The organism is Roseospira marina (assembly GCF_014197855.1).
GTDB lineage: Bacteria > Pseudomonadota > Alphaproteobacteria > Rhodospirillales > Rhodospirillaceae > Rhodospira > Rhodospira marina.
Window position 1 is genome coordinate 170,532 of record NZ_JACIGJ010000004.1, and the last position, 112,831, is coordinate 283,362.

The window sequence follows — 112,831 nt, forward strand, 5'->3', positions numbered from 1 at the left end:
GGGGGGCAGGTGTCCACCAACAGCACGTTGAGCGACTACGCCGCGCTTCTGCTATCGCAAAACGCCAGCGCGGCGCGCGCGAATGAGACCAAGCTGGACTATCAGGTGAGCCTCGTGGATTCGCTGAGTCTGAAGAACGCGGAGATCAGCGCCGTGAACCTGGATGAAGAACTCGCGGAACTGATTGTGTACCAACAGAGCTATGCCGCGTCGGCCAAGGTCATATCGACCGTGTCCGACTTGTTCGATATTCTGAACAGCATCGTCTAAATCGTCCGGCACCGGCCGGGCGACGACCGGGATCCGGCGCAGAAGGCGCCAGCCGCCGTACGAGGCGGCGCGGAGAATGGCAGGAGTGACCGCTATGACCACACCCATCAGCACTCGGGTCGGAACCTTCGCGCAGAGGAGTTCGATGATCCAGCAGATGATGAGGCTGCAATCCCGGCTCTACGATAGTCAGTTGCAGGTCGCGACCGGGCAACGCTCCCAGACGTACACCGGGATTTCGACGGACAGCTTCCGTCTGGTCAGCGTTGAGACGGAAAAGACCAAGGTCGAGTACTACCAGAAAAGCAATGCGATTGCGCAGGTTCGCCTGGATACCATGGCGACCTCGGTCAATTCGATTCAGGACGTGCTGCACAACGTGTACAACGACCTGATCGATCTCGGGGCAGGCGATCAGAACCAGATCATCGACGAGGCTGAGGCCGACACCCTGAGCAATATTCAGAAGTTTGCCTTCTCCGCCATGAAGGATCTGGCATCCTATCTGAACGCCAAGGCGGACGGGCGGTATGTGTTTTCCGGTGGCCGCACGGACCAGCGCGCCGTGGACTTTCCCTATACGACCCTGGAGGAGTTCCAGGCCGCCTACGATGGGTCCGACATTACCTACCCGACCTCTCGTGAGGCCAATGTGCCGGATGCGAAGATCGGGCAGGATCAGCATGGGGGCCTGACCTACGGCCCCGGCGCCAACACTATCACGCCCGCGACGGCCGCCAGCACCGAGGCGCTGGTGCCCGGGACGGTGATCGAGTTGACTGATGGCGACATCACGACCCAGCGCTTCACCGTGACGGCGCGCGATACGGGGACCGGGGCGCTGACGGTCACGCCGGCCCCCTCCGGTCTGCCGGGCGCCGCCAGCGACGCGACCATCTCCGCCGTGTCGTATTATGGCGGCGACAGTCTGACGTTCGAGCATCGGGTGAGCGACGAGCGGACGCTGGATTTGGGGCTTAACGCGAAGGACGGCGCATTTGAAAAGGCCTTCCGCGCGTTGGGCATGCTGGCGCAGGGCGGCTTGAATGCGGCCGCCACGACGACGCCGGCCGCATCCACCGGGACGTTGACCTTTAACAACGCCAACGGAACCGTGACCGCCGCGACACCGGGATCGTTCTCGGGCTTGCCGATCGGCAGTTCGATCACGTTCACGGGCACCGCGAACAACGACGGTCAGCGGTACACCATCGTGTCGAACGATGGGGACACCCTCACACTGGACCCGCCCCCCGTGAACGAAGGCGCCGTGGCGGCGGACGCGGTCACGGACAATCTGGGCCGCATTGAAGAGGCCATGGCGCTGTTGAGCGACGCCACAAACCACACGTCCGCCATGCCGTCCGAGGATCCGAGCGACATAGAGCAGGTCGGGAGCCTCATCGGCTTCAATCAGGTGACGCTGGACCGCGCGATCGATGAGGCGAAAACCTTCGCGAGCTATCTCAGCATCCGTCAGACGGAGATCGAAAGCGTCGACAAGCTGGAAGCCGCGGCGAACCTCAACAACGATGCCCTGGCGTTGGAGACGGCCATGGCCAGTTTCGCGCGGATCAGCGAAGTCTCCTTGCTGTCGTACATTTAGGGCAAATCCCGGGCGACTCGGTCGGGTCGGCGCGGCCCGATGGTCCGGTGGCTCTATGGTCCGGTGGCCCCGTGGTCCGCTAGCTTCGGGCCGGGCGGTCTCTTGACCGACGGGCCGGGCCGGCCAACATCTCCGTCACTGGCGCGGGATCGGACCGCGCCCCCACGGTACGGAGGCATAAACGATGAGCGGAGGCATTCTGTCGCGCGCCCTGGGCGGTCATAAGGCGGCCGGGCGGGAGGCTGCGCCCTTTCCCGTGGACAAGCCGGAGGCGGCCTGGAAGGACGATCTGACACCCGAGCAATTCCGCGTGCTGCGCGAACAGGGCACCGAGCGGCCGTTCTCCCACCCCCTCAACGACGAGAAGCGGCCCGGCCTGTTCCACTGCGCCGGCTGTGGCACGCCATTGTTCGATGCCAGCGCCAAGTACGACAGCGGCTCGGGCTGGCCCAGCTTCTTCCAGCCGCTTGAGGGCGCCGTCGGGACGTCCACCGACCATGTGCTGCTGTCCCCGCGCACCGAGGTGCATTGCGCCCAGTGCGGTGGCCATCTTGGCCATGTGTTCGATGATGGTCCGGCCCCGACCGGGCAGCGGTATTGCATGAACGGCACGGCCTTGGCCTTCGAGCCGTCTCGTTAAAGGCGCGCGCGCCAGCCGCCCTTTCCGATCGCCCGTCTTTCCGGTAGGCAGAGCCCGAGGGATTTGGTTCACCACCGGAACAGGGATCAGACCACGATGCGAATCAAGGATCACGCCGCCGTTGTTACCGGCGGCGCGTCGGGGCTTGGCGCGGCCACCGCTCGGGTTTTGGCAGAGGCAGGGGCGCGGGTCACCGTGCTCGACGTCAACGAGGACGGCGCACGGGCCACAGCGGAGGCGATCGGCGGGCTGGGTCTCGCCTGCGACGTCACCAGCGCCGAGTCCGTGGCCGCCGCCCTGGCCGCGGCAACGGAGGCGCATGGTCCCGCCCGGTTGTGCGTCAACTGCGCCGGGGTCGTGGCCGGCGGTCGCGTGGTGGGGAAGGAGGGGGCGCATGACCTCGCCGTCTTCTCGCGGGTCATTGCCATCAACCTGATCGGCACGTTCAACGTCATGAGCCAGGCCGCCGCCGCCATGGTGGACCTGGCGCCGGAGGACGAACACGAGCGCGGTGTGATCGTCAACACGGCCTCCATCGCCGCGACGGAAGGGCAGGTGGGGCAAGCCGCCTATGCCGCTTCGAAGGGCGGGGTGGCGTCGCTGACGCTGCCGGCCGCGCGCGACCTTGCCCGCCACGGAGTGCGCGTGATGTGCATTGCGCCGGGTCTGTTCGAGACGCCGATGTTCGAGTCCCTGCCGCCCGATGTGTACGACGCGCTCATCAAGAAGACCCTGCATCCCCACCGTCTCGGCCGCCCGGAGGAGTTCGGCCGCATGGTCCGGGCGTTGGTCGAGAACCCCATGATGAACGGCAGCGTGGTGCGCCTGGACGGCGCCCTGCGGCTGGAGCCCCGATAGGGGAGGGCGCGGCTATCCCAGCGCGCGCGCGTCGCGGCCCGGAGGCGGTTCCGGGGTCGCCGGCCGCTTCGCCAGTTCCTGGGCGAGCGTGGGCAACACCGCGTCCGCGCGGTCGACGACGGTGAAGAGGCGTCGGCAGTCGGCGCCGGCGAATCCATCGCCGATGATGCGCTCCACCAGGGTCAGCAAGGGATCCCAATAGCCTCCAACGTTCAGCAGGGCGAGCGGCTTGTCATGCAGGCCAAGCTGGCGCCACGTCAGGATCTCGAACGTCTCATCCAGGGTCCCCAGGCCGCCCGGCAGGACGCAGAAGGCGTCTGCCCGCTCGAACATGCCCAGCTTGCGCGTGTGCATGTCGGTGACGATGTGCAGTTCCGGGAGCGTTTCATCGGCGACCTCGATGCGCGCCAAATGCTCCGGGATGAAGCCGGCGACATGCCCGCCGGCGGCCATCGTGGCCCGCGCCAGTTCCCCCATCAGGCCAACCCGGCCGCCGCCGAACACCAGCGTGCGGCCGGTCGCGCCGATGGCGGTGCCAAGGTGCTTTGCGGTCTCCATCAACTGGGGATCGGTTCCGGTCCGGGAGCCGCAGAACACGCACAAAGAGGTCAGCTCGGTCATGACGACGGGGTCCAGTGGAGAGGGGATGAGTCCGGCGGCGCGGGCGAGGTGTCCGTGCGCACCGTTGCGATGAGAGCCTGTTTTGTAGAGCATCCGGGAGCGAGAAAAAAGGCCGCCGGCGCCGGGCTGGGGTCCGGTCCCGTGTCCCGTCGAGGCCCGGGGGGCTGGTCATGGCCGACCGGCTGGCGCATGGTGAGCCGGTCTTACTTATGAGCGTTTGGTTTTATGGAGGTCCCCCTATGAACCCGGCTCGCCTCTGGATTGGTCTCGGCGCCGTGTTGGGTGCCCTGGCCGTGGCGCTTGGAGCGTTTGCAGCTCACGCGCTGCAAGCCACCGGCGACGCGCGGGCCGTGACCCTGGTGGAGACGGCGGCCCACTACCAGAGTACCCATGCCCTCGCCCTGGTCGGGTGCGGTCTGCTGGCGCTGGTGGCGGGGCGTGGCTCGCCGGCGGCACGGTGGGCCAGCCGTGCGGCCGCCCTTTTCCTGCTGGGCGTCGTGCTGTTCTGCGGCGCCTTGTATGGGATCGCGCTGGCGGGGTGGCCCCTGGGCGTGGTCGCGCCCTTCGGCGGCACCAGTTTCATCGTCGGCTGGTGTCTGCTGGCGGTCGCGGGCGCCAAGAGCGCGTCCGGGGACACGGTTCCGGAAAAAAGATAGGGCGACGTCCCGTGCGCGCTGTTGGATTTCCCCGGGAATCCGCGTACAAGCGACGAGTTGAGGACAATGAACTGAACATGAAGCTGTTCAACGATCTGCTACAAGCCCACGGGTATGCAACGCTTCAGACCACCGATGGCCGTGAAGTCATGGGCATGGCCCGCGATCACAAGCCCGATTTGATCTTGATGGATATTCAGCTTCCCGAGATCTCTGGGCTCGAAATTACGCGCATGCTGAAGGAAGACGATGACCTGAAGGCGATTCCGGTCGTCGCCGTGACGGCCTTCGCCATGAAGGGCGACGAGGAAAAAATCCGGGAGGGCGGCTGCGAGGGCTACATTGCCAAGCCGATCTCGGTCGCGAACTTCCTTCAGACGGTTGCTAAGTTCCTGGACTGAGTCCGAGCGTACACGGATCCTGCGACGGATCCGGGTCGATTAGGGATGACCGTAGGGGGGCGAACCCTGTGCGTGCCGCCTGTCTCTGCGGATGAGCCGCCGCGAATGATACGACAAAGCCGCCGGCCCCGGACCACGGGAGCGGCGGCTTTGTCGAGACACACGATCGCTGCATCACGGTCTCTCCGGACACACCAACCCGCCAGCCGAGATCACAAGCCCGGCTGGACGGGGATCGGCGGACGATCCGGTGGCGGAGTGCTACTTCAGCTTCGTTTCCTTGAAGACGACGTGCTTGCGCGCCTTCGGATCGTACTTGCGGAACTCAAGCTTTTCGGTCGTCTTGCGCGGGTTCTTCTTGGCCACGTAGAAGTAGCCCGTGCCTTCGGTGCTTTCCAGCTTGACCTGGATGGTTGCCGGCTTCGCCATGGGTCACAGTCCCAATGCCTGGAGGATCAAAATGAGCCGCGCACCTTAGCGACCCAGCGCGGGAAGTCAAGGACTCGTTTGGGAGCGATCTGGGCCGGTATCCTTGGCGGCCGGGAGGCAAACCGTCGCGATCACGTCGGTCGAGACGCCGCCCGCCACCTCGTCGCGCCGTCATGGGGGGATTCTTTGACCGATCGGGCCGAGACGCGATCTACGACGCGATTCACCATGGGGGCCGTCCCGGGCGGCGCTGGCGGCGGAGTCCTGGCGGCCCTGTGTCTTCTTCTGCTGGTGTGGGCGCCGCTGCCGCTGGCCAGCAACCGCCCCTGGTCTGCGGCGCTGCTGGCGCTTGGGCTGTTCGGGCTCGCGGCCTTGGTTGGAGCGGTGGGAGAGGCGCGGCGGATGATCCCGGCGGATCGGCCGGCACGGCTGGCGGCGGTCCTGGCCAGGGCCGTGCTGCTCTGGGCCGTGGTGCAGGCGTTGCCCGGCCTGGGTGCGTCTCGACCGGTCTGGGAGGGGTTCGAAACCCTGACCGGGCGCGCGCCCTGGGGCTCGCTGTCGGAAACGCCCGTGGCAACGGCGGAGGGCGCGCTGCGGCTGGCGGCGTATCTGACGGCGGCGGGGCTTGGCGCCGCCCTGCTGAGCGATGACGCCGTCGGGCGACGGGCTGTGCGGGCGTTGGCGCTGTGGATCACGGTTTTGTCCGTCTACGCCCTGGCCGATCTGGCGACCGGGTCCTATCGCATCGGCTGGATCGACAAGTGGATCTATCAGGACGTCGCCACCGGCCCGTTCGTGAATCGCAATGCGTGGTGCGTCTATGCGGGCATTGGCGCGGCGGCGGCCCTGCTGGCCTCCGGCATGGCATCCGGGCCGCGCGGCCGGTGGCTGTGGCGGGGCGCGGGCGTGGTCTGTCTGGCGGGGGCCCTGTTCAGCGAGTCGCGCTGGGGGCTGGTATCGGTCGCGGCGGGCCTTTCGGCGCTGGGGCTGGTGCGTCCGGGCCGTCCGCCCTGGCGCCACCTGACGGTGGGGGCGCTGGTTCTGGCTGTCGCGCCGCTGGGGCTGGTGGCCACGGGACGCGCCCGGTTCCTGGACCGCCTCGATCCGGCCTATGTGGTGGGGGATCTGCGCTGGGACCTGTACCGGGTGACGCTGGAGGCGGTGCAGGCCGCGCCCTGGACCGGCTATGGCCTGGGCAGCTTTCCAGTGCTGTTCCACCACATCCGGGACGCAACGCTGGCCGAGGCGCTGGTGTTCCAGGCCCATTCGGTGCCGTTGGAGCTGATGGCGGAGCTGGGCGTTCCGGCCGCGCTGGGGCTGATGGCGGCCTATGGCTTGCTGGTGGTGCGGGCGGCGTGGGTGGCGCGCTGCACCGGGGCGCCGATGGCGCGGCTGGGAGCCGCGGCCGGGATCATGGCGGGGGGGCACGCGCTGCTGGATTTCTCCCTGCAAACGCCGGCGCTCGCGGTCACCGTTCTGGCATGCCTGGGGGCTGCTGGTCCCCTCCCGTCCGCCCCTGGGTGCGCCAGCGCGCCCGCGCCGTCGCCAGGGCCGGCACCTCGGGCGCCAACGCCTGTCCCCGCGCCATGAGGCGATCGACATAGGCGGGCGGGGCGCCGCGCAGGGCCTCGGTCCACGCAAGACCGGTCCAGGCGAACGGATCGCCGGGGGAGTGTGCCAGAACCTCGCGCCATGCCGTTGCGGCGCCATGCAGGCGGTTGGGGTCGGCCTCCGCCACGGCTGCGGCAAAGGCGGCCTCCGCCTGTCCCGCCGGGTCGGGCACCCAGAGCGCGCGCGCCAGAGTCAACGCGGCCAGGGTGGCGAGCGCGGTGAACAGGGCGGTCGGAAGCCACCGGGTCATCGCGGGGCCTCCAGGAGCGCGCGCAGAGCCGCAGCATAGGCGCTTACCATCGCGGCATACCGGGCGGCGGTGTCATCCGGCGGTCCAGCGGGAGGCGTCGCATCAAGGGCGCGGCTGATCGCCCGGGCCAGGGTCGGGGGATCGCCCGGCGGCACAAGCCAGGTGTGCGGCCAATGGGCGGCCTGCTCCGGGATGCCGCCAACGATGGTCGCGACCAGCGGCACACCGGCGCGGCGTGCCTCCAGCACCGCGCGGGGCGCAGCCTCGGCATGGCTGGGACAGACCGCGAGATTGGCGGTGGCCCACAGCGCGGCCATATCGTCCCTCTCGCCCAACAGGGAAACACGATCGCGCAGGGGATCGGGCAGGGCGGCGATGGCCCGCCGGACGCGGTGGCCGTAGCCGTCCCCATCGCGGCCGGCCCACAGCACACGGACGCGGGCCTGCAGGCCGTCCGGCAACAGAGGCAGCGCGGCGACGAGGTCGAGCGGCCCCTTGCGCGGGCACAGGGCGCCCGCCGCCATCAGAATCCGTTCGTTCGTGGGGGGACGCGGTTCCCAGGCGGTGGACGGAACGGCGTTCGGGATCACGGCCGACCGGTCGGGGGGAACGTGCGCCGCCCAGGCGGCGTGCGTGGCGTGGGACACGAACACCAGGCGATCCGCACGCCCGAACGCGGCCCACGCTCGGGCCTGCAACGCCAATGCGTGGTCGGCCAGGGCCTCCGGTCCCGGTTCGCGGAGGATCCAGAGGCTTGCAAGGCCGGCACGCGCGGCGGCCTCGACCCCCGCAAAGGCGCGCAGGCCGTTGACGATCACCACGTCCGGGGCGGCCTCCATCAGCGCGCGGGCGAGCCGGTCCACGTGCCGCTCCAGATGGGCGGCCGTCAGCGGGCGGCCGGGATCCACGATCCGGAGCGGTGTCCCCGCGTTCGCCCACACTTTCCGCACCGGACCATCACGGAACGCCAGACCAAGGACTGGTGTCGCGTGACCGGCGTCGGTCAGACCCCGCGTCAGCTCCCACAGGCTGAGGGGGGCGCCGTCCCGCGCCAGGGTCTCGCCGATCCAGGCCAGTCGCGGCGGGCGGTTCGCTGCGGCCCGTGGCCGCGCCGTCGGTCGCGAGGGTGCGGGCGGTGCAGGGACGGCCGGAGGGTCCATGCGTCGGCCCAAGCGGTGTGCGATCTCCCGGGCCTCACCGAGGGTGATCAGCCGCGCCACGGTCACGAGACTCCGAGCGAGGCCCGCCGGGTGCCGCCGTATGGTGCGGGCGTGCGCTCGTGCTTCGTCCGGCGCGCGAGGCGGGGTGTCGTACAGGCGTTCGTGCCGGGCCACCAGCGCGGGCACGCTAAACCGTGCGGCGTGGGCACGGCCCGCGTTCGCCGCCTGTGTCCACGCCGAAGGATTGGTCAGCAGCCCGAGGACCCGATCCGCCAGCGCGTCGGGATCTGGGGTGGACAGGGACCCTGCCGGAAGCGCCTCCGCCGTGCCGCCCGCATCGCAGGCCACCACCGGAACGCCCGTCGCCTGGGCCTCCAGCACCGCATTGGGCAAGCCTTCCGCGCGGGAGACATGGAGCAGTATGGCGGCTTCCGTCCGATGGGACGCGACGTCCGGCGCCCAGCCGGGGAGTTCAACATCCACCCCCAGCGCGCGAGCCTGAGCCGCAACCGCGTCCCTCAGCGGGCCGTCCCCGAGAATCCGAAACCGCGCCGTCGGGCTACGGGCACGGATGCGCGCCGCGACCGCCAGCCACAGCAGCGGGCGCTTGTGCGGCACAAGGCGGAACACTCCCAGCACCAACGGCCGGGCGCAATCCAATGCTGGGCGCGGTGGCGGGAGGCGGACGCCGTTGGGAATCACCGTGGGCGGGGCGATCCCGGCCCAGCGCTGGTGATCCGTCGCCACGGCGCGGGCGTTCGCGGTCACGGTCACCGCCGGATGCCGGGCCAGCGCGGCGAGGCCGGGCCGCAGCGCGTCCGCCAGCGGATGGCCGAGCGCATCCGGGGCTTGGTTGCGCAGGCCGACCACGACCCGGGGCACGCCGAGCACCGCCGCCGCTGCGCCCCCGACAACGGCGGTTGTGTCCAGCCACGCATGCACCACCCGCGGCTTCAACACCGCGAGCCACCCGGCGACGCTTAGCAGGTCGCCGGCAACGGCGTCGGGCAGGCCGTCGGTCGCCCGCTCCAATGCGGCGAGGGCGGGAACGGTCTCGGCGGGCGGGGTGGTCCACACGTCGACTGGTACCCCCAAGCGTGCCAGATCGGGAACCAACGCGGCGGCGTCCGGGCGGTCGTCGCGATGCTTGACCAGAACTCGCACCGGCCACCCACGCGCGACCAGCCCGGCCGTCAGCATGAGCATCTGCCGTTCCGCGCCGTTCCCGGCCAGAGTCGGCAGCACCATAACCACCGGGCCATCGGCGCGGCCCTGGACGGGCAGGACCGTCGCCAGCACGCGTCGCCATGCGCGGGTCGCGGCTCCGGGCAAATGGGTCCGTAGGCGCCGGACCCCTCGTGCGCGGATCAACGCGAGCGGGGATGCCTCGTGCCACGTTCCGCCCGCGTCCCGCACCGCGATGGCGGAAACCCCCTGGCGCCACGCGGCCCAGAGCACCGACAGCGTGATCGACCGCGCCCCACCCGGAGCCGCCAGTCGGTCGCCGGCGGGCAGAGTCAGGCGCCAATCGCGCGCGTCCCCCGGCGCGTGGCGGATGTCCGTTCCGATGACCGCCGTCTTTGTCACGCGGGCCGCACCCGGTCGCGCCGGGGAGCGCGTATCCTGTCCGGTCGCGGGGCGCGACGGGCGAATCGGCGCGGATCCCACGTCAGGGCGCGGGCCACGCGCCACCACGGTGCCGTGCGGGCACGCTGGATCACCCGCCGCTGGCGCCACGCACCCGGCAGTCCCCGCAGGCCATCGCGCAAGCCCTTCAAGTCGATGGCCAGCCGCCCGCACCGGGCCGCGCGCAGCAGCAACAGACCGATCACCGCCAGCAACCCCGGCGCCAGCAGCCACACAAGCGGCCCGGGCGTGTTCTTGACGAAGAACCACAGCCGGTTCCGGCTGGTGTGGTAGCGGATGAAGTCGCTGTCCTGGCCGTTGGTGGCGGAGCCGACATGCAGCACCTGGGCGGAGGGCACGAACACCACCGGGCCTCCGCGCAGCCGCAGCCGATAGGACAGGTCCGTGTCGTCCAGGTAACAGAAGAACCCGCCGTCGAAGCCCCCCACGGCATCCCAGGCAGCGCGACGGTACAGGGCGGCGGCGGCGCAGGCGGCGAAGCACTCGCCCTCCACCAGGGCATCGGCGGGCGGTACGGGTTGCCAAATGCCGCCGCGCCAGACCAGCCCGACCGGCGCTGCCTCGTCGCCCAGGCCGTCGCACAGGGTGGGATCAGCGGCGTCGCGTTGCAGGCTGGCGAAGGCGGCCGCGTCCGGGTGCCGTCCGGCCGCCGCGCGCAGCGCGGCCAGCCAGTCCGGGGCGGGAAAGGCATCCGGGTTCAGCGTCGCCACGAACGGCGGCGGCGGGTGCGTTTCGACCGTGTGATCGGCGCCCACGTTGTTCGCGGCCGAATAGCCGATGTTTGCCGGCAGCCGCACCACACGCACGCGGGGATCGTCGGGCAGGGCCGCGTCGAGCACCGCCGGATCGCTGCCGTTGCCGACCACCACGGCCTCCCACGCCGGGTCGGTCTGGGCGCGCAGGGACTCCAGGCATTGGGCCAGCAGCGGCCCCTCGTTCATCGTCACGATCACCACACGGACCCAAGGCTGCGCGATCATGAATCCGTCTCCAGCGGGGTGAAGCGGGCGAAGGTCCGGTCGCAGGCCTCGGTGCAGGCGGTTTCGCAGCGCCGAGGACCATCCAGCCAGTCGAACGAGCCGTCGAACAGGTTGCCCAGCCACAGCGGGTCGCGGGAGCATCGGTGCGCGTTGCCCCTGGGGTCGATGTGGCAATAGGCCATGCCCGCGTCGCACATTTTGGCGCCGTTGTCGGCGTGGGCCTCCTGCCCGGCGGCGTCGCTGCTCATGGGCACGCCGAGCGCTCTCAGCCGCGCCAGATCCGCCGCCGTGTAGGTGGACCCGGCGTCCCCGACCGGCCGGTTGAGGTACTGGGCCCGAGCGTCGAGTCCCAGCGCGGTGAGGCGCTCTATCCAGTCCGGCAGGGCGTCGATCCAACGCGGGTCGGCGACGATGGTGCAGGCAAGGCGCGGCCGTTGGTCCTCTCGGCGGTGGAACAAGGCCAACAGGCGGGCTGCCCGCGCAGCGAACGCATCGAAGTCCGTGTGATCGGGGTGAAACGAGAGGGTCACGTACTCGAACCGCGCCCACACCCCCGGCGGCCATCGGTCCGGGGCGCGCCACAGGTTGGTGGTCATGCGCAGGGGCGCCGGGTAGCCCAGGACGAACTCCGCGAACCCCTTCAGAACCGTGGGTTCGCCGCCCGCGATGTGCACCAGGGGTGCGCCGATGCCGATCAGGGCGTCGCGCCACGCGGCCAGCGTGTGCTCCCCGCGCTGGCGGGTCTTGGCCTTGATGCGGCAGTAGGGGCAGTCATAGTTGCACAGCAGCGACGGCAGGATGATCGCCAGCCGCGTCTGGCCGAGCCCCGGGCCGATGTCCGCCACCGGCCGGCTCATGCGCCCGTCTCCCGCCGCAGGACGGCGGTGTGCCAGTCGGTGCCGAGCAGGCGGAAGCCCGGTGTGGCGGCCGCCTCCTCCCACACGAATGGGGCCACATCGGGCCACGCCGGCGCGCCGGCGTCGTCGATCAGCGCCAGCCCGCCCGGCCGCAGCAGCGGGGCATAGGCGTGCCAGTCCTCCGTCAGCCCGGCGCGGTCGTGGCGTCCGTCCAGCACCAGCAGCCCCAAGCCCTCCCGTCCGGCCCACCGGCGCGCGCGGGCTAGCGCCAGAGGATGCTCGCTGGGCCGCCGTACCAGAGTGACGGCGCGGCGGGGCACGCCGCAGCGGGCCAGCGTCGCCCGCACCCTCGCCGGCGTCACCGCCGCGCCGGTGATGGGGTCGTCCGGGGCGCCGTAGCTGCCGCCGTCGAGGGGATCCAGGCCGAGCAGCCGCGCCCGCCGGCCCTGGTCCGCCACACCCTCCGCCAGCACCGCCAGCCCGAGCCCGAACAGGACGCCCACTTCCAGCGCACGCAGGTCGGGTCCACCGGGGGCTGCCCGTGCCGCCAGTGCTCGCAGGATCGCCGCCGGCAGCGTGCAGGCGAGGCGCCCGCCGGCCCGGTCCTCCAACGCGAGCAGCCGATCCGCCAGATACCCCAGCGCGCGGGGGGGCCGATCCGGAAGCCCCAGAGCCGGCAGCCAGGTGTCCCGCAGGTGGTCCAGGTCGGTGTCGGTCACGGTGCGGGAGAACGGCCGGAACCGCGCGGCGTCGATCACGCCGGAGCGGTCCAGCGCCGTCCGCGTCGCGTCCACCTGGGCCCGCAGGGTGGACAGCGCGGCCGTGTACCGCTGGCGTTCCTCCAGCCGGGTCGTGCGCTCGCGGGTCTCGGCCTCGCGCGTCAGGTCCGCGCGCAGCGTGGCCAGAGTCTTTGTTATCCGGTCGGTGAGATCGGCGAGCGTGTCGGTGAGGGTGTCGCTCTCTCGCTCCAAGGCGCCGACGCGTCCGTCCGTCTCGCCCATTCGGTCGTTGGTGGCGCCCAGGGCCGAGACCATCGCCGCGCGCAGGCGCTCTTGTCGGCGGGTCAACGCCGCCTCCATATGGCGGTCGGCCTCCTCGCGGGCGCGGGTCTCGGCGGCCCGTGCGCGGTCCTGGGCGGCGGCGGTGGCGGTGACCTCCGCGCGGGCCTCCACGCGGGTCGCCGCGATGGCCTCCGACAGCCGGCCGTCGAGCCCGGCCATGTCGTCACGCAGCCAACCCACGTGGCGCTTGAACTTCACCTCCTGCGCGCGCTGGGCCGCGTGCCGGTCGAGCGTGTCCAGCCGCCGGGCGCGCACATGCCCGTAGGCGACGAACCCCAGCAACCCCGCCACGGTCAAGGCGGAGAGGGCGGACGCAACGGGCGGCGTGGTCTGCGGCACCAGCGCGCCCGCACCGACGAGTCCGAGCGCGACCGGCGCCCGCCAGCCGCCTAGCACCGCCCCCATCGCGCCGGCCAGCCGCAGGCCGCGCCGCCACGGGGGATCGGGCGGTGGTGTCGAGACCGCCATGGGACGTGGCGCGGGCGGCGGGGACGGAGTCGGATCGGGGTCGGCCGGCGCGCTCTCGGTCTCATCGGCCCGCAGACGCCACGAGAGGGCCGCGCGCACCATGCCGGCCAGCGCGTCGTCGTCGGGCAGGCCTTCCTCCGGCAGAACACCGATCAGATTGCCCCAACCCTCGGCGTCCGGCAGCGGGTCGGCGTCGCCGGGCGGCCAGGGAATCAGCCGACGCCAGTCGTGCCGGATGCCATAGCGGACCACCGGGTGCCACTCGCTGATGAACACGCGGTAGCCGCGCCCCTCCAGCAGCGCCGCCAGATCGCCCATGGACCAGCCGAGCGGCAGTGTCTTCCGGTTCTCGTACTCGGCCATCACGACGCGGGGGCGCCAACGGCTCCAGTCCAGTCCCAGCAGGACGCGGGAATCCCAGCCCTCCGCGTCTACCTTGAGCACGTCCACGGTCGCGATGTCGTGCCGGTCCAGGATGTCGGTCAGGGTGGTGACCGGCACCCGGGCGCTCTCCCGGTGGCTGTCCAGGAACGGGGCGAGGGTGGCAACGCCCGTGCTCTCCGGCGCGGTGTACAGCGCGGCGGCGTCGGCGGGGGTATCGGACAGCGCGGCGGCCTCGATGGTTATCGTCGGGTCGTCCGCCACCGCCGCCATCAGGGCGGCGCGGTTGTCCGGTTCCGGTTCCACCGCCAGAACGGACCAGCCGGTGGCGCGGAAGGGCGCCAGGAACCCGCCCCGGTGGGCGCCCACGTCCACCAATCGTCCCGGCGTGGTGGTCTGATGCCGGGCGAGGGCCAGCACCAGGGCGGCCTCGTCCAGGTGGGCGCCGTCCGACCGGGGATGATCGGCCGACAGCACCCGTCGGCCCGATCCGGCCGCCGCTTCCCGCACCCAGGCCAGACACCGCGCCTGCCGTGGCGCCAACGGATAGGCGGCGAGAGCGTGCGCGCCTCCGGCTGCGCCCCGGCGGGCGAGGGCGGCGGGATCCCCCACCAGCCGGCGCAGGGCGGCGCGCAGGGCCTCGGGATCGCGCGCCGTGACCGTCTCCGCCGCGCCGGACTCCGCCAAGGCCTGAACCGTGGCCTGATCCGCCGGCCCGTAGGCCAGGATCGCCGCCCCTGCCGCCAGGGCTTCGGGCAGCGTGTTGGCGAGGGAATAGCGGGTGTAGGCGCGGCTGTCGTCGTCGAAGGCATAGGCGATGAGGATCGCGTCGGCCGCCCGCAGGCGCGCGCGATACGCCGTCGGGTCCGCGCTGTCGGCGCGGGTGGCCGTCACACCGGCCCGATCATGGGCCAGATCGTCCGCCGCCTCGATCCAGGGGGGCAGCACCCGCATTTCAAACCGGATCCAGGGCCGCGCGGCGGCGCGGTTCAGGGCGTCCACCGCCTCCACGACATCGGCCACGGCGGCGCGGTTCATGTCCTCGGCCAGCGCCCCCACGTACAGCAGATCCAATGGGCGTTGGGTCGGGACCCCGGCGCCGGGCGGCACGGCGCGGGCGGGCCAGTCCTCCGGGGCGATGCCGTTGGCGAGGGCCTGCCACGGGCCGCCGCCATAGCGGGCCTCCATCGCCGTCGCCATGGCCTCCCCGATCGCGAGACGGACGGCCGCGCGCCGGGCCAACCAGCCGAGATCGTGGCTCCAAACCTCATGCGCGCGCGACTGGGTGCGTGCCAGCAGCGCCGGCCAGTCGTCCATCAGGTGCAGGATCAGCGGGGCCGCGAGGGTCTCGATCAGCGTGCGCGCCAGTGGATGCAGGTGGCCGCGCGTCGGCTGCGGGCGGTAGTACACCGCCTCCGGCGCGAAGGCGCGGGCATGCGCCGCGGCCGCGTCGGCACTCAGGCCGGGATCGGTCCGGCCGTCCGGGTGATGAACGGAAAAGCGGTCCGGGGTGCCGTCGGGCGTGATGGCCATGGCGCGCCCGCCCCGCCACGGTGCCATCAGGGTGGCCTTGAGTTGGCCCGTCGCGGACAGGCTCCCGACGGCCGTCAGGTCCAGAACCAGCAGCCGGGGCGGCAGGTGCGTGGGCTCTGATCCAAGGACCGTATCGAGCGGCACGCGCGGCACACAGTCCAGGCGGCCGCCCGGCGTCGCGTTGAGCAGCCGCGCGCCCATGCCGCCCAGCGCATCGCGGGCCGCCGCGAAGGCGCGGCCCATGTTCTCCACCTGCGGGTCGTGCCAACGGTAGCCCTTGCCGAAGTAGTCCGGGTGGAAGTGGTTGGGATCGTCGCTGGCCATGTCCAGCACGCCCGGCCCCGTCTCGGCCTCGGTGCGGGTGACGTCGTCCGGCAGGGCGTAGTCCAGGTCCACGCCCAGCAGCACGACCTCCCGCGCGCCCAGATACACGGCCAGTTGGATGGCGGTGAAGGCCACGGTGCAGCCGGCATAGGTGCGGGCCAGCGCGTCCAGCGAGACGTCGAAGCGGTCGGGCCAGCCGGGACGCGGCCGGTGGTCGAACCACACCACCTCCGGCCCGTCGTCCAGGGCATAGGCGAGAGTGATCGGGAACAGCCGGGTGATGCCGGCGGGCAGGGTGTTGAGCGCCTCGGCGCGGTCCTCCGCGACCAGATGATCCTCGACCACATAATACGTCGGTCGGAAGCGCGTGGTCGGAAACGCGAGGAACAGCCCGTTGACCCCGATGGTGGGCTGCCCGGCCAGCCGGTCCAGGTCGATCCGACCGAGGCTCGGTCCGTTGCCGAGCACGAACAGGCGCTCCCCTTTGTGGCGGTCGCGCAGGGCGGCGAGCCGGGGCCGGTGTTCGGCCTGCCAGAGCCCGTCGTACAGGGCCGTCACACGACGCAGGCCGGCGACCCGGGCGGCCGGCGGTATGCGATCGGTCGGTCGAAAGATCGGCGCCCGGAGGTCGGCCGGAAGCCGGGCGATGAGTCCGGCTTCCTCGCGCTCCGCGTTCTCGTGGCTCTGGGTCTCCGGTTCTGCCACCGGATCCCGTTCGATCGCGACGACCGCTTGTATCATCCTTGCCCTGTGCTGGTCTCAACCCGTATTCCGTGCTATGACCTATATTGATTGTGTTCTCCGTGGCGGCACAAGGTTTTTATTGCACGGGACCGGGCCGATGACGGAGGCCATCCCCATTCACAGTCCCACCCCCATTCCCATCTCGCGGGCCCGCGCATGGGCGCGCCTGCTCCGTGTCCGGCTGGGTGCCCTAATGTTGGGTGCCCTGACGTTGGGCGCCTGCACGGCGGACCTCAATCCGGATGGGTTCGTGGCGCGAGGGTTGGCCGACTACCTCTACACCGAGGGCGCCCGCCGCAAGCTGGAGGACGCGCCGGACGCCGCGTTGCGGGCGTGGCAGCGGGCGGCGGACGCAGGGCACGTCAAGGCGCGGTATCAGCTCGCCCATCTGTACGGATCCGATGTCCTGGGGCCGCGCGATCAGGCGCAGGCGCTGGTCCATGCGCGCCGGGCCGCCGAGGCTGGATTTGCGCCCGCGTCACACTACGTCGGCATGTCGTTGCTGTACGGCTGGGGCGGGGTCGCGAAGGATCCGGCAGCGGCGGAGCCCTACCTGCGCCGGGCGCTGGCGGGGGATGTGGAGCGGGCGCGGGCCGATCTGGGCACCCTGGTGCTGGATCGGGCCGGCCCGGCGCGCGATGCGGGCGCCAACGCGGCGCGGGCGGAGGGGCTGGCCCTGCTGGAGGCGGCGGTGGCGGATGACGATCCAGTGGCATCCTGGCGGCTCGCCGAAGCCCTGGTGGACGGCACCCACATGCCGCGCGACCCGGCGCGTGCCGCCGACCTGCTGGCGGCGGCCATCGAGGCGGGCGAATACCGGGCGGCGTTGCCCCTGGCGCGTCTGCAGTGGGTGGGCAACGGCGTGCCGACGGATCGGGCGGCCGCTCGCGCGTTGCTGGAGCGCGTGGAGCGGGAGGCCCCGGCTCATGTCCGCGTCGACCTCGGACTGGCGTTGCTGAACGAGGGCGATGTCCTGCCCCTCGATGCGGCGCGCGCGCGCCGCTTGCTGGAGGTCGCGGCCCGGAACGACGGGCGGGTGCGGGCGCATGTCCGGCTCGGCAAGCTGCTGGCGGAGGGGGCGCCCGGTGTGGCGCCGGATCCGGAGGCTGCGGTGGCTCATCTGCGGGCGGCGGCGGAGGCCGGCAATGGGGAGGCGACCCGCTACATGGGCGTGCTGCTGGAGGACCAGGGGCGCGCCGACGCGGCGCTGGCATGGTTCCTGGAGGCGGCGGCGCGTGGGCATGCCCAGGCCGCCGTGGAGGGCGCGCGCATCCTGCTGAAGCGCACGGATGCGGCGTCGGTGCGTCAGGCGGTGTCATTGCTGGGCAGCGTCGCGTCGGACAACGCGCAGGCGGGCATCCAGCTTGCGCGCGTGGCCCGCGACGGCGTGGATGGTGCCCTGCCGCCCGACCCAGGGACGGCGCGGCAGTGGTTCCAGCACGTGCGGGCTACGGCGGGGGGGCTGACGGCGGCGCAGGCCACCAACGAGCTCGCTCGTATGCTGCTGCGCGGGCAGGGCGGGCCGGAGGATGCGCGCGGCGCCGTTGCGCTGTTCGGGGAGGCGGCGGCCGGCGGCCACGGCTGGGCTGCGCTGGAGTTGGGCCGCGTGTTTGAGGCCGGCGCGCCCGGGATTCCCGCCGATCTCGGTGCGGCGTGGCGGTGGTACCAGGAGGCCGCCGCGCGCGGCGTCGCGCAGGGGCATACAGCGCTGGGCCGTCTGGTGGCGCGGGAGGGGCGGGGACCGGAGGCCATTCGCGAGGCCTTCGGCCATTTCGCGCGCGCGGCGGAGGGCGGCCACACCTGGGCGCTGTACGAGGCCGGCAAGGTGGCGGAGCAGGGCGTCGGCGGGCAGCCCGGCGATCCCGCGACCGCGCGGGCGTGGTACGAGCGCGCCATGACCCAGGGCGTGGATGCGGCGCCCGGCGCCATTGCCAGCCTGTACGAGCGGGGCCTGGGCGTCGAGCAGGACGACGTGCGCGCGTTGGCACTCTATCACATGGGCGCGCGGGCGGGGAACGCCTGGGCGACCTACAAGGTGGGGTCCTTCGTCGCGGAGGGCCGGGGCACACCGGCCGATCCCGATGCCGCCCGGGCGTGGCTCACGGCCGCGCGGGCCGAGGGCGTGACCCAGGCGGTCGACCTGATGGAGCGCCTGGACCGGGGCGCGGTGGGGCCGTTTGGGCATGCCGACGGATCCGGGTCACGGGTGCGGATCCACGTCACGCCGGATGGGTCCTGACCCTGCGGGAGTCGGTTCCGGACGATCCTTTCGTCCTGGCGGAAGGGGGCGGAATGCGAATACCCGATTGGAGAAGACGGGTAATAACCTTGATGTTTTTGCCGTTTTCGGACATACTCAGAGTGCCCGATTTCGTTGGGCACTCGTGGGGAGGAGGGGCTCCCGTGGGGGGATGATCCCTCCAGGAGGTGAACCATGATGACCGTGGATCGAAACCTCGTGGCCTCTGACGCACCGCATGTTCAGCTGCTTGCCCAGGGCTTCGGCATGCCGCCGGTTTTGGCCAGTGTTTGGACCGAGATGACACTGGCTGGGCCGCATGGCACCGCGAAGGTGCATGACATGCTGGTCCGGTGCGTCCACAACGCGGAGTCCAAGGGCGACGCGGCGTTGGCCGCGAGCGGCCGCCGTGCGCTTGCGACCTTCGACACCCGGACCGGTGTGGTACCGGCGTCGACGGACGACACCGAACAGACGGACGGTCCCGTTCATTAGAGCAAATCCCGAACGATCTGGAACAGATCGCGACGGCGATTTGCTTAAGTATCAATAATACAAAGCGCTTTGCGTGATCCAGATATCACGCAAAGCGCTCTAAAGCCGACATTCGTCGCGCGGGACTGGCCGACTGGGACGGGCCGACTGGGCTTGTGGCGGCGGGGATGAGACACACCCTCCGCCACTGCTCTTTGTGGGGTCAGGCGGCGTGCCGTGCGATCCGTCGACGGCCAAAACCACGGAGGCCGGCCAGCCCGCCCAAAGCCGTCAACGCCATCCACAGCGCGCCCGGCAGCGGCGTGGTCGCCACAGTCAGGGATGCGACGTCAAAACCATCCTTAGACGGTCCGTCTTCGCTGGTGTCCACCAGGGCTAGGAACCGGAACGCGCTGGGAATCGCAAAGCTCTCGCCGACCTGGGCGTCGCCGTTCAGCACAGTCGCAACCAGAGTCCAGCCGGACGCAAGCCCCCCCCGCGGTTCCCAGCGGGTCGTCCGCCGTGTAGGTGCCCGAATCCCAGGACGTCGCGGCGTAGATGTCGACGGACTCATTATAGGTGCAACGACCGTTGCCGGTCGGTCGGCAGTTGTCGGTTGTTTCGGAAATCCGTCCGCGGCCGGTGATGGTGTCGCCGAAATCCAGGACGGCCCACCCGCCGACGCCGAGGCTGAGGAACGGGCGGCCGTCCGCTTTCATAGCTTCAGGGTTGGTGCGGGCACGACTTTTGACGGTGCCGTTATTTTCCCACCAAATATCGTAGTCCGCGCTATAGGCGGCCTGGGCGGTGGAGGCGACCGCCACCATCATCGCGAGGCCGAGTGCGACGGCCTGACCATGCCGAAAGGCTCTCATGTTCCTGACGTCCTTTTGCGTTGGTGTCGCGCGGGATCCTGCCAGGATCTTTACGCAGCCCATCGCACCACTGTGCCGACCCGTCGACGGATCGGCCAGTCGGTCAGACGCCATACGGGGCCCCCACCAAACGGCATAGAACCGAACGGCATAGCGGGCGTGGAACCCCGACGGCCGCGCGGTTCCCTAAACCGCCGGTTCGCGCGTGTTGCGGAACCGCAGGGCGGGAAATTCCTCCTGCGCCTTGTTCAGGTGCCACGCATTCCGGGCCATGAACACGGGCGCGCCGTCGTGGTCCTCGGCGACGGCGGACTGGTTGGCATCGATGAAGGACTTCAGCAGCCGTGGATCGTCGGCCTCCACCCAGCGCGCGGCATAGAGCGGCGTCGATTCAAAGATCACCGGCACGTCGTACTCCGTCCGGATGCGGTCGGCCATGACGTCGAACTGGAGGGATCCGACGACCCCGACGATCCAGTCGGCGCCGAGCATGGGCTTGAAGACGCTGGCGACCCCTTCCTCGGCGAGCTGTTGCAGCGCCTTGCCCAGGTGCTTGCTCTTCAGCGGGTCCTTTGGGCGCGCTTTTTGCAGCATTTCCGGCGCGAACGCGGGAATGCCGGTGAAGCGCAGGGCTTCGCCTTCGGTCAGGGCGTCGCCGATGCGCAGGTTGCCGTGGTTGGGCACGCCGATGATGTCGCCGGCGTGGGCCTCCTCGGCCACCTCGCGGTCCTGGGCCAGGAACAGCACCGGGTTGTGCATCACCATGGCCTTGCCGGTGCGGACGTGGGTCAGTTTCATGCCGCGCTTGAAATGGCCGGAGCACAGCCGCACGAAGGCGATGCGGTCGCGATGCTTCGGATCCATGTTCGCCTGGATCTTGAACACAAAGCCGGAGACCTTGGTCTCGTCCGGGGCCACGGCGCGGTCCGCCGTCGGTTGGGCGCGCGGCGGCGGGGCCAGGGCGGCCAGCCCTTCCAGAAGTTCACGCACGCCGAAATTGTTGATGGCCGAGCCGAAGAACACCGGCGTCATATGGCCTTCGCGGTAGGCCTGAAGGGAGAAGTCCGGGCACAGCCCGCGCGCCATCTCCACCTCTTCGCGCAGGGTGTCGGCGGCGCCGACGGGCAGCATGGCGTCCAGCTTCGCGTCCTCGAGGCCCGAGCAGGACTCGCCCTCGTGCGGCAGGCCGCCCTTGGTGCCCTTTTCCAGCAGCACCAGCCGGTCGCGAAACAGGTCGTAACAGCCCTTGAACGCCTTGCCCATGCCGATGGGCCAACTGGCCGGCGTGACGTCCAGCGCCAGCGACTGCTCGATCTCATCCAGGATGTCGAACGGGTCGCGCGCCTCGCGGTCCATCTTGTTGACGAAGGTGACAATGGGCACGTCGCGCAGGCGGCAGACCTCGAACAGCTTGCGGGTCTGTTCCTCGATACCCTTCGCGGCGTCGATCACCATCACCGCCGAATCGACGGCGGTCAGGGTGCGATAGGTATCCTCGCTGAAATCCTCGTGGCCCGGGGTGTCGAGCAGGTTGAAGACGCAGCCGCCGTATTCATAGGTCATGACGGACGAGGCGACCGAAATGCCGCGTTCGCGCTCCACCTTCATCCAGTCGGAATGCGCCCGCCGCGCTTCGCCCCGCGCTTTCACCGCGCCGGCGGCCTGGATCGCGCCGCCGAACAGCAGCAGCTTTTCCGTCAACGTCGTCTTACCGGCGTCCGGGTGGCTGATGATGGCGAACGTGCGCCGGCGCGCGATGGTGTCATCGGCGGGGCGCGCGTCGAGAGGGACGGCGGGCTGCGTCATGGTCGGGCGAACCGTTTCGGAGGAAAAGGGCGCCGGACTCTGCGGCCTTGGCGCCGGGAACGCGAGTCCTTTTTTGGTTTGACCGCGTCCCGGCGGGGCGATCTGATCCCGGGACGGCCTCGGCCGCTTGCCATTACTCCGGAGGGAGCGTCATGACTCAACCGATGGCCCGCGCGCTGATCGACGCGCTGGTGGATCACGGCGTCCACGAGGTGTTCGGACTCCCGGGCGACTTTGCGCTGCCGTTCTTTCGGCATCTGGAGCAGAACGCTGACCGCTTGCCGCTCTATACCCTCGCGCATGAGCCGGGGGTGGGCTTTGCCGCCGACGCGGCGGCGCGGTGGCATGGCGGGCCGAGCGTCGCCTGTGTGACCTACGGCGCGGGCGCACTCAACATGGTCAACCCGATCGCGGGAGCGTTCTCCGAGAAGTCGCCGGTGGTGGTGATCTCCGGCGCGCCCGGCGTGGACGAGGCCGGGCGCGGCCTGTTGCTGCACCATCAGGTCCGCACCCTGGACAGCCAGTTGCGCATCTACCGGGAGATCACCTGCGATCAGGCCGTTCTGGACGATCCGCACCGCGCTCCGGCGGAGATCGCCCGGGTGCTGCGGTCCTGTCGGGAACAGAGCCGTCCCGTCTATATCGAGGTCCCGCGCGACCGCGTGGATGCGCCGTGCGAGCCTGTGGTGCCCTTGCCGCCATCCTCCTGGGAGCCCGCAGCCGTCAACGCCTGCGCCGACGAGGTGATGGCCCGACTGTTCGAGGCGTCCCGCCCGGTGCTGCTGGTGGGGGTGGAGGTGCGCCGGTTCGGCCTGGAAGGGCGGGTTGCGGAGCTGGCATCGCGCCTGGGCATGCCGGTCGCCACCACCTTCATGGGGCGCGGCCTGCTGGCGGAAAGCGCCGCGCCGCTCGTCGGCACCTACATGGGGCTCGCGGGACGGCCCGAGGTGCGGGCCGTGGTGGAGGAGTCCGACGGGCTGCTGATGCTCGGCGTTCTGATGTCGGACACCAACTTCGGCGTGTCCGGGGAGCGCGTGGATCCGCGCGCGACCATGGTGGCGGCGGACCGGGGGGTGCGCGTCGGTTTCCACGTCTATCCCGACGTTCCGCTGGATGCGCTGATCGACGCGTTGCTTGAGCGCTGCGCCGGTCGCGCGGCGCCGGCCGAGGGCCGGGTCGCATCGGCGTTGCCCGTGCCGCCACGTGGGCTGGTGGCCGACGCCGCGGCGATTCATCCCCGTGATATCGCCGCGGCGCTGAACGATCTGTTCGACGAGACCGAGCCGATGCCCGTGGCGTCGGACATGGGTGACTGCCTGTTCACCGCCATGGACATGGTCCACACACCGCTGGTCGCGCCCGGGTACTACGCCACCATGGGGTTCGGGGTGCCGGCGGGCCTCGGCATTTCGGCGGCGAGTGGCCGCCGCCCGTTGGTCATGGTGGGCGACGGCGCCTTTCAAATGACCGGCTGGGAGCTGGGGACCTGCGCGCGCAACGGCTGGGCCCCGATCGTCGTGGTGTTCAACAACGCGAGTTGGGAAATGCTGCGGACGTTCCAGCCCGAGGCCGGCTACAACGACCTCGACGTCTGGCCGTTCGCCCGTTTGGCCGAGGGCCTGGGCGGGCGTGGGTATGCCGTGACCACACGCGCGGACCTGAAGGCCGCGCTTGCGGCCGCGCGCGCCGACGAGTCGCGGTTTCAGTTGATCGACATTGCCATTCCGCGCGGGGCGATCTCCGATACGCTGGCGCGCTTCGTGGGCGCCATCAAGGGCGCGAATCGTCCGCCGGGCACACGCTGACAGTCTTGGTCGCACTCAAGGAGCGGACCGCTAAGGGGTGGGACCGACCCGTCGTCAGTCCCCCCAATCCTTCGGACGGCTTCTGCCATCCGGACTGCCCCAAAATCCGGCCCGACGTCCTGGGCCGGGCTATCGCTCGCCGCCGCTTGAGGCCATGTGGCCCTCAGGAGACCGGTTCTGACGACGATGGATCCTCCACCGCCGTCCCCGGCGACACGGCGGCCGTCAGGAACTCCAGGATTCTCTGACGAACCGTATCACTGGGCAGACGGTTGTACGCGGTCATCAGGCGCAACGCTTCACTTGTCAGCGCCGGGTCGATGTCCGCCGGGGTGTTTGAAAAACCGCGCTGCCGCAACAACTCGTCATCGATGTCTTGGAAGAAGAACGAGATCGGCACATCCAGATGATTCGCGATATCAAACAATCGGGATGCCGAGACGCGATTGGCGCCACGCTCGTACTTTTGCAGTTGCTGAAACGATATACCAATGGCTCGCGCAAGATCCTGCTGCGTCATGCGCAACATGGCACGACGCAACCGGATGCGGTCGCCCACATGGATGTCGACCGGGTCCGGCCCTTCACCTCTTGCCACTGTCGGTTTCCCTCTCTTGACCAGATACAGTGTCGTCTCCGCCTTGAAACCGGTGCCCACCTCACGCGGTCTCTGACGACTATCCTGCGCCAGATATGGCGCAGGACCTCAAGGGTATCGTTCCAGGCGTTGTTCCGCAAGAGACATGCCCAATTCCAAGAAAATACCAATGTGCTTCAATGGGCATTACGCAAATAAATGCTCTATTTATTCCGGGCATAAGCATATGGGAGGCATCGGATGCTGACCGGCCTCGTGCCTATGGCGAAAATATGGCGATCTGAAGCAGTCTGGCATCCATGCTGGATGGTTGCGCTGTCACAGTTTCATATATTCCGTGAGGGGGGCTCCGCCACACCTTTGGCGAGCGGCCGCGGCGCGGAACTGGAACGCGGTTCTTGCAACACCGCAGCGTATCCTGTCTTATCGTTCTGTTATGGCCTTTGCTGCCCCGGTTTTGGGTGATGTGATGGTGGGCCTAGGGCAAAGGCACGCACGACTTGAGCGAGCCAAAGGCGATCCGGTTTTTCATGAACGATCGCCTCTGTCGCGGATCGTGTCCACCCCGTGGTCCTTGGTCGTGCCCGGACGGATCAAGGTGGGATGCTGTACGATTCGATTACGGCGTTGGTTCCGGTTTAGCCATGCAGGCGGAGGTCCTATGGCACGTTCTGTCCTGTCCGGCCATGGACGTCCGCGCCCCGCGTCCGAGACGGGGCGCCGGTTCGTGGCGGATTATGGCGCCGACCACCTCAGCCGTGTCACGCGCGCCGTGACACGGCCAGGGCTTACCCGGCGCGGGGTGAGCGTCGGGTTAGTGGGCCCGAGTCTCGTCGAGGCGCGACATCAGAAACGCGCCGCAACTCTCGTCCGTTCTCAAGCACGCGCTTTCGGCGGCCGATACGCCTGCGATGAACGCCGCAATTTTTTCCGACGACTCGGTGTCGCCATTGCGGCGGGCCACGGCCTGAAGGCGGACCGCTTCAAACAAAAGTTCACCTATCCTGGTTCCAAGCTCATGGATCACGTCGGTTTTTTTGGACATCGAGGCCCCCCGCTACTATTCCGCACGCATGGTCTGAATACGTGCGCTGAACGCCGTTCAACTGACGGCCCTAAACAGTAAAATGACGATCCAGGAGAATGATATCCCCGATTGGGATAAAACTTTCACAGCGCGTTGGCAGGCCGCGATCACACGGGAATTCGGCCCGACCACTGTTGCGTCCTATAAATTGTCTTCGGTGGGGATCAATCCAACAACGGTCCGGGCCTGGTTCCGCAAAGGGGGGCGCCCGACTGTGGCGAACCTCTGCCTGGTGGCGCGCGCCGCGAGCGATCCGGCCGCCTTTATGGTGGAGGTGTTCGGCGACGAACCCTGGGCGCGCGAGCTTGGCGTCGCCGTGCAGCGCCGACGCCTGAGCGAGGCGGAACTCGCCCTGTTCGCCAGCCGGTCCGAAGGGGTGCGGCGCGATCCCGTGGACGTTCTGCGCTCTCTCACCGGACCCGTTCGGCGGTTCCGCTATGCGACGGACGGGGGCGTGGTCACCGCGCCGCACCCGTGTCCGGAGGAGGCGGCGCTGCGGCTCTTGGGGATACCCGAGGGCATGAACCAGCCGGCATCCGAGCACGCGATGCGGGACTTGGGCTGGATTCTGATTGAGGATGGCGATCACGCCCCGCTGATGATCCATTGCAATGCGGTGGCGGTCAGCGACGGGGCGTGTGAGTCCCTTATGGCCTGGCTCGACCGGGAAATGCCGAGCGGCGGGGCCACCCTGCGGGTGTTTATCACCGATTGGGTGGATTTTCATTGTAGCACGCGCTACCAGATCCTATCGGAGCTGAACCGGGTCCGCGAGATCCGGCATCATATCACGCAGGCGGATCGGGCGATCGACCGGTCCGGGGATTCGGCCCGGAACGTGACGGTATCCGAGCGTCTCGGTCTGTCGGAAGCCCCGGCGAGCGGAGCCGCGTTCCTGTCTATCTGGCGGGAGGCCGGCGGCATTGTGGATTCGGAGTTGATCCACCGGGTTATACAGGCGTCGCTGTTCGAACTGGGGGGCGTGTTCGGCGTCAAGGATCACCAGTTCCGGGTCGAGTTCGTGGGGGCGAAGCTTCGTTTGCCGCAGGGTATGACCCGGGACCAGATCATGGGTCACGATCTCCTGGAGATTCAGCCGTCCCGTGGGTTCGGCACGATGGTGGCGTCTCATTTCGCTTTGGCGGCCCACGAGCGGGCGCCCGTCGTGCATTTCGTCCGTGTCGCGGGTCGGCGTCCGTACCGGCGCGTGAGCTTTCCCATCTTCGACCGGTGGGGTCGCAAGGTGGTGGCGATCATCGGATTTTCCGATGCGCGCAACACGGAGAGAGACTCATGAGTCAGCGAGAGATCGAACAGGTTGCCGTCCCGGTTCCCGCGTTTCTGGATGTCGGGTTCGGCGCGGAGCGTGAGGTGCAGCGGCGGCTGTCCATGGAGGTCGCGCGGCGCGCGGCCCGGATCCAGTCCCTGGGCCTTCAGGTCGGGGTGAGCCGGAATTTCTGGCCGCTCGTCGAGGCGCCTGGGCTGGCCGGGGAGTCCAACCAGCGGATGCCGCTCGTCGATCCGGCGTGCCAGTCCACGCTGGAGGACGGCACCGCCTTCTGGGTCGGCGCGTGGCGGGACGAGCGGCTGGTCGCCACGACGGCCGTCCGGCTGCGCCACGTGCCCACCAGCTTGCGCGAGGAGATGGAGAGCCTGCGGTTCTTCTACGATGATCCGGTCCGGATTCCCGAAGGCACATGGTGTCGGGTCGATGCGCCGTCGGCGCGGCATATCTCCGGCCTGGTGATGTGCTCGGTTGCGGTTTGGACGGCCAAGGCGGAATCCGGGCAGGGTTTGGCGGAGACCGTGTCGCAACTGGCCAAGCTGATCGGCGTCGGTTTATGGGACCCGGATTTTCTGATCGGGTTCAGTATGATCGGCCTGTTACGGAAATTCGCGTTCCACAAATATTGGCACAGCACCGCCGAACTCGGCTTCATGCTGGCGGCCCCCTTGTGCACGCTGCCCGAACCGGCCTGCCTGCTGAGCACGACACGGCGGGACTTTCGGGAACAGCGCCTTGGGCTGCCGGGGGTGACGGCCGTGCGTACCGCCGGGGCCGCGACACCGTGGGAATCCTCGGGGGTGTCCTCGGGGGTGTCCTCTGGGGCCCCCACAGAGGCAGTGGCGCATCCGGCGTCCGAGGAATGGGGGGCGCGACCGTCCGATTCAGGGCACCCCGTGTGATGGTGGTGTGCGGCCATCGCGGGGGCGTTTGATCCTGTGACAGGCCCTCGACCAGCCGACGGATGAGCGGACGTCATGCGTCGGCTGGTCCCAATCGTTACGCCCGCGCGGCACCCGCCTCCAAGGGCGCCGTCGCAGCGTCCAGCCACGCCCGTGTGTCCTCATCCAACAGGGGGCCGATCTCCGCCCGGACCCGCGCGTGGTAGGCGTCGACCCAGGCGCGTTCCGCGTCGGTCAGCCGGCCGGTATCGATCAGTCGCCGGTCGATCGGTGCCATGGTGAGGGTGTCGAAGCCGAGCAGTGCGATCTCAGCGCCCGGCGTCGGCGGACGCGGTTGGGCCACCACCACGAGGTTCTCGATCCGGATGCCGTAGCTGCCGGCCTTGTAGTAGCCGGGCTCGTTCGACACGATCATGCCGGGGTCTAGGGCCACGTCGGACGGGCGGCGGGAAATGCGTTGCGGGCCTTCGTGCACGCCCAGGTGGCTGCCGACGCCATGGCCGGTGCCGTGTTCGAAGTCCACCCCATCGGCCCAGAGCGCGACCCGGGCGAGGGTGTCCAGGTGCGCCCCGGTGGTGCCCCGGGGGAACACGACGGTTGCGATGGCGATGTGTCCTTTGAGAACGAGCGTGAAGCGGCGGATCTGCTCCGCTGTCGGCTGCCCGATCACCACGGTGCGGGTGACGTCCGTGGTGCCGTCCCGGAACTGGCCGCCGCTGTCCACCAGATAGAGCATGTCGGGCGCCAGGGCGCGGTCCGTCTCCGGCGTGACGCGGTAGTGGACGATGGCGCCGTTGGAGCCGGCACCGCTGATCGTCTCGAAACTCGGTCCCCGGTAGTGCGCGACCTCGGCGCGAAACGTCTCAAGCTGGGCGGCGGCGGACATTTCCGTCTGTGTTCCCGTCGGCCCCTCGCGGTCGAGCCAGCAGAGGAACCGGGCCAGGGCGGCGCCGTCCCGCACATGGGCGGCGCGCGCGCCTTCCAACTCGGCGGGCGTTTTGCGCGCCTTGGGCAGTGCGATCGGGTCGGCGCCCAGGAGGACCTTGCCACCGGCCCGTTTGAGCCGGTCGCGGATCCATTCGGCGCAGCCCTCCCGGTCGATCAACACCCGCCGCTTCTGGGCGCCGAGCGTGTCTAGGGCTTCGCCGAGCGCGGCGGGCGGCCGGACGCTGACGTCCGCGCCCAGGTGGGCGTGCGTGGCCCGCGTGATCTTGCGGCTGTCCATGAACAGGTCGACCCGCCCGGTGTCGTGAAGGATGGCGAACCCGAGGGCCAACGGCGTGAACGGCACGTCGGCGCCGCGGATGTTCAGGAGCCACGCCAGGGCGGCCGGATCCGTGATGACGGTGGCCGCGCACGTCTGCTGGCGCAGGTCGGTGGCGATCCGCGCGCGCTTTTCCGCGCTGGACCACCCGGCCAGGGCTTCCGGTTGGGGGGTCAACGGGCCGAGCGGCGGCGGCGGGCGATCCGACCAGATGGAGTCGATCGGATTGAGAGCCAGCGGAACGAGGCTGGCGCCCACGCGCTCGCAGACGCGGGCGCGGCGCTCCACCTCGCCGGCGGTATGCAGCCAGGGATCATAGCCGATCCGGTCGCCGGACGTCAGGGCCTTGGCGAGCCAGTCGCCCACCGAGGTCTGGGCCGTGGGGATGATCTCCCACAGCGCCGTGTCGACCTGCTCGGCGGCCTGCAGGGTGTACCGGCCGTCGACGAACAGCGCGGCTCGGTCGGCCAGAACGACAGCGAAACCGGCCGAACCGGTGAACCCCGTGAGCCACGCGAGGCGCTCGGCGTTGCCGGCTACGAACTCTCCTTGGTGGGCATCGGCCCTGGGGATGAGCATCCCCGTGGTTTTCTGCGCGTCCAGAACGGCGCGCAGCTTCCGCAGGCGCGGCCCTTGTTCCGGGCCATCCGCGCGCGGACGCGCTGGCGCCAGGGCGGCCCGGGCCTGCTGCAGGGCGTCCACAACCTCGGGCGGGCGCGGCGGAACGGCCACAAGGTCCATCCAGGCGTGGTCGCGGCTGGGCGGGCAGGCGGCGATTCCGGCGATCAACGCCTGCAGCGCCCCCGCTTCGGGCCGTGGCCGATTGGCGCGTGCCAGGGCTTCCCCCAGGCGGGCAAGGGCGTCTTTGGTGTGGGCATCGGGCGGGGGGGCCGAGCGCGCACGGGTTTGACGTGTGGCCATGATATTCCGGAGTTGAGCGGTGTGTGGGCCACGGTTGGCCCTGGGGAGCATGTGAGCGGTTTCGGCGCTCCGGTCAAGTTCTCGCGCCAAAGACGCCCGCGTGGGTTGCCTTGCCGCTCGGCTGGGATGTAACTGCATAGAATTTAATCACGGCCCAGCGCATCGCCTTTAAGATATGCAAATTGCTCAATGGCCCATATGCGTGCAAAGCAATGCGGCACTGCTGGAATGCCGCTGCCGAACCCAGGGCCGTTTACTTATACTCTGAAAGGTCGGGTGGGGCGTGGTCCAGACGGGGCCAAGTCCCGCTCGTTGTTTTGACACGGCCGCAAAAGGGTCCGTCTCAGATCGCTGGGCTTCGGTTTTCGGGCAGGTCCGTACGCACCGGAAGCCGGCGTCGGCGGACGACCGGGAGCCGCCCGTACTCAAGGAGTGAGAGTGATGTGGCCCTATATGGAAACGACGCGGAACGGTGTGGCCCTCAAGCAGGCGTCGGCCATCGGAACGGTGTTGAGCGCCCCCTTCGTGAGTCTGTCCGGTGCCGCGCCGCGCGCGACGGCCGCTCAGGACGCCGATCTGACGCACGCCGATCCTATGGCGCGTCATCGCTGGACGCCGGATGAGCCGCATGATGCCTCGAATGACGATCACTGGTATCTGCACGGTGTGTTCGGCTGGATGCTGCGGGGCCTGAACGGCTACCTGGAGCGTCGCGAGCTTGAGCACACCCTGCTGTCGATGGACGCGCACCAGCTGACCGATATCGGCCTGACGCGCAGTGACATTCCGAATGTGGTCGCGGGCCGCTTCCATCGCGGTGACCGCCGCTGATCGCGGGACCGGACCGCCGTGATGGCCCGGGCACCAGGGTCGGCGGGCCCTGGTTGACCGAAGACGCAGACCAAATCAGCAGACCAAATCAAAGGAAGAGGGGCGCTCCCGACGGGCGCCCCTTTTTTTGCATCTCTGCGGCTCTGCATTTCTTCGGTTTTATGCCCATGCGTGCGGGGTGGGTTGGCCGCGTGCCAGCCCACCGATCAGACCCTAAGGATCACGCACGCAGTCCGGCCGCTTCCCGTTCCGCCTGCGCGCGCCGGACGTCCAGCCCCGCGTGGCCGAACAGGTCGGCGGCGTGGCGGAGCAGCTTCAGGGCGCGCTTCGGGGCCTCCCGGGCTTCCAGGCGGCCGGCTTCCAGCAGCGCTTCCGCTTCGCCCGCGAGGTGGCCGGCCTCGCCATTCAGGCGGGCGGCGACGCTGAACGCCTCGCGTGCATCGTCCCGGGCGCCCAGGGTCGCCAGCAGGCGACCGATGTCCATCCGGGTCGTCGCTTCGTCCAGGTGGTCGCCGTTCATGGCGTACAGATCAGCGGCCTGCTCCAGGGCCTCGTGCGCGGCATCGGGCCGGCCGGTGTCGCGCAGAACGCCCGCCATGGCGGACAGCGCGGTGGCTTCATGCAACCCGTTTCCGGCCTCCTCGTACAGGCGGCGGGCGTGGCCCAAGCGTTCGAGCGCCAGATCGCTCCGACCGGCGTCAAGGTCGATGCGTCCCATCTGCATATACGCGCGGGCCTCGCCGTACAGGTTCCCGGCCTTTTCCGCGCGGGCGAGGGCGGCTTCGGCGTGCCGCATGGCCTTGTCGGATTCCCCGTCCAGGTGCAGCGCCTCCGACAGCAGCACCTCGGCCGCGGAGCAGTCGCTGTCCTCGGCTTCCTCGGTGAACAGGGCCAACGCCTCGAACAGGGCGTCACGCGCGCGCAGGGTGTGGCCCTGCCCAAGCTCCAGCTCCCCGGTGCGCAGCATCGCGATGGCTTCGCCGTCCCGATCCCCGGTCTTGTGGAAGAACAGGCGGGCGCGGGCAAACGCTTCCATCGCCTGCTGGAATTCCGCCCGCAGAACGTGACGTTCCGCATCAAGCATCGCCTGATCGGCCTGGGGCTGCGTGATCATCGGACCCTCCTCCCGACTGTTCTTGGGACGCGGACCGGCCCCGGACGGCGCCGCCCGCCGAGGGGGTATGCGGAGCCGCTCTCTCTGTATTTGAAGGTGACGACTCAATGACAACCACTGTAGAGCCGACAGAACGGCGCGACAATGAAAACCGGTTTGGCGACGTCGCCCCGGAATGCAGGGCGTGGCGTGGTGTGGCCGGGCGGAAAGACCTTGCCCCACACGGGAGAGGGCGTACCCTTACGCCCATCATAAACACGCATGGTTTCGGGGACGTGGTGGTCAAGGGAATCCGGTTTTTTGCGTTTCTGCCGGTGGTGCTCGCCGTGATGGGGCCCGCCGCCGGTCCAGCCTTCGCCGACTGTACGGATGTGGCGCAGCCCGGTGTCGAGTGGCGCCGCTGCTATCATGATGGACGCAACCTCCAAGGGGCGAATCTGAGCGACGCTACGTTGCGCGACACGTCCTTTCAGCGGGCCAATCTCGCCGGCGCGAACCTGTCCGGGGCGAGCGGGTTCCGGGTCCGGTTCGTCAGCGCCAACCTCCAGGGTGCCGACCTGACCGGAGCCGACCTGAGCGAGGCGGATTTCACCAAGGCCGATCTGTCGGGCGCCATCCTGAAGGATGCCTCGTTCCGGCGGGCGCGGTTCTTCCGCGCGATCCTGCGGGGCGCCGATTTGTCGGGGGCCGACCTCGACTTGGCCGACCTGCTGCATGCCGATCTGTCCGGGGCGACCTGGGTCGATGGGGAGCGGGTGTGCGCCGATGGGTCCGTCGGGCAGTGTGACTGAGGGGCGGAGGCCAAGGGCTGGGTGAGTCTGGGTGCGACATGGCCGCAACGGCCGAGGCACCTATGGGCAACACGGGGCGCGAGAGGAGAATCCTGGCCTGTTCGTCGCATGCGTGCTTGGGTGGACGCTGGGAGTTAGTGTATCCCTGAGTGGAGCCCTCTAGGGTCTGAACCGGACCATTTGGCCGTGTTTGCGTCAGAGGCTCTAGAAATCCAGGGCGGCATTTCGCCGGGACGGCACAATGGAATTTGCGGAGACCATGAGCCAAGCCCAGGATGCGGCGAAAAAGGCCATGGATACTATGGCCCACTATCGGGTCGTCCCGACGCCAAATAATTTCGCCATCTGGTACTTGCATCACAGCCAAAGACTGCCGGCGCTGAGCCGCGAAATCGAGGCCCTGGTTCAAGGGGGCTCGGATTTCGGTCCGGCGGTCGTGCGGGGATTGCACGAGTCGTTCGTGAGCCAAGCCGGGGAAAGCAAGACACTGGCGGTGGCCAGCGTGCGCATCGAGCGCACGCTGGAACAGCTTTTGCGCATGATCTCGGTCACCAACAAAGGCACGGAAAGCTACGGGGCGACGCTGGAGGATTTGTCCGAGCGGGCCGAGCGGGCCGAGGGGGCGAACAGCGAGCCCCTGCGCGATTTCATGGCGTCCGTCGTCGTCGAAACACAGAAAATGCTGTGCCTGAACCGGAAGATGGGTGCGGAGCTGACGGAATCGGCGCAAACGATTACGCAGTTGCGCGAAGATCTAGACCGGGTTCAGTCCGAAGCCCGCACCGACGCGCTGACCGGGATTCCCAACCGCAAGGTCTTCGACGCCGCCTTGCGAGACGCCTCGAACACGGCGACCACCACCGGGGCACCGCTCTGCCTGCTCATGATGGACATCGATCTGTTCAAGCGCTTCAACGACACGCACGGCCACCCGATGGGCGATCAGGTCCTGAAACTGGTGGCGCGGACGATCGGAAGTCGGGCGCGTCCGAACGATACGGTGGCGCGTTACGGCGGCGAGGAGTTCGCGGCCGTGCTGCCCGACACGTCCCTGGATGAGGCCGTCGCCGTGGCCGATTCCGTCCGCATGACGGTGGCCAGCAAGCGCATCACGAACCGCCGATCCAGGCGCGAACTGGGGCGTATCACACTGTCCATCGGCGTGGCCGAATATGTGGCCGGGGAATCCGTGGGCGACATGGTGCAGCGGGCGGACCGCGCGTTGTATACCGCCAAGCGTTTGGGCCGTAATCAGGTCGTCTCTCAAAACGAAGTGGATGCCGAGGCGCGTTGACCCGGGATCCCACGGTGATGCTGGGTCCGGCGGGCGGGCCGGCCGTGCCTTTGCCGCCCGCCCTGGGAGTCCCGTGTTCCGATGCCGCGTTCCCGTCCCCACGCCCTTCGCTTCGCCCGCCACTTCTCCCGGGTATTGATCGGTCGAGCCGCGCGGTTGAATCCGCGCAGTATGGTGAACAATGACTGGCTGCTGGTCTCGCTGCTGGCGGTGGTCGTCGGGGGCCTGACCGGCTGCGGTATCATTGTGTTCCGCGAGGGGATCGTCCTCCTGGAGGGGCTGAGCTACGGTGGCGATATCCACTACCTCGCCAGTACGGTCGCGCTCTTGCCCTGGTGGGCGGTCATGCTGCCGCCGGTGCTGGGCGGCCTTGTGGTCGGTTTGTGGCACCGGCTGACCATGCCCACCGGGCGGCCGGAAAACGTTTCGCACGTGGTCGAGGCCGCCGTGCTGCGCGGGGGCCGCATGCCCGTGCGTCGAGGGCTGGCGTCGGCGGTGGGCGCGATGCTGTCCCTGGGCTTCGGGGCCTCGGTCGGGCGCGAAGGGCCGGCGGTGCATCTGGGCGCGACCCTGGGCGCGTGGCTGGCGCGGACGTTTCACTTCGGGCGCGGGGTGTCGCGCACGCTGCTGGGGTGCGGGGCCGCCGCCGCCGTGGCGGCCTCGTTCAACGCCCCGATCGCCGGCGCCCTGTTCGCGCATGAGGTCGTTGTCGGCCATTACGCGGCCAGCGCCTTTGCGCCCGTGGTCATGTCCAGCCTGGCCGGCACCATCGTGTCCCGCCTGTGGTTCGGGGCCGAGCCCGCGTTTGCCCTGACGCTCGGCCTGAACCTGACCAGCTTTTTCGGGTTTCCGGTGTTCATCATCCTGGGCGTCGTGTGCGGGCTGGTCGCGGCGGTCTTCATGACATCGCTGGTCCTGACCGATTGGGCGACGCGCCGGTCGGGTGTGCCGCCGTGGCTGCGCCCGGCCATCGCCGGGCTGGGGTTGGGCGGGATCGCCATGGCCTACCCGGAGGTGCTCGGCGTCGGCTACGAGGTGACGACGCAGTCGCTGGCCGGGGGCCTGTCGTTCGACCAGGCTGTGCCGATCGCGGCGGCCAAGATTGTCGCGACCGTTCTGTGCCTCGGCTTCGGGTTCGGTGGCGGTGTGTTCAGCCCGTCTCTGACGATCGGGGCCGTGATCGGCGCGGCGGTGGGTGCGCTGGCCACGGCGGCGGCGCCCGCGGCCTTGTCGTCCGGCCCCGGCGCCTATGCGCTGGTTGGGATGGGGGCCATGGCGGCGGCGGTGCTGGGCGCGCCGATCTCGACCTGTCTGATCGTGTTCGAGATGACGGCCAATTATCCTCTGACCCTTGGGGTGATGGCGGCGGTCGTTGTGGCGACGGTGGTCTCGCAGGGCCTCACCGGGCATCGCTCGCTGTTTCATTGGCAGCTGAGTCGGCGCGGCCTTGATGTGGATCGGGACCGCGAACGGCAGATGATGCGCGAGATCCGGGTTCAGTCGGTCGTCACGCCCAATCCGCCCACCGTGCCGCCCGACGCCGGGACGGCGGCGATCGCCGCCGCCTTCCGGGATCACGGCGGGGAAAAGCTGTTCGTGGTGGACGGCGCGGGGCGGTTGCTTGGGTCCATTGCCTTGCCCGACGTCATGGCGGTGCTGATGGAGCGCGCGCCGGAGACCCACCCGACCGCCATGGACCTTGCGCTGACCGAGCCGCCGGCGCTGGCGCTGCTCGAGACGCTCAGCGAGGCCATCGATGCGATCGAGGCGTCGGGGGAGAGCCAGATGGCGGTGGTGCGCGACCGGGCGACCATGCGCCTCGTCGGCGTGGTGCACGAGCGCGACCTGATGCGGACCTATGCCGGAACCCTGGGGCGGCTGCGGGCCGAGGAACGGGGCGATCCCGATCACTGACCGGGTGACGGATATGGGGATGGGGCGGCGCGCCAAGCCGCCCCCTTTTTTGTGTCCCCCATTTTTTGTTTGTATGAACAATCAAAAAATGGGAGGGTCCCGGGCATGGGACGCCCAAGCCTGAAAGACCAGCGCCGCCTCGACCTGATCCGGGCGTGCATCCAGTCGATCCACGAGGACGGGCCGGAAGGGGCCAGCCTTGCCCGCATCGCCGGGCGGGCCAACCTGACCGCCGGCATCGTGGGCCACTACTTCGCCGACAAGGCGGAGCTGATGGAGGCGACCATGCGCTTCCTCGGCCGCGAACTCGGCCGGGAGACGGCGCAGCGCCTGAGCGCGGCGGCGACCCCGCGCGAGCGGGTCCTCGCGGTCATCGACGCCAACCTGAGTCCCGAGCAGTTCCGCCCCGACACCAGCGCGGTCTGGCTGGCGTTCTGGGGCCGGGTCAACCACAGCCCCCGGCTCGGGCACCTGCAACGGATCAACACGGCGCGGCTGCACAGCAATCTTCGTCATGCCCTGCGTCAGGCGCTTCCCGGCCAGGACGACGCGGTCCGGCGCATCACGCTGGGTCTGTCCACGCTGATCGACGGGTTGTGGCTCCGCGCCGCGCTGGACAACGGCGGTATCGATCCGGCCGAAACGCGGGCCCTGGCTGCCCACTACCTGTCCACCGCCTTGCGCGAGGCCGAGGCCGAAGAGCGGCCCGCCGTCGCGCAAGAGCGCGCCCCGAACTCCGACCGTGAGTCCGTCCATGACTGACATCCCCCGCCCGCTGTTCATCGGCGGCGCCCTGCGCGCCGCGACGTCCGGCGAGACCTTCGCCACCCATAATCCGTACTCCGGGGAGGTTCTGGCCCATGTCCAGGTTGCCTCCGCCGAGGACGTGGATGCCGCCGTCACCGCCGCTGCCCAGGGCCAACGGGTCTGGGCCGCCATGAGCGGCGCCGAACGTGGCCGTGTTCTGATGCGGGCCGCGCTGGGCATCCGCGCACGCCGCGACGAGATCGCCCGCCTGGAAAGCCTGGACGGCGGCAAGCCGATCCAGGAGACGCCCGAAGCGGATGTGGACTCCGGCGCTGACTGCCTGGAGTACTTCGCCAGCCTGGCGCCGACCATCGGTGGTGAATGCCAGGCGCTGGGCGAGGGCGGGGACGCGCCCTGGTTCTACACCCGGCGCGAGCCGCTGGGCGTGGTCGGCGGCATCGGGGCCTGGAACTACCCGTTTCAGATTGCCTGCTGGAAGGCCGCGCCCGCGCTGGCCGCCGGCAACGCCATGGTGTTCAAGCCGGCCGAACAGACGCCGCTGTCCGTCTATATCCTCGCCGAGGTGCTGAGCGAGGCCGGGCTACCGGATGGCGTGTTCAACGTCGTGCAGGGGGGCGCGCGGGTGGGCCGAATGCTCACGGCGCACCCGGGCATCGCCAAGATCTCCTTCACCGGCGAGGTCGGCACCGGCAAGGCCGTGATGGCCGACAGTGCCGCCACCCTGAAGACCGTGACGCTGGAGCTGGGCGGAAAGTCGCCGCTGCTGATCTTCGAGGACGCCGACCTGGACGACGCCGTCTCCGCCGCGATTCTGGCCAACTTCTACACCCAGGGGCAGATCTGCACCAACGGCACCCGGGTGTTCGTCCACGCCGACGTGATGGACGATGTGCTGGCGCGGCTGGTGGCGCGGGCGGAGGCCATCACGCTCGGCGATCCGCTCGACCCGGCCACGCAGATGGGGCCGTTGATCTCCCCCGAACACCATGCCTCGGTGTTGGCGCACATCAAACGCGCCAAGGCCGACGGCGCCACACTGGTGACCGGGGGCGGGGCGCCCGACGACCCGGCCCTGGCGGGCAAGCCGTTCGTGCGGCCCACGGTGTTCCGCACCGAGGATGACGGGTTGGCCCTGTGCCGTCAGGAGATTTTCGGTCCGGTCATGACCGTGCTGCCGTTCCGGGACGAAGACGAGGTCCTCGCCCGCGCCAACAGCCTGCCGGTCGGGCTGGCCGGGGGGGTCATGACCCGCGACATGACCCGCGCGCACCGCGTCGCCGCACGCCTGGAGGCGGGCGTGGTGTGGATCAACACGTACAATATCACCCCGGTCGAGATGCCCTTCGGCGGCGTCAAGCAGTCCGGGCTGGGGCGCGAAAACGGTCGTGCGGCGCTGGAGCACGTCACCCGGATCAAGAGCGTCTATGTCGAACCCGGCCATGTGGAGGCCCCGTACTGATGCCCGCCCTGAAACGATCCTATGACTACATCATCGTCGGCGCCGGCTCGGCGGGCTGCGTTCTCGCCAACCGTTTGACCGAGGATCCCTCGGTGTCGGTGCTTCTGATCGAGGCCGGCAAGCGCGACTGGAGCCTCTATATCCACATGCCCGCGACCTTTGCGTGGCCGCTGAAGACGGACACCTACAACTGGTCTTACACGACCGAACCCGAGCCGCATGTGAACAACCGGCGCATGTACCAGCCGCGCGGCAAGGTCTGGGGTGGCTCCAGCTCGGTCAACGGCATGGTCTATATTCGCGGTCACGCGTTGGACTACGACCGCTGGGCGGAGGAAACGGGCGATCCGGCGTGGGACTATGGGCACTGCCTGCCGTACTTCAAGGCCTGCGAAGACTTTCCGCAGGTCGGCCCCAACCCCTATCACGGTGTCGGCGGGCCGCTGAAGGTGACGCGCGGCACCCGCTGGACGCCGCTGTACGATGCCTTCATCGAGGCCGGGCAGCAGGCCGGCTACCGCAAGACCGACGACCTGAACGGCGAGAGCCAGGAGGGCTTCGGCCCCATGGACATGACCGTGGGCAAGGGGCGCCGGTCATCCACGGCCATGGGCTATCTGCGCCCGGCGTTGAAGCGGCACAACTTGACCTTCATCGACCGCACGCTGGTCAGCCGGGTTCTGACCGAGGGCCGGCAGGTCGTGGGCGTGGCCATGAAGGGGCCGCACGGCGAGCATCAGCCGCGCGCGAGCCGCGAGGTCATCCTGGCTGGGGGCGCTTTCAACTCGCCGCACCTGCTGATGCTGTCCGGCATTGGCGATCCGGACGACTTGCAGAGTCACGGCATCGACGTGGTGTCGCCCCTGAAGGGCGTCGGCGCCAACCTCCAGGACCACCCGGAGGTCTATGTCCAGTACAAATGTAAGACCACGCAGACACTGTACGGCGTGCTGAAGCCATGGAATCAGGCGCAGATCGGCCTGGAATGGCTGACCAAGGGCACCGGTCCGGGCGCCACCAACCACTTCGAGGCCGGCGGCTTCATCCGGTCCGAGGCCGGGGTCAAGCATCCGAACCTGCAATACCACTTCCTGCCGGTGGCGGCGTCCTACGACGGCAGTGGCATGCAGAAGGTGCACGGCTATCAGGCCCATGTGGGTCCGATGCGGCCGGAAAGCCGGGGCTGGGTCAAGCTGCGCTCCGCCAACCCCACGGACAAGGTGCGCGTCCAGTTCAACTACTTTTCCACCGAGCGTGATCGCCGCGAGATGCGGGATTCGATCAAGCTGACGCGCGAGGTGATGAACCAGCCCGCGTTTGCGCCGTTCAACGACGGCGAACTGGCCCCGGGCCCCGATGTTCGCACGGATGCCGAGATCGACGCTTGGGTGCGCGACCTTGTCGAAAGCGCGTATCATCCCTCCTGCACCTGCGCCATGGGACCGGAAGCGGACCCGATGGCGGTGGTCTCGTCGGAGGGGCGGGTCCACGGCGTCGACGGTCTGCGGGTGGTCGATGCCTCCATCATGCCCAGTATCGTTTCGGGCAACCTCAACGCGCCGACCATTATGCTGGCGGAGAAGCTGGCCGATGTGATCCGGGAGCGGCCGCCATTGGCGGCGGAGACCGCGCCGGTCTCCCTCGTGGACGGCTGGGAGACACGGCAGCGTTAGGCGCGCCCCCGATTACGCGATGGACACATCAGGGAGAAAGTTATGACACCGATCAAAACCACCTTTGCCGGCGCGGTTGCGCTGGGCGCGCTGGCAACCGGCCCGGCGTTCGCCGAGGTTCCCGAATCCTGCCGCACGGTGCGGCTGGCGGAGGTCGGCTGGACCGATATCCAGGCCACCACCGGGGTTGCGAGCACGCTGCTGGACGCCCTGGGCTACACCACCGACGTGAAGGTCACCAGCGTTCCGCTCACATTCATCGGGCTGGAGCAGGGCGACATCGACGTGTTCCTGGGCCTGTGGATGCCCTCGATGGCCGGCATGGTGGAGGATCGCCTGGAAAGCGGCGCGATCGAGCAGGTCCGGGCCAACCTGGAGGGCGCCAAGTACACCCTCGTGGTGCCGAAGTACGCCGCCGACGCCGGCGTGACCGATCTGGCGGACCTGGATGCGCACAAGGACCAGTTCGGCAGCAAGATCTATGGTATCGAGCCGGGCAACGACGGCAACCAGCTGATCCAGGACATCATCGACGCCGATGCGTTCGGCCTGGGCGACTGGGACCTGGTGGAAAGCTCTGAGGCCGGGATGCTGTTGCAGGCGAGCGGGGCCTGGAAGGCTGAGGAGTGGATCGTGTTCCTGGGTTGGGCGCCCCATCCCATGAACACCAAGATGGACATCGTCTATCTGACCGGCGGCGACGCCTATTTCGGCCCGAATCAGGGCGGGGCCACGGTCTACACCCTGACCCGCGACGGTCTGTCCGACACGTGCTCCAACCTTGGCACCATGCTGAACAATCTGGCGTTCACGGTGGAGATGGAAAACATCCTGATGGCCGGCATCCTGGACCACGGTGAAACAGCGGAATCGGCCGCCACCAAGTTCATCAAGGCCAATCCGGCGCTGCTCGACACCTGGCTGGACGGTGTGACGACCGTGGACGGCGCGCCGGGCGCGCCGGCGGTCAAGGCGGCGCTCGGGCTGTAAGACCTGGGTGTCCGGCACGGGGCGGGCTGGCCGATAAGGTCCCCCGCCGCCGTGATCCGAAACAGGGCAGGCTTTATCGCGCCGGGAACAAGGCCGCCGCGTCGAACTGCCCGGCCCAGGTTTCTGTCAGCGGCTCGCCGTTGAGCGCCAGATACAGGCGCACCTCGGCGATTGTGTCCGCCGGAATCTTCAGATCGAAGAAGGCGCGCCAGACATTGCCGCCCGGAACGGGTTCGACGTGGGTGCGCACGATCTCGCCCGCGCTGGTCGAGACGACGACCTCCGGCATGACGCCGTACGGAATACGGGTCAGGACCTCCGGCCGGTCGAATTCGACCGCGATTTTGTAGACGCCGTCCGGGCGGGGCAGGCCCGGTTGCCCGCCCCGGCCATAGCGCGTGGAGACGACCTGCGCCACGGTCTCGGCCGGGTAGGGGGTGCTGTCCCGCCAGTGCATGCGGTAGCGCAGGCGGTACGACGCCCCGGCGCGCGCCGGACCCTCGGGCACCCAGAACGCGCCGATGTTGTCGTGAATCTCGTCGTTGGTGGGAATCTCCAGAAGCTGGATCGCCCCCCGGCCCAACGGGGCCAGCGGCTCCACCCACAGGCTCGGCCGCCGGTCGTAGAACACGCCGTCGCGGTAGTGGTCGAACTCCCGGTCCCGCTGCATCAGGCCGAAGCCGCGCGGGTTCTCCGCCCCGAACGCCGACACGCGGGTCGCGGTGGGGTTGTTGAGCGGGCGCCAGATCCGCTCCCCATCGGCCAGCCAGAGGGCGAGACCGTCACTGTCGTGGACCTCCGGCCGCCAGTCGAACGGCCGTTCGCGCCCGTTCTCGCCGAACCAGAACATGGAGGTCACCGGCATTAGGCACAGGCGGGCGACGTCCTGACGCAGGAACAGGCTGGCCTCGACGTCGATGGTCACACCTTGGGTGCGGTCGGTGCCGCGCCGCGCCGTGAAGCGGTAGGCGCCGGTGATCGAGGGGCCGTCCAGCCGCGCGCAGACGACCACCGGGGCCTCCGGGTCGGTCTGCTCGGCGATGTAGAAGGCGGTGAAGCTCGGGAACTCCTCCGGCGTGTCCGGCAGGGCGGGGTTGATCGCCACGCCGCGCGCCGACAGCCCGTATTGGCCGGACGCGCCGATGGCCCGCAGGTAGGACGCGCCGAGGAACGCCAGCCAGTCCTGGCTCCGCCAGTCATCCGATCCGGACCATTCCTGGAAACGGAACCCGGCAAAACCCGAGTCCGGCGGGAGCCGGCGTGCCGGGCTGTCGGCTGGCATGTCGAACAGGTCCGGGCTGTATGTCACCTCCGTCGCCATGCCGTCGCGCACGATGTGCATCCGCACGGCGGACTGGAAGTATTGGCCCAGATGGAAGAACGTCACCGGATAGGCGCCGTCGGTGGCAAACGGCGCCTTGTCGGTGCGGAACTTGATCGCGCCCCAGGTGGCATAGTCAATGGTCGCGGTGATGTCCGGGCGCGGACGCGGCGGCGCCACGTAGGGCCGTTTCGCGGCCACCTCGGCCTCCAGGATCAGGGCGTCATAGGAGAAAGGCTGCGTCGCCAGCCCCGACGGGTCGCCGCTCGCGGGGGGGGGGCTAGGTTCGGTTTGTCCGAGGGCGGTGCGCAGCGGGGTCAGCGCGGCCAGAGTGGTCAGGGCAGCGCTATGGCCCAGAAGGGCGCGACGGTTCAGAAGCATAGGGGGTCTCTGTGGGGAAGGAAGGCGGACGGGCCCGTCCGCGCCAATCTGTGGAACCCCACTATACTCGATCCCTTGGATGGCGAAAAAAGGGCGGGTGTAAGGCGCGGGTGAGCCATCCGGTCCAGCGGCGGAGACGGGCGGGCGCCGGGGTGGGCCGCACGCAGTCGGCCATCAGCATGCAGGTGAAGCGACTGGAGGAGATCGTGGGCGTTGCCATGTTCGCGCGGACGCGCACCACGGTCGACCTGACCCCGGCCGGTGAGACACTGCTGGGGTACGCTCTGCGGCTGCTGCGCTTGAACGACGAGGCGCTGGCCCGGCTGCACGAGCCGGAGGCGAACGGCCTCGTCCGTATCGGCGCGCCGGACGACTACACCTCCGTTCTGTTGCCCCCGGTGCTGGCCGCATTCTCCAAGGCATACCCGCTGATCCAGGTGGAGGTGACCTGCGAGTCCAGCCAGGATCTGCCGCCGCTGCTGAACGAAGGCCGGATTGATCTGGCCCTGGCATCGCATGCGCCGGACTCGCCCGTGGGCGCGGCGATCCGGCATGAGCCCCTGCACTGGGTGGCCGCACCGGATTTCACGTGCGAGCCGGATGCCATTCTGCCCGTGGTCGCCGCGCCCCAGGGCTGCGTGTGCCGCGCCCAGGCCCTCCAGGCCCTGGATTCGATCGGTCGGCCGTGGCGTATGGCCTACACCACCCGCAGTCTCGCCCTCATCCAGTCGGCGGTGTCGGCGGGGCTGGGCGTTGCGGCGCTGGAGGCCGCGACCATTGCCGAGCCCCTGGTGGTGCTGGATGGCCGCCCGGGTTTTCCGCCGCTGCCCGGTGTCGTGATCGGCCTGCACAGCCCCCCGGGGCGCCGCAACCGCGCCGTCGATCTGGCTGCGGACCACATCGCACGGGGCCTTGGCATGGCGCAGGGGTGATGGTCGGCCCGGGCCGGGGCTTCTGTCAGGCCGCCATGCGCGCGCCCCGCCGCCCTCAGATCTCGGCCAGGGCTTCCAGGGATTCCGGCAGGATCTGGCCACCGTCCACGACGATCTGTTGGCCGGTGATGTATCCGGCCTCATCGGAGGCGAAGAACAACGCGGCGTTGGCGATGTCCTCGACGGAGCCGAGCCGCTTCAGCGGGATCGATGCCGCCATGGTCGCCAGATAGTCCTCGCCCAGGTCCTGAAGCCCCTCGGTGACGATGTTGCCCGGCATGACGGCGTTGATGGTGGTGCCGTAGCGCGACAGCTCCATGGCGGCGGTCTTGAGGAACCCAAGCTGGCCTGCCTTCGACGCGCCGTAGTGCGTCCAGCCCGGGAAGCCGGTCACCGGTCCCGTGATCGACGAGGTCACGACGACCCGGCCCTTGCCGGCCGCCGCGAACACGGGGATGCAGGCCTTCACGGCCAGGAAGGTGCTTTTCAGGTTAGTGTTGAGGACGTGATCCCACTCGGCCGGGTCCATATCGATCATCTTGGCCTGCGGGAAGATGCCGGCGTTGGAACACAGGATGTCCACGCCACCGAAGGCCTCCACGGTGGTCGCGACCATTGCCTCGACCTGCTCCCAGTCGGAGACATCGCACAGGGTCATCTCGGCGGTGCCGCCGGCGGCGCGGATCTCCTCGACCGTTTCGGCGGCGGCGGCTTCGCCGCGCGCCACCACCATGACCTTGGCGCCGTTGGCGGCGAACACGCGGGCGATGCCCTTGCCGATGCCTTTCGAGGCGCCGGTGACGATGCAGCTCCGTCCGGCGATGCTGGTCAACATGGGAAGTCCTCCGTCACGTCTGAAGAAAGGGTCAGGCCTGGGGCGTGCGGCGCCACATCCGTACGATCGACGGCGCGATCAGGGCCACGGCGAGCAACGCCGCCGAACCGGCCACCGTCAGGATTCCGACCGTCGGCACCAGCGGCGAATAGCCGGAGACCATCTTGGCGTAGAGCCATTCGGGCAGGGTCGAGTCCGCGCCGGTCGTGAACAGCGACAGCGGGAAGTTGCCCCAGCTCAGCAGGAAGGCGAACAGGCCGGCCGACACCACTCCGGGCATGAGCAGTGGGATGGTGATCTCGCGCAGGATCTGCAGCGTCGAACAGCCCATGTCGCGCGCCGCTTCCTCCAGCGTCGGATCGAAGCTGTAGGCCCGGATGGCGATGATCAGGGTGGCGATGGGTGAGATCCACACCAGATGCGCCACCACGGCGGTGTGCCAGGACGGCACAATATCGACGGCGTTGAACCACATCAGTAGCGCGAGGCCGAGCACGGTCTGCGGGAAGAAGATCGGCAACAGGATCAGCTTTTGGAACAGACCGCGGAAGCGCCAGTGGTAGCGGGCGAACGCCAGCGCGCCGAAGAACCCGACCACCATGCTGACCACCGTGACGATGCCGGCGACCTTGAGCGAGATCAGCAGCAGGTCGCGCACGGTGTCGCTGGCCAGGGCCTCGGCGTACCAGCCGGTGTCGTAGCGGCGGATCGGGAAGCTCAGATACCGCGATTTGGACACCGAGGCGAAGCCCACCGCCACCAAGGGCAGATACAGGAACGCCAGGGTGAGGATGCCATAGGCCAGCAGGCCGGCGCGGGTCAGGCGGGTCGGGTTCATCAGCGGCGCCTCCCCATGATGGCATCCAGGTCGATACGGCTGACACCCACAATGGCGATGCTGCCGATGATGGCGATCAGGACCATGGCGAGCGCCGATCCCAGCGGCCAGTTCTGGCCGTAGGTGAACGCGGTTTCCACATCGTCGGCGATGACGATCACGGCTTGTCCGCCCAGGAGCTTCGATTCCGCGATGGCGCCGGCGGCGAGCACGAAGGTCAGCAGGCCGCCGACCACGATGCCCGGCGCGGCCAGAGGCAGGTCGATCTCCCACAGCACGCGGCGGCGGCTCGCACCCAGGTCATACGCGGCTTGCCGGGCGTCGTCCGGGATCATGGCGATGCCCTGCGCCAGCGGGAACAGCATGAACGGCAGGTAGACGTAGACCAGCCCGAAGATGATGACCGGCACGTTGTACAGCAGGCCGTCGAAGCCGGTGCCGAACCAGGCGCGCAGGTGCCCCTCGATCAGGCCGCCCTTCATCAGCGTCAGCACCCAGCCGAACAGGCGGATGTTCTCCGACACGAACAGGCTCAGCACCACGCCGATGGTCAGCACCAGGGTGAAGCGGCGATAGACCTTCGCCATCGCATAGGCCAGCGGCCAGCAGATCAGGAACAGGATTACGGTGGCGACCAGGGCCATGCCCAGCGCCCAGGCGACCGAGGTCCAATACCCCTGGCGGATCACCTCCACATAGGCGGAGAAATCGGGCTGGTGCCACAGGTCGAACACCTTTTCCGGCATGATGGAAAAGGCCGCGACCACCACAAGCGGCGCCAGGAACGTCAGTCCCAGCAGAAGCAGCATGGGGGTCGCGCACAGGGCGCCAAGGCGGCGGTCGAGACGTTCCATTGCGGGCCTCCTCTCCTTCCGCCGCTATTCGCCGCGAATGACGTGGCAGTGGTCGATCGCCCAGCCCAGGGTGACCGTATCCCCGATGGCGCCGCCGAAGCGCTCGTCGCGTTGGGTCTCCACCGTCAGGCGTTGGCCGTCCTCGGCCTCGATTTCGTATTGGAACCGGGAGCCCAGATTGAACTCGTTCAGCACGCGGCCGCGCACGCTCAGGTCGGGTTCGGTTTCGGTCCCCGCGCCAACGAACCCGATGTATTCAGGCCGGACCATCAGCGTGGCCGGATCGCCGGCGACCAGACCGAAACGCGCGGTGGCGCGGGGGGGCAGGGTGAAGCTCCCGGCGGAGGCTGCGCCCGACTCCTCAACGGTCAACGGGAACAGGTTCACCTCGCCCATGAACTCGGCGACGAAGCGGCTGACCGGCCGGTTGTAGATGTCGTCGGCGGGGGCGATCTGCTCGAACTTGCCGGCGCGCATGATGGCGATGCGGTCGGACATGGCCATCGCTTCCTCAAGACTGTGCGTAATGTACACGAACGTCTTGCCGGTGCGGGCGTGCAGGTCCTTCAGTTCCTTTTCGAGCGTCTTGCGCAGGCGGTAGTCCAGCGCGGACAGGGGCTCGTCGAAGAACAGGATCTCGGGATCGAAGGCGAGGGCGCGGGCCAGGGCCACGCGCTGACGCTCGCCGCCGGAGCATTGGTGAATGCGCTTGCCGTGGTAGCTGCGGGGCAGGCGCAGCAGGTCCAGAAGCTCCAGGGCGCGGGCGGTGCGTTCGGCCGGTTTCATGCCCCGGATTTTCAGCGGAAACTCGATGTTCTGGCCCACCGTCATGTGCGGGAACAGGGCCAGCGACTGGAACACCATGCAGGTCGGCCGCTGGTTGGCCGGCACGGTGTCGATGCGCTGGCCGCGCAGCCAGATGGTGCCGTCGGTCGGCTCGTCCATGCCCACGAACAGGCGGATCAGGGTGGTCTTGCCGCTGCCCGACGGTCCGACGATGGCCAGGAACTCGCCGTCGTGGACCTTGAGATCGATGCTGTGCAGGGCGGTGAAGTCGCCGAACCGTTTGTACAGGCCGGCAATCTGGAGAATGACGTTCTGATTCATCGACGCTCGGGTCCGGGATGGGGGCGTGGGGCCGGGGGGCCGGATCGGGCCCGCCGGACGGGCGCCCTGCGGCTCCCCTCCGGCGGACGGGATGCGGACGATCAGGACCGCTTGGCCACGTTGTAGATTTTCGACAGCGCATCGTACGACGCGACGACGTCGTATTCGACCGAGCGGTCCATTTCCTCGGCCAGCGTGTCCCACTGGATGGCGTCCAACTCGTCTGCGTCCCAGAGCTTGAACACGTCCGGATCGCCCATCTGGGCCACCGGGTTGTAGGTGCCTTCGGCGAAGCCGACGGCCTTGCAGATCTCGGGCTTCTGGACGAACTCCAGGAAGTCGGGGGCCAGCGCGCTCGGGTCGGGGTTGTTGACCAGCGAGGTCAACTCGATCCAGACCACGCCGCCCTTGCCGTCGATCGGGCCGGAGTTCGGCGTGACGGCGCGGATGTTGGTCAGGCCGTCCAGGCGGGCCGGGCTCGCCGTGTAGGTGCCGCCGGTGAAATAGGCGTCGATCTCGCCGTTGATGAGCGCGGTGTTCATGGCGACCAGATCGTCGGAGCGCAGCTTGGCGCCGCTAAAGATCGTCTCCGCGACCTCCTTGAATTTTGCCATGCCGGCGTCGTCCAGGGGCTTGAACGGGTTCAGATCCCCGGTCAGGCACATATGCATGATGTTCCAGTTGTCGTACGTCAGGATGCCGTAGCGGTCCTTCATGGCCGGATCCAGGAACAGCTTCCAGCCCTGGTCCTCGGCCGTCGCGCGGCTGATCTTGTCGGTGTTCACGACGAAGGAGAACGGCCCATAGCGCTGCGGCATGCCGATCAGCTCGCCGTCGTCGGCGAAGGCGAGCGGGTAGGGCCCCTGGAACTCCGGCGCCATGTGGTCGAAGTACGGCAGGAAGCGCTCCTTATCGAGCGGCTTGATGAGGCCCTCGGGATAGAGCTGGCCCTTGGCCCAGGGCTGGTTGACGTTGATGAGGTCCCAGACGTTGACCTCGCCCGCGCGCAGCTTGTTGATCATGTCGGGGTCGGAGGTGCCGCTTTCCGCGCGCACCGTGGCGTCCGGGTGAAGGTCGCGGAACGGGCCGAGGACATCGTCGGTGTTGTAACCCTCCCAGCACAGGACGTTCAGGCGGTCCGTACGCATGGCGGCGTGGGCGCGGCGCAGGGGGCCCATGGCGGTCAGGCCCGCAGCGGCGGCGGACCCGGCGGTGAAGGCGCGTCGGGACAGTCTCAGGCTCATGACGGTGGTTCTCCTGATGCGGCGGACGTCGAAGGATCGTCGGTACGTCCCTACAGTAGGGGGGGCGCACAGGGGGGTATACCCGCGCGCCATACCGTTCCGTGGGCGACCCAACGTCGGGGTCCTGTCTCGATTGATATGCTTCCCCCAAAACGACTGAAGGCGCAACACAAAAATGTTGTAAGTCCCACAAAACGGCGCTAGCGTACCGCCATCATCGCGGAATCATTGAGGAGCAGGGCCAGCCATGGCGGGACTCTATAGTGATGCGTTCATTGAAACCCTCCGCCAGGGGGCGCAAAGCTTGGTCGGCGCCTGGGGCCTATCGCCCCGGACCGAGGTCGCGCTGCTGACCATCTCGGAGAACGCCACCTTTCTCGCCACCGACCCGGAGCGCGGGGCGCGCATGGTCCTGCGGGTGCACCGGCCCGGCTACCACACGCGGGCGGAAATCGAATCGGAACTGGTTTGGATCGCCGACCTGCGCGCCAAGGGCGTCGTGGAGACGCCCGAGCCGTTGCCGATGGTGGGCGGTGGGCATATCGCGTCCTTCGACCACGACGGCGGTCATCGCGAGGTGGTGGCCTTCTCCTTCATGAGCGGAGCCGAGCCCTCGCCGGACGCCGATCTGACCGAGGGCTTCCACGCCCTGGGGGCCATCAGCGCGCGCCTGCACGACCACACGCGCACGTGGGCGCAGCCCCCCGGCTTCATCCGCAAGACGTGGACGTGGGACACCATGCTCGGCCCGACTCCGCATTGGGGGGACTGGCGCGCCGCGCTCGGCCTGACGCCGGACGGCGCCGCCGTGCTGGAGCGGGTGAGCAACGACCTGCGGGCGCGGCTGGCGGCCTACGGCACCGGTCCGGATCGGTTCGGTCTGGTGCACGCGGACCTGCGGCTGGCCAACCTGCTGGTGGAGGGTGATCGCCTTGGGGTGATCGACTTCGACGACTGCGGGTTCGGCTGGTTCGGCTACGACTTCGCGGCGGCCATCAGCTTCCTGGAGCACGAGCCCTACATCCCGGCGCTGCAACAGGCCTGGGTCGACGGCTATCGCACCGTGGCGGCGTTGCCGGAGGAAGAGGAGGCCATGTTGCCGACCTTCGTGATGCTGCGCCGCCTGCTGCTGACCGCCTGGATCGCCAGTCACTCCGAGACCCCGACCGCTCAGGAGCTGGGTACGGGCTACACCGACGGCACGGTGATGCTGGCGGAGCGGTTTCTCGAAACGGCGCGCTGAATCATCCGGTCAAACGATGCGGAAAAAGACCCGGTCGTTACGACGATCACGGTGAATAAGGCTCGGTCGGTGGGCCGCAGCGGGAGCAGGACAGTCATGGAACCGAACGTCAGGACACCTCGGGCGCGCCCGATCCTGGACATGAACGCCTACGATGCAGCGGGAGCCGCCGCCGGACCGGCCGGATCCCTGCTGGCGCGGCGACAGGCCAACATCGGCGCGGCGTCGGTGCTGTTCTACCGCGAGCCGATCGAGATGGTGAGCGCGCGCGGCTGCTGGATGGAGGCGGCGGACGGCCGCCGCTACCTGGACTTCTACAACAACGTGCCTTCGGTCGGGCATGCGCACCCCCATGTGGTGGAGGCGATCGCCCGGCAGGTGTCGGTGCTCAACATCCACACCCGCTATCTGAACCGCTGGACCGAGGACTATCTGGACCGCCTGAAAGCAACCCTTCCGGCGGCGCTGTCGAACGTGGTGCTGACCTGCACCGGCAGCGAGGCCAATGATCTCGCCATGCGAATCGCGACGGAGGCCACGGGGGGCCAGGGGTTCGTTGTGACGGAGGCGGCGTATCACGGCAACACGCTGGCCGTGACGGGGATCTCGCCCTCGGCCCTGAAACGCGGCGCGCTGCCCACGACGGTGGAAACGGTGCCCGCGCCCGGTTCGGCCGCCTACGGCAACGACGTGGCGGGCGGGTTCCGCGCCGCCGTCGAGGGCGCGGTTCAACGGCTCGCGGGGCGTGGCGTGGCGCCGGCGGCGCTGATCTGCGATTCGATCTTTTCCAGCGACGGTGTGTTCGCCGATCCGCCCGGGTTCCTCGCGCCGGCGGCCCAGGCCATCCGGGCGGCGGGCGGCCTGTTCATCGCCGACGAGGTGCAACCCGGGTTCGCGCGCACCGGCGCGGCCTTCTGGGGCTTCGCCCGCCATGCGGTCACGCCGGACATCGTGACCATGGGCAAGCCGATGGCCAACGGCTACCCCATGGGCGGGGTCGCGGCGTCGCCCGATCTGGTTGCGCGGTTCTGCGAGACGGTCGGCTACTTCAACACCTTCGGCGGCAATCCGGTGGCGGCCGCGGCGGGCCTCGCCGTACTCGACGTCATGGAGGCCGAGGGCCTGCAAGAGAACGCGCGCGTCGTGGGCGTGCATGTCCTCGATCGCTTGCGGGCACTGAGCGCGCAGGACCCCCGCATCACCGGGGTCCGGGGCGCCGGCCTGTTCATCGGTGTGGACCTGTGCCGTCCTGGGGATCCGGGCCAGCCGGACCCTGAACTGACGACGACGGTCATCAACGGTCTGCGGGATCGGTGTGTGCTGATCGGCGCGGCGGGACGCTACGGCCATACCCTGAAGGTGCGGCCGCCCCTGTGCCTGACTCGCGAGGAAGGAGACCTGTTCGTCGATGCCCTGGCCGATACCCTGGCGTCCCAGCCGCCCGCGTAATGCGGCGCCCGCTTTCCCGGGGCGCGCGCGGCGCGGCCGGGAGGTGATGCGCCCGGCGTCAGGCGGACGCGGACGTCTGGGACGCGGACGTGCTGAGCGGTCCGCCCGAGGCTGCGGCGGGCGCGGTTTCGGTGGTCTCGGCGTTCACGCTGGTGCCGGCGTTGGCGATGGCCTGCGCCAGGGTGCCCCGGGGCGCGGTCTCGGTCACCAGGGCGTCGATGCTCTCCCAGGTGGCATAGATCGCGGGAAACGTCTGGTCGAACTTGGACGAGTCGGCCACCACCATGGTCCGGGCCGCGCGACGGTTCATGGCGGCGTAGACCTCCGCCGCCTCAATCAGCGCGTCGCTGGCGCCGTCTTCCTTCAGGCCGCTGGCCCCCAGAATCGCCCAATCCGCCCGATATCCCTCCAGGAACCGCAGGGTCTGCGCACCGTGCATCGCGCCCTCGCGGGCATCGTAGACGCCGGGCGCCATCAGCACCGTGATCGTCGGGTTCAGGGACAGCACCGTGGCGACGCCGAACGAGTGCGTCAGCACCGTCACGTTGTTCATCTGAAAGGCGATACGCCGCGCGACATGCACCGTGGTGGCACCGGACCCCAGCATGATGTGCTTGGCCTCGGCCAACAGCGGCACCGCCAGCCGCGCGATGGCCTCGCGTTGCGGGACCAGCAGGGCGTGCCGCTCATTGAGGCCGGGTTCCAGCGACAGACGCCGGACCGCCCCGCCGTAGGTGCGGCTGATGTGCCCTTGCCGGGTCAGTTCATCCAGGTCCCGCCGAACCGTTTCCGTGGAGACGTCAAGACGCTCCGCCAGGTCACCGACCCGGAGCGTCGGCTGAGTGCTCAGCGCATCGATGATGCGGCGCTGGCGCGTGGCTTTTTTCCGACTCACCATGCCGGGAACGGTACCCCATTGCCGGCCCGTGCACCAGCCGAACCGCCGGCCCAATGCCCGGGCCTGGTCCCCCCTATCGCCCCGTTTCGGACAAAGGACTCTGTGCCATGGCCTGGACCTGGAAGACCGCCTACCGCTCGTTCTACTACGCCACCGCGCCGGAGCCGGACGATATCGCGCTGGACCCGGCCACCACGGCGGTGCTGGTGATCGACATCCAGAATACCTATGTCGCCGAGCCCGAGGACCCGGAGGAGGCCGCACGCTGGCGGCCGTTCCTGGACCGCATGCGTGATGTGGTGATCCCGAACACCGTGGCCCTGGCGGCAGACGCCCGGGCGCGCGGGGTCGAGGTGCTGTTTGCGCGCATCGCCTGCCAGACGCAGGACGGCCGCGACCGCTCCCTGAGCCAGAAGAAGCCGGGCTTCAACAACCTGCTGCTGCCCAAGGATGGGGAAGCCAGCCAGCTTGTGCCCGACCTTCAGCCCCAGGGCGACGAGATCACGGTGCTGAAGACCACGGACTCGGCGCTCACCGGCACGAATTTGCGGCTGATCCTGCACAATCTCGGCATTCGCACCGTGATCTGCGCCGGCATCTTTACGGATCAGTGCGTCTCGTCGACCGTGCGCAGCCTCGCGGACGAAAGCTTCGACGTGCTGATCGTGGACGACTGCTGTGCCGCCGCGACCGACGACCTCCATCGTCACGAGTTGGAGGTCCTGAACATGATCTACGGTCACGTCGTGCGTTTGGAGGATATCGCGGGCTTTTTCGCCGCTTAAAGGAGCGGTGGCTGAGGACGGCGCGTTCGCCGCTACGCCTCCGGCCGCCATGCGTCGGGCAGGTGGGCGGGCGGCCGGTCGGGCACCACGGTGACCACGTCGAATCGGACCCCGGCGGCGGCGTGCTCCGGATGGGTGGCCAGCCAGCCCTCGGCGGCGACCGCCAAGCGGCAGCGCTGGGCGGGGGTGACGGCCTCCAGCGCGGCGGTGAGGGTCGGGCGGGCCTTGACCTCGACGAACGCCACAACGGGCTCCGCGCCCGTCGGGTCGAGCGCCACGAGATCGATTTCCCCGGCACCGTCGCCGCGTCGCCCCCGCGCCCGGCGGTCGAGAATCCGCCAGCCGCGCGCCTCCAGCCAGGCGGCGGCGGTGGTCTCGGCGTCGCGCCCCGCCTGTTCCGCGCCGCGTCGGTCGGCGGGGGCGCGGGCCATCAGGCGTTGTCCTCCTGGCTGAGGGTCAAGGCGCGCTGGTAGAGGTCCCGTCGGGCGACTCCGGTGTCGGCCGCCACCTGCGCCGCCGCGTCCTTTGTGCCCAACCCCTCGGCGAACGCGGCGCGCAGGCGTGCATCCAGGGCCCCGGGCGAGCGGTCGGGGCCTATCGCTTCCGGATTCGGCGGCCCCACGACGATCACGACCTCGCCCTTCGGCGGCCCCATCTCGGCGTAATGCTGCGCCAGAGCGGTCAGGGACTCGCGCCGGATCTCCTCGTACAGCTTGGTCAGTTCGCGGCACACGGCGGCCGGGCGGTCGCCCAACACGTCCGCCAGTGCGACCAGCGTGTCGGGCAGGCGGCGGGCGCTTTCGAACAGGATTAGGGTTGCGGGGATGGGCGCCAACTCGGCGATGAACGTGCGGCGCGCCGCGTCCTTGGGCGGCGGGAAACCGGCGTACAGGAACCGGTCGCTCGGCAGGCCGGAGGCCACCAGAGCCGCCAGGGGCGCGGAGGCGCCCGGGATCGGGATCACGGCGTGGCCGGCCTCGATGGCGGCGGTGGTCAGCTTGTAGCCCGGATCATTGACCAGCGGAGTCCCCGCGTCGGAGACCAGGGCGACCGCCTGTCCTTCGGCCAACCGAGACAGCAGTGCGGGCCGTTGCCGGGCCGCGTTGTGCTCGTGATAGGGCAGCCGCGGCGTGCGGATGCCCAGCCGGGCCATGAGGGAACCGGTGGTCCGGGTGTCCTCGCAGGCGATGACATCGGCGGCCTTGAGGACCTCCAGCGCCCGCAGGGTGATGTCGCCGGCGTTGCCGATCGGGGTGGCGACGACGTACAGCCCCGGCGCGAGGTTCGGTCTCTCGGGCGGGGTCGGTTTACTTGACGAGTCGGCGTGGCTAGGCTGGGGCGCCATGATTGGGGGTCCGGGGCTGGAGTCGGGCCGGGCCGGTCGCCGGACACCGAAAGGGCCGGCGGCGACCGTGAAGCAGGGAAGGAGAACACCCGGTGACGTCAGGTGCGTTTCGAGGACGGTCGCGGCACCGTCTCGGTCTGGTGGGCCTCGTGGCCCTCGTCGGGCTGACGTTGGCCGCGTGCGCTCAGGTTTCGGGTCCGCCGCCGCGCGCGTCAAGCCCCCCGCCGTCGTCCATGACGCCGAGCCGGCCGGCGCCGACCGCGCCGATGACCCCGGCGCCGGACACACCGTTCACCGGCATGGCGGGCCAGGGCCTGGGCGTGTCGCCGGACGGGCTGGTGCGTGTCGGGCTGCTGGTGCCGCTGTCGGGGCCGGCGGCTCCCATCGGCCAGGGGCTGTTGAACGCGGCGCAGATGGCGGCGTTCGACGCGGCCGACGATCGGTTCGTGCTGCAACCCTATGACACCGGGGGCAGCCCGAACGGCGCGGCGGCGGCGGCGCAGCAAGCCCTGTCCCAGGGGGCGCAAGTGCTGCTTGGCCCGCTGTTCTCGGGCAGCACTCGGGCGGTCGGGCCGGTCGCGGCCCGGGCGGGCGTCAATGTGGTCGCCTTCACCACCGACGCCAGCGCGGCCGGCGGCAACGTGTACGTGATGGGCTATCTGGTCGACGATCAGGTCGACCGGGTCGTGCGCTTCGCCCTGGGCGAGGGTCGCAGCCGGTTCGGCGCGCTCGTCCCCAACGAGACCTACGGACAGGTGGCGACCAATGCCCTGCGACGGCAGGTTTCGGCGCGCGGCGGCCAGCTCGTCTCGGTGCAGACGTACGCGCCGGACAATCCGGACCTGCGGGAACCGGCGCGCGCCTTGTCGGGGGCCGATGCCATCCTGATCCCGGACGCGGGCGACGGCCTGCGCGCGGCGGTCAACGGGTTGGCTTATGTCGATATCGATGCGCCGCGCACCCGCTACATGGGGACGATGCTGTGGGACGATCCGGGGCTGTGGCGCGAAAGTGCGCTGGCCGGCGGCATCTTCCCCGCGCCGCCGCGCGACAGCGTGCGCCGGTTCGAGGAGCGCTATAAGTCCGGGTTCGGCACCCCGCCGCCCGACCTCGCGGTGCTGGGCTACGATGCCACGGCGCTGGCGGCCGTGCTGGCGCGCCAGGGGGGCGGTCCGCGCTTCGACCGCGCCACGCTGACCAGCGCGGCCGGCTTCGGCGGCGCCGCCGGCATCTTCCGGTTCCGAGCGGACGGCACGGTGGAACGCGGCCTCGCGGTGATGGAGGTCCAGTCCAACGGCACCGTGGCGGAAATCTCGCCCGCGCCGCTGTCGTTCAGTGGTGGCGGTTCCGGCGCGGGGTTCTGACCGGACCGGAGATAGCGTGCGGCGGAGGCCAGGACGCGGACGACGAGGCCGGGTCATGGCCGCTCTGCCTGGTACCGGGCCTCTTGATCCGGCGCGGGGGCGCCCTGACATCCAGGGATGGACCTCACCCCGGATCGGAGGCGCGACCATGCTCAAGGGCACCGACTACCTGATGCTGGAACTGGCGCTGTACGCTGCGGCCGCCGTCTACGCCCTCTATCGCCATCGTATTCTGGTGCGGGAGGTGGAGGCGAGCGCGGCGGCCCAGCGGGATACGCCGGACGCGTGATCGGGGGACGCGTGATCGGGCGCCTCCGGTCCTGTCCCTTCACGCGGCCGTGATGACCACGCCGACGTCGGCGGGGGGCGCGGTGTAGGGCGCGGAGGTCACCAGGATGCGCGCCCCGGCCCGGACGTAGTCCGCCGCGTTGGCCGCGTTCACGCCGCCAGCGGCCGCGATGCGGGCCGGGCTGGCCGGGGATAGGCGGGCCAGCACGTCGGCGACCGCGTCGGGCGTGAACTTTTCCAGTTGCAGCACGTCCGCGCCGTGGCGGGCGGCCGCGAGGGCCTCGTCCACGCTCTTGACCTCGACGACGATGCTCCGTTCCGGGCAGGCGTGGCGCAGGGTGGCGATCTGTCCGCCCAGGGCTTCGGGGCCGCCGCCGACCGCCCGATGTTCAGGAAACAGCAGCACCGTGTCGGACAGTCCGGTGCGATGCAGACTGGCCCGGCCGGCGAGCACCGCCTTGGCGGACAGCACGCGGGTGCCGGGCACGGACTTGCGGGTGCAGGCCACCACGGTGTCCGGCCGGACGGCGCGGGCGGCGTCCACGATGGCGCGGGCCCGCGTGGCGACGCCGGAGGACCACTCCATCAGGGTCTGCGCCACCTTCCAGCCGAGCAGCAGCGCCTCGGCCGGCCCTTCGGCGGCGAGAATCGGGGCATCCGCCTCCAGGCGGTCGCCGCTGACGGCATGACGGGTGACCGTCGCGCCGACCAGTTCGAGCAGCCGCGCGGACTCCTCCACACCGCACAGGACCATCGGGTCGCGCGCGGCCGCCGTCAGGCGGGCCGGCACCGTGTTCAGGTCGAGCGCCCGTGTCGTCAGATCGCCGTACGGGGCATCCTCGCGCAGCAGCGCCCACAGGCTGGCATCGTCCAGAACGGGCCTCATCGGGAGTCTCCTGTGTGTGTCGTGGGGGGCTCGGGTGCGGGCCGGTCGACCAGGGCGACGCCCTTGACCATGGCGTGCACCGTCTGGCCGGCGGCGAGCCCCAGCATATCCCAGGACTTGCGCGTAATGCGCGCCAGAAGCGGCGCGCCCGTCCCATCGTGACCCAGAAGCAGAAACACCGTGACCAGATGCGCGCCGGTCGGTTCGGCCCCGATGATCCGCACGGGCAGCACGTTCAGGATACTGGAGTCGGCGGCGGCCGGCGGCTGGCGGCTCAGGCTCACGTCGTTGGCGACAATGCGCAGACGGTGGCGCGTGCCGACGGCGCCGGCGTCCGCGGGCACGATCAGGCGCCCGCCCGGAACGGCGACGGTGGCGAGGCCGTAGGCCGAGTCGTGCTCCACCACTTCGGCGTCGAGCACCTCGGCGGCTTCGGGCAGACGGGCAAGCGGCAGGGCCGGGTCCGCCATCAGCGCCGACAGCGGCCCCACGGCCTCGGCACGGCCATGGTCCATCAGCACCAGGGTGTCGGCCAGCCGCTCCACTTCGGCGATGTCGTGGCTGACGTACAGCACCGGAATGTCGAGGCGGTCGTGCAGCGTTTCCAGATACGGCAGGATCTCGTCCTTGCTGAACCGGTCGAGCGCGGAGAGCGGCTCGTCCATCAGCAGCAGGCGTGGTTGCGACAGCAGGGCGCGGCCGATGGCGACGCGCTGGCGCTCCCCACCGGACAGAACGGCGGTCGGCCTGTCGAGCAGGCGCGCCAGCCCGAGCAGATCCACCACATCGTCGAAGGCGACCGGTCGGGCGCCGTTGCGGGTGCGCCGCTGCCCGTAGCGCAGGTTGTTCGGTACCGACAAATGGGGAAACAGGCTGGCTTCCTGGAACACATAGCCGATCGGGCGGCGGTGCGGGGGCACGAAGCGTGCGCCGTCCTGCCAGACGTCGGCGCCGATTCGCAGCACACCGTCGTTCAGGCGGGTCAGGCCGGCCATGCAGCGCAGCACGGTGGTCTTGCCGCAGCCGGAGGGTCCGAACAACGCGGTGACGCCGGTCGCGGGCACCTCGAACCGGGCGTTGAGATCAAACGTGCCAAGGCGGCCGGTGAAGCCGGCCGTGATGCGGTCGGGGCGGGGAGTCATCGCGGGGACCACCCCAGCCGCTTCTCGATCAGGCGCATGGCCAGCAGGACGGTGAACGAAAACCCGAGCATGCCGCCGGCCAGGATATGCGCCTGCGTCCATTGGAGCGTCTCGACGTAGTCATATATGGCGATGGACAGGACCTTGGTCTCGCCGGGAATGTTGCCGCCGATCATCAGGACCACACCGAATTCGCCGACGGTGTGGGCGAAGCCCAGGACCGCGCCGGCCAGGAACCCCGGCCGCGCGAGCGGGACGGCGACGGTCCAGAATGCGTTCCAGGGCGAGGCGCGCAGGGTCGCGGCGACCTCCAGGGGGCGGTCGCCGAAGGCCTCGAAGGCGTTGCGGATCGGCTGCACGGCAAAGGGCAGGGAATAAACGACGGAGGCCAACACCAGCCCCTCGAACGTGAACGGCAGGCCCTGCCCGAACACGGCGATGACCCCCTGTCCGAGCGGGCTGTTGGGGCTGAAGGCGATCAGCAGGTAGAAGCCGAGAACGGTGGGCGGGAGCACGAGGGGGAGGGTGACCACCGCGCCGATGATCTCCTTCCAGGCCGACCGGCTGCGCGCCAGCCACCACGCGATCGGCGTGGCCACCACCAGAAGAAGGACCGTCGCGATTCCGGCCAAGGTGATGGTCAGAACGACCGGGTCCCACATATCCCCCGCCACCACGGTTTCCTTTCGCTGTTCGTCCGGGTTAGCTGCCGCTCTGGCCGTAGCCGTAGCGATCCATGATGGCGGCCGCTTCGGGCCCGCGCAGGAAGTCCAGGAAGGCCGTCGCCGCGTCGTTCTCGGCCCCGCTCTTCAGCAGCACCGCGTCCTGGCGGATCGGCTCATAGAGGTCGGTCGGCACGACCCAGCGCGAGCCGTCGGAGTGGTCGGCCACCTGCGACAGCGCGACGAAGCCCAGTTGCGCGTTCCCCGTCGCCACGAACTGGAACGTCTGCGCGATGTTATCACCCTGCACAAGCTTTGGCGCGAGGGTGTCATACACGCCCAGCGCCGTCATGGCCTGAATGGAGGCGGTGCCGTAGGGCGCGGTGACCGGGTTGGCGATGGCCAGCTTGTCGAAGGCGTCGGGGGTGCTCAGGACCGCGCCGGCCTCGTCCACCAGCGTGGGATCGGTGCTGTACAGCACGATGCGGCCGAGCGCGTAGGTGAAGCGGCTTCCCTCGACCGCCAGCCCCTCGGCCTCGGCCTTTTCCGGGCGGGCGGTGTCGGCGGCTAGGAAGGCGTCGAACGGGGCGCCGTTGGCGATCTGGGTGTAGAGCTTGCCGGTGGAGCCGAAGCTGAAGGTCACCGTGTGCTCGGTCGAGTCGGCGAAGGCGGCGCCGATGTCCTTGGCGGCGGCCGTAAAGTTGGCGGCCACGGCGACCAGGGTCTCGCCGGCCTGCGCGGCCGGGGTCAGGCCGAGGGTCAGAACGACGGCGGTCGCGACCGGGAGTATCCGGCGCGTCAGGGAGAGGGGCGTGCGGAGCATGGGCGTGGGTCCTTGTTGCGAGCGTTGAGGCGATGGACGGTGTGCCCGGGGCTCTCAGGGCACGGCGATGATGACGTGGGAGGCTTTGAACAGCGCGCAGGCGCGCGACCCGACGGCAAGGCCCAGCTCATCGGCGCTGTCCTTGGTCACGATGGCGGCCAGGGTCTTGCCGTCGCCGATATCCAGGATGATCTCGGTGCTGACCGCGCCGTCTTCGTGCGCGATCACGGTCCCGCACAGACGGTTGCGGGCAGAGGTCCGGCCGATCTCGTCCTCGGGCGTCAGCAGGATGAACGTGGATTTGATGAGCGCCATGGCCTGGGTGCCGGGCGTCAGCTCCAGATCGAGCACGCTCTTATGGGTGACGATCGCCGTGATGGTCTGGGATTCGCCGAGGCGCAGGATCACCTCGTCGTTGACAGCGCCGGTGTGGATGGTTTCGACCGTTCCGGTCAGCACATTGCGGGCGCTTGTGCGCATGGTGAGACCTTTCAGAATGTCCGCGAGGGAAACGTTGTCGTTGCGGGAGAGTTGGCGTTCCAGGGCGAAGGCCACGCGGTCGAGTTCACTCTGCACGCTGTGGAACGCCTCGATGATGGCGGTCCCGGCGGGCGTGACATGGGCCCGGCCGCCGTGACGCCCGCCGCTCTGGGTGTCGACCACCGGCCGGTCGCAGAGGTTGTTGAGGGCGGCGATTCCGTCCCACGCCGCCTTGTAACTCAGGCCGACGGCGCGCCCCGCCGCCGAGATCGACCCGTGGTCGCGCACGGCCTCCAGCAGGCGGATGCGGTTGGCGCCGATCTGTCCGGTCGAGCCCTTGCGCAGGGACAACAGGGCGTGGAGGGCGGCATCGGTCATGGCGGCGGGGTCCCGTGGTTCGGGTCCGGCGGCACGATGCGGCGCCGGACACCGTTATGTAGCTAGACTACATGACGAGAGGCACGCAAGGGTAAAGTTCGCCGCGAGCCACGGGGAATCCGGTCGGAGTCGGGACGCGGCGTGCTTTACGGCGATCCCGTGTCGAACCCCAGCCAGCCCGTTATGGCCACGCGGGTGGCCTGCGCCAGCGCCGTGACCGTCGGCCAACTGAGCGCCAGGATCAGGCCCAGGACGATCAGTTGGACCAGCATCACAAGCCAGACCAACCGCCGCAGGCGCCGAACCCGCTGTTCCAACGCCACCGGGCGGAGGTGCTCGGCCGATTCGCCGAGTGCGGCCTTCACGCGGTCGAAAAAGCCGATCGACAGATAGGTTTCGAGGGTGCGGACCGACTGGGAGAGGCTCTCCAGCGTGGCCGGGCCGGACGACCCCGTGTCGTCGGGCGACGGGTCGATCGCCTCTCGCAGGGCGCGCACCTCCTGCCGCAGGGCGGTGACCGCCTCTAGAGTGGCATCGCGGGCGGCTCGGCCCGGCACCGGTGGCCGCGTTTGCGGGCGTTGTGGCGCCGTGGCGGCGCCTTGGCCGGGTTGGGGGCCGGGTTGGGGGCCGGGCAACGGACCAGGCAACGGACTGGGGGCGCCGCTCGCGTCGCCGAGGGTGACGTTCACCGATCCAGGGCTGGAGGGCGGCGGCGGGGCATCGGAGGCGGGGGGGCGCGGCGGCTCGGTCATGACGTCAGACTCACCCTACTGTGCTGTATCCGGGCTGTGCGGCATCCGGGATCCGGCCCGGGCGTCCATCAGAAGGCGATTCCGGGGACGATCATCGGCCAATGCGGGCTCCGTGGAAAGGGAGCCGTTGCCTCCGATCATGTCACAACGGAGACAGGGCTTGCACCGCCGGGGCCCCCCTTTCTATAGTGTCGCCCGGAAGGCTGGCGGTGGACGGGCTCCTCGCCAACCCGGTCAGGTCCGGAAGGAAGCAGCCGTAACGAGTTTCGGTCCGGGTCGCCGTTCAGTCTTCCACCCTGTTTCCGGCCCGCGCACGGCGCGGCGCCCACCAGTTTGCGCCGCCTGATGACCGAGCCCCCCGCCGAGGCCCCGACCGACGCGCCCCCCTCCCTGTCGGGGGCCGACTCGCCGGACGGACAGACCGCCGCCTACCGGGTTCTCGCGCGCAAATACCGCCCGCTCGCCTTCGATCAGCTGATCGGCCAGGACGCCCTGGTCCGCACCCTGACCAATGCGGTCAAGGGCGGCCGGCTGGCGCAAGCCTATATGCTTACCGGCGTGCGCGGCGTGGGCAAGACGACGACGGCGCGGTTGATCGCCCGCGCGCTCAATTGCATCGGGCCGGACGGCACCGGCGGCGTGACCATCGCGCCCTGCGGCGTGTGCAGCGCCTGCACCGCCATCATGGCCGACCGGCATGTCGATGTGATGGAGATGGACGCCGCCAGCCGGACCGGCGTCAACGACATCCGCGAAATCCTGGACGGCGTGCGCTACCGGCCGACCTCGGCCCGGTACAAGGTCTACATCATCGACGAAGTGCACATGCTCTCCAACCAGGCCTTCAACGCGCTGTTGAAGACGCTGGAGGAGCCGCCGGAGCATGTGAAGTTCATCTTTGCCACAACCGAGATCCGCAAGGTTCCGGTCACGGTGCTGTCGCGCTGCCAGCGGTTCGACCTGCGGCGGGTGGAACAGCCGGTGCTGGCCGCGCACTTCGCCCGCATCGCGGAGCGCGAGGGCAGCCGCGTGGAGGAGGGCGCGCTGGCCCTGATTGCCCGCGCGGCCGACGGCTCTGTGCGTGACGGGCTGTCGTTGCTCGATCAGGCGATTGCGCATGGGGATGGCACGGTCACGGAAGAGCAGGTCCGCGACATGCTGGGGCTCGCGGACCGGACTGTGGTGTTCGATCTGTTCGAGGCGGTGATGAAGGGCGACGTCGCCCAGGCCCTCGATATCGTGGCCGCGCAATACGCCCTGGGCGCCGATCCCCTGGTGGTGGTGCAGGATCTGCTGGAACTGACGCACTGGCTGACCCGGCTGAAGGCGGTCAAGGGCGGCGAGGACGATCCCACCGTGCCGGAGGCGGAGCGCACCCGGGGCCGAGAGATGAGCGGCACGCTCTCCATGGCCTCGCTGACGCGCGCGTGGCAGATGCTGCTGAAGGGGCTGGGCGAGGCGCGCATGGCGCCGGACCCCCTCCAGGCCGTGGAGATGGCGCTGATTCGGCTGGCCTACGCCGCCGATCTGCCACCGCCGGGCGACGTGGTCGCGCGCCTCGGGCGGGGCGGCGCCGGCGCGGGCGCAAATGGCGGCGGGGCTGGTGCCCCGTCTGGCGGAGGGGCGCCTGCGGGCGCGCCGACGGGCGGGCCCGGGTCCGGAGGTGGTGGCGGTTTGCGGGCCGTTGCGGGCTCGCGGCATGGGACGGAGGCGCCTGACGCCGGCCGCTCGGCGCCCGAGGCCCAGACCCAATCCGCGCCCCAGGCTCAGATCCAGTCCCAGCCCCAGCCAAGCGACACCGCGCTGCCTATGCCGACCACGTTCAAGGCCGTGGCGGAGCTGGCCCGCAGTCGGCGCGAGGCCCGTATTGCCAAGCATCTGACGCATGATGTCCACCTCGTGGCGTTCGAACCGGGGCGAATCGAGTTCAATCCCGGGCCCGAGGCGCCACGCGATCTGGCCGGGCGCCTGGGCGCCGCGCTTCAGGACTGGACGGGGCGACGCTGGGTCGTCATGGTCTCCGACCGTCCGGGGGCGGAGACCCTGCATGACCAGCTTCAGGCGGACGTGCTGGCGGACCCCCTGGTGCAGGCTGTGCTGGAGCTGTATCCAGAGGCGCGTATCGGTTCGGTTCGGGAACGCGCTGGGGACGCGACGGCGCCGGTGGACACGGGGGCTGCGGCGGTGCTGCCGGGCGGGGACGACGACGATGTGGGGGCCGGCGATGCTGGCCCCGACGGAACCTTTTTCATTATGTCCGACGACGAGTCGCCGGCGTTCGGCGGCTTTGGGGATGGCTTTGGAGACGACGACACATGAAAAACCTCGGCAACCTGATGAAACAGGCCCAGGACATGCAAAAGAAAATGGGGGAGATGCAGGCGAAGATGCAGGAGATGGAAATCTCCGGCAGCGCTGGCGGCGGCATGGTCGAGGTTATTATTAACGGTAAGGGCGAAATGCGCCGTCTGACCATCGACAAATCCATCGTCGATCCCGAGGACAAGGAAATGATCGAGGACCTCGTGGTCGCCGCCTTCAACGACGCCAAGGCAAAGGCCGAGCAGGCGATGCAGGAGCAGATGCAGGAAATCACCGGCGGCCTGAAGCTGCCGCCCGGCATGAACCTGCCGTTCTGATCCGGGTGAACCGGATCAAGACCCGACAGGGGCGGTCATGACGGGTCCCGAGATTGAGCGTTTGATGACGCTGCTGGCGCGCCTGCCGGGCCTGGGGCCACGGTCGGCGCGTCGCGTGGCGCTGCACCTGATCCAGAAGCGCGAGGCGGTGATGGCGCCCTTGATCGGCGCCCTGTCGGACGTGGCGGACCGTGTCCGCCCCTGCGGCGTGTGCGGGAATTTCGATACCCACGACCCCTGCGGTGTGTGCCAGGACCCGCGACGGGACGAGACGGTTATGTGTGTCGTCGAGGATGTCGCCGATCTGTGGGCGATGGAGCGGGCCGGCGCCTTCTCCGGCCGCTATCACGTCTTGGGGGGGGTGCTGTCCGCGCTGGAAGGCGTCGGGCCGGATGACCTGAATCTGCCGGCGCTCGAGGCGCGGTGTACGGCCGGGCGCATCCGAGAGGTGGTGCTCGCGCTCGGCGCCACCGTGGACGGGCAGACCACGGCCCATGTCATCGCCGACCGGTTGGGCGAGGCCGCGCCCGGCATCACGGTGTCCTCGCTAGGCCAGGGCGTGCCCGTGGGCGGGGAACTCGACTTCCTGGACGACGGCACCATCGGGGCCGCGCTGCGGGCACGCCGGCCCGTCTAAGACGGCCGGTGTAAGACGGGGGCCCCGCTCCGTTTTGATGTGGACGCCGTGCCCGGTGCCCGGTACCGTCGCGGCCATATGGGGCCGCGTTTCCAGCGGATCCCGTCGTGTTCCAGCGGCGAGAGAACGGATGAACGCACAGGCACCCGATGCACGCTCGGTCCGTGGTCCGGTGCTGGATGTCATCCTGATTCTTGCGGTCGTCGTGGCGCTGCGCTTGCCGGCGTTCGGCCTGTCGGTGATCGATTGGGACGAGTCGATCTACGCGCTCGTGGCGCGCTCCATTCTGGAGGGGCTGTGGCCGTTCCAGGGTGTGTTCGACCATAAACCGGCGGCCCTTTACGAGCTGTTCGCGCTGGCCTTCTGGATCGGGGGCGACCGGCCGGCGGTGACGCATGCGGTTGGTCTTGTCGCCGTCGCGGTGACGGCGCTCGGGATGTACCACATTCTCACCCGGCCGTTCGGGTTGGCGCGTCGCGGTGCCGTGACCCTGACCCTCTGCTACGTGGTGGCGATCGGCGGGCTTGGCGGCCTGGCGTCGAACACCGAGGTGATCGTCAACGCCTACGCCGTGATTTGGACGGCGGCGGCCCTGGCCGGGGTCCGGCGCGGATACGTTGCGCCGGTCGTGACGGGGTTCGCCATGGCGGCCGCGTTCCACACCAATTACCTGACCGGCGTGCTGATGGTGGGATTCGCCGTCGGGTTCCTGGCCTACAGCCTCATGCGGGCCGAGGCGGGGCTGGCCGCCGCCCTCCGGCGCTACACGGTGTTCGGCACGCTGGCGCTGGCGGCGTTCCTCGCCGGGTCGGCCCTGATTCTGGCGCCGATCGCGATCTATGCCGATGTCGGCCAGTACTGGCAGGAGCAGTGGGCCTACCTGACCCGGTATGCGCCGTCGTCGGCCTCCATCGGCGCGTTGCTCTCGGGCCTCGAGCAGACCGCGATCATCACGCTCCTGGGCGTGCTGACGGTGGCGCTGCTCGGCCTGGCGATGGCGCGCGGCGAGGCTGGGCGGCGCGAGGCCGCCCCCGTGGTGTTCGGCCTGTGCATGCTGGCGGCGGGCATGGCCGCCTATGTGGCTACGTGGCGGTTCTTCCCTCATTATCTGATTTATGCCGTGCTGTTCGGGATGCTGACCCTGGGCAGCGCGGTGGCGATGGTCCGGCCGACGCGGGATGCTGCGGCCCTGGTGCTGGTCGCCGTGGCGGCGGTGTCCCTGCATGTCGGCGCCGGCGCCGTCTACACCTACGGGCGCGTGGCGGTGAACGCCGTGTTGATGGCGCACGGGAAACCGCCGGTGCGCGATCCTGCGCGCGTGGTCGCCGCCGCCGCGTCCCCGTACTTCGAGGCTGATCAACGCCTGTACGTTCTGCTGGCCGAGCCGGTCCTGTATCAGCTTCTGGATGGGACGCCGGCCACGCGCTACGCGTTCTACCGCCATCATGCCGTGCCCGAACTCACGGCGGTCACCGGCGTGGATACCGGCGAGGAGATTGACCGAATCTTCAGTACGCCGCCGGCCATGGTCATCCTCGGCGCCTGCGATCCGGCGGCCGGATGCGAGGTGCGGCCCGAGGATTATGCCTCCGTGCTGGAAAAGTTGCGGTCTCTTGGGTATGACCGCGTACAGACCGTTCTGTCCGGAACCCGCGACGAAACGACGATCTACGTCCGCCCGGGCTCCTGAACTCCCCACGTCCCGAGGCGTTCCATCCATGTCCAGTACAGCCGCCCCGTCCGTGACGACCGGGATGCCGGGTCGCACCCATGCCTTTTGGCGCTGGCTCGATCCGGGCGACCCAGCGCGGGCCACGCTGATCCTGATTCTCGTGACGGCCGTGATCCGGCTCGGCTTGGCCGTTCTGATGGATTTCGGCAACGGCGAGTCCTACTACCTCGCCGGCACTCGCGTGCCGCATCTGAGCTATTTCGATCAGCCGCCGTTGGCGCTCTGGCTGGGGTGGGCCATGCTGGCGCTGACGGGGAGCGACGATCCGGCGATCATTCGCCTGCCGTTCATCGTGCTGTTCGCTGGTACGACCTGGATGCTGTTCACCCTGACCCGGCGCCTGTATTCGCCGCGTGCCGGGTTCTATGCCGCGCTTCTGTTGAACGTTTCGGCCGTGTTCACCGTCAGCGTCGGCGGCTGGTTCCAGCCCGACGGGCCGCTGATGCTGTTCTGGCTGGTGACCGCCTGGGCGTTGGTGCGGGTCATGCTGCCGGAACCCGGGACAATGGGCCCGGCGCGCATCTGGGGCTGGTGGCTGTTCATCGGGATCAGCCTGGGCCTGACCGTTCTGTCGAAGTACCACGCCGCGTTTCTGATCGCGGGGGCCGGGCTGTTTGCGCTGACGCGGCGCGACCAGTGGCGCTGGGTCTCGCACCCCGCGCCCTACGTGGCGATGCTCGTGGCGTTCGTCGTGGCCTCGCCCGTCCTGATCTGGAACCTGCAAAACGACTGGGTGTCGTTTGCCTTTCAGGGCGGCCGGTCGGTGGAAAGCGCCGGCCTGCGGCCCGAGTGGCTGTTGCGCAGTGTCCTCGGCCAGATGACCTGGCTTCTGCCTTGGGTCTGGCTGCCCATGATCTGGGTGTTCGCCCGGGCGCTCATCGCCGGGCCGTCGGCGCGGGAGGACTGGTTCCTCGCCTGCGTGGCCCTCGGCCCCATCGCGTTTTTCACCATCGTGGCCCTGTGGGCGCCGCTGGGGTTCCATTTCCACTGGCAGGCGCCGGGCTATCTGATGCTGTTCCCGCTGCTGGGGCGTTTCGCGGCGAATGGCGTCACGCAGCGCCCGAGACTGACGCGGGGCTGGCTCGGGACCTCCGTCACCGTGACGACCGTGGTGATCGCCGTCCTGGCGAGCCATATCGCCACCAACTGGATCGCCCACGTGATGCCCCTGGAGAAAGACCCCACGCTGGAGGCGCTGGAGTGGCGCGACCAGCGGGATGATCTCCGCGCGCGTGGCCTCCTCGGGCAGCCCCGGACCTTCGCCGCCGCGACCCACTGGGTGGAGGGCGGCAAGGTCGACAGCGCGGTCGGCGGTGCCATGCCGGTGGTCGTTCTGTCCGATGATCCGCGAAACCTTGCCTTCACGCTGGATCTGACGACGGTCGAGGGCTGGGACGTCCTGATGATGGGCACCGACCACCGCCTCAAGGATCCGGCGGCGCGGTTCAGTCAGACGATCCGGGGTGGCGTCGAGTTGGTGGATCGGTTCGACCTGACCCGGGGTGGGGACGTTGTCCTGCGGGACGTCGGGGTGTTCCTGGCCCATAATTTCTCGGTTCGCCATCGAATTGAATTCGATGGTACGGACCCCGACAGCTACTTCGGCGAGGGCTGGGGCGCGTTTGAAGGCGGACCGGGCGCGCGCGCCATCGACGCCGAGGCCGCCACGCTTCACTTCGATATCGAACCCCGCGTCCGCTACGGGCACCTTGTGCTCCGGGCGCGGTCCTCAGGTGGGCAGCAGACGTTGCGGGTTGCGTGGGAGGGACAGCCGGTAGGGCGCCTCGTTCTGCCGGAGGATGGGTCCGCCGTCGATCTGGTCGTGCCGGTGCCTGGGGACCGCCGCGTGGGGCGATGGCAGGGTACGCTGACGCTGACGCCGGAGCGGCCGGGCGTGACCGTCGAACGGGTGACGCTGGACCCGGTTTCGTCCCCGCACCCCACCGGCGCGGGGAGATGACCGCCAGCGGGATGCGCAGCCTTAAAGGATGTCGAACCGTGACAGCGCCTGCGCCAGATCGTCCCCGAAGCTGGGGCCCTTCTTGAGCAGGCCGGCGCGGGGCGGCAGGTCGCGCAGGGCGGGGTGCCCCATTTCGTAGCTCGTCAGCAAGGCGAACGGAATATCGCGGGTGTGGGGCATGGCCGCGAACGCACAGGCCAGATCAACCCCGGTCATTTCGCCGATCTCCTGGCCGGCGATGATCAGGTCCGGCCGGGTCCGGAACACCTGTTCGAATGCGTCGAACGGAACGCGCACGCAGGTGCTGCGCAGGCCGCAGGCGGCCAACTCGCGCTCGATCAGGTGCGCGCCGACCCGGTCGCGCAGGATCAGAAGAACCTCGACCGGGCGCGGAATCACCACCTCGAAATCAATGTCGAACGTGCGCTTCAGCGGCAGTTCGCGAACCATTCTCGCGGTCGCGTCGGCGCCGTCCAGGTGACCGTCCAAGGCGTCTTCCAGCCGGCTGGCGAAGGCCTCGATATCGGACAGCGTGGCCTCGGTCAGGGTCTCCAGCGGGCCGACGTATTCGTCCAAGCGCCGCAGCACGAGCCGTACCGTCGGCAGCACGCCGGTCGGGGCCTGGGCGTTGAGCGTGCGTACGGCAGCGCGCAAGCCGACCACGGCGGCCTCGGGTTCGGTCGCGCCGGCCCGCAGGTTGCTCGCGATGACCGCGACGGTGTCGATCGCCTGAAGAACGTCCTCGCGAAACTCGGCTTCGATCTCGCGTTCGATCTCGTCGGCGTTCGGGACCATGTTGGGGGTCGACATGACACGCGTTCCTTTGAGACGGTGGCGTTCGCGCGTGGACGCTATACCGGTTCCGACTGTAACGCCACCGCCAGATGCCGAAAAGCCCGCGCCGAAAAACCCTGGGGGCCGACCGGGGGGCTGTCCGGTGGCAACAGGGGGGCCGTTGGCAACAGGGGGGCGCCGGGTGTAAGACCGGGACACGATGATCTGAAAGGCTGGGCGCGTCCCGACATCTGGCGCGCACGCCCCGAGAACAGCCGCGCGCCGACGGACCGGGCGTGGGTGGCATGGTGTCCGATGTTCAACGCATGAGTCTCGCGGCGTGCAACCGACCCTCATAAAATATGTCGCCCGGCATTTTCTGGTCGCGCTCGGCGTGACCCTTCTGGCGGCATCGGGCCTGATCCTGCTGTTCGACGTCATCGAGCTGCTGCGCCAGACGTCCCGCATTCCCGAGGCAACCCTGAGTCTGGTGGTCGGGATGGGCCTTCTGCGCCTGCCGCTCGTATTGCAGGCTGGATTGCCGTTCGCCTTTCTGGCCGCCGCGCTGATTACGTTCTGGCGGCTGGCCCGGTCCAGCGAACTCATCATCATCCGGGCTGCGGGGGTCTCCGTTTGGCAGGTCCTTGTCCCGCTGTTCGCGCTGGTGCTGGGGCTGGGTGTCGTGAACGTCGGGGTCGGCAACCCGATCGCGGCGGCCTTGTTCACGCAGTTCGAGCGCCTGGCGCACGAGGTCGGGATCGGCGGGGACAATCCGTTCTCGCTGTCGCGCGGCGGCATGTGGCTGCGCGAGCCCACGGAGAATGGCTTCACCATCGTGCACGCCCGCGACGCCCGGCAGGAGAATCGGGTGCTGTATTTGGCGGACGTGATGATCCTGGAGATGGGGCCGGACGACATACCGACCTGGCGGGCCGACGCGGCGCACGCCCGGTTGTCCAATCAGGCCTTCGTGCTGGCGGACGTCACCGTGTCGGTGCCGGGGCGCGCCCCGGAGCACCACGACACGCTGTCGGTCGAGACGTCCCTGTCACTGCCCAAGATTCAGGAGAATTTCGCGGCGCCGGAGTCCATGTCGTTCTGGGAACTGCCGGATTTCATCGCGTTTTTTGAATCGGCCGGCTTTTCCGCGAACGCCCACCGCATGCACTGGCATGCGCTGATCGCGTCGCCCGCCATGCTCTGTGCCATGGTCCTGCTGGCGGCCGTGTTCGGCTTCAACTCCAGTCAGCGCCAGGGAGCATGGCTGGCGCGCGTGGTCGGCTGCGTCGTCACCGGATTCGTCGTCTACTTTTTTTCCCAGGTGACCTATACCCTCGGGCAGTCGCAGACCCTGCCGGTGGTGCTTGCGGCCTGGGCACCGACCCTGGTCAGCGGCCTTCTCGGCACGGCCCTGCTGTTTCACCTGGAGGATGGCTGAGGCCATCTGGTCCTGAACCTGCTGCGGAGTCCGGATGAGCGATCGTTCCCTGTCGGCGCGCTCCAGCGTTTTCGCCCCGATGGGCGCCGTCCTGTGCGGTCCCTGGGGGGTGGCCCTGCTGGTGTTCCTGGTCACGGCCGGCCGACTGGCCCTGTTGTCGAGCCCGCTCGCGCCGCCGGTGACTCCGGGGGAGGCGGACCTGTGGGTTCAGGGCCGGGCCGGCGCGGCGCTCTGGCCGGAAACCGGGCCGCTGCTGCCCTGGCTGCTGAGCCTTCTGTCGGACACGTGCGGGGCCGATGCGCCATGCCTGCGGTTGGTGGGACCGGTGACGCATGGCGCGGCCATGTGGTTCCTGTACCGCCTCGGGACGCGCCTGTTCGATGCTCCCACCGGATTCTGGTGCGCGGTCCTGTACGCGACGATGCCGTTGGTGCTGGCGGGGGGACTTGTGGTCGGTCCGATGGCCCTGTTGATGCCGGTCTGGACGGTCGCGCTCCTGGCTCTGGCGCGGACACACGTCGCGCGCAGTCGGTTCGATTGGGTCGTGCTGGGGGCCTGCGTGGCGCTCGGTCTGGTGATCCATCCGGTGATGAGCCTGTTCGTGCCGCTGGCCGTGCTGTACTTGGCGATGTCGCCGGAACACGCTGGGCTGTGGCGGCGCCCGGGCCCCTATGTGGCGCTGCTGATCGGTTTGGCCGGCCTGTTGCCGGCCCTGATGCGAGCGGCCAGCGATCAGTGGGCGGGGGTGTATCAGCTTGTGGAGGCGATCACCGCGCCGGTCGCGGACCCGGCGGCCCTGTGGCCGACGGTTGCGCTTGGCATCGTCCTGGGCGGCCCGGTCGTCGCCGGGGTGCTGGCCGTGCTTCTGCTCCGCACACCGTTGTTGATGCGGGATGGCGCCTGGGCGGACTACCGGGTGCGGCTGCTGATGATCTTCTCGGTGCCGGTGCTGGCGGCGACCCTGTGGCTGACGCTGCTGTTGAAGGACGACGTCATGCTGACGGCGCCGGCCGTGCCCGCCGCCGTGGCGATGGTGTGCGGCTGGCTGCTGGTGCAGGGCCGGGGGGCGTGGCTGGTGTTGGCCGCCGGGATCAATATGGCCCTGTGCGCGGCGCTGCTCACGGGGCCCGACACCGCGCGCCGTTTCGGCTGGGTGCCGCCGGCCGTGCTGGATCCCGAGGTGGGCGGGCGCGGTTTCGAGGCCGCCGGGTCCTGGCTGCGCACGCTGGCGGAGGCCTATCCCGACGCGCCCCTGGCGGTGGCGGGGGAGGACGCCCCGCTGCTGGCCTATCACGCGGCGGTACGAGGGCTGAGCCCGCGCGTGCTGGGCACGGGACCGCGCGAGGATCGTGGGGCGTTCCAGGGGCTGCTGGTCATGCCAGCGGCTCTGGCGGAGGCCGGCGAGACCGGGGCGACCATTCGGGCGCGGTTGACGGTCACGCTGCCGGATGGTCGGGTGCGGGCCTGGGCGGCGGCAATGGTGCCGTGATGTCGTCAGGCCGGATGGGACGCGACGGGCGGTGTGCCCCAAGGACGAGGGTATCGTGACCATGCACAGTTGGGATGTCGCCCCCTGGGACGGGTGGCGCTGCCGGGCCTTGCTGGCGGTGACGCTGCTGCTGGTGGCGTTGCCGCAGATCGACCTGGGGGTCAGCGGGCTGTTCTACGACTCGGAGACGGGCCTCTTTACGGCCGAAGGCCCCGTGCTCGACCTGATCCGCAAGGGCGTGCCGCCGTTCCTGTACGGGGCGCTGCTCTTCACCGTCGTTCTGTGGCTGGGGGACCGGCTCGTGCCCGGCCCGCGCCTGAACGGCCCGAGCGGGCGGCAGGTGCTGTTCCTGGTGCTCAGCCTGGCGATTGGTCCGGGGCTGATCGTCAACGGCATTCTCAAGGAGTGGTGGGGCCGCGCCCGGCCGAGCGACATCGTGCCGTTCGGGGGCGACGCGCTGTTCTCCCCCGCCTGGATGATGTCGGACCAGTGCCTGACGAACTGCGCATTCGTCTCGGGCCACGCGGCCATGGGCTTCTGGGTGGTGGCCTTCGCCCTTTTGGCGCCCCGCAACCTGCGGCCCTGGGCGGTGGCGGCGGCGTTGCTGTTCGGCGTGATCGTCGGGGGCGCCCGCATTGTCGTGGGCGGGCACTTCCTATCGGACACGCTGTTCGCGGGCCTGATCACGATCGGCGTGACGGTGTGGCTGCACCGCGCCCTGTTCCTGGATCCTTAGGGGACGTGGGCGATAGGGCGTCAGGTGCCGAAGGGCGGACCGAATGACGCCCCGCGCGTCCGCTTACTCGAAGCTTAGGAATGCGTCCACGTCCATGACCACCAGAAGCTCGCCGTCCAGCCGCACCACACCGAGCGAGACGGCGCGCCAGCGCGAGTCCAGCGTGGAGGGATTCGGCTCGATCGCATCCATCGACAGGCTGAGCACATTGCCGACGGAATCGACCATCAGGCTGTACAGCTCATTGCCTTCCTCGACGGTCACGCACATGACCTTCTTCTGATCCTTGGGCTTCGGCAGGCCGAGCCGCTTGCGGACCTCGATCACGGTGACGATTCGGCCGCGAAGATTGATGGCCCCCGCGATCTCGTTGGGCGCCAGCGGAATGCGGGCGACCTTTTCCGGGATCAGGATGTCCTGAACCCGCTCGACGGGGATGCCGAACAACTGCCCGTGGACATAGATCGTCACGAACACCTGTTCCGAGGAGACCGTCGCGACGGCCCCGCCCGTATGCGTTGTCACAGACCGTTCCTGTGACACGGAGGCAAGCTGGTTCATCGCCGACTCATCCAACCCGTGCGGCTCCCCGACGGAGCCGCTCCAACGCGCCCAACTGTGCGCGCCCGCTCCCGTCTCTGTCAAGATTCAGGGGCTGTTCGGCGCCGGTCCCTGGGCCGGTTCCTGCGATTGGGGAGCGCCGAACACTGTTGGAAACGTGGCCTGCAAGGCGTCATCGACCGCGGCCATGCTGACGTCGCGGCCCAAGGCCCGCAGGCTCGTTACGCCATGGTTGCGAATGCCGCAGGGCACGATACCGCTGTAGTGGCTCAGGTCGGGCTCGACGTTCAGGGCCACGCCGTGGAACGTCACCCAGCGCCGCACCCGCACGCCGATGGCGGCGATCTTGTCCTCGCGCCCGTCCGCGCGCACGACCCAGAGGCCCACCCGGCCCTCCCGGCGCTCGGCAGTCACGTCGAACCGGGCGAGGGTGCGGATGAGCCACGTTTCCAGCCGATGCACATGGGCACGCACATCTCGGTCCCGGGCCGCCAGATCCAGCAGCACATAGGCCACGCGCTGTCCCGGCCCATGGTAGGTGTACTGGCCGCCGCGCCCGGCGGTGTAGACCGGAAACCGGTCGGCGCTGACGAGGTCCGCGGGTTTGGCGCTGGTGCCGGCGGTGTAGAGCGGCGGGTGCTCCAGCAGCCACACCAGCTCCCGCGCGTTGTCCGCACGGATGGCCGCCGCCCGGGCCTCCATCGTCGCCAGAGCCTCGGGGTAGGGGACCAGACCGTCGCTGATGCGCCAGTCCGGGGCGGGCCGGCCGGTCTCGGGTGTGCCGGTAAGCTGTGCGGGAGAGAGGGACCGTGTCATGTGCCGTTCGGAGGGTCAGGGGTGAGCCTGTCCGACGTAAGCCGGCCGGCCCTTCGCGGCAAGAGGGGACACGAGGCGCGATTGGGATGCGCAAGGTTCTTGATGCGCCCGAAGCTTTCTGATACCTCCTCTCTTCCGCGCCGGGGAGAACCGGTGCGGTCCCCCGAATGTGCGGTCGTGGCGGAATTGGTAGACGCGCAGCGTTGAGGTCGCTGTCCCGGAAACGGGGTGGAAGTTCGAGTCTTCTCGACCGCACCATTCGAAGAGACGGCGCTGGCCGGACCCATCCGGCGAGCGTGGGTAAGACGACGGAAGACCGTGCCCCGCTGGCGGGGTCCGATATCGGAGAGTGGCGCAGTCTGGTAGCGCACTTGACTGGGGGTCAAGGGGTCGTGGGTTCGAATCCCGCCTCTCCGACCAAGCAAAATCAAAGACTTAGAGACTAAAAAGGGCGCCTCTCGGGGCGCCCTTTTCGTTATGGGCTGTGTCCGAGATGGACGCCGGGAGCGGACATGTCCGGGAGGACGAGGGAGCGCGCTTACCCGCCCTTGCGCGGCAGGCGCCGGGTCAGCCGGTCGGTCATGGCGTCCGGCAGCGCGCTGGCCAGCCAGGCGCCGAACGCCAACGGTCGGGGAAAGGCGATGCGGCCCCTGTTGCGCGCCAGACCGCGCTGGATGATCCGAACCGCCCGGTCGGCGTCCATCAGGAACGGCATGGGGAACCGGTTGACGGCGGTCATGGGGGTGCGGACATAGCCGGGGCAGATGACCGAGACCCGCACGCCGTCGGCGGCCAGCCAGCCGCGCAGCGATTCGCCCCAGACCTTCACCGCCGCTTTGCTGGCGCAGTAGGCCGGGGCGCCGGGGAAGCCCCGGAAGCCCGCCAGCGACGCCATCAGGGCAATCTGGCCCCGACCGCGCCGTCGGAAGGCGGGCAACACCGGCTGCACGGTGTTCAACACGCCGGCCAGATTCACGGCGAAGATGTCCCGAGTCTGCTCCTCCGGCTCTTCGCCCCCGCCGGTGCCGGCGGAGATGCCGGCGTTGGCGATGACCAGATCGAGCGGCGCGGCGGTGTCGGCGGCGCGCACCCAGGCTGCCGTGGCCTCCCGGTCGGTGACGTCGAGCACGGTTGCCTCGACCGCCGCACCGGCCCGCCGGCACCGCGCGGCCACCGTCTCCAGCCGTGCGGCGTTGCGCGCGGACAGCACCAGCGAGACGCCGCGCGCGGCGTATCCCTCGGCCAGGGCGGCGCCGAGGCCGCTGGAGGCGCCGGTGATCAAAATGCGGGTTGGCGGCGGCGGGCGATGGAGGCGGAACACGGCGGTCTCCCCTATGGATCCGACACGCGGGGCCCACATAAAAAAGGACCCGCTGCGAAGGTCAGCGGGTCCTAGGCGTTACCAGCATATGACGAAACATCAAAGATGAAACGGCATTCACCCTGTTGTGTGGCGCTTTGTCCCCCGACTGCCCCCCAGTCGGCTGCCCACGACGTGAACGGTACAGTTTTAGCTGAATTCCGGCAATTCTGATAAACGTTATATGACGTTTGGCTGAAAACACTGTGCAGAACTCCGGTCCCCTCGGCCCAAAAGGTCCGATTTTCCTGCGCGAATCTCTAGGTTTCTTGGTAAATTATTCAGGCATCCCCGTCCTGGGCGTGGTGGGGTCTCGACGGGCCACGAACCACGCCGCAGGTCGTCCCCGGTCCGATCGGGACACGACTCGCCGTCGCGCCCCGGTCTGGATCCCGGGTGATGGGGCCTATCCGCGCGGTTCGGCGAGAAAGGCGTCGATCTCGGCCCCGGTGGGGGCGGTGGCGGGACCGTAGCGCGTCACCGCGATGGCGGCGGCGGCATTGGCGCGATGGGCGGCTTCCCGCGTGTCGAGACCCGCGGCCAAGCCCGCGACGAACACCCCGGTGTGCGCATCGCCCGCGCCGTTGGTGTCCACGACCGTGATGGGAAAGCCGTCCGCGTGGATGGTGGTCTCGTCGCGGTCGCGGCACCAGCAGCCGTTGGCCCCGTCCCGCAGTAGAACGCGGCTAGACGGCGCCAACCGTGCGGCCAGAACGGCCATGGCCTGGACCATGTCCTCCGTGCCGGCGGCGCGCGCCGCCTCCTCGCGATTGCCGCTCCACAGGGTGACGCGGCCCAGAAGCGCGGCAAGGCCCGGATCGTCGTCGCACGGCAGTGGTCCGGGATCGAACACCAGCTCGACTCCCTCCGGGAGCGCCAGGAGCCAGGGTTCCAGAACCGCCCGCTTGCGGGCGTGAAACAGGCTGTAACCGCTCAGGCAGACGAAATCCCCGGCCTGGGGCGCGATCCGCGTCAGGTCCTCGGGCGCTTGCTCGCATTCGGCTCCAACGTAGGAAATGAAGGTCCGCTCTCCGGTTGCGTCGGTCAGCGCCACGCAACAGCCGGTGTCCGTGCCCGGGACGGGCGCGCCGCCGAACGCGATTCCTTCGTCTTGAAGGCCGCGTCGCGCCATCTCGCCGAAGCGGCCCTCGCCGTGGCATCCCAAATAATGCACCGGCATGCCGCTGCGTCGGGCGGCGGCCATGACGTTGAAGCCGCCGCCGACCTCGAACCGGGCTTGGTGGGTGAGGATGTCTCCCCCCGGTGGGGGGAGCGCATCGATGACCATGGCCAGGTCAATGACCACCTGACCGGTGTACAGCATCCGTCCGGACGCGGAGGGGTTAGCGGGCATTCCCGGCCTCCTTCGCCTCCAGCGCGGCCTTGGTTCCCTTGCGGGCGCCGCCCAGGATGCCGTAGATGCCGGCCGACAGCAGGAACGTGGCCACCCAGCCCAGGCCGTTCTCGCCGATCCAGGTCGCCGCCAGCGGGCCGTTGAACCACACGTCGTCGGCCGTGGTGCCGATGGTGGTGAAGCTCAGGCCCGCGACGATCGCGAACGCCCAGGCGCCGACGGCGCGCCACTCAAAGCCGCCCGCGTACCAGTACGGGCTGGTGCGCCCCGTGTTCAGCAGGCCGTCCGGGTCGTAGTAGGTGCGACCGAACAGATCGACGATGAAGATCCCGACCCACGCGGTAATGGGCACGGCCAGCAGCGAGATGAACGTGATGAACGGGCCATAGAAGCTGTTGGCGATCAGCATGAAGTAGATCGAGCCGATCGTGATGACGACGATGTCCACGCCCACCGCCTGGTAGCGCTTGGCCTTCAGGCCGAGGGTCAGGGTGGTCAGGCCCGCCGAGTAGACGGACAGATAGTTGCACAGCAGCAGGCCGCCGAACGCCGCGATCAGGTAGGGCACCGCCATCCAGGCCGGCAGCAACTCGCGAATGGCCGCGATGGGGTCGGTGGCGGAGGCCAAGCTGTTGTCGCCGACGGACAGCAGACCGCCCAGGGTGATCAGCAGCACCAGCGGGATCCCGGCGCCAAGGGCGGCCGAGGCGACCAGATGCGATCCCTTCACCTTAGAGGCCTGATAGCGGGACATATCGGCCCCGGCGTTGGCCCAGCCGATGCCGGTTCCGGCGGCGATGGTGCCGATACCGATCAACAGGGCGGACAGCGGCGCGGGCTCGGCGTCGAACACGGCTGTCCAGTTGATGTGGCTGATCAGGAATGCGCCGATCACCAGATTCAGGGCCCCGAAGACCCAGGTCGCCCACTTCTGGGTGACCAGCAGGGTTGCGTGTCCCAGGCCCGACACCACCATGGTCAACAACACGAAGATGATGATGCCGATCACCGTCAGAACCGGGACCTCCTTGGCCGCGACAGGCGCGCCGATGGCCAGGGAATAGAGCGACAGCAGGACATAGACCGCCGTTGTCGTGTTGACGGTCTCCCATCCCAATCGCGAGAGCAGGGACACCAGGGTGGGGCCGATGTTGCCGCGCGCGCCGAAGATGGCGCGGGACAGAGTCAGGCTGGGCGCGCGTCCGCGCCGCCCGGCGATGGAAATGATGCCGACGATGGCGAAAGAGCCGATGGACCCGATGGCGGCCGCGAGAACGGCTTGCCAGATGTTGAGCTGTTTGAAGGCCACCAGCGTTGCGCCCAGGGGCAGGCCGAGGATGCTGATGTTGGCAGCGAACCAAACCCAGAACAATTGCAGGGGGCGGCCGTGGCATTCGGCGTCCGGGACCGGCTCGATCCCGCGTGTTTCCAGCTTGCCGACGCCAGTCTCTGTGCTGTTTTCAGTCATGATTGGACTCGTTCCTCAAGAGCATGCCCACTCAGCCGGCATGCGGTGTCCCGTGTTCGGGTGGTCTTCTTGGGTTGGTGTGAACGGGGGATCCGTTGGACTCAGGGGGTGGGATGGCGGCGCAGGGTCAGCAGCCGATCCACCAAGGGGTCCAAATCCAACCGGTTGACGGTCCGAAGGCGTGCACGCATCGCTTCGGGCCAGATGTCCACGCCGCCCACCGCGCCCAGCATGGCGCCCAGGATGGCGGCGATGGTGTCGGTGTCGCCGCCGAGGCTCGCCGCCATGCACACGGCCGTCAGCGGGTCGGTCTTCTGGGCGGCGACGCCGTGCGCCAGCCCAAAGGCGGCGATCACGGATTCCTGAGAGGCGGTCGAGGTCCCCACCAGGTCGCAGAGCTGGTCGGGAAGGTCGTCCGGGGCCGTCTGCGCGGCCAGCGTCCGTACCCAGCGCAGGAGCGCCGGGATGCGCGCGCCGGCGATCCAATTGCCGTGCACCTCGCCGGCCTCGGCGAACTGTGCGCCGATCTCCAGGGCCTCGGGCAGGGGGGCGCCGTTCAGGCCGGCGGAGACGACCGCCGCGACGGCCGCCGCGCTGGAAATGCCGATGGTGGTGTTGTGGGTGACCTGGCAGGCGTCGATGACGCCGCGCAGGAAGCGGTCCGGGTCCGCGATATCGAAGGCGATGCCGATGGGCGCGATCCGCATGGCCGCGCCGTTGGTGGTGCCGTACTTCCCGGACTCCTCCGGCGTGGCGCCGTCGGCGATCATCTGCAGGGCGCGGGTGGTGGAGGGCCCCAGCAGGTCCAGCGACCCTTTCGCGCGCATGGTCGCTTCCCAGGTGGTCAGGCGCTGGGCCAGATCCTTCGGATCAATGCGGCCGTTGCCGTCCAGCAGGGCCTCAGCCACCAGGATGGCCTGTTCGGTGTCGTCGGTGATGCTGCCCGCGGGCATGTTTGCCGCGATGGGGTGATCGGGATCGGCGTCCTCGAACCGTGTGATCCGACCAAACCGATCCTTGATCTGGTTCCGGCTGAGGAGCTGCGTGGGCATGCCCAGCGCGTCCCCCAGGGCGACCCCGTAAAAGGCGCCCAGGGCAGCGGATTTCATCATGGTGGTGGAGCTCCAAACGTTAAGTGCATTCGGAAGTGCGCGGGGTCGAGCAGGCTGTCCACCCGCTCGACGAAGCGATTTTTCGGGTCTCGGGTGACGCGAACCGGGGCGAGGAACACGGTGCCCTCGGCCCGGCCCAGGGTCTGGGCCTCGCGGGCGTCCAGCGGGCGGCAGCCGACCCACTGGTCGCCGTGGGTGCCGATGAAGCCGCAGGCGGCCAGCGAGGCGGTCACGGACCCGTCGACAAGGCCGGTGTCCGGCAGGCGCTCCAGGCCGTCGCAGGCGGGCACCAACGCGCATTCCAGTGAGACGGCGACACCGGTGTCGGTGATGCGGCGGCGTTCGATGCGGACGTAGTCCGTATGCCCGTGGTCGTCGTGCAGGTCGGGGCGATGGACCAGGGCCAGATCCAGCAGCTCCGTGGTGACCGAGAAGCCGGACGCCGCCAGGGCGCGCGCCCATCCGAGATGGTGGTCGAGGGGCTGACCATCGTAGGTCACGATGCTGCCGACGCCCGATTGGGTCGCGATGTAGTTTTGACGCTTCAGCTCGGCGAGGGCTTCCCGCAAGGTTCCCCGGCTGACCGCGAACTCCTCCGCCAGCCTGTGTTCGCCCGGGAGCACGCTGCCTTTGCGCCACTGACCACGTTCAATGCGCTGCATCAACCGTTTGATAACACGGCCTTTTTTATCAAATCGGACCTGTCTAATCATGTACAACCTTTATCGCGAAAGACCGACATGGTCAAGACATGAGCATCGCCTGCCCAAAAGGCGGGCGGGGCGGTGCGGTCGCCGGGTGGCCGGATCGGGTGCAACGGCGGGAGGCGGGGGAGGCCGGGGTGGCTGTCCGCGCGGCCGCGCGCGACCGACCGGCCTCCCCATTGCGGCGGTGGGGCGTTTTGGGCGGGCGTTTCGCTGGCCGGTCCGACGAGTCTGAACGGCGTTTATGTGGGGCGATCTTTTGGGGGGCGATCTTTGGGGAGGGAGCGCGTTTCTACGGGGACCGCGCTCAGCGGGCCGGACGCCCGGTCTTCACCGGCCCCTTGGTGCGCCGCTTTTTCGGGGCGCCGCCGCCGCCACCACCCGCGCGCTTCTTGTCCGCCTCGGCGCGCCGGACGGAGGCGAGCAGCGGGTTGGCGTCGGACGCGTCTCCGGCGCCGGCCACACCCAGTTCCATCGCCTCCAGGCGCTGAATCTCGTCGCGCAGCCGGGCGGCCTCCTCGAACTCCAGGTCGGCGGCGGCGGCCCGCATGCGCTTGTCCAGGTCGGCGATATGGTTGCGCAGGTTGTGGCCGATCAGGTGTTGTTCCTCGGCCATGCCGGCCTGGACGGTGACGTAATCTTTTTCGTGCACACTCTCCAGCACATCGGAGATGCGCGCCCGCACGCTGGCCGGCGTGATGCCGTGTTCGGCGTTGTAGGCCTGCTGTTTCTCGCGCCGCCGGTTGGTCTCGTCGATGGCGTATTGCAGGCTGTCCGTGATGGTGTCGGCATACAGCAGCACCCGGCCGTCCACGTTGCGCGCCGCGCGGCCGATGGTCTGGATCAGCGAGGTCTTGGAGCGCAGGAAGCCCTCCTTGTCCGCATCCAGAATGGCGACCAGGGCGCACTCGGGGATATCCAGGCCCTCGCGCAGGAGGTTGATGCCCACCAGGACGTCGAAGGCGCCGATGCGCAGGTCGCGGATGATCTCGATTCGCTCCAGGGTATCGACATCGGAGTGCATGTAGCGCACCCGGATGCCCTGCTCGGCCAGATACTCCGTCAGGTCCTCCGCCATGCGTTTGGTTAGCGTGGTGACCAGCACGCGCTGGCCCTTGGCGGCGCACTGGCGGACCTCGGCCAGCAGGTCGTCCACCTGATGCTCGACCGGGCGGATGATGCAGACCGGGTCAATCAGGCCGGTGGGGCGGATGACCTGTTCGGCGAACACGCCGCCCGTGCGCTCCAGTTCCCACGGGCCGGGCGTGGCGGAGACAAAGACCGACTGGGGCCGCATGGCGTCCCATTCCTCGAACTTCAGCGGCCGGTTGTCGGTGCAGGAGGGCAGGCGGAACCCGAACTCCGCCAGGGTGCTCTTGCGCTGGTAGTCGCCCTTGAACATGCCGCCGACCTGCGGAACCGTGACGTGGCTTTCGTCCACGAACAGCAGCGCATCTTCCGGCAGATATTCAAACAGCGTCGGCGGTGGCGCGCCGGGCGGCCGGCCGGTCAGGTGGCGGCTGTAATTCTCGATGCTTTTGCAGTGCCCGGTGGTCTCGATCATCTCCAAGTCGAAGGTGGTGCGCTGTTCCAGGCGCTGCGCCTCCAGCAGCTTGCCGGCGCTGTTGAGCGCCGCCAGTTGCTCCTTTAACTCCGCCTTGATGGTCTTGACTGCTTGCGACAGGGCCGGACGCGGGGTCACGTGGTGGCTGGCCGGATAGACCGTGATCTCGCCAAACTCTCCGGTGCGGGCGCCGGTGAGGGGATCGAACTCGGCGATGTCCTCGACCTCCTCGCCGAACAGGGAGATCCGCCACGCGCGGTCCTCGTAGTGCGCCGGAAAGATCTCGATGACGTCGCCCCGGGCCCGGAAGGTGCCGCGCGTGAACGCGATGTCGTTGCGCGTGTATTGCAGCTCGACCAGCCCTTTGAGCAGCGTGTCCCGGTCGATCTCCTGGCCCTTTTTCACGGAGATCACCATGCGGGAGTACGATTCGACCGCGCCGATACCGTAGATGCAGGAGACCGAGGCCACGATGATGACGTCCCGCCGCTCCAGCAACGCCCGGGTGGCGGCGTGGCGCATGCGGTCGATCTGCTCGTTGATGCTGGAGTCTTTTTCGATATAGGTGTCGGTCTTCGGGACGTAGGCTTCCGGCTGGTAATAGTCGTAGTACGAGACGAAGTATTCCACCGCGTTGTCGGGAAAGAACTGCTTCATCTCCCCGTACAACTGTGCGGCCAGGGTCTTGTTCGGCGCCATGATGAGGGCCGGACGGCCCGCCGCCTCGATCACCTTCGCCATGGTGAAGGTCTTGCCGGACCCTGTAACGCCCAGCAGAACCTGATCGCGTTCGGCGTCGGCGACGCCGCCCGATAGCTCGCGAATGGCCGTCGGCTGGTCGCCGGCGGGCACGTACTCCGAGGCCAGGCGGAACTCGGCGCGCGGCCCGGCGGGCTGGCGCTCATACAGGGGCAGCAGAAGGGGGGCGGCGGTCGTGGTCATGAGGAGAACATAGGCGGACCAGAGCGCGCGGCCAAGGGGCCGAGCAAGGGGAGGGTGGGGCCGCGCACTTCGTTCAGAACCTGTTTCGGTGTAAAAATGGAGTTGCGAGAGTCCCGTGTCCGGGATCGGGTGTCCGGGAACGGGGGTCCGGGCACGAGGGGCCGGGACGGCCTCGCGGGAAAACCATGTGAGGGGGGACTGCTTATGTCACGATGCGTGCGTATGTCACGATGCGTGCGGATGCTGACCGGGGCGGGTTTGGCTGTGCTGATGCTGCTGGCTGTGGCGCTGCTTGTCCCGTCGCCGTCGCGGGCGGAGGAAAGCCCGGCCGGCCATGTCACGGCGGTCGAGGGAAACGTCGCCATCCTTCGGGACGGCGAGTCGCATCCCGCGACGGTGGAGGAACCCTTGCGCGTTGGCGATCAGGTCGTGACGGGCGAGGCCGGCACGGTCGTGATCGCGCTGCGGGGCGGCGGCACCCTGACCGCCGGCCCGAGCAGCCGGTTCGACGTTTCGGAGTATTCCCGCGACGGCGGCGACGACCGGGGATTCTTCGAGATGCTGGTGGGCATCGTCCGCGCCAGCCTGGCCCCGGATCACCCCTGGGACCAGTTCGAGGTGCGGGGCCGCACGGCTGTCGCCTCGGCGCGCGGCACCGATTTCGTGGTGGAGGCGACGGCCCTCAACACCGCCGTTCTGACGGTCACGGGCCGGGTCGACGTCGCCTCGACCGCGCCCGGTGCGTCCGGTGACGAGGTGGTGATCCTGGAGGCCGGGGAGGGGACCGACGTGGCGCGCGGCGCCGCGCCGACCCCGCCCGCGATGTGGGGCGAGGCGCGGGTGCGTGACGTCTTGGCCCGGACGACTCTGCGCTGAGCCGGGTCCTGAGCGGGTCGCGCACCCGCGGCAGAGGCGGCCGGTGGTGGCTGCCCACGCTGATGGTTGCGGCGCTCACCCTGGCCACGCTGGTCCTCTACGTGGCCGGCCGAGACACGCGCCTGCCGGCGGAGCTGGAACTGCTCACGTTGGACGCGCGGCTCCGCTTGCGGGGTCCAGAGGCGCCGAGTGGGGCGGTCGTGCTGGTTCTGGCGGATGATCGCACGTTGGCCGCATTGGGTGGTGGGACCGTGTCGCGGGCGCATCTTGCCCAGGCGGTTGCCGCGCTGGATGCCCTGGGTGCGCGCGCCATCGCCCTGAACCTGCTGTTGGAGGGCGCGGCTGAGGGCGTGGCCCCGGGCGCGGCGGAGGCTTTGCGGGCCGTGGCCGATCGCCTGGAGGGGATCGCGCCCCACGAGGCTGCCGTGATGCGATCGGTATTGGGCGAGGACGGGAAGACGCGGGCACTGGCCGAGGCGATCACGGCAGCGCGCGCGCCGGTAGTGCTGCCGTTCGGGGTCGTCACGTCGACCTCGGCGCTCGGTGCGCCGGGCGCGGGCACCGATGTGCCGGGACTCCCCGCGCATGCATTTCGTGTGGTGTTGCGCGCGTCCGGGTCCGGCGCGGGCACGGAGGCCGACGCGGTGCAGGCGCCGTCACCGGCCCTGCTCGCGGCGGCGGACGCGGTGGGGCATGCCCGCCTGATTCTCGATGTGGACGGGGCGTTGCGCCATCACGATCCCGTGGTCAGTGTCGGGGGCCGGGACTATCCCTCTCTCGCGCTTCAGGCGGCGCGCGTGGCCCTGGGCATTTCGCCGGACGACCTGGCGGTGTCCCTCGGCGCCTGGGTGCGGTTGGGGGATCGGGTCGTGCCGCTGGATCGGGCCGGGCGGATCGCGGTGGACCCCTACGGCCCGGCGGGCAGCCTGCCGAGCGTGTCGCTGATCGATGTGCTGGAGGGCACGGTGCCCCCGGGTGTGATCCGCGATCGGCTGGTGCTGGTGGGCGGCAGCGCGTCCGGCTTCGGCGCGCGCTTTCCCTCGCCGTTCGCCGCCAACCTGACGGCGGCGGAACACGTCGGCACGATGATCGACAACATCCTGAGCGGCCGTGTGCTGCGCCGGGGGGACGCCGCGGTTCCCGCCGACGTGGCGGCCATTCTGCTGGGTGCGGGCCTGACGGGCGCGGCCGCGCTGGCGCTGCCCTACGGCACGGCGGCGCTGGTGGCGGTGGCCCTCGCGGGCTTGTGGGCCGGCGTGACCGTCTGGGCGCTGACGGCTCTTGGCCTGTGGCTGAACATCGTGTTTCCGGTGGGCGGGATCGTGGCGGTCTTTGTGCCCTGTGCCCTGTGGCGCCGCATTCGGGAGCAGCGGCGGCGCCGCCAGATGGAACGCCAGCGCGACAACCTGTCCCGTTATGTCTCCCCCGCCATGGTCGAGTCTCTGGCCAACCGGGACGCCCCGTTCGCCGGCGACCGCATGATCGATGCCGCCGTGCTGTTCGTGGACATGCGCGAGAGCACGCGCATCTGCGACGGCCTCGACCCCCGGGAGGCCATGGACCTGCTGCGCGCGTTCCTGTCGGTGGTCGAGCGGTGTGTGTTCGATCACGACGGGGTGCTGGACCGCTTCCAGGGGGATGGGGCCATGGCCAGTTTCGGCCCGCCCGAGCCGACCCCGGACTACGCCCTGAACGCATTGCGTGCCGCCCGGTGCCTGGCCGAGTCCGTCGCGGCCTGGAGCGCCACTCGGGAGGCCGACGGGCACCCGCCGATCCGGATCGGCGTGGGGGTGCATTGCGGCCGCGTGCTGATGGGCGAGCTGGGCGGAGAGCGTCAGTTCGCCTTCACCCTGTCCGGCGAGACCGTCGCCATCGCCAGCCGGCTGGAGGGCATGACCAAAACAGAGGGCTGCGTGATCCTCGTGTCGGAGGATCTGCTCGCTGCCGCCCGGCCGGTTGCGTCGGCCGAGGAGCCGGTGCTCGCCGCGTTTCACCCCCTGGGGCAGCGCACCGTGCGGGGGCGCTCCGCGCCGCTCGATGTGTGGGCCTGGCCAGGTTAAATCGTGTGAGGCTATCCTGTATAAATCACCAGACGCTTTTAGAATAGGATGTGGGTTCACAGGGTATTGTAAATATATGTCGTTGCGGAGTCGGCTTGACGTCGGTGAGGGAAATCAAAAATTGAATAAATATAAAAGCCGTGTGCGACCTAATACTTTTGACCAGGGATATATGCCGAAAGTATGGCTGCCTTTGTAAGGTACCCTTTTGCGTTTACTGCGCCGCAAAAAATATGCTCCGGTATCCGCCTAGGTTGGGAGGACGGTACTGTGAGAGGGAATATGGACATGGAACGGCATCCGTCATGGGAGACGGTTGCGGTCACGGCCGTGGCTGCCGGGGCCCCGATGCTGGCGGGCACGGCCGCCATGATGCTGGACGGTCCGGCCACGTGGGGCAGTATGGCCGTCGTGGCGGTGGCATCAGGGGCGGGTGTGTTGAGCCTGACGCGCCGTCGCGCGGCCGGGACCGAGGACGGTGCGGGGGAGAGCCTTGCCGACCTGCGCGCACAACTGGCCGAGGCCGATGCGTTCCGCAAGGGCGTCGACAAGAACCGGGTCGAGCGGGACAAGACGGTCCGGCAGCGCGACCAGCGGACCGGCACGTTCGATCTGAACGCCCGGACGACCCTGGATCGCGTGTCCCAGACCATGGCGGAGATGTCAGACACGGCCGACCGCCTACAAATCGGCGCGCGCGACACCAACGAGCGGGCGGCCACGGTCACGTCGGCGGTCGGGTCCGCCGCGAGCAGTGTGGCAAATGTCGCTTCGGCCTCGGAACAACTGGCGGCGTCGGTCGCGGAGATCAGTCAGCGCATTTCGGAGACGACCAAGACAACCCAGAACGCGCTCGACTCCGTCAATCGGACCAGCGACACCATGCGGGAGTTGTCCGATGCCGCCCAGCAGGTCGGCGAGATCGTCAACCTGATCAAGGACATTGCCGACCAGACCAACCTGCTCGCCCTGAATGCCACCATCGAGGCGGCGCGGGCCGGCGACGCGGGCAAGGGCTTCGCCGTCGTGGCCGGGGAGGTCAAATCCCTTGCGCATCAGACCGGCAAGGCGACCAGCGACATCACCGCGCGGATCGAGGCGATCCAGCGGTCCACCGGCGACGCGGCGGAGTCCCTGCAAAGCGTGGACACTGTGGTTGGCCAGATCAATCAGGTCATCGCCTCCCTGGCGGCGGCGGTCGAGGAGCAGAGCGCGGCCACGGGCGAGATTTCCAGCAACGCTCAGCAGGCGGCGGCGATGAACCGGGAGATTTCCGAGACCATTGGCGCGTTGGCCGCCGTGGCCCGTGATACCGACACGCAGTCGGCGGAGGTCGTCGGTGCCGCGTCCGCCCTCAGCGAGGAGACCGCGACCCTGCGTCAGCACATCCAGGGTTTCCTGGACGCGGTGAAGGTCGCGGACATTCGGGGCCGTGTCGTCCTGTTGACGGCCAGCCTGATGGATCCGGCGACGCGGGCGCGGGCGGAGCAGGTGTTGGTGGAGCGGACGGGGCACAGTCTGTCCGGAATCAAACCGGAAGACTGGGTCAGCACGGCCGTGTTCGACACGTTGCTGCAGGAATACGCGCGCGGTAGTGGGCGCGGGGAGGGGGCGATCATCGAGGTCGGGCGCAAGGTATTCCCGGCGCTTGAGGCGGCCGGAAAGCTGCCGAAGGGGACGAAGACGCCGGTCGAATGGCTGCTGTACGAGAACGAGATCTTCCTGCTGGAGCACCAGGGTACTGAGGTGCGGGGCCGCAACGTTCTGCGGGCGGAGGACGGCCACGTCACCATGGAAGCCCTGGCCCCGGGCTACGACGCGGCCCTGTATGTCGGCGTCTACGAAGGGATTCTTCAGTGGCGGGGCATCACGGACGGTACCGTCGCCCGCCGCCCCGGCGGTGTGTTCGATATCACGTGGTCGGTGTGACGGGGCCCTCGGCGGCCGGCGGCGTTTCAGCGCGCCGCCGGTGCCAAGGGCGCGGGGCCGGTCAGGCCGTCATGCGGCGGCTGAGCGCCAGCCACACCCCGCCGCCGATCAGGAAACTGCCGGAGGCGCGCTCCAATGCGCGGACGTTGCGACGGGACAACAGGGCGCCCGTCGTTCCGGCTGCCATGGCGTAGGCCCCGTCGAGAACCAGGGCGACGCCCATGAAGGTCAGGCCGAGCAGCGTGACCTGAAGGGCGGCGTTGCCGGCGGGATCCACGAACTGCGGGATGAAGGCCCCGAAGAACAGCAGAGCCTTGGGGTTTGACCAGATCACCAGGAACCCCTGCCAGGCGTAGCGGGCGTGCGAGCGGGGCGTGCCCGCCTCGGCCTGTCCCAGGCGCCCGTCGGACCGCCACATCTTCACGCCTAGCCAGATCAGATAGGCGGCGCCGACCAACCGCAGCACGTCGAACACGGCGCCGGCCTGCGATACGACGGTGTCCAGGCCCAGGGCCAGAACGCCGATCATCACGAGCAGGCCGAGCTGCGTCCCGGCCACGTTCATCAGCCCGGCGGACGGCCCTGCCCGCAGGCTGTTGGCGATGATGACGGTCACCGTCGGTCCGGGGACGATGACAAGGAGAGTGCAGGCGGCCAGGAACGCCAGCCAGGTGGTCAGATCAAACACATCGGGGGTCCTTTCCGGCGCGATGGTTGGAAGGTGACGCCACGACCATGCCGCTTGCGCGTCGCGCTGTCACGCGGGGCGTGGGGGCGGCGCAACAGAAGCCTCGGCCCTTTCGTGACAATGCCGATTTCAATTGCGCCGCCTTTCGGCCGCTTGTAATTTCATTGCGCAAGATTCGTGTTCTCGCAATGGATTCGTCAGCCGTATGCAACGTGTAAAGCTGGACCATGTCGATCGGTCCATTCTCGCCGACCTTCAAGAGGACGGCCGCATGACGAACGTCGAACTGGCGAAGCGGGCGGGCATTTCCGCACCGCCCTGTTTGCGTCGTGTGCGTGCCCTGGAAGAGGCCGGGTTTATTCGTGGATATCATGCCGAGGTCGACGCTTTGGCGCTCGGGTATCATGTGTCCGTCTTCGCTCACGTCGGGCTCAACAGTCAGGCGGAAGCGGACCTGAAGGCCTTCGAATCCCTGGTCCATGACTGGCCGGAGGTGCGCGAATGCCACATGCTGGCCGGCGAGACGGATTTCCTTCTTAAGGTCGTGGCCCATGACTGGGATCACTACCAGCAGTTCTTGACCACCAAGCTGACGGCGGCGCCGAACGTCGCGCATGTGAAGTCCGCTTTGGCGATCCGCACCGGGAAGATGGAACCTGGTGTTCCGGTGGAGCGCGATCCGGTCGAGGTGTAGACCCGCTGGCGTCCGGCTACGCGCGACGCTCGGGCCCGCGCGCCTCAACGTCCCTCGCGTGTCGCGTGCCCGAGCGCCATCGTCCGCGTGGCGCTTCGGGTTTCCAAGGGGCGGGACCAGGAAGGGGGCCGAAAGGCGGCGGGGTCAGAACCGCCGCTGGGCCAACTCCCGGATCAGGAAGTCGCGGAACACCTCCACCTTTTTAGAGTGCCGCAACTCCTCGGCATAGACGAAATAGATCGTCACCTCAGGACCGCGCAGGTCCGGCAGAACCTTCACCAGATTCCCGGCCTCCTGGCTGAAGTAATCCGGCAGCGCGGCAATGCCCAGGCCGCTCTGCACGGCCCGGAACATGCTGTAGATGTTGTTGACGCGCAGAATCGGTTTGCGCGCGGGTTTGTCCGGGTGGGCGCCCGCTTCCATCAGCCAGTTCATACGCTCCACTGGCGGCCGGAACTTCTCGCCGTAGATGATGATCTTGTGGTTATCCAGGTCCTCGGGCGCCTGGGGGATGCCATGCTGTTTGATGTACTCCGGCGACGCAAAGCAGTGGTAGTGCATCGTGATGAGTTGGCGCTTTACCAGATCGGGCTGGCGCGGCGGCATGAAGCGCAACGCGACGTCGGCCTCGCGCATGGCGAGGTCGAGTTCGCCGTCGTTCTGCACGATGGTCAGTTCGATTTCCGGGTACCGCTCCAGGAATCGTTTCATGCGAGGCGTCAGCCACAGGGAACCGAACGCCACCGTCGTCGTTATCGTTAGGGCGCCCTCGGGCCGCTCCCGGGTTTCGCCCAGCTTGGCCTCGACCATGGCCAGCTTGGCGAAGACCTCATGGACGGTTCGGTAAAGCATCTCCCCCGCTTCGGTGGGGATAAGCCCGCGCGCATGACGGTGAAACAGCGTAACCCCGAGGCTTTCCTCGAGCCCACTGATCTGACGGCTGACGGCGGACTGACTTAGGTTCAAGGCCTCGCCGGCGTGCGTGAAACTGCCGGCTTCGGCGACGGCATGAAACACGCGCAGCTTGTCCCAATCCATCGCGCCTCCACGCGCTGGCATCGCTGTCTCCTCCCTGGTCCTGGGGCGGGCGCCCCGGTGTCCCGCGTTTTTGTTTTCTGTTGGAACCCAGGCCCGAATGGCGCCCGGCTGGCTCGTATCGAAGGAAGGAGTCCGGCCCCGACCCTCGACCGTGTCCATTCGACCCTTTTCCGAGGGGCAAGATCAAGAGCGATCGCCAACCTGTTCGTCGGAAACGCGGGGCGGGCGGCGGATCGTGAACCGGGTACGCCCGGATTGGGCTCGGAAGACCCGCCGTTACTCGGACAGCCTGCTCGGACACGTCCTTTCGGATCGCCAAATCCGAGCGGTCAGGCGGCGGCTTCCGCGGCGACCCCGTGCGTCACCAGGAACCGGTCGGCCTCCAGTGCGGCCATGCAGCCGGTGCCGGCGGCGGTCACGGCCTGACGGAAGACGTGGTCCTGCACGTCGCCGGCGGCGAACACGCCCGGCACGTTGGTCGCCGTGCTGTCCGGCTTGGTGAGGATGTAGCCCGTCTCGTCCAGGTCGAGCTTGCCTTTGAACAGCGCCGTGTTGGGCTGGTGACCGATGGCGATGAACACGCCGTCCACCGCGAGATCGGATGTCTGCCCGCTGTCCACGTCCCGCAGCCGCACCCCCGTCACACCAAGCGGCATGCCGCCGGCCAGGATGTCCTCGACCACGCTGTTCCAGCGCACCTCGATCTTCGGGTTCGCGAACAGGCGCTCCTGCATGATGCGTTCCGCCCGCAGAGAGTCGCGACGGTGCACCAGAGTGACCTTCGAGGCATGGTTGGTCAGGTAAATGGCTTCCTCGACGGCCGTGTTGCCGCCGCCGATGACCGCGACCTCCTTGCCGCGGTAGAAGAACCCGTCACAGGTGGCGCAGGCCGACACGCCCATGCCGGACAGCGCCTTTTCGCTGGGCAGGCCAAGCCACTTGGCGGTGGCGCCGGTTGCGATGACGAGGGTCTCGCCGATGTAGGTGTCACCGGAGTCGCTCTTGCAGACGAACGGCCGGCGCGACAGGTCGACGTCCACGATCAGGTCGTCCATCACCCGCGTGCCCACGTTGACCGCCTGGGCGCGCATCTGCTCCATCAGCCACGGCCCTTGGATGGGGTCGGCAAACCCGGGGAAGTTCTCGACGTCGGTCGTGATGGTCAACTGGCCACCCGGCTGCAGCCCCGCCACCAGGATCGGCTCCAGGTTGGCGCGCGCGGCGTAGATCGCGGCGGTGCAGCCGGCGGCGCCGGAGCCGAGCACCAGCACCTTGGTACGATATTCAGCCATGACGATGGATCTTCCTTGTTTTCGCTGGTGCCCGACGCCACGCCCCGTGGCGTTCCGCCCGAACTCTCAGTCTGTAAGCCGTCTTCCGACAGGACGCGGCCGCCCTCCGGTAGGTCCACGTGATGACGATCGGCTCGTGCGATGAGGGGCTAGTATGGAATGAACGGCCGGCAAAGGAAACGGGGCGCTCCCCAGGAGCGCCCCGCTGCCGATCCGATTCCGCTGGCGCCGTGGGGTGCCGGAGCGGTCGACCGTCGCGCCTTACAGCGCGTCGGCGTGTTCGGACAGGAACTTGGCCACGCCATCCGGGGTCGCCTGCATGCCGGCGCCGCCCTTTTTCCAGCCGGCGGGACAGACCTCTCCATGCTCTTCATGGAACTGGAGGGCGTCGACCATGCGCAGCGATTCGTCCACATTGCGGCCCAGCGGCAGGTCGTTGATGACGTAGTGGCGGATCTTGCCGGCCTTGTCGATCAGGAACGAGCCGCGCAGGGCGACGCCGTCCGGCAGCAGCACACCGAAGCTCTTGGCGATCTGCTTCGTCAGGTCGGCGACCAGCGGGAAGTTCACCTGGCCCAGCCCGCCCTGTTCGGTCGGGGTCTTCTTCCACGCCAAGTGGGTGAAGTGGCTGTCCACGGACACGCCGACGACCTTCACGCCGCGCTGCTCGAACTCACTCAGGCGGTGGTCGTGGGCCAGGATCTCGGACGGGCACACGAAGGTGAAGTCCAGCGGGTAGAAGAACACCAGGGCATAGGAGTCCTTGATGTACTCGCTCAGCGTGAAGCCCTCATCGATCGTGTTGTCGCCCAGGACGGTCGGGGCGGTGAAGTCGGGGAAGGGGCTGCCGATCAGGTTGCCAATGGTCTCGCTCATGCTTGCTCTCCCTCTTATCCCGCTGGGGGGATACGGTTGGGTTTCGGTCGGACGGTGCGGTGTGCACCGTGCGGAACGGCGTGGCACGTCCTCTCTGGGCTGGTCCGTGGGACCGGCGGTGCGGCGCGTTCCGTGCTCGCGCTCGCCGCTCATTTAGAAAGGTTCCAATATTGAGCGGCGGCGTACGGAATGCAACCCCTGAAATGGGGGTATTCCGCACCCGCACAAGATGGAGCGTCGACCGAGGGGCCTAGATCAGGAACCGGGTGCGAATCGTTCCGGGAATGGCCTGCAGGGCTTTGCGGATGCCCATGCCGGCCTCGATGTCGGCGTCGACGTCCACGACCACATAGCCGGTGTCGCTGTCCGTCCGCAGATATTCACCGGCGATGTTGATGCCCCGCGACGAGAAGATGTCGTTGATGGCGCTGAGCACGCCAGGGACGTTCTTGTGAATGTGGAGGAACCGGCTAACCGTGGCGTGCTCGGGGAGGGACACCTCGACGAAATTGACGGCGCCGGTGGTCGAGCCGTTGTCCGAGTATTTCACCAGCTTCTCGGCCACCTCGCCGCCGATGTTGGCCTGCGCCTCCTCGGTGGAGCCGCCCACGTGCGGGGTCAGGATGACGTTGCGCAGGCCGCGCAACGGCGATTCGAACATATCGTTGCCGCCCTTGGGCTCCTTGGGGAACACGTCCACGGCGGCCCCCGACAGGTGGCCGTCGCGCAGGGCCTGGGCCAGGGCGTCGATGTCCACGACGTTGCCGCGCGCCGCATTGATGAGGCGCGCGCCCGGCTTCATGCGGGCGATTTCGGCGGCGCCGATCATGTTCCGGGTCAGGGGCGACGACGGGACATGAAAACTCACGACATCCGCCGTTTCCAGAACCGCGTCGAGGGAGGGCAGGGCGGTGGCGTTGCCCAGCGACAGCTTCTCCACGATGTCGTAGAACACGACCCGCAGGCCCAGCGCTTCCGCCAGAATCGAAAGCTGCGAGCCGATGTGCCCATAGCCGACGATGCCGAGCGTCTTGCCGCGCACCTCGTGGCTGCCCTCGGCGCTTTTCATCCAGCCGCCCTCATGCGCCGACCAGGACTTTTCGAACGTGCCCCGGAACAGGCAGATGATCTCGGCGAGCACCAGTTCCGCCACCGAACGGGTGTTGGAATAAGGCGCGTTAAACACCGGGATGCCGCGAATCTTGGCCGCCTGCAGATTCACCTGATCGGTCCCGATGGAGAAGCAGCCGATGGCCATGAGCTTCTCGGCGGCTGCCAACGCCTCCTCCGTGATCTGGCTGCGCGAGCGGATGCCCAGGATATGGACGTCGGCCAGCGCGTCCTTCAGCGCGTCGCCCGACAGGGCGGTGCGGACGTGGCGGACGTTGGTGTACCCCTGCCGGTTGAGCAGGGCGACCGCGTTCGGATGGACATTCTCAAGCAGCAGGACGTTGATGCGGTCCTTGGGCAGAGAGAGCTTGCTCACGGCGTGTTCGTTCCCCAAGACTGTCGGCGGTACGGGGCCGGTTGACCCCGCGCGACGGGACCAGGACCGGCGGGACCGGAGGGTTCCTGATGGGCGGGACCGGACGGACGGTCCCGGATCGACGGGACCTCTGGGTCCCTGACTGTACGGTGGGTCAACCCACCTAACACATCGCACCCGCGAAAAGGAAAGGGGTTTTCATGGCTGGACGAGTCGAGGCCCGGTTGACCGAACTCGGGATCATACTGCCGCAGGCCACCGCTCCAGTAGCGAACTACGTGCCGTTCGTTGTGAGCGGGTCGTCGGTGGTCGTCTCCGGCCAGATTCCGCTGGCGGATGGCAAGCCGGCTTATACGGGCCTTCTGGGCGACAGTGTCTCCTTGGAGGACGGACAGGCGGCCGCCCGCTTATGCGGTGTGAACCTGATCGCCCAGATGAACGCCGTGTGTGAAGGCGATTTGGACCGGGTGCGACGGGTCGTGCGCCTGGGGGTGTTCGTCGCCGCCACGCCGGCGTTCGGCGATCATCCGAAGGTTGCCAACGGTGTCTCCGATCTGATGGTTGAGGTGTTCGGCGATGCCGGCCGCCACGCCCGCGCGGCCGTCGGCTGCGCGTCGTTGCCGTTGGGCGTGCCGGTGGAAGTCGAAGGGCTGTTCGACATCGCGCCCTGACCCCACCCCGCGTGGCACGGCCTAATAGGGCGGCCAAATGGAGCGCCTGGGGGGCCGGGGCTTGGTGGTGCGGCGCCGGGTGCCCACATCGGGGCAAGGAGTGTTCCTTCCCCTGTCCCCGGATGTCGCATGCCGCACCACGATTGTGAGCCCCACGGGCGGTCCCAGTCTGTCGAATCGCCCCCAAACTCGTCCGATGAGGCGTTCGCCGTCTCGGTCGTGAAGAGTGTGTCCGCCGTCGCGGCGGCCGACTGGGATGCCTGCGCGGGCGATGAGAACCCCTTCGTCAGCCACGCCTTCCTGTCGGCGCTGGAGGATTCGGGGTCGGTGGGGCCGGGATCGGGCTGGCGCCCGCAGCATCTCATGATCCCCGACGCGGCCGGGGTGCCGCTGGCCGTGGCGCCGCTGTACCTCAAAACGCATTCCTACGGCGAGTATGTGTTCGACTGGAGCTGGGCCAACGCCTACGAGCAGGCTGGCGGCCGGTACTATCCGAAGCTCCAGGCGGCGGTGCCGTTCACGCCGGTGACGGGGCCGCGCCTGCTGGTCCGTCCGGACGTGCCGGATTCGGACCGGCTGCGGCAGGCCCTGCTTGCGGCCATGGTCCAGTTCGCTGATCGGGCGGGCATGTCGAGCGTCCACGTCACCTTCCCGACCGAGGGCGAGGCGGCGCTGGCGGCGGACATGGGGTTCCTGCACCGTCAGGGGCAGCAGTATCACTGGGAAAACCCGGGATACCGCGATTTTTCGGACTTTCTGGACACTCTGGCGTCCCGCAAGCGCAAGTCCATCCGCAAGGAGCGGGAGCGCGCCAACGGTCACGGGGTCACGCTTCAGACCCTGACCGGCGACGATCTGGAGCCCCGGCACTGGCGCGCCTTCTTTCAGTTCTACCTGTCCACCGCGGACCGCAAGTGGGGCCGGCCGTACCTGACCCAGGACTTCTTTCTGATGCTTGGGGAGCGTATGGCCGATCGGGTCGCGCTCGTTCTGGGCACCGACGACGACAGCGGACAGTACGTCTGCGGCGCGCTCAACCTGATCGGGGCCAACGCGCTGTACGGGCGCAATTGGGGCGCGCTGGCGGACTACAAGTTCCTGCACTTCGAGGCCTGCTACTATCGCGCCATGGATTTCGCCATCGCGCGCGGTCTGCGATGGGTGGAGGCCGGGGCTCAGGGCGAGCACAAGATCCAGCGGGGGTATCTGCCGCAGCCGACCCACTCCGTGCACTGGATCGCGGACCCGGGCTTCCGTGAGGCCGTGGCCCGCTTCGTCGAGCAGGAGCGGGCCATGGTCAGCGAGGACATGGCCGCGCTTACCGCGTTCGGCCCCTACCGCCGGGGCGAACGGCAGGGTGATTGAGCGGCCGGCGGTTCGGGGATAAAAGAAACCCCTTTCCGGGAGAACTCGACCGTCATGTCTGTTTCCACGCCTTCGAGCGAGGCGACCGCCCCCCTTCCCCCCGACGCGCGGGCCCTGCTGGACTTTTGGTTCGGGGCGCCGGGCACGCCCGAGCATGGCACGTTCCGCGACCTCTGGTTCGCGCGGTCGGACGCCTTCGATGCCCAGCTTCGGGATCGGTTCGGTGCCCTGTACGCCCGCGCCAAGGCCGGCGACCTCAACGGCTGGGCCGCGACACCCCACGGCGCCCTGGCGCTGATCCTGCTGCTGGATCAGGTGCCCCGGAACATTCATCGCGGCACGCCGGCCGCGTTCGCCACCGATGCCCAGGCCCTGGATGTCGCCAAGCAGGCCCTGCGCGACGGCCACGATCAGGCGCTGGCGCCGATGGAACGTCTGTTCCTCTATATGCCGTTCCAGCATTCGGAAGACGGGGTGGAACAGGAGCGGTCGCTGGCGCTGTACGAGCGTCTCGGGATCGAGGATGCCCAGAAATCTGCCGACCGCCATCACGAGATCGTCGCCCGCTTCGGCCGCTTTCCCCACCGCAACGCCGTATTGGGGCGGGAGACGACCGAGGAGGAGCGCGCGTTTCTCCAGGAACCGAACTCGTCGTTCTGACGCGGCCGGTTGCGCGATTTACCCCACGCTGATCTCGTCCAGGCGGGGCGGTTTCTTGGTGTCCATGTGCGCCACTTGGGCCAGGAACAACTCGGCCGAGGCGATGGCGTCGACCATGGCGTTGTGCGCCCGGTAGCGCGGCAGGTTGTAGCGCTGGCGCGCCGCGTTCAGGCGCAGCACGCCGTTGCTGATGGCCTCCTGCCGCCGTTCCAGAACCCGCCGCTCCAGCCGCAGCGTGTCCACGTAGGGCACGACGAGCGGCTGGCCGTAGAGCATCTTGCAGGCGTTGGACAGAAAGGCCCGCTCCACCGGGGCGTGGTGGGCGACGGGGACCAGCGCGGACATGGCCTTCAGCACCTCGGGCATCACGGCGTCCAGCGGCGGCGCGTTCTCCAGCGTGCCGTCGAGCAGGCCATGAATGATGGCGGTCCGTTCGGGGATGGGGCGCGTCGGGCGCACCAACATGTGCCGGGCTTCCGCCAGATGAACCGCGCCCCGGCGGATGGGCACGAACCCGACGCTCAGAATCTCGTCGGTGTTGGGATCGAGGCCGCTGGTCTCCAGGTCGATGGCGAGGAAATCCATGTCGCACCACGCGGTGTCGAGCGTGGGGTAATCCTCGCGGTAGTAGTCCCGCATCGGTCCGGGCTTGCCGAACAGCCATAGGGCGCGGCGTGTCATGTCCAGTCCGAGCACGTGCCTGAGCATGGCGGCCTGATACTCCCGTGTCCGAGGCGGCGCCCGGTTGGCGGTCCGGCGGTTGAGGCGGCCTACATCCGGCCGGTCTGGTAGGCGGTCGCGAGCGCGCCCTGCATGGTCTTGACCACGGAGAAGGCGTCCTTGAGCTGGCTGCGCTCGAAGTTCGACAGGTTCTCCAGCGAGACGTAGTGGTCCGCCTTCTGGTTCGCGCGGATGCGCAGCGCCTGATGGCGTAGCCGCACGGTGCTGATGAAGTCCCAGGCGTCGCGCAGGTCGGCGGCGCCGTCCTTGGACACGCTGCCTTTCTCCCGCGCGGTGTCGAGCCGGTCGAGCGTGTTGACCGCCTCGCTGCCCGCATCCAGGGCGTAGACCCGTGCCAGATCGACGATCGGCACGATGCCCCGGTGCTTCAGGTCCAGCGTGTTCGCATGCTCGCCGCCGCGGATCATCACGAGGTTGCGGAAGAAGCCCAGCGGCGGTTGGCGGCTGAGGGCGTTGGACGCCAGGTAGGCCAGGAAGATCTTGCTGCCGCTGGTCTTCTTCAGCACGAAGCTGCGCAGCTCGTGGAACAGCGCGTGATTGCCGTAGATCGGCCGCATGTCGAAGAACACGGACGCCAGCATCAGCGCCTTCGGGTCCGGCTGGTCGATCCACTTGGCGAAGTAGCTCTTCCAGACCTTCAGCGGCTGGCGCCAGCGGTCGGTCATCGCCATGACCTCACCCGGGCAATAGACGTACCCGCAGATGTTCAGCCCGTCGCAGACCAGACGGGTGAAGGCCTGGAAGTATTCGCCGTGCTTGGCCTCGTCGTAGGTGTCGGCCAGCAGCAGGCAGTTGTCCTGGTCGGAGCGCGCCGTCTGCTCGTGCCGGGCCTGGCTGCCGGCGGCCAGCCAGACGAACGGCACCGGTGCCGGGCCGAGGCGCTGTTCCGCCAGTGCCATCAGCCGCACGGTGGCGGCATCCGACAGCGATGAGATCACATGACCGATGTTGTGGGCGGAGGCCCCGGTCTCGACCAGTTGCAGGATCAGGTCGGGCACCATGTCGAGGGCATCGCGCATCCCCTCCGGCGTGTCGCGTTTGAAGATGTCGCCCACCAGATAGACGGCGGAGGTGTTCTGGGTCTGGACCAGATTCGTGTTGGTGATGACCCCCGCCAGAGCGCCGTCGCGCAGGACCGGCAGGTGGCGGATGTTATGCCGGGTCATCAGAAGCATGGCGTCGAACAGGTAGTCGTCTGCGTCCAGCACCAGCGGATCCGGCGTCATGACCTGCGAGACGGGCGTGTCGTAGGGCAGGGCCTTGGCCACCACCCGGTGCCGCAGGTCGCGGTCGGTCAGGATGCCGGCCGGGTGGCCGGCATCGTCGCTCGGGTCCACGACCATCAGGCAGGAGACCCCTTGCTCCGACATGCGCTGTCCGGCGGCGTGAATGGTTGCGTCGGGCGAAATGGTCACCGGCGCGCGCCGCAGCAGGGCGCCGAGATGCATGCTCATCAGGTCGAGGTGGGCGTTGGCCGGGCCGTGGTCGTGGTGCCCGTGGGCCTGCCCGGCGACCGCGCGACCGGTGCGCAGGCGATCCCCGCCGGCCGGCTGGAAGAAGTAGGCGAAGTGCTTGAAGCCGGTGCGCAGCGCGTGGAACGTCTCCGCCGGCATGGCGTAGAGCAGGCTGTCCTCGATCGCCTCGACCGTGTTGATGGCGCGGCCGTTGTGCAGCAGTGCGCCGGCGCCGACCGTCTCGCCTTCGCCGACACGGGCCAGAAGCTCCCCGGATGGATTCCGTGTCTCCAGCGCACCGGTGCGGACGATGTAGAGGCACTCGACCGCGTCGTCGGTCTGGTACAGCCGCTTGCCGCGCCGGGCGTACAGGCCGCGCAGGCTGCCCGTGGCCTGATCCAAGGCGCGTTCCGGCAGCATGTCGAAGGGATGATGTCGGGCGATGAACTCGCGGATCTCGATCAGTTCCACGTCCATGGGCGCCTCGCGGGAGCGGGGGGCATCAACAGGTCGCAGGACCTGCGGCAGTGCTGGCATGAGGATGCACGGTGAGCCCGTAAAAGAAAAGCGCGAGCCCCGGACACCCGGGACCCGCGCCATAAAGGGCCAGAGGAAAGGCTACTCCGCCGCCGCCGTGACGCGCGGGGTGCGGATGTCCTCGACCAGATGTTGGATGTGATCCGGCGGCTCGGCCGTGACCTTCGAGATCAGGAAGGCGACAATGAAGTTGAGCACCATGCCGACCGCGCCAATGCCTTCCGGCGAGATGCCCAGCAGCCAATTGTCCGGCGTGTTCGGGATCACCGGCTCGATGAACACACCCTTGTAGAGGATGATGTAGCCCATCGTGAACACGAGCCCGCTGAGCATGCCGGCGATCGCGCCCTCGCGGTTGATCTTCTTGGAGAAGATGCCCATCAGGATGACCGGGAACAGGGACGAGGCCGCGAGACCGAAGGCAAAGGCGACCACCTGTGCCACGAACCCCGGTGGGTTGTACCCCAGATAGCCGGCGATCAGGATCGCCACCGCCACAGCAATGCGCCCGGCCATCAGCTCCGTCTTCTCCGAAATGCCCGGGGTTATCGTGCCCTTCAGCAGATCGTGCGAAATGCCGGAGGAGATGACGAGCAACAGCCCCGCCGCCGTGGACAAGGCCGCCGCGATACCGCCGGCCGCCACCAGGGCGATGACCCAGTTGGGCAACTGCGCGATTTCCGGATTGGCCAAAACCATGATGTCGCGGTCGACGTCCAGTTCATTGCCCTGCCAGCCCCATTCGGCGGCCTGCGTCTGAAAGTCGGCGTTCTGATCGTTGTAGTACTGAATGCGGCCGTCGCCGTTCTTGTCCTCGAACGACAGCAGGCCGGTGGCTTCCCAGCGCTTCATCCACTCCGGCCGCTCCTCATAGGTGAGGTTGCCGTCCGGGCTGCCGATCGCGCCGGTCTGCACGGTGGCCGTCAGGTTGTAGCGGGCCATGGCGCCGACCGCCGGGGCGACGGTGTACAGCAGCGCGATAAACAGCAGGGCATAGCCGGCCGAGGAGCGAGCATCGCGCACACGCGGCACCGTGAAGAAGCGCACGATCACATGCGGCAGCCCCGCCGTGCCGACCATGAGCGCCACCGTGATGGCGAACATGTCGATCGTGCTCTTGCTGCCCTCGGTGTATTCGATGAACCCGAGGTCGGTGACCACCTGGTTGAGGCGGTCCAGCAGGTAGGTGTCGGTGCCCTGAAGCTGGCTGCCGAACGCGATCTGCGGGATCGGGTTGCCGGTGAGCTGCATGGCGATGAACACGGCCGGAACCGTGTAGGCCAGGATCAGCACGCAGTACTGCGCCACCTGGGTGTAGGTGATGCCCTTCATGCCGCCCAGCACCGCGTACACGAACACGATGCCCATGCCGATGATCAGGCCGGTCAGAAGATCGACCTCGAGGAAGCGCGAGAACACGATGCCGACGCCGCGCATCTGGCCCGCCACGTAGGTGAACGAGATGAAGATGAGGCAGACGACGGCCACGAGTCGCGCGGTCTTGGAGTAGTACCGGTCGCCGATGAACTCGGGCACCGTGAACTTGCCGTACTTGCGCAGATAGGGCGCCAGTAGCATGGCCAGAAGCACATAGCCGCCCGTCCAGCCCATGAGATACACGGATCCGCCATAGCCCAGGAACGAGATCAGGCCGGCCATGGAAATAAAGGACGCGGCGCTCATCCAGTCGGCGGCGGTCGCCATGCCGTTGGCAATGGGGTGCACCCCTTTACCCGCGACGTAAAATTCCCCCGTGCTGCTGGCCTTCGCCCAGACGGCGATGCCGATATACAGCGCAAAACTCAGGCCTACCGCAAGGTAGGTCAGTGTCGTGAGATCCATCCCCTGGTCCCCCCTGTTTATTGTTCGTCCACACCGTACCGGCGATCCAGGGCGTTCATGCGGATGGCATAAACGGCGATCAGGATCAGGAAGACGTAAATGGCGCCTTGCTGAGCAAACCAGAAGCCCAGCTTGAAGCCCCCGAACTCTATGGCATTGAGGGGATCAACCAAAAGGATGCCAAACCCGTAGGAGGCGATGAACCAGATAATCAGGCTGACGACGATCTGCGTTACGTTTGCCTTCCAATAGGCTGTATTTGCGTTTTCCGCATTGTCGGACATGGATCTAAACCTCCCACTCCTTATTAAACCGGATGTTTCCGGTGCACCTGTCCTTTTACAGACCGCATGTCATGCTTTCTGTCGCTGGTGCGTCACCCGCGCCGCGCGTGTCTCGGCGGCCGGAGGCGGATGCACGGATGTCGACGACCCGTGCTTCGGGCGCTATCTGACGCGCGCTCCGGGTGGACACTCAACCAGCGTCCCCCCGGGAGGGCAAGGGAAAAAAGGGGGAATTCAGCGCAAGTGTAGTGATTCGCGGCGGCAGCCTGGGCGTTCGCCGTGATGTTTCTTGGTCGTTAATTCCGAGGGCAGTGAAAGTGGAACTGAATTTAAATAACGCCGTGGACACGCTCAATATGCGTGCCGGACGACCGCAAGGGGGCGGCCGTCCGGTTGGACCGTCTTTAGGGGATTGGGGTTAGAAGTGCCCGGCACGGTAGTCCTGGAAGGCCTGGAGAACCTCTGCTTCGGTGGTCATGACGAACGGGCCGCCCCGGGCGACGGGCTCTCCGATCCGACGGGCGTGGACGAGAAGCGCCCGCGCCCCCTCCGCGCCCGCCCGCAGGGCGATGACGCCGCCGGTTTCGCCCAGCACACCCAAGTGACCGGCCGAAAGGGTGGAGCCGATTGCGTCATCCCCCACGGTCGCCGATCCTTCCAGCATGAGCAGAAAGGCCGCGTGGTCTGCTGGCAGGGGTTCGTTCAGGGTGCCGCCGGGCGATAGGGCGACATCCAGGAACAGCGGATCCGTCACGACCCCTTGCACCGGCCCGGCGGTGCCCCGCGAGGTCGTGCCGGCCACAACCCGCAGCCGCGCCCCGTCGTCCCGCCGTTCCTCCGGGATGGCGTCGGCCGGAAACTCGCGGTAGCCCGGCGCCTGCATCTTCACCGCCGCCGGCAGATTCACCCAAAGCTGGATGCCCCACAGCAGGCCGTTCTCCTGCACGGGCATTTCCGAATGCTCAAGGCCGCGCCCGGCGGTCATCCACTGCACGCCGCCCGGCTCGATCACGCCGGCGTTGCCCATGGTGTCCCGGTGTTCGACCCGGCCGGCCATCAGATAGGTCACCGTCTCGAAGCCCCGGTGCGGGTGCTTTGGAAAGCCGGCGATGTAGTCCCCGGGGGTGTCGGAGTGCAGGACATCCAGCATCAGGAAGGGGTCCAGAAAGTCGAGGGCGCGGGTGCCGATCATGCGGGTCAGGCGAACCCCGGCGCCGTCGGAGGCCGCGTCGCCCGCGATCACGCGGGCCAACGGGCGTACGTCAGGCCCGGTGGCGGTCGGCTGGGGGTGGGGCGCGAGCGATGCTGTCCGCGTCATGGCGAGTCTCCTTCCAAGGGTGGGCGACCAGGGCGCCGAGCGCCGTTGACCAGAGACATAGGTGTTGCGGACGCGCTGAAAAATCGGCACCACACAAACAGACTGTTCTGGGACGGCGAACAAAGAGGCGGTCCATGCGGGGGCCATCCATGCGCCGGGGGGCGTCATGAGTCGGTTCGAGGAGATGCTCACCTTCGTGCGGGTGATCGAGGCCGGTGGTGTCACCGGCGCGGCGGGGCGGCTGAACCTCGCCAAGTCCGCCGTCAGTCGCCGCCTGAGCGACCTGGAGCAGCGCCTGGGCGTGCAGCTTGTCGCGCGCACGACCCGGCGCATGACGCCCACCGAGACGGGGCGCGCGTATTACGAACGGTGCGTGCGGATCCTCGCCGATCTGGACGAAGCCGATCAGGCGGTCTCCTCCGCCGAGGCCGACTTGAGCGGAACGCTGCGGGTGGCGGCGCCCTTATCGTTCGGGGTGCGCCACCTCAGCCCGGCCCTGGTGGCGTTCCTGACGGAGCATCCCCGGATCGCCGTGGATCTGGACCTGAACGACCGGGCGGTGAATCTGGTCGAGGATGGGTTCGATCTCGCGGTTCGGATCGGGCGGTTATCCGACTCGAGCCTGATCGCCCGGCGGCTGGCCGTGGTCCGCCGCGTCATCGTGGCGAGCCCGGCCTATTGGGATCGGGAGGGGCGGCCGACGCGGCCGGCCGATCTCGTCGGCCACCAGACCATGAGCTACGCCCATGCCTCGGACTCCGAGACCTGGGCGTTCCTGCGCGCGGAGGGGGCGGGGGGTGCGGTCGGGCGGCCCGCGACACGCCTGCGGGCCAACAACGGGGATATTCTGGCCGCGATGGCGGAAGCCGGCCTGGGGGTGGCGGTGCTGCCCACCTTCCTGGTCAACGATGCCGTTCTCGCCGGGCGGCTGGAATGTGTGCTGCCCGAGGTGCCGTTGCCGCCGATGGACGCCTGGGTGCTCTATCCGCCGACCCGGCACCTGTCCCACCGGGTGCGCACGTTCATCGACTTCATGGCCGCCCGCTTCGGCGATCCGCCGTATTGGGACGACTGCCTCGGTCGGTAACGTTCATTCTTGGAACGGAGCGACCGTGTGGCCGTGGTTCATCGGACCGTGGCCTGACCCGAAGCCGGGCGCGGTCTCCATGGCGCGGCGAACATAGGCCCGGGCGCGGGCGATGGCGTCGGGCAAGGGATGCCCCTGGGCGAGGCCGCAGGCGAGAGCGGAGGCTAGGGTGCAGCCGGTGCCGTGGGTGGCGGTGGTGTCGACCCGAGGGGCCGAGAACCGCGCGATCCCCTCCGCCGTGACCAGAAGGTCGGTGACGGTCTCGCCCGGCAGGTGGCCGCCCTTCATCAGCACGGCGTGCGGCCCAAGAGCCAGGAGGGTTTCGCCGGCCGCTTGCATATCGTCCAGCGAGGCGATGGTGCGCCCGCTCAACACCTCAGCCTCGGGCACGTTGGGCGTCAGCACGGTGGCGCGCGGCACCAGCGTCGTTTTGAGGGCCTGTTCGGCGGAGGGATCAAGCAGCGGATGGCCGCCCTTGGCCATCATGACGGGGTCGACCACGACGGGCACGTCCGGCGCGTGCTGCGCCAGCGTGTCGGCGATCGCCTCGATAAGGGCTGGGTCGCCCAGCATGCCGGTTTTCACGGCCTCGGCCCCGATGTCGTCCAGCACCAACTCGATTTGCTGGACGACGAAGGACACCGGGATTGGATGAACACCGAACACGCCCAGCGTGTTTTGCGCCGTCAGGGCCGTGATGGCCGTGGTCGCAAACCCTTGCAACGCGGTGACCGTCTTGATGTCGGCCTGGATGCCCGCGCCGCCCCCGGAATCAGAGCCAGCGATAATGAGCACCCGACCGCCCGGGTGCGTGCCGTGCTGAGCCATCGGGCTTGTATCGGTGTTCTCGCGCGTGGGGTCAGGCGGCGCCGTTGCCGCCGGCCGCTTCGGCCTGCTGCTGACGTTCGATTTCCTGGTGGACTTCGGCCATGTCGACGGCCTTACCCTGGCTCACGACGCTTTCCAGGTCGCTCTCGGGCAGCGCGCCGGCCTGATTGAACAGCACCACCCGGTCCCGCAGCACGGCCACGGTGGGAATGGAGCGGACGCCGAAGCTCTGCGCCAGTTCCGCCTCGGCCTCGACATCCACCTTCGCGAAGGTGACGTCGGGGTGGGCGTCACTGATCTTTTCGAACGTCGGACCGAACGTCTTGCACGGTTCGCACCAGTCCGCCCAGAAGTCCACGATGACCATGTTGTCCGAGCGGATGACGTCTTCGATGTTTTCTTTGGTCAGGGCGACGGAAGCCATGGCCCCCTCCATTGCGATGGTGTCGATGTGGGTGAGCGAGCGGGTGTCGGTTCAGCGAGCATCGGGAGTGCCTCGGGAACGCGCCGGTAGCGCCCATACGGCGACACCGCGCCTTGAACCTGAAGGCTCGGGGGTGGGTATGCAACCCCTCGCGCCCAAAAAACCGAGCGCGGCTGTAAGATTGGAACCCTGTGGTGCGTTGTCCGCGTCGTTATACGACGGGTTACGCCGCCGGGGTGGCGCGGGCGATGGCGTCCACGATGTCATCGACCACGGTTTGCACCAGGGTGTCGTCGGCGCCTTCGGCCATGACCCGGATGAGCGGTTCGGTCCCGGATTTGCGGATCAGAACGCGGCCATCGCCGTTGAACCGCGCCTCGCCGGCCGCAATGGCGCCTTGCACGGTGTCCAGGGCGAGAATCGCGACCGGATCGTGCCCGTCGGCCATCCGCACATTGCGCAGCACCTGGGGCAGCGGGTCGAAGGCGTGCAGCAGCGCGCTCGCCGGCCGGTCGGCCTGCACCAGCGCGGCCAGCACCTGCAACGCGGCGGCGAGGCCGTCACCGGTGGTGCCCAGGTCCGACATGACGATGTGCCCGGATTGCTCGCCGCCCAGGTTGAAGCCGTCGGCCCGCATGCGCTCCACCACGTACCGGTCACCAACCGGGGTGCGATGCAGCGTCAGGCCGAGCCCGCGCAAATACTGCTCCAGCCCCAGGTTCGACATGACGGTCGCCACCACGCCCGCGCCGGTCAGCCGGTCGTCGGCCAGCCACGCCTTGGCGATGACGCCGAGCACCTGATCGCCGTCGACCAGGGCGCCGGTCTCGTTGGCCAGCACGACCCGGTCGGCGTCGCCGTCGAGTGCGATGCCCAGGTCGGCGCCGCGCTCGACCACGGTGCGGCGCATGGCTTCGGTGTCGAGCGAGCCGACACCCTTGTTGATGTTGAAGCCGTCCGGCTCCACGCCGACCTGGATGACCTCGGCCCCCAACTCCCACAGCACGCGGGGGGCGACCTTATAGGCCGCGCCGTGGGCGCAATCGATCACGATGCGCAGGCCGTCCAGCCGCAGGCCGCGCGGGAACGTGGCCTTGATTGCCTCGATGTAGCGGCCGCCGGCGTCGTCCAGGCGGCGGGCACGGCCCAGGTCGGAGGGCTTGACCCGCGTGTCGGCCAGCCCGTTGTTCAGCAACCCTTCGATATCGGCTTCCGTCTCGTCCGACAGCTTGAAGCCGTCCGGGCCGAACAGCTTGATTCCGTTGTCCTCGAACGGATTGTGCGACGCGGAGATCATGACGCCCAGGTCGGCCCGCAGCGAGCGCGTCAGCATCGCCACCGCCGGGGTGGGCAGCGGGCCGAGCAGCACCACATCCATGCCCACGGCGGTGAAGCCCGCGGTCAGCGCCGGCTCCAGCATATAGCCGGACAGTCGCGTGTCCTTGCCGATCACGACCGTGTGGCGGTGCGTACCGCGTTTGAACTGCGCGCCGGCCGCCATGCCGAGGCGAAGGGCCAGGTCGGCGGTCATCGGAGGGGTGTTGGCAGTCCCTCGAACGCCGTCGGTACCGAACAGGGTGCGTGTCATCGGGGCGGCTCCGGTCGGGCGGTGCGTCGTATGGATGTGGGACGCCGTCGCGCCGAGGTGCGGCGCCGGGTCCCGTCTGAGGTCGCGTGGGTCGTTCGGTCATAATCAGGGGGGGCGAGGCCTTCAAGGGGAATGTCCAAAGGCGGGCTCCTGTGCTAAGACCCGCACGCTGTCGCCGACCGGCTTCCCGGCATCCGGACGGTCGCGCCTCTCCGCCCCCTGTCCGCGTCCTCCGTCATCAGAAGATTCCCATGCCCAAACGTACCGACATCCACAGCATTCTGGTTATCGGCGCCGGTCCCATCGTGATCGGGCAGGCCGTTGAATTCGACTACTCCGGCGCTCAGGCGTGCAAGGCGCTGCGGTCCGAGGGGTACCGGGTGATCCTGGTCAACTCGAACCCGGCCACCATCATGACCGACCCGGAAACGGCGGACGCCACCTACATCGAGCCGATCACGGCCGAGATCGTGGAGCGCATCATCGCCAAGGAACGGCCGGACGCCCTGCTGCCCACGATGGGCGGCCAGACCGGTCTGAACACCGCGATCGAGCTGTCCGACCGGGGCGTGCTTGAGAAGTACAATGTGGAGATGATTGGCGCGCGCCGGGACGTGATCGCCAAGGCGGAGGATCGCCTTCAATTCCGCGAGGCGATGGACGCCATCGGTCTGGAAAGTCCGCGCAGCCAGCTGGTGCACGACATGCACGAGGCGCAGCGCGCGATGGATGACATCGGCCTGCCGGTGATCGTGCGGCCGTCGTTCACCCTGGGCGGTATGGGCGGCGGCATTGCCTACAACCGCGAGGAATACGATCGCATTGTGGCCTCGGGTCTGGCGGCCTCGCCCGTGCATTCGGTCCTGGTCGAGGAGTCGGTCCTCGGCTGGAAGGAGTTCGAGATGGAGGTGGTCCGCGACAAGGCGGACAACTGCATCATCGTCTGTTCCATCGAAAACGTGGACCCCATGGGCGTCCACACCGGTGATTCCATCACGGTCGCGCCCGCGCTGACGCTGACCGACAAGGAATACCAGATCATGCGCGACGCCTCGATCGCGTGCCTGCGCGAGATCGGGGTGGAAACCGGCGGCTCGAACGTGCAGTTCGCGGTTAGTCCGCAGACCGGCCGTCTGGTGGTCATCGAGATGAACCCGCGCGTCTCGCGCTCCTCGGCGCTGGCGTCGAAGGCGACCGGTTTCCCCATCGCCAAGGTCGCGGCCAAGCTGGCCGTGGGCTACACGTTGGATGAGCTGACCAACGACATCACGGGCTGCACCCCGGTGTCGTTCGAGCCGACCATCGACTACGTGGTCACCAAGCTGCCGCGCTTCACCTTCGAGAAGTTCCCGGACACCGATCCCATCCTGTCGTCGTCGATGAAGTCGGTGGGCGAGGCGATGGCGATCGGCCGCACCTTCGCTGAAAGCCTTCAGAAGGGCCTGCGCTCGCTGGAAACCGGCCTGACGGGTCTGGACGAGGTGGAGATTCCCGGCGCCACCGGTCCCGAGGCCACGGACGCGATCCGCGCCGCGCTCGGCGCCGCCCGGCCGGAGCGGATTCTCACCATCGCCCAGGCCATTCGTCACGGCCTGAGCCTGGATGAGATCCGCGCCGCCTGTCACTACGACATGTGGTTCCTGGAGCGCATCAAGGAAATCGTCGACGAGGAGGCCCGTCTGCGCGAGCAGGGCCTGCCGGCGAGCGCGTCGGAGATGCTCCGCGTCAAGAAGATGGGCTTCTCGGATGAGCGGCTGGTCACCCTCACCGGCAAGACTCCGACCGAGGTCGCGTTCCGCCGACAGGTGCTGAACATCCATCCGGTCTACAAGCGTATCGACACCTGTGCCGCCGAGTTCCCGTCGGACACGCCCTATATGTACTCGTGCTATGAGGGCAACGGCATCGAGGCCGCCGAGTGCGAAAGCGATCCCACCGCCGCGAAAAAGGTCATCATCCTGGGCGGCGGGCCGAACCGGATCGGGCAGGGCATCGAGTTCGACTATTGCTGTGTGCACGCCGCCTACGCGCTGTCGGAGGTGGGCTTCGAGACCATCATGATCAACTGCAACCCGGAGACGGTGTCGACCGACTACGACACGTCCGATCGGTTGTACTTCGAGCCGCTGACGGCCGAGGACGTGATCGAGGCCGTGCGCAAGGAGCAGACCAACGGCACCGTGCTGGGCTGCATCGTCCAGTTCGGCGGACAGACGCCGCTGAAGCTGGCGCGCGCGCTGGAAGCCGCCGGCATTCCCATCCTGGGCACGACGCCGGACTCCATCGACTTGGCCGAGGACCGCAAGCGGTTCCAGGTCATGCTGAACGACTTGGGTCTGAAGCAGCCGCAAAACGGCACCGCCACCTCGCTGGAGGAGGCGCGGGAGATCGCCGGTCGCATCGGCTATCCGGTCGTGATCCGGCCTTCGTATGTGCTGGGCGGGCGGGCGATGCAGATCGTCTATACCGAGGAAGGCCTGGAGCGGTACATGAAGACGGCGGTGCTGGTCAGCGGCACCAGCCCGGTTTTGATCGACGCCTACCTGGATGGTGCGATCGAGGTGGACGTGGACGCCCTGTGCGACGGCAGCGACGTCTATGTGGCCGGCATCATGCAACACATCGAGGAAGCCGGTGTGCACTCCGGCGATTCCGCCTGCGCCCTGCCGCCGTTCTCCATCAGCGACGCGCTCATGGACGAGATGAAGGCGCAGACCCGCGCCCTGGCCTTGCGCCTGGGCGTCGTCGGCCTGATGAACATCCAGTTCGCGCTCAAGGACGACACCGTCTATCTGCTGGAGGTCAATCCGCGCGCCAGCCGTACGGTGCCGTTCGTCGCCAAGGCCACGGGCGTGCCGGTGGCGAAGATCGCGAGCCGCGTCATGGCCGGCGAGATGCTCGCGTCCTTTGACCTGAGCGAACGGCCGCTGGGTCATGTGGCGGTCAAGGAGGCGGTGTTCCCCTTCGCCCGCTTCCCAGGCGTCGACATCGTGTTGGGGCCGGAGATGAAGTCCACGGGCGAGGTCATGGGCCTCGACGTCTCGTTGGACCGCGCCTTCGCCAAGGCGCAGATCGGGGCCGGCTCCGCGCTGCCGATGGGCGGCACGGTGTTCCTGTCCGTGCGCGACGAGGATAAGACGCAGATCGTCGAAGAGGCGCGCACCCTGGCTGAGCTCGGGTTCCGCATCCTCGCGACGCGCGGCACCGCCAGCTATCTGGAGGCGCTGGGCATCCCGGTCGAGATCATCAACAAGGTGCGCGAGGGGCGGCCGCATTGCGTGGACGAAATGATCTCCGGCCGCATCCATATGGTCATCAACACCACGGCGGGCGCCCAGTCGCTGACGGACAGCTTCGACATCCGTCGCACGGCGCTGATGCGCACCATCCCGCACTACACCACGTTGCAGGGTGCGCGGGCGGCTGTGCGCGCCATAGCTGCGCTGACGCGGGAAAAGCTTGATGTAAAGCCCCTGCAATCCTATTTTGTCCGTTGATCTTCCCCTGAAGCCGTCCTTCAGGCGGGCCGAGCCTTGCCCGGAACGCCTGGGGGCGTTTTTGTTTCGTGACAACCAAACGCCGCACCGCCTGCCGTGACTCAGGGGGCAACGAACCGAGGGTTTCCGATCATGGAGAAAGTGCCGATGACCGCCGAAGGGCTGCGTGGCCTGGAGGAGGAGTTGAAGACGTTGAAGAGCGCCGAGCGGCCTGCCGTGATCCGTGCCATTTCCGAGGCGCGTGAGCACGGCGATCTGTCCGAGAACGCGGAGTATCACGCCGCACGGGAACGGCAGAGCTTCATCGAAGGCCGGATTACGGAGCTTGAGGACGTTATCAGCCGGGCCGACGTCATCGATGTGTCCAAGCTGTCCGGCGATTCGGTCCGGTTCGGCGCGACCGTGACTCTGGCGGACGAGGATACCGACGAGGAGATGACGTACCAGATCGTGGGTGTGCACGAGGCCGATCTGAAGGCCGGGCGCATCTCCATCGGATCGCCCATCGCGCGGGCGTTGATCGGTAAGGCGGTGGGCGACACCGTCGAGGTCAAGGCGCCCGGCGGCAGCAAGTTCTATGAGGTCGTGACGGTCAAGTACGTCTGATCCTACGCGCTGACCAAGATGCCAGCGGCGGCGGGCGGTAACGTCCGCCGCCGTTTCGTGTTTCGGGTTCCCTATTGCGCGCGAGAGCGGGGGATGGGCCTGCTGAACAGGCCGCAGCGGTCCGCTCTCCACCTTGCAGGTCCGCGCGAGGGCCGCTAACGTGCGCTCCGTCGCGCCGCGACTCCAAATTCCCTTATCCGGAAGGCCCGTTACCATGTCGTCGATCCTTGCCTCGCGCCTGTCCGCCATCAAGCCGTCGCCCACCATTGCCGTGACCACTAAGGCCGCCGAACTGCGCGCGGCCGGCAAGGACGTCATCGGCCTTGGCGCGGGCGAGCCCGATTTCGACACGCCCGAGAGCATCAAAGCCGCCGGCAAGGCGGCCATGGACCGGGGGGAGACCAAGTACACCCCGGTCGCCGGCACGCCGGCCCTGCGCAAGGCGATCGCGGCGAAGCTGGAAAAGGACAACGGCCTGACCTACACGCCCGACCAGATTACGGTGGGGTGCGGGGGAAAGCAGGTGCTCTACAACGCCATCATGGCGACGGTGGAGGCCGGCGACGAGGTCATCATCCCGGCGCCGTACTGGGTCAGCTATCCGGACATCACGCTGCTGGCCGGCGGGACGCCCGTGTTCGTGGCCTGCCCGGAAGAAACCGGCTTCAAGATGAAGGCCGAGGACCTGGAGGCCGCCATCACGCCCAAGACCAAGTGGGTGATCCTGAACTCGCCGAACAACCCGACCGGCGCGGCCTACTCGGCGGCCGAACTGAAGGCGCTGACCGACGTTCTGATGCGGCACCCGCATGTGTGGGTGATGAGCGATGATATGTACGAGCACCTCGTCTACGACGACTTCGTGTTCGCGACGCCGGCCCAGGTGGAACCCGGCCTGTTCGACCGCACCCTGACCTGCAACGGCGTGTCGAAGGCGTACAGCATGACGGGGTGGCGTGTCGGCTATGCCGCCGGCCCGGTGGAGCTGATCAAGGCGATCAACAAGATCCAGTCGCAGAGCAGCACCCACACCAGTTCGATCAGTCAGGCCGCCGCCGTGGAGGCGCTGACCGGCCCGCAGGACTTCATTGCGGAGCGCAACGCCATCTTCAAGCAGCGCCGGGATCTGGTCGTGGGCCTGCTGAACGCCATTCCGGGCCTGTCCTGCCGCACGCCGGAGGGCGCGTTCTACGTCTACCCGTCCTGCGCCGGCGTGATCGGCAAGAAGACCCCGGACGGCCGTGTCCTCAAGACCGACGGCGATTTCGTCACGGCGTTGCTGGAGCTGCAGAACGTGGCGGCCGTGCAGGGCGAGGCGTTCGGCCTGTCGCCGTACTTCCGCATTTCCTACGCCACCGCGACGGAGAAGCTGGAAGAGGCGTGCACGCGCATCAAGGCGCTGTGTGAAAGCCTGACCGACTGATCCCGGGCGGCTTCGGGGCGCGGCGGCGATGGTGGTGATTCCAGAGCAGGCTCAGGCCATCCAGGCGCTGGTTCTGCTCGCCGCCGCCCTGCTGGTCGCGTCCCAAGCGTTTCGTTTGCCACCGCGCGTGGCCCGCGCGGGGCTGGTGCTGGGCGCGCTGTGCCTCGGGGTGGCGGTGATCGCGACCATCGTTACGTGGCCCGCATAAGGGGGGCTCTCTACGTTACGCCGGTCCCGGTCACCCGCGCAGGCGGTAGCCCGTGCTGTCCTTGAGCAGCAGGGTGGGCTGGCGCGGGTCCGCCTCGATCTTGCGCCGCAGGCGGTGAATGTGCGTCTCCAGGGTGTGGGACGTGACACCGCTGGCGTAGTCCCAGACGGTCGCCATCAAAGCGTCGCGGCTGACCGATGCGGCGGCTGCGTGCAGGCACTCCAGGATCGCGGCCTCCTTCTCCGTCAGCGAGAGGGTGCGGCCGCCCGCCCGGTCTACCAGTGTCCGCCCGGCCGGATCGCAGCGGAACGGTCCTAGGTCGAACGTCCCGCGGTCCGCTGGGGTGCGTTCGGCCACCAGCGCTTTGAGGGCTGCGGCGAGGGTGGCGAGCCGCACCGGCCGGGTCACAGCCGTCACGCCGGAGGGCCAGGATCCGCCCTGCGTGCGGCCGGAGGCTAGCATCAGAAGAATGGGCAGGTCGCTTTGACGGTCCCGAAGCCGGACGATGGCTGCGCGGGCGGCGTGGTCGTCGGACACCGACACCAGCACGGCGTCCCAGTGGGGCGGAGTGTCCGGATCCAGGGTGTCCAGGGCCGCCTCGACCGTTGGCGACTCCGTGAGAACGGCGGCGCCGAGATGGGTCGCAAGCTGTCCGGCCAGGGCTTTGCGCGGCGCGTCCAGGGGATCGATCAGGACCAACCGGAGGGAGTCCGGGGCCACGTCGAGCGTCGCCTCGGTCGCGGGCGCACCAACACGCTCGTGCGCGCCCCGTGCGCCGGGCTCTTGCGTCTCCCGCGCGCAGGGCTCTTGCGTCCCGGGCGATCCTTGCTTACGTCTCATGGCTTCTTCTTAATGGGTTCCGGTCGTCCCCGCCAGCGTCGCGCGCGGGCGTCGGACCCTCCCGACTCTGAGGCCGCAGCCACACCATGACCCCGGTTCCGCGCTCCGCCGCGCCCGCGCGTGAGACCCCTGACCCGATCGCCCCCTACACGGTCTCCGCGTTGGACCGTGTCGGCCGGGCCGTTGCCGAACTCCGGCGGGGCGCGCCGGTGGTGGTGGCGGGTCCGGGCGATGCCGTCGTGTGCATTTCGGCCGAGGGCCTGGACGACGCCATGATGGGCCGTCTCAGCGCGCTCGCTGGATCTGCGCCCGCGCTGCTCGTGACGGCGCGGCGGGCGTCGGTGCTGCGGCTTGCCGCGCCGGGGTCGGGGCCGGTGCGCCTCATCCTTCCGGGAACGCCGACCGCCGAGCGCTTGAACCGGCTCGCCGATCCGGAAAGTGCCGCCGCCATGCCCACGCCGCCCGGAACGACGGTGGAGCCGTTGCCGGCGGACAGCGGGGCGGGGGCGAGCGTGACGCTGGCCAAGCTGGCGCGCCTGCTGCCGGCGGTGCTGGCTGCCCCCTGTCCCGTGCCCGCGCTGGAGGCCCTGGACTGGGCGCACGCGCATGATCTGGTCGCGATCGAGGCCGAAGCGGTGC

General features: G+C 68.7%; 97 protein-coding genes, 2 tRNA genes and 1 other RNA gene (2 of these 100 only partly in view). 50 read left to right on the forward strand and 50 right to left on the reverse strand.

The annotated features are described in order from the left end of the window. The 4 genes from flgK to GGD82_RS07130 form a co-directional block, all read left to right on the forward strand. Nucleotides 1-270, forward strand: partial view of a flagellar hook-associated protein FlgK gene (gene flgK / locus GGD82_RS07115; RefSeq protein WP_150062087.1) — the final stretch only. It extends 1,944 nt beyond the left edge of the window; the window shows 270 of its 2,214 coding nt (coding positions 1,945-2,214); its start codon lies off the left edge, out of view; it ends in the stop codon at nucleotides 268-270. A gap of 94 nt (nucleotides 271-364) precedes the next feature. Further along, nucleotides 365-1,876 carry a flagellin gene (locus GGD82_RS07120; RefSeq protein WP_170284251.1) on the forward strand — a complete coding sequence of 504 codons (1,512 nt, stop codon included), beginning with the start codon at nucleotides 365-367 and terminating at the stop codon, nucleotides 1,874-1,876. Between the two features lie 184 nt (nucleotides 1,877-2,060). Continuing rightward, on the forward strand, nucleotides 2,061-2,516 hold the full coding sequence (gene msrB, locus GGD82_RS07125) for a peptide-methionine (R)-S-oxide reductase MsrB (RefSeq protein WP_150062089.1): 456 nt from the start codon (nucleotides 2,061-2,063) through the stop codon (nucleotides 2,514-2,516). A 96-nt stretch (nucleotides 2,517-2,612) separates the two neighbouring features. Beyond that, entirely contained in the window at nucleotides 2,613-3,374 is a 762-nt protein-coding gene (locus GGD82_RS07130) for an SDR family NAD(P)-dependent oxidoreductase (protein ID WP_150062090.1), read from the forward strand. Nucleotides 3,375-3,386: 12 nt separating this feature from the next. Here GGD82_RS07130 and GGD82_RS07135 read toward each other — a convergent pair whose 3' ends face one another. Next, on the reverse strand, nucleotides 3,387-3,995 hold the full coding sequence (locus tag GGD82_RS07135; RefSeq protein WP_150062091.1) for an LOG family protein: 609 nt from the start codon (nucleotides 3,993-3,995) through the stop codon (nucleotides 3,387-3,389). A gap of 239 nt (nucleotides 3,996-4,234) precedes the next feature. Here GGD82_RS07135 and GGD82_RS07140 point away from each other — a divergent pair, with 239 nt between their 5' ends. After that, nucleotides 4,235-4,651: a DUF423 domain-containing protein gene (locus GGD82_RS07140; RefSeq protein ID WP_150062092.1), complete on the forward strand. Its 417-nt coding sequence runs from the start codon at nucleotides 4,235-4,237 to the stop codon at nucleotides 4,649-4,651. Nucleotides 4,652-4,662: 11 nt separating this feature from the next. Beyond that, on the forward strand, nucleotides 4,663-5,052 hold the full coding sequence (locus tag GGD82_RS07145) for a response regulator (protein ID WP_281292733.1): 390 nt from the start codon (nucleotides 4,663-4,665) through the stop codon (nucleotides 5,050-5,052). 261 nt (nucleotides 5,053-5,313) lie between these two features. On the opposite strand, the gene rpmG is transcribed toward GGD82_RS07145, so the two are convergent. Further along, nucleotides 5,314-5,481: a 50S ribosomal protein L33 gene (gene rpmG / locus GGD82_RS07150; RefSeq protein WP_150062094.1), complete on the reverse strand. Its 168-nt coding sequence runs from the start codon at nucleotides 5,479-5,481 to the stop codon at nucleotides 5,314-5,316. Between the two features lie 228 nt (nucleotides 5,482-5,709). Here rpmG and GGD82_RS07155 point away from each other — a divergent pair, with 228 nt between their 5' ends. Next, nucleotides 5,710-7,071 carry an O-antigen ligase family protein gene (locus GGD82_RS07155; RefSeq protein WP_150062095.1) on the forward strand — a complete coding sequence of 454 codons (1,362 nt, stop codon included), beginning with the start codon at nucleotides 5,710-5,712 and terminating at the stop codon, nucleotides 7,069-7,071. A 267-nt stretch (nucleotides 7,072-7,338) separates the two neighbouring features. On the opposite strand, the gene GGD82_RS07160 is transcribed toward GGD82_RS07155, so the two are convergent. Genes GGD82_RS07160 through GGD82_RS07175 form a run of 4 tightly spaced genes read right to left on the reverse strand, consistent with a single transcriptional unit; the run spans nucleotide 7,339 to nucleotide 16,494 of the window. Next, nucleotides 7,339-10,089 carry a glycosyltransferase gene (locus GGD82_RS07160; RefSeq protein WP_150062096.1) on the reverse strand — a complete coding sequence of 917 codons (2,751 nt, stop codon included), beginning with the start codon at nucleotides 10,087-10,089 and terminating at the stop codon, nucleotides 7,339-7,341. Further along, complete coding sequence (locus GGD82_RS07165) at nucleotides 10,086-11,129, reverse strand: glycosyltransferase family 2 protein (RefSeq protein ID WP_170284252.1); 1,044 nt, start codon at nucleotides 11,127-11,129, stop codon at nucleotides 10,086-10,088. The genes GGD82_RS07160 and GGD82_RS07165 overlap by 4 nt, the downstream gene beginning before the upstream one ends. After that, entirely contained in the window at nucleotides 11,126-11,986 is an 861-nt protein-coding gene (locus tag GGD82_RS07170; RefSeq protein WP_170284253.1) for a radical SAM family protein, read from the reverse strand. The genes GGD82_RS07165 and GGD82_RS07170 overlap by 4 nt, the downstream gene beginning before the upstream one ends. Then, complete coding sequence (locus GGD82_RS07175; RefSeq protein ID WP_184013246.1) at nucleotides 11,983-16,494, reverse strand: FkbM family methyltransferase; 4,512 nt, start codon at nucleotides 16,492-16,494, stop codon at nucleotides 11,983-11,985. Before GGD82_RS07175 ends, GGD82_RS07170 begins: the two co-directional genes overlap by 4 nt. 100 nt (nucleotides 16,495-16,594) lie before the next feature. On the opposite strand from GGD82_RS07175, the gene GGD82_RS07180 reads away from it, so the two are divergent. Both GGD82_RS07180 and GGD82_RS07185 read left to right on the forward strand, forming a co-directional pair. After that, the gene (locus GGD82_RS07180) at nucleotides 16,595-18,736 is read left to right on the forward strand and encodes a tetratricopeptide repeat protein (RefSeq protein ID WP_170284254.1); all 2,142 of its coding nucleotides are present in this window, start codon (nucleotides 16,595-16,597) and stop codon (nucleotides 18,734-18,736) included. A 195-nt stretch (nucleotides 18,737-18,931) separates the two neighbouring features. Beyond that, entirely contained in the window at nucleotides 18,932-19,231 is a 300-nt protein-coding gene (locus GGD82_RS07185) for a hypothetical protein (protein WP_150062099.1), read from the forward strand. Nucleotides 19,232-19,572: 341 nt separating this feature from the next. Here GGD82_RS07185 and GGD82_RS07190 read toward each other — a convergent pair whose 3' ends face one another. Together GGD82_RS07190 and GGD82_RS07195 are read right to left on the reverse strand one after the other, a co-directional pair. Next, entirely contained in the window at nucleotides 19,573-20,199 is a 627-nt protein-coding gene (locus tag GGD82_RS07190) for a hypothetical protein (protein ID WP_221240730.1), read from the reverse strand. Between the two features lie 72 nt (nucleotides 20,200-20,271). Next, complete coding sequence (locus tag GGD82_RS07195) at nucleotides 20,272-21,891, reverse strand: peptide chain release factor 3 (RefSeq protein WP_150062101.1); 1,620 nt, start codon at nucleotides 21,889-21,891, stop codon at nucleotides 20,272-20,274. 152 nt (nucleotides 21,892-22,043) lie between these two features. Between GGD82_RS07195 and ipdC the strand changes: the two genes are divergently transcribed. Further along, entirely contained in the window at nucleotides 22,044-23,696 is a 1,653-nt protein-coding gene (gene ipdC, locus GGD82_RS07200; RefSeq protein ID WP_246163822.1) for an indolepyruvate/phenylpyruvate decarboxylase, read from the forward strand. A gap of 163 nt (nucleotides 23,697-23,859) precedes the next feature. Here the strand turns inward: ipdC and GGD82_RS07205 are convergent, their stop codons facing one another. Continuing rightward, nucleotides 23,860-24,354 carry a helix-turn-helix domain-containing protein gene (locus tag GGD82_RS07205; protein ID WP_246163824.1) on the reverse strand — a complete coding sequence of 165 codons (495 nt, stop codon included), beginning with the start codon at nucleotides 24,352-24,354 and terminating at the stop codon, nucleotides 23,860-23,862. 754 nt (nucleotides 24,355-25,108) lie between these two features. After that, nucleotides 25,109-25,339, reverse strand: a complete 231-nt coding sequence (locus GGD82_RS07210) for a hypothetical protein (RefSeq protein WP_150062102.1) — start codon at nucleotides 25,337-25,339, stop codon at nucleotides 25,109-25,111. A 256-nt stretch (nucleotides 25,340-25,595) separates the two neighbouring features. Here GGD82_RS07210 and GGD82_RS07215 point away from each other — a divergent pair, with 256 nt between their 5' ends. Together GGD82_RS07215 and GGD82_RS07220 are read left to right on the forward strand one after the other, a co-directional pair. After that, nucleotides 25,596-26,678 (forward strand): hypothetical protein, encoded by a 1,083-nt coding sequence (locus GGD82_RS07215; protein WP_150062103.1) that lies wholly within the window; start codon nucleotides 25,596-25,598, stop codon nucleotides 26,676-26,678. Further along, a complete protein-coding gene (locus GGD82_RS07220; protein ID WP_150062104.1) occupies nucleotides 26,675-27,568 on the forward strand; it encodes a hypothetical protein in 894 nt (297 codons plus the stop codon). The genes GGD82_RS07215 and GGD82_RS07220 overlap by 4 nt, the downstream gene beginning before the upstream one ends. A gap of 97 nt (nucleotides 27,569-27,665) precedes the next feature. On the opposite strand, the gene GGD82_RS07225 is transcribed toward GGD82_RS07220, so the two are convergent. Next, complete coding sequence (locus GGD82_RS07225; RefSeq protein ID WP_150062105.1) at nucleotides 27,666-29,753, reverse strand: aminopeptidase P family protein; 2,088 nt, start codon at nucleotides 29,751-29,753, stop codon at nucleotides 27,666-27,668. A 441-nt stretch (nucleotides 29,754-30,194) separates the two neighbouring features. Here GGD82_RS07225 and GGD82_RS07230 point away from each other — a divergent pair, with 441 nt between their 5' ends. After that, nucleotides 30,195-30,584 (forward strand): DUF1127 domain-containing protein, encoded by a 390-nt coding sequence (locus tag GGD82_RS07230; protein ID WP_150062106.1) that lies wholly within the window; start codon nucleotides 30,195-30,197, stop codon nucleotides 30,582-30,584. Between the two features lie 220 nt (nucleotides 30,585-30,804). Here the strand turns inward: GGD82_RS07230 and GGD82_RS07235 are convergent, their stop codons facing one another. Continuing rightward, complete coding sequence (locus tag GGD82_RS07235) at nucleotides 30,805-31,698, reverse strand: tetratricopeptide repeat protein (RefSeq protein WP_150062107.1); 894 nt, start codon at nucleotides 31,696-31,698, stop codon at nucleotides 30,805-30,807. 278 nt (nucleotides 31,699-31,976) lie between these two features. Between GGD82_RS07235 and GGD82_RS07240 the strand changes: the two genes are divergently transcribed. The 7 genes from GGD82_RS07240 (at nucleotide 31,977) to choX (ending at nucleotide 40,587) form a co-directional block, all read left to right on the forward strand. Then, entirely contained in the window at nucleotides 31,977-32,489 is a 513-nt protein-coding gene (locus GGD82_RS07240; RefSeq protein ID WP_246163826.1) for a pentapeptide repeat-containing protein, read from the forward strand. Between the two features lie 259 nt (nucleotides 32,490-32,748). Then, nucleotides 32,749-33,783: a GGDEF domain-containing protein gene (locus GGD82_RS07245; protein WP_170284255.1), complete on the forward strand. Its 1,035-nt coding sequence runs from the start codon at nucleotides 32,749-32,751 to the stop codon at nucleotides 33,781-33,783. Between the two features lie 171 nt (nucleotides 33,784-33,954). Further along, nucleotides 33,955-35,697: a chloride channel protein gene (locus GGD82_RS07250; RefSeq protein ID WP_221240731.1), complete on the forward strand. Its 1,743-nt coding sequence runs from the start codon at nucleotides 33,955-33,957 to the stop codon at nucleotides 35,695-35,697. Nucleotides 35,698-35,802: 105 nt separating this feature from the next. After that, complete coding sequence (gene betI / locus GGD82_RS07255; RefSeq protein WP_150062109.1) at nucleotides 35,803-36,459, forward strand: transcriptional regulator BetI; 657 nt, start codon at nucleotides 35,803-35,805, stop codon at nucleotides 36,457-36,459. Then, nucleotides 36,452-37,924: a betaine-aldehyde dehydrogenase gene (gene betB / locus GGD82_RS07260; protein WP_150062110.1), complete on the forward strand. Its 1,473-nt coding sequence runs from the start codon at nucleotides 36,452-36,454 to the stop codon at nucleotides 37,922-37,924. Before betI ends, betB begins: the two co-directional genes overlap by 8 nt. After that, nucleotides 37,924-39,597: a choline dehydrogenase gene (gene betA, locus GGD82_RS07265; protein ID WP_150062111.1), complete on the forward strand. Its 1,674-nt coding sequence runs from the start codon at nucleotides 37,924-37,926 to the stop codon at nucleotides 39,595-39,597. Before betB ends, betA begins: the two co-directional genes overlap by 1 nt. Before the next feature lie 42 nt (nucleotides 39,598-39,639). Further along, nucleotides 39,640-40,587, forward strand: a complete 948-nt coding sequence (gene choX / locus GGD82_RS07270) for a choline ABC transporter substrate-binding protein (protein WP_150062112.1) — start codon at nucleotides 39,640-39,642, stop codon at nucleotides 40,585-40,587. A gap of 73 nt (nucleotides 40,588-40,660) precedes the next feature. Here the strand turns inward: choX and GGD82_RS07275 are convergent, their stop codons facing one another. Then, nucleotides 40,661-42,289: an OpgD/OpgG family glucan biosynthesis protein gene (locus GGD82_RS07275; protein ID WP_150062113.1), complete on the reverse strand. Its 1,629-nt coding sequence runs from the start codon at nucleotides 42,287-42,289 to the stop codon at nucleotides 40,661-40,663. A gap of 110 nt (nucleotides 42,290-42,399) precedes the next feature. Here GGD82_RS07275 and GGD82_RS07280 point away from each other — a divergent pair, with 110 nt between their 5' ends. Beyond that, entirely contained in the window at nucleotides 42,400-43,221 is an 822-nt protein-coding gene (locus GGD82_RS07280; protein WP_184013247.1) for a LysR substrate-binding domain-containing protein, read from the forward strand. A gap of 55 nt (nucleotides 43,222-43,276) precedes the next feature. On the opposite strand, the gene fabG is transcribed toward GGD82_RS07280, so the two are convergent. The 5 genes from fabG to GGD82_RS07305 form a co-directional block, all read right to left on the reverse strand. After that, a complete protein-coding gene (gene fabG / locus GGD82_RS07285; RefSeq protein WP_150062115.1) occupies nucleotides 43,277-44,056 on the reverse strand; it encodes a 3-oxoacyl-ACP reductase FabG in 780 nt (259 codons plus the stop codon). A 31-nt stretch (nucleotides 44,057-44,087) separates the two neighbouring features. After that, on the reverse strand, nucleotides 44,088-44,894 hold the full coding sequence (locus GGD82_RS07290) for an ABC transporter permease (protein ID WP_150062116.1): 807 nt from the start codon (nucleotides 44,892-44,894) through the stop codon (nucleotides 44,088-44,090). Next, nucleotides 44,894-45,748, reverse strand: coding sequence for an ABC transporter permease (locus GGD82_RS07295; protein WP_150062117.1), 855 nt, complete (start codon nucleotides 45,746-45,748; stop codon nucleotides 44,894-44,896). The genes GGD82_RS07290 and GGD82_RS07295 overlap by 1 nt, the downstream gene beginning before the upstream one ends. Nucleotides 45,749-45,772: 24 nt before the next feature. Further along, nucleotides 45,773-46,855: an ABC transporter ATP-binding protein gene (locus tag GGD82_RS07300; protein ID WP_150062118.1), complete on the reverse strand. Its 1,083-nt coding sequence runs from the start codon at nucleotides 46,853-46,855 to the stop codon at nucleotides 45,773-45,775. Nucleotides 46,856-46,956: 101 nt separating this feature from the next. After that, nucleotides 46,957-48,099, reverse strand: coding sequence for an ABC transporter substrate-binding protein (locus tag GGD82_RS07305; RefSeq protein WP_170284256.1), 1,143 nt, complete (start codon nucleotides 48,097-48,099; stop codon nucleotides 46,957-46,959). Nucleotides 48,100-48,346: 247 nt separating this feature from the next. Here GGD82_RS07305 and GGD82_RS07310 point away from each other — a divergent pair, with 247 nt between their 5' ends. Then, nucleotides 48,347-49,342, forward strand: coding sequence for a phosphotransferase enzyme family protein (locus tag GGD82_RS07310; RefSeq protein ID WP_150062119.1), 996 nt, complete (start codon nucleotides 48,347-48,349; stop codon nucleotides 49,340-49,342). 96 nt (nucleotides 49,343-49,438) lie between these two features. Then, nucleotides 49,439-50,791, forward strand: coding sequence for an aspartate aminotransferase family protein (locus tag GGD82_RS07315; protein ID WP_150062120.1), 1,353 nt, complete (start codon nucleotides 49,439-49,441; stop codon nucleotides 50,789-50,791). 58 nt (nucleotides 50,792-50,849) lie between these two features. On the opposite strand, the gene GGD82_RS07320 is transcribed toward GGD82_RS07315, so the two are convergent. After that, complete coding sequence (locus GGD82_RS07320; RefSeq protein ID WP_211364752.1) at nucleotides 50,850-51,689, reverse strand: DeoR/GlpR family DNA-binding transcription regulator; 840 nt, start codon at nucleotides 51,687-51,689, stop codon at nucleotides 50,850-50,852. Nucleotides 51,690-51,796: 107 nt separating this feature from the next. On the opposite strand from GGD82_RS07320, the gene GGD82_RS07325 reads away from it, so the two are divergent. Continuing rightward, nucleotides 51,797-52,474, forward strand: coding sequence for a cysteine hydrolase family protein (locus GGD82_RS07325; RefSeq protein WP_150062121.1), 678 nt, complete (start codon nucleotides 51,797-51,799; stop codon nucleotides 52,472-52,474). Nucleotides 52,475-52,506: 32 nt separating this feature from the next. On the opposite strand, the gene GGD82_RS07330 is transcribed toward GGD82_RS07325, so the two are convergent. Continuing rightward, a complete protein-coding gene (locus GGD82_RS07330; protein ID WP_150062122.1) occupies nucleotides 52,507-52,905 on the reverse strand; it encodes a YraN family protein in 399 nt (132 codons plus the stop codon). Next, complete coding sequence (rsmI, locus tag GGD82_RS07335; protein ID WP_150062123.1) at nucleotides 52,905-53,819, reverse strand: 16S rRNA (cytidine(1402)-2'-O)-methyltransferase; 915 nt, start codon at nucleotides 53,817-53,819, stop codon at nucleotides 52,905-52,907. The genes GGD82_RS07330 and rsmI overlap by 1 nt, the downstream gene beginning before the upstream one ends. 266 nt (nucleotides 53,820-54,085) lie before the next feature. Between rsmI and GGD82_RS07340 the strand changes: the two genes are divergently transcribed. Further along, nucleotides 54,086-55,183, forward strand: a complete 1,098-nt coding sequence (locus GGD82_RS07340; RefSeq protein ID WP_170284257.1) for a penicillin-binding protein activator — start codon at nucleotides 54,086-54,088, stop codon at nucleotides 55,181-55,183. A 148-nt stretch (nucleotides 55,184-55,331) separates the two neighbouring features. Then, a complete protein-coding gene (locus GGD82_RS07345; protein WP_170284258.1) occupies nucleotides 55,332-55,472 on the forward strand; it encodes a hypothetical protein in 141 nt (46 codons plus the stop codon). Between the two features lie 39 nt (nucleotides 55,473-55,511). Here the strand turns inward: GGD82_RS07345 and modD are convergent, their stop codons facing one another. From modD to GGD82_RS21385, 6 genes are all read right to left on the reverse strand, one after another. Then, the gene (modD, locus tag GGD82_RS07350) at nucleotides 55,512-56,357 is read right to left on the reverse strand and encodes a ModD protein (protein ID WP_150062125.1); all 846 of its coding nucleotides are present in this window, start codon (nucleotides 56,355-56,357) and stop codon (nucleotides 55,512-55,514) included. Further along, entirely contained in the window at nucleotides 56,354-57,499 is a 1,146-nt protein-coding gene (modC, locus tag GGD82_RS07355) for a molybdenum ABC transporter ATP-binding protein (RefSeq protein ID WP_150062126.1), read from the reverse strand. Before modC ends, modD begins: the two co-directional genes overlap by 4 nt. Further along, nucleotides 57,496-58,173, reverse strand: a complete 678-nt coding sequence (gene modB, locus GGD82_RS07360; RefSeq protein ID WP_246163830.1) for a molybdate ABC transporter permease subunit — start codon at nucleotides 58,171-58,173, stop codon at nucleotides 57,496-57,498. Before modB ends, modC begins: the two co-directional genes overlap by 4 nt. Before the next feature lie 28 nt (nucleotides 58,174-58,201). Further along, a complete protein-coding gene (modA, locus tag GGD82_RS07365; RefSeq protein ID WP_150062127.1) occupies nucleotides 58,202-58,984 on the reverse strand; it encodes a molybdate ABC transporter substrate-binding protein in 783 nt (260 codons plus the stop codon). A 54-nt stretch (nucleotides 58,985-59,038) separates the two neighbouring features. Beyond that, nucleotides 59,039-59,842 carry a TOBE domain-containing protein gene (locus GGD82_RS07370; protein WP_150062128.1) on the reverse strand — a complete coding sequence of 268 codons (804 nt, stop codon included), beginning with the start codon at nucleotides 59,840-59,842 and terminating at the stop codon, nucleotides 59,039-59,041. A 146-nt stretch (nucleotides 59,843-59,988) separates the two neighbouring features. Beyond that, nucleotides 59,989-60,594, reverse strand: a complete 606-nt coding sequence (locus tag GGD82_RS21385; RefSeq protein ID WP_184013248.1) for a hypothetical protein — start codon at nucleotides 60,592-60,594, stop codon at nucleotides 59,989-59,991. 198 nt (nucleotides 60,595-60,792) lie between these two features. Here GGD82_RS21385 and ffs point away from each other — a divergent pair. The 6 genes from ffs (at nucleotide 60,793) to GGD82_RS07405 (ending at nucleotide 67,562) form a co-directional block, all read left to right on the forward strand. Then, nucleotides 60,793-60,889: signal recognition particle sRNA small type (ffs, locus tag GGD82_RS07380), an RNA gene on the forward strand. 50 nt (nucleotides 60,890-60,939) lie between these two features. Continuing rightward, nucleotides 60,940-62,913, forward strand: coding sequence for a DNA polymerase III subunit gamma/tau (locus GGD82_RS07385; RefSeq protein WP_150062130.1), 1,974 nt, complete (start codon nucleotides 60,940-60,942; stop codon nucleotides 62,911-62,913). Further along, entirely contained in the window at nucleotides 62,910-63,233 is a 324-nt protein-coding gene (locus GGD82_RS07390) for a YbaB/EbfC family nucleoid-associated protein (RefSeq protein ID WP_150062131.1), read from the forward strand. The genes GGD82_RS07385 and GGD82_RS07390 overlap by 4 nt, the downstream gene beginning before the upstream one ends. Nucleotides 63,234-63,270: 37 nt before the next feature. After that, nucleotides 63,271-63,870, forward strand: coding sequence for a recombination mediator RecR (gene recR, locus GGD82_RS07395; protein ID WP_150062132.1), 600 nt, complete (start codon nucleotides 63,271-63,273; stop codon nucleotides 63,868-63,870). A 130-nt stretch (nucleotides 63,871-64,000) separates the two neighbouring features. After that, nucleotides 64,001-65,560, forward strand: coding sequence for an ArnT family glycosyltransferase (locus tag GGD82_RS07400; RefSeq protein ID WP_170284259.1), 1,560 nt, complete (start codon nucleotides 64,001-64,003; stop codon nucleotides 65,558-65,560). Nucleotides 65,561-65,588: 28 nt separating this feature from the next. Then, nucleotides 65,589-67,562, forward strand: a complete 1,974-nt coding sequence (locus GGD82_RS07405) for an ArnT family glycosyltransferase (protein ID WP_170284260.1) — start codon at nucleotides 65,589-65,591, stop codon at nucleotides 67,560-67,562. 21 nt (nucleotides 67,563-67,583) lie between these two features. Here GGD82_RS07405 and GGD82_RS07410 read toward each other — a convergent pair whose 3' ends face one another. After that, nucleotides 67,584-68,372, reverse strand: a complete 789-nt coding sequence (locus GGD82_RS07410; protein WP_150062134.1) for a PleD family two-component system response regulator — start codon at nucleotides 68,370-68,372, stop codon at nucleotides 67,584-67,586. Between the two features lie 304 nt (nucleotides 68,373-68,676). Here GGD82_RS07410 and lptG point away from each other — a divergent pair, with 304 nt between their 5' ends. The 3 genes from lptG (at nucleotide 68,677) to GGD82_RS07425 (ending at nucleotide 71,999) form a co-directional block, all read left to right on the forward strand. Next, a complete protein-coding gene (lptG, locus tag GGD82_RS07415; protein WP_150062135.1) occupies nucleotides 68,677-69,774 on the forward strand; it encodes an LPS export ABC transporter permease LptG in 1,098 nt (365 codons plus the stop codon). Nucleotides 69,775-69,808: 34 nt separating this feature from the next. Further along, the gene (locus GGD82_RS07420; protein WP_150062136.1) at nucleotides 69,809-71,263 is read left to right on the forward strand and encodes a glycosyltransferase family 39 protein; all 1,455 of its coding nucleotides are present in this window, start codon (nucleotides 69,809-69,811) and stop codon (nucleotides 71,261-71,263) included. A gap of 61 nt (nucleotides 71,264-71,324) precedes the next feature. After that, on the forward strand, nucleotides 71,325-71,999 hold the full coding sequence (locus GGD82_RS07425; protein WP_150062238.1) for a phosphatase PAP2 family protein: 675 nt from the start codon (nucleotides 71,325-71,327) through the stop codon (nucleotides 71,997-71,999). 63 nt (nucleotides 72,000-72,062) lie between these two features. Here GGD82_RS07425 and GGD82_RS07430 read toward each other — a convergent pair whose 3' ends face one another. Together GGD82_RS07430 and lipB are read right to left on the reverse strand one after the other, a co-directional pair. Then, a complete protein-coding gene (locus tag GGD82_RS07430) occupies nucleotides 72,063-72,560 on the reverse strand; it encodes a chemotaxis protein CheW (protein ID WP_150062137.1) in 498 nt (165 codons plus the stop codon). A gap of 87 nt (nucleotides 72,561-72,647) precedes the next feature. Beyond that, entirely contained in the window at nucleotides 72,648-73,376 is a 729-nt protein-coding gene (gene lipB / locus GGD82_RS07435) for a lipoyl(octanoyl) transferase LipB (RefSeq protein WP_150062138.1), read from the reverse strand. A gap of 171 nt (nucleotides 73,377-73,547) precedes the next feature. On the opposite strand from lipB, the gene GGD82_RS07440 reads away from it, so the two are divergent. Next, nucleotides 73,548-73,634: transfer RNA gene (locus GGD82_RS07440), tRNA-Leu, on the forward strand. An 85-nt stretch (nucleotides 73,635-73,719) separates the two neighbouring features. Continuing rightward, nucleotides 73,720-73,796 (forward strand) — tRNA-Pro (locus tag GGD82_RS07445). A gap of 118 nt (nucleotides 73,797-73,914) precedes the next feature. Here GGD82_RS07445 and GGD82_RS07450 read toward each other — a convergent pair. From GGD82_RS07450 to uvrB, 6 genes are all read right to left on the reverse strand, one after another. Further along, on the reverse strand, nucleotides 73,915-74,697 hold the full coding sequence (locus GGD82_RS07450; protein ID WP_246163832.1) for an SDR family NAD(P)-dependent oxidoreductase: 783 nt from the start codon (nucleotides 74,695-74,697) through the stop codon (nucleotides 73,915-73,917). 445 nt (nucleotides 74,698-75,142) lie between these two features. Further along, complete coding sequence (locus GGD82_RS07455; protein ID WP_150062140.1) at nucleotides 75,143-76,090, reverse strand: PfkB family carbohydrate kinase; 948 nt, start codon at nucleotides 76,088-76,090, stop codon at nucleotides 75,143-75,145. Further along, entirely contained in the window at nucleotides 76,080-77,558 is a 1,479-nt protein-coding gene (locus GGD82_RS07460; RefSeq protein ID WP_150062141.1) for a purine-cytosine permease family protein, read from the reverse strand. Before GGD82_RS07460 ends, GGD82_RS07455 begins: the two co-directional genes overlap by 11 nt. Before the next feature lie 101 nt (nucleotides 77,559-77,659). Continuing rightward, the gene (locus tag GGD82_RS07465; protein WP_150062142.1) at nucleotides 77,660-78,670 is read right to left on the reverse strand and encodes an ADP-ribosylglycohydrolase family protein; all 1,011 of its coding nucleotides are present in this window, start codon (nucleotides 78,668-78,670) and stop codon (nucleotides 77,660-77,662) included. Beyond that, nucleotides 78,667-79,383: a GntR family transcriptional regulator gene (locus GGD82_RS07470; protein ID WP_150062143.1), complete on the reverse strand. Its 717-nt coding sequence runs from the start codon at nucleotides 79,381-79,383 to the stop codon at nucleotides 78,667-78,669. Before GGD82_RS07470 ends, GGD82_RS07465 begins: the two co-directional genes overlap by 4 nt. Nucleotides 79,384-79,681: 298 nt before the next feature. Then, nucleotides 79,682-81,880 (reverse strand): excinuclease ABC subunit UvrB, encoded by a 2,199-nt coding sequence (uvrB, locus tag GGD82_RS07475; protein ID WP_150062144.1) that lies wholly within the window; start codon nucleotides 81,878-81,880, stop codon nucleotides 79,682-79,684. Between the two features lie 222 nt (nucleotides 81,881-82,102). Between uvrB and GGD82_RS07480 the strand changes: the two genes are divergently transcribed. The 3 genes from GGD82_RS07480 (at nucleotide 82,103) to GGD82_RS07490 (ending at nucleotide 86,745) form a co-directional block, all read left to right on the forward strand. After that, a complete protein-coding gene (locus GGD82_RS07480) occupies nucleotides 82,103-82,756 on the forward strand; it encodes a FecR family protein (RefSeq protein WP_170284261.1) in 654 nt (217 codons plus the stop codon). Nucleotides 82,757-82,818: 62 nt separating this feature from the next. Beyond that, on the forward strand, nucleotides 82,819-84,816 hold the full coding sequence (locus GGD82_RS07485) for a CHASE2 domain-containing protein (protein WP_150062146.1): 1,998 nt from the start codon (nucleotides 82,819-82,821) through the stop codon (nucleotides 84,814-84,816). A 288-nt stretch (nucleotides 84,817-85,104) separates the two neighbouring features. Further along, a complete protein-coding gene (locus tag GGD82_RS07490; protein WP_221240732.1) occupies nucleotides 85,105-86,745 on the forward strand; it encodes a methyl-accepting chemotaxis protein in 1,641 nt (546 codons plus the stop codon). Between the two features lie 61 nt (nucleotides 86,746-86,806). On the opposite strand, the gene GGD82_RS07495 is transcribed toward GGD82_RS07490, so the two are convergent. Continuing rightward, entirely contained in the window at nucleotides 86,807-87,433 is a 627-nt protein-coding gene (locus tag GGD82_RS07495; protein ID WP_150062148.1) for a LysE family translocator, read from the reverse strand. Nucleotides 87,434-87,638: 205 nt separating this feature from the next. Between GGD82_RS07495 and GGD82_RS07500 the strand changes: the two genes are divergently transcribed. Continuing rightward, nucleotides 87,639-88,127, forward strand: coding sequence for an Lrp/AsnC family transcriptional regulator (locus GGD82_RS07500; protein WP_150062149.1), 489 nt, complete (start codon nucleotides 87,639-87,641; stop codon nucleotides 88,125-88,127). A 144-nt stretch (nucleotides 88,128-88,271) separates the two neighbouring features. Here GGD82_RS07500 and GGD82_RS07505 read toward each other — a convergent pair whose 3' ends face one another. The 4 genes from GGD82_RS07505 to serA form a co-directional block, all read right to left on the reverse strand. Beyond that, complete coding sequence (locus GGD82_RS07505; RefSeq protein WP_375782119.1) at nucleotides 88,272-89,186, reverse strand: LysR family transcriptional regulator; 915 nt, start codon at nucleotides 89,184-89,186, stop codon at nucleotides 88,272-88,274. 308 nt (nucleotides 89,187-89,494) lie between these two features. Further along, nucleotides 89,495-90,457 carry a thioredoxin-disulfide reductase gene (gene trxB, locus GGD82_RS07510; protein ID WP_150062150.1) on the reverse strand — a complete coding sequence of 321 codons (963 nt, stop codon included), beginning with the start codon at nucleotides 90,455-90,457 and terminating at the stop codon, nucleotides 89,495-89,497. 261 nt (nucleotides 90,458-90,718) lie between these two features. Next, the gene (locus tag GGD82_RS07515; protein ID WP_150062151.1) at nucleotides 90,719-91,333 is read right to left on the reverse strand and encodes a peroxiredoxin; all 615 of its coding nucleotides are present in this window, start codon (nucleotides 91,331-91,333) and stop codon (nucleotides 90,719-90,721) included. 250 nt (nucleotides 91,334-91,583) lie between these two features. Beyond that, nucleotides 91,584-92,819, reverse strand: coding sequence for a phosphoglycerate dehydrogenase (serA, locus tag GGD82_RS07520; RefSeq protein ID WP_150062152.1), 1,236 nt, complete (start codon nucleotides 92,817-92,819; stop codon nucleotides 91,584-91,586). Between the two features lie 200 nt (nucleotides 92,820-93,019). Between serA and GGD82_RS07525 the strand changes: the two genes are divergently transcribed. The 3 genes from GGD82_RS07525 to GGD82_RS07535 all read left to right on the forward strand — a co-directional run bounded on the left by GGD82_RS07525 (nucleotide 93,020) and on the right by GGD82_RS07535 (nucleotide 95,515). Then, on the forward strand, nucleotides 93,020-93,490 hold the full coding sequence (locus GGD82_RS07525; RefSeq protein ID WP_150062153.1) for a RidA family protein: 471 nt from the start codon (nucleotides 93,020-93,022) through the stop codon (nucleotides 93,488-93,490). A 129-nt stretch (nucleotides 93,491-93,619) separates the two neighbouring features. Then, nucleotides 93,620-94,855, forward strand: a complete 1,236-nt coding sequence (locus GGD82_RS07530) for a GNAT family N-acetyltransferase (RefSeq protein ID WP_150062154.1) — start codon at nucleotides 93,620-93,622, stop codon at nucleotides 94,853-94,855. Nucleotides 94,856-94,909: 54 nt separating this feature from the next. Beyond that, nucleotides 94,910-95,515: a DUF924 family protein gene (locus GGD82_RS07535; protein WP_150062155.1), complete on the forward strand. Its 606-nt coding sequence runs from the start codon at nucleotides 94,910-94,912 to the stop codon at nucleotides 95,513-95,515. A gap of 18 nt (nucleotides 95,516-95,533) precedes the next feature. Here GGD82_RS07535 and GGD82_RS07540 read toward each other — a convergent pair whose 3' ends face one another. The 5 genes from GGD82_RS07540 to GGD82_RS07560 form a co-directional block, all read right to left on the reverse strand. Further along, nucleotides 95,534-96,223, reverse strand: a complete 690-nt coding sequence (locus tag GGD82_RS07540; RefSeq protein WP_221240733.1) for an exonuclease domain-containing protein — start codon at nucleotides 96,221-96,223, stop codon at nucleotides 95,534-95,536. A 62-nt stretch (nucleotides 96,224-96,285) separates the two neighbouring features. After that, nucleotides 96,286-98,187: a putative nucleotidyltransferase substrate binding domain-containing protein gene (locus GGD82_RS07545; protein ID WP_150062156.1), complete on the reverse strand. Its 1,902-nt coding sequence runs from the start codon at nucleotides 98,185-98,187 to the stop codon at nucleotides 96,286-96,288. 141 nt (nucleotides 98,188-98,328) lie between these two features. After that, nucleotides 98,329-100,089 (reverse strand): sodium:solute symporter family protein, encoded by a 1,761-nt coding sequence (locus GGD82_RS07550; RefSeq protein ID WP_150062157.1) that lies wholly within the window; start codon nucleotides 100,087-100,089, stop codon nucleotides 98,329-98,331. A gap of 17 nt (nucleotides 100,090-100,106) precedes the next feature. Then, nucleotides 100,107-100,373 carry a DUF4212 domain-containing protein gene (locus GGD82_RS07555; RefSeq protein WP_150062158.1) on the reverse strand — a complete coding sequence of 89 codons (267 nt, stop codon included), beginning with the start codon at nucleotides 100,371-100,373 and terminating at the stop codon, nucleotides 100,107-100,109. 418 nt (nucleotides 100,374-100,791) lie between these two features. Next, nucleotides 100,792-101,691, reverse strand: a complete 900-nt coding sequence (locus GGD82_RS07560; RefSeq protein ID WP_150062159.1) for a pirin family protein — start codon at nucleotides 101,689-101,691, stop codon at nucleotides 100,792-100,794. A gap of 166 nt (nucleotides 101,692-101,857) precedes the next feature. On the opposite strand from GGD82_RS07560, the gene GGD82_RS07565 reads away from it, so the two are divergent. Beyond that, nucleotides 101,858-102,778, forward strand: a complete 921-nt coding sequence (locus tag GGD82_RS07565) for a LysR family transcriptional regulator (RefSeq protein ID WP_150062160.1) — start codon at nucleotides 101,858-101,860, stop codon at nucleotides 102,776-102,778. A gap of 3 nt (nucleotides 102,779-102,781) precedes the next feature. Here GGD82_RS07565 and thiD read toward each other — a convergent pair whose 3' ends face one another. The 3 genes from thiD to glmM form a co-directional block, all read right to left on the reverse strand. Further along, nucleotides 102,782-103,606 (reverse strand): bifunctional hydroxymethylpyrimidine kinase/phosphomethylpyrimidine kinase, encoded by an 825-nt coding sequence (thiD, locus tag GGD82_RS07570; RefSeq protein ID WP_150062161.1) that lies wholly within the window; start codon nucleotides 103,604-103,606, stop codon nucleotides 102,782-102,784. Nucleotides 103,607-103,637: 31 nt separating this feature from the next. Then, nucleotides 103,638-104,042: a thioredoxin gene (trxA, locus tag GGD82_RS07575; RefSeq protein WP_375782120.1), complete on the reverse strand. Its 405-nt coding sequence runs from the start codon at nucleotides 104,040-104,042 to the stop codon at nucleotides 103,638-103,640. A gap of 211 nt (nucleotides 104,043-104,253) precedes the next feature. Further along, on the reverse strand, nucleotides 104,254-105,618 hold the full coding sequence (glmM, locus tag GGD82_RS07580) for a phosphoglucosamine mutase (RefSeq protein ID WP_150062163.1): 1,365 nt from the start codon (nucleotides 105,616-105,618) through the stop codon (nucleotides 104,254-104,256). Nucleotides 105,619-105,869: 251 nt separating this feature from the next. Here glmM and carB point away from each other — a divergent pair, with 251 nt between their 5' ends. The 4 genes from carB to GGD82_RS07600 all read left to right on the forward strand — a co-directional run bounded on the left by carB (nucleotide 105,870) and on the right by GGD82_RS07600 (nucleotide 111,352). Next, complete coding sequence (gene carB / locus GGD82_RS07585) at nucleotides 105,870-109,115, forward strand: carbamoyl-phosphate synthase large subunit (RefSeq protein ID WP_150062164.1); 3,246 nt, start codon at nucleotides 105,870-105,872, stop codon at nucleotides 109,113-109,115. 132 nt (nucleotides 109,116-109,247) lie between these two features. Continuing rightward, nucleotides 109,248-109,721, forward strand: coding sequence for a transcription elongation factor GreA (gene greA, locus GGD82_RS07590; RefSeq protein WP_150062165.1), 474 nt, complete (start codon nucleotides 109,248-109,250; stop codon nucleotides 109,719-109,721). A 214-nt stretch (nucleotides 109,722-109,935) separates the two neighbouring features. Continuing rightward, on the forward strand, nucleotides 109,936-111,144 hold the full coding sequence (locus GGD82_RS07595) for a pyridoxal phosphate-dependent aminotransferase (protein ID WP_150062166.1): 1,209 nt from the start codon (nucleotides 109,936-109,938) through the stop codon (nucleotides 111,142-111,144). 28 nt (nucleotides 111,145-111,172) lie between these two features. Next, complete coding sequence (locus GGD82_RS07600) at nucleotides 111,173-111,352, forward strand: hypothetical protein (RefSeq protein WP_150062167.1); 180 nt, start codon at nucleotides 111,173-111,175, stop codon at nucleotides 111,350-111,352. A gap of 30 nt (nucleotides 111,353-111,382) precedes the next feature. On the opposite strand, the gene GGD82_RS07605 is transcribed toward GGD82_RS07600, so the two are convergent. Next, nucleotides 111,383-112,192 (reverse strand): winged helix-turn-helix domain-containing protein, encoded by an 810-nt coding sequence (locus GGD82_RS07605; RefSeq protein WP_150062168.1) that lies wholly within the window; start codon nucleotides 112,190-112,192, stop codon nucleotides 111,383-111,385. Nucleotides 112,193-112,278: 86 nt separating this feature from the next. Here GGD82_RS07605 and ribA point away from each other — a divergent pair, with 86 nt between their 5' ends. Next, nucleotides 112,279-112,831: the 5' portion of a GTP cyclohydrolase II gene (gene ribA, locus GGD82_RS07610; RefSeq protein WP_150062169.1), read on the forward strand. 611 nt of this gene lie beyond the right edge of the window; only the first 553 of its 1,164 coding nucleotides appear in the window; its start codon is at nucleotides 112,279-112,281; the stop codon falls past the right edge of the window.

Excerpts from the sequence above, each read along its gene's own strand:
- GGD82_RS07120 (WP_170284251.1), top strand. The coding sequence starts at position 365 with ATGACCACACCCATCAGCACTCGGGTCGGAACCTTCGCGCAGAGGAGT.
- msrB (WP_150062089.1), top strand. The coding sequence starts at position 2,061 with ATGAGCGGAGGCATTCTGTCGCGCGCCCTGGGCGGTCATAAGGCGGCC.
- GGD82_RS07130 (WP_150062090.1), top strand. The coding sequence starts at position 2,613 with ATGCGAATCAAGGATCACGCCGCCGTTGTTACCGGCGGCGCGTCGGGG.
- GGD82_RS07135 (WP_150062091.1), bottom strand. The coding sequence starts at position 3,995 with ATGACCGAGCTGACCTCTTTGTGCGTGTTCTGCGGCTCCCGGACCGGA.
- GGD82_RS07140 (WP_150062092.1), top strand. The coding sequence starts at position 4,235 with ATGAACCCGGCTCGCCTCTGGATTGGTCTCGGCGCCGTGTTGGGTGCC.
- rpmG (WP_150062094.1), bottom strand. The coding sequence starts at position 5,481 with ATGGCGAAGCCGGCAACCATCCAGGTCAAGCTGGAAAGCACCGAAGGC.
- GGD82_RS07155 (WP_150062095.1), top strand. The coding sequence starts at position 5,710 with ATGGGGGCCGTCCCGGGCGGCGCTGGCGGCGGAGTCCTGGCGGCCCTG.
- GGD82_RS07165 (WP_170284252.1), bottom strand. The coding sequence starts at position 11,129 with ATGATCGCGCAGCCTTGGGTCCGTGTGGTGATCGTGACGATGAACGAG.
- GGD82_RS07170 (WP_170284253.1), bottom strand. The coding sequence starts at position 11,986 with ATGAGCCGGCCGGTGGCGGACATCGGCCCGGGGCTCGGCCAGACGCGG.
- GGD82_RS07175 (WP_184013246.1), bottom strand. The coding sequence starts at position 16,494 with ATGATACAAGCGGTCGTCGCGATCGAACGGGATCCGGTGGCAGAACCG.
- GGD82_RS07180 (WP_170284254.1), top strand. The coding sequence starts at position 16,595 with ATGACGGAGGCCATCCCCATTCACAGTCCCACCCCCATTCCCATCTCG.
- GGD82_RS07185 (WP_150062099.1), top strand. The coding sequence starts at position 18,932 with ATGATGACCGTGGATCGAAACCTCGTGGCCTCTGACGCACCGCATGTT.
- GGD82_RS07190 (WP_221240730.1), bottom strand. The coding sequence starts at position 20,199 with ATGGCGTCTGACCGACTGGCCGATCCGTCGACGGGTCGGCACAGTGGT.
- GGD82_RS07195 (WP_150062101.1), bottom strand. The coding sequence starts at position 21,891 with ATGACGCAGCCCGCCGTCCCTCTCGACGCGCGCCCCGCCGATGACACC.
- ipdC (WP_246163822.1), top strand. The coding sequence starts at position 22,044 with ATGACTCAACCGATGGCCCGCGCGCTGATCGACGCGCTGGTGGATCAC.
- GGD82_RS07210 (WP_150062102.1), bottom strand. The coding sequence starts at position 25,339 with ATGTCCAAAAAAACCGACGTGATCCATGAGCTTGGAACCAGGATAGGT.
- GGD82_RS07220 (WP_150062104.1), top strand. The coding sequence starts at position 26,675 with ATGAGTCAGCGAGAGATCGAACAGGTTGCCGTCCCGGTTCCCGCGTTT.
- GGD82_RS07225 (WP_150062105.1), bottom strand. The coding sequence starts at position 29,753 with ATGGCCACACGTCAAACCCGTGCGCGCTCGGCCCCCCCGCCCGATGCC.
- GGD82_RS07230 (WP_150062106.1), top strand. The coding sequence starts at position 30,195 with ATGTGGCCCTATATGGAAACGACGCGGAACGGTGTGGCCCTCAAGCAG.
- GGD82_RS07235 (WP_150062107.1), bottom strand. The coding sequence starts at position 31,698 with ATGATCACGCAGCCCCAGGCCGATCAGGCGATGCTTGATGCGGAACGT.
- GGD82_RS07245 (WP_170284255.1), top strand. The coding sequence starts at position 32,749 with ATGAGCCAAGCCCAGGATGCGGCGAAAAAGGCCATGGATACTATGGCC.
- GGD82_RS07250 (WP_221240731.1), top strand. The coding sequence starts at position 33,955 with ATGGTGAACAATGACTGGCTGCTGGTCTCGCTGCTGGCGGTGGTCGTC.
- betI (WP_150062109.1), top strand. The coding sequence starts at position 35,803 with ATGGGACGCCCAAGCCTGAAAGACCAGCGCCGCCTCGACCTGATCCGG.
- betB (WP_150062110.1), top strand. The coding sequence starts at position 36,452 with ATGACTGACATCCCCCGCCCGCTGTTCATCGGCGGCGCCCTGCGCGCC.
- betA (WP_150062111.1), top strand. The coding sequence starts at position 37,924 with ATGCCCGCCCTGAAACGATCCTATGACTACATCATCGTCGGCGCCGGC.
- choX (WP_150062112.1), top strand. The coding sequence starts at position 39,640 with ATGACACCGATCAAAACCACCTTTGCCGGCGCGGTTGCGCTGGGCGCG.
- GGD82_RS07275 (WP_150062113.1), bottom strand. The coding sequence starts at position 42,289 with ATGCTTCTGAACCGTCGCGCCCTTCTGGGCCATAGCGCTGCCCTGACC.
- fabG (WP_150062115.1), bottom strand. The coding sequence starts at position 44,056 with ATGTTGACCAGCATCGCCGGACGGAGCTGCATCGTCACCGGCGCCTCG.
- GGD82_RS07290 (WP_150062116.1), bottom strand. The coding sequence starts at position 44,894 with ATGAACCCGACCCGCCTGACCCGCGCCGGCCTGCTGGCCTATGGCATC.
- GGD82_RS07295 (WP_150062117.1), bottom strand. The coding sequence starts at position 45,748 with ATGGAACGTCTCGACCGCCGCCTTGGCGCCCTGTGCGCGACCCCCATG.
- GGD82_RS07300 (WP_150062118.1), bottom strand. The coding sequence starts at position 46,855 with ATGAATCAGAACGTCATTCTCCAGATTGCCGGCCTGTACAAACGGTTC.
- GGD82_RS07305 (WP_170284256.1), bottom strand. The coding sequence starts at position 48,099 with ATGAGCCTGAGACTGTCCCGACGCGCCTTCACCGCCGGGTCCGCCGCC.
- GGD82_RS07310 (WP_150062119.1), top strand. The coding sequence starts at position 48,347 with ATGGCGGGACTCTATAGTGATGCGTTCATTGAAACCCTCCGCCAGGGG.
- GGD82_RS07315 (WP_150062120.1), top strand. The coding sequence starts at position 49,439 with ATGGAACCGAACGTCAGGACACCTCGGGCGCGCCCGATCCTGGACATG.
- GGD82_RS07320 (WP_211364752.1), bottom strand. The coding sequence starts at position 51,689 with ATGGTGAGTCGGAAAAAAGCCACGCGCCAGCGCCGCATCATCGATGCG.
- GGD82_RS07325 (WP_150062121.1), top strand. The coding sequence starts at position 51,797 with ATGGCCTGGACCTGGAAGACCGCCTACCGCTCGTTCTACTACGCCACC.
- GGD82_RS07330 (WP_150062122.1), bottom strand. The coding sequence starts at position 52,905 with ATGGCCCGCGCCCCCGCCGACCGACGCGGCGCGGAACAGGCGGGGCGC.
- rsmI (WP_150062123.1), bottom strand. The coding sequence starts at position 53,819 with ATGGCGCCCCAGCCTAGCCACGCCGACTCGTCAAGTAAACCGACCCCG.
- GGD82_RS07340 (WP_170284257.1), top strand. The coding sequence starts at position 54,086 with ATGACCCCGGCGCCGGACACACCGTTCACCGGCATGGCGGGCCAGGGC.
- GGD82_RS07345 (WP_170284258.1), top strand. The coding sequence starts at position 55,332 with ATGCTCAAGGGCACCGACTACCTGATGCTGGAACTGGCGCTGTACGCT.
- modD (WP_150062125.1), bottom strand. The coding sequence starts at position 56,357 with ATGAGGCCCGTTCTGGACGATGCCAGCCTGTGGGCGCTGCTGCGCGAG.
- modC (WP_150062126.1), bottom strand. The coding sequence starts at position 57,499 with ATGACTCCCCGCCCCGACCGCATCACGGCCGGCTTCACCGGCCGCCTT.
- modA (WP_150062127.1), bottom strand. The coding sequence starts at position 58,984 with ATGCTCCGCACGCCCCTCTCCCTGACGCGCCGGATACTCCCGGTCGCG.
- GGD82_RS07370 (WP_150062128.1), bottom strand. The coding sequence starts at position 59,842 with ATGACCGATGCCGCCCTCCACGCCCTGTTGTCCCTGCGCAAGGGCTCG.
- GGD82_RS21385 (WP_184013248.1), bottom strand. The coding sequence starts at position 60,594 with ATGACCGAGCCGCCGCGCCCCCCCGCCTCCGATGCCCCGCCGCCGCCC.
- GGD82_RS07385 (WP_150062130.1), top strand. The coding sequence starts at position 60,940 with ATGACCGAGCCCCCCGCCGAGGCCCCGACCGACGCGCCCCCCTCCCTG.
- GGD82_RS07390 (WP_150062131.1), top strand. The coding sequence starts at position 62,910 with ATGAAAAACCTCGGCAACCTGATGAAACAGGCCCAGGACATGCAAAAG.
- recR (WP_150062132.1), top strand. The coding sequence starts at position 63,271 with ATGACGGGTCCCGAGATTGAGCGTTTGATGACGCTGCTGGCGCGCCTG.
- GGD82_RS07400 (WP_170284259.1), top strand. The coding sequence starts at position 64,001 with ATGAACGCACAGGCACCCGATGCACGCTCGGTCCGTGGTCCGGTGCTG.
- GGD82_RS07405 (WP_170284260.1), top strand. The coding sequence starts at position 65,589 with ATGTCCAGTACAGCCGCCCCGTCCGTGACGACCGGGATGCCGGGTCGC.
- GGD82_RS07410 (WP_150062134.1), bottom strand. The coding sequence starts at position 68,372 with ATGTCGACCCCCAACATGGTCCCGAACGCCGACGAGATCGAACGCGAG.
- GGD82_RS07420 (WP_150062136.1), top strand. The coding sequence starts at position 69,809 with ATGAGCGATCGTTCCCTGTCGGCGCGCTCCAGCGTTTTCGCCCCGATG.
- GGD82_RS07425 (WP_150062238.1), top strand. The coding sequence starts at position 71,325 with ATGCACAGTTGGGATGTCGCCCCCTGGGACGGGTGGCGCTGCCGGGCC.
- GGD82_RS07430 (WP_150062137.1), bottom strand. The coding sequence starts at position 72,560 with ATGAACCAGCTTGCCTCCGTGTCACAGGAACGGTCTGTGACAACGCAT.
- lipB (WP_150062138.1), bottom strand. The coding sequence starts at position 73,376 with ATGACACGGTCCCTCTCTCCCGCACAGCTTACCGGCACACCCGAGACC.
- GGD82_RS07455 (WP_150062140.1), bottom strand. The coding sequence starts at position 76,090 with ATGCCCGCTAACCCCTCCGCGTCCGGACGGATGCTGTACACCGGTCAG.
- GGD82_RS07460 (WP_150062141.1), bottom strand. The coding sequence starts at position 77,558 with ATGACTGAAAACAGCACAGAGACTGGCGTCGGCAAGCTGGAAACACGC.
- GGD82_RS07465 (WP_150062142.1), bottom strand. The coding sequence starts at position 78,670 with ATGATGAAATCCGCTGCCCTGGGCGCCTTTTACGGGGTCGCCCTGGGG.
- GGD82_RS07470 (WP_150062143.1), bottom strand. The coding sequence starts at position 79,383 with ATGATTAGACAGGTCCGATTTGATAAAAAAGGCCGTGTTATCAAACGG.
- uvrB (WP_150062144.1), bottom strand. The coding sequence starts at position 81,880 with ATGACCACGACCGCCGCCCCCCTTCTGCTGCCCCTGTATGAGCGCCAG.
- GGD82_RS07480 (WP_170284261.1), top strand. The coding sequence starts at position 82,103 with ATGTCACGATGCGTGCGGATGCTGACCGGGGCGGGTTTGGCTGTGCTG.
- GGD82_RS07485 (WP_150062146.1), top strand. The coding sequence starts at position 82,819 with ATGGTTGCGGCGCTCACCCTGGCCACGCTGGTCCTCTACGTGGCCGGC.
- GGD82_RS07490 (WP_221240732.1), top strand. The coding sequence starts at position 85,105 with ATGGAACGGCATCCGTCATGGGAGACGGTTGCGGTCACGGCCGTGGCT.
- GGD82_RS07500 (WP_150062149.1), top strand. The coding sequence starts at position 87,639 with ATGCAACGTGTAAAGCTGGACCATGTCGATCGGTCCATTCTCGCCGAC.
- GGD82_RS07505 (WP_375782119.1), bottom strand. The coding sequence starts at position 89,186 with ATGCCAGCGCGTGGAGGCGCGATGGATTGGGACAAGCTGCGCGTGTTT.
- trxB (WP_150062150.1), bottom strand. The coding sequence starts at position 90,457 with ATGGCTGAATATCGTACCAAGGTGCTGGTGCTCGGCTCCGGCGCCGCC.
- GGD82_RS07515 (WP_150062151.1), bottom strand. The coding sequence starts at position 91,333 with ATGAGCGAGACCATTGGCAACCTGATCGGCAGCCCCTTCCCCGACTTC.
- GGD82_RS07525 (WP_150062153.1), top strand. The coding sequence starts at position 93,020 with ATGGCTGGACGAGTCGAGGCCCGGTTGACCGAACTCGGGATCATACTG.
- GGD82_RS07530 (WP_150062154.1), top strand. The coding sequence starts at position 93,620 with ATGCCGCACCACGATTGTGAGCCCCACGGGCGGTCCCAGTCTGTCGAA.
- GGD82_RS07535 (WP_150062155.1), top strand. The coding sequence starts at position 94,910 with ATGTCTGTTTCCACGCCTTCGAGCGAGGCGACCGCCCCCCTTCCCCCC.
- GGD82_RS07540 (WP_221240733.1), bottom strand. The coding sequence starts at position 96,223 with ATGCTCAGGCACGTGCTCGGACTGGACATGACACGCCGCGCCCTATGG.
- GGD82_RS07545 (WP_150062156.1), bottom strand. The coding sequence starts at position 98,187 with ATGGACGTGGAACTGATCGAGATCCGCGAGTTCATCGCCCGACATCAT.
- GGD82_RS07550 (WP_150062157.1), bottom strand. The coding sequence starts at position 100,089 with ATGGATCTCACGACACTGACCTACCTTGCGGTAGGCCTGAGTTTTGCG.
- GGD82_RS07555 (WP_150062158.1), bottom strand. The coding sequence starts at position 100,373 with ATGTCCGACAATGCGGAAAACGCAAATACAGCCTATTGGAAGGCAAAC.
- GGD82_RS07560 (WP_150062159.1), bottom strand. The coding sequence starts at position 101,691 with ATGACGCGGACAGCATCGCTCGCGCCCCACCCCCAGCCGACCGCCACC.
- GGD82_RS07565 (WP_150062160.1), top strand. The coding sequence starts at position 101,858 with ATGAGTCGGTTCGAGGAGATGCTCACCTTCGTGCGGGTGATCGAGGCC.
- thiD (WP_150062161.1), bottom strand. The coding sequence starts at position 103,606 with ATGGCTCAGCACGGCACGCACCCGGGCGGTCGGGTGCTCATTATCGCT.
- trxA (WP_375782120.1), bottom strand. The coding sequence starts at position 104,042 with ATGGAGGGGGCCATGGCTTCCGTCGCCCTGACCAAAGAAAACATCGAA.
- glmM (WP_150062163.1), bottom strand. The coding sequence starts at position 105,618 with ATGACACGCACCCTGTTCGGTACCGACGGCGTTCGAGGGACTGCCAAC.
- carB (WP_150062164.1), top strand. The coding sequence starts at position 105,870 with ATGCCCAAACGTACCGACATCCACAGCATTCTGGTTATCGGCGCCGGT.
- greA (WP_150062165.1), top strand. The coding sequence starts at position 109,248 with ATGGAGAAAGTGCCGATGACCGCCGAAGGGCTGCGTGGCCTGGAGGAG.
- GGD82_RS07595 (WP_150062166.1), top strand. The coding sequence starts at position 109,936 with ATGTCGTCGATCCTTGCCTCGCGCCTGTCCGCCATCAAGCCGTCGCCC.
- GGD82_RS07600 (WP_150062167.1), top strand. The coding sequence starts at position 111,173 with ATGGTGGTGATTCCAGAGCAGGCTCAGGCCATCCAGGCGCTGGTTCTG.
- GGD82_RS07605 (WP_150062168.1), bottom strand. The coding sequence starts at position 112,192 with ATGAGACGTAAGCAAGGATCGCCCGGGACGCAAGAGCCCTGCGCGCGG.